Below are 115,343 nucleotides of genomic sequence, written 5' to 3'. Positions count from 1 at the left end.
ATGAGGGGCACCCCCGGGCTGCGCTTTGCTCTGCCGACGGGGCAGACCGAGTCGAAGTGGTCGGTGAGCTTGGCATGGGCCTCTGAGGTGAGTTCGTCCAGCTGGCTGGGGTGTTTATGGGACAAACGCCAGACGCGGCCTTGGTCCAACATGTCGGTCGCGTCGACGCGTTGAATGAGCAAGGGCGCCGTGTCAAAAAAGGGCTCTACAACGAGCACCTTGTAGCCGTCGGCGAAGCTGACCGGTGTGACGGCCATCGTGGTGTCCAGTTGCAAACCTTTCAGCGCGGGACCGTACGGCCTTGCACTGAAGGGGTCAAAGGCATGCCAGGCGTTGGCGCGCCTGATCGCCAACAGAGGCGCCAGCCCCTCAGGGTGCATCAGAACGCCAGGCCTGACGTCGGCGCGGTTGATCAGCCGGGCGTAATCCATCGGCGTCCCATGGGCCAGACGTTGCTGGGCATGACGCAGTGCGCCCGCCAGTGCCCGCTGGCCTGAGTGGTTTAACCTGGCCAGGCCATAGGCCGTCAGGCGCACCAACGATGGCACCGCCTCCAGTGGGTTGAGCAACTCATTGATAAAGGTGGCGCTGAGTCTGGTCAGTTGCAGCAGTTTCAAGTAGGCCGGTGCGGGCTTGATCAGGCGGCCCCAGCCGCTGGTAATGAAGCCTTTGGTCGGCATGATCAGGCCAAGCATGTCGAAGAAACAGCCCAGTGTGCCATCGAGCACGCGTTTGATTTCCCCGGAGGCGAGGTCATGGCCGCAGGTCCAGAAGGGTATGAAGCCCAGCAGCGCCTCTAACAACTGCTCGCTGTTTTTTTTTCGCTCTTCAAGGGTGGTCAAGCCTTTGGCCTGGGCCACCCAGGTATCGATATCGATGAAAAAGTGGTGATTGACGATGGTGCTCGCCAATGTGAGGTTTCTTGGCGAGTCGAACACCAGCGGACTAGCAATGGCCGGGAGCCCCTCGAAATGCCAGAGTTGATCCACGATAACGGTGCAATACCTTCCAGATGTGGGTGGGGTGCCTTTGAAGTAGGCATCCTCATCAATGGCCAGGCGACTGCCCTCATGCAAATACGCGATCGGTCGTGTGCTGTGGGGGGAACCGGTGGTGACTTTGAGCGGGCGGCCTCCTAGTTCCAGGATGGCGGGAAGGCGGGTGTTTTGTTGCACTTGATTGAGCAGGGGAAACAGTTCGTAGTCATGGACGGTGTTGACTGCCGTACTACGCAGGATGAAGCCGAACCGGCCGGTACGGGCCATTTTCTCTCCGGGCCCTTCCTCGATCTGCGGCTTGCTGGCTGCTTGCCTCACCACGAGCAGTTGTACCGCCCCCTCGTGCAAGCGCTTGCGGTCGGCCAGTGGTAACTGCGACAGCAGGTAACTGATCGCTCGGATAAACGCCTCCTTGAGTCTTTGCGTGTAAGCACCAGCGGCCTCGCTGAACAGCGCGTTGACATCGCGCAACTGGCCAAAGTTTTTTTTCAGCAGGGCGAGGTCGAGTTCGGGGTCGGTTGAGCGCCATTTATCGTCAATGGGTTGCAGGTGGCCGCCCATATGCAGATCCGCCAACGACTGAAGCTTTACGCCCGTGGTCGGTCTGTAGGAGGGGAGCCGAAAGGGGCCTTGTCCTTCTTGCAGGCATTTTTTCTTCAGCCAGCGGTGGTTGGGGAAGACGCGTTTAAGGTCCCTCAAGGCCAGGCTGCGGCGCGTGATGAGCCTGCTGCGCAAGGTTTCGGCTGCGTCGTGCAAAGTCTTTATACGGGCCTTCAGGCGTTCTTTGATGGCGTCGAGTTCATCGGTTCGATAGGTCTGTGCAGGTCGCAGTTCGCCGTGGACGATTGCCCAGTCGATCAGAGTGGCGGTGGCGTAATGCTCGCGCCACAAGCGTTCCTGGTCCGTCGCCGGCTCCTGGATGGCAAGCGCGATGATGTCGCTGAACGCCAGCTGTCGTGTTGACCCGCAGGCGAGCTCTTCTGCCAGCATCACGCCTTGTTTGAACAGCATCCAGGCGTGGGAAGTCATGAAGTACAGCGAATCAGGGATGCCTTGCACCAAAAACTCCGGTGCGACACCCGCCAGCAACAGGTGTGCGGCCAACCCCGTGGTTTGGGGAGTAGCAACACCAGCCGCAATCAGGTGCAGCTCAAGTGAGCGGCGCAGGTCTGCATAACGATGCCCATGGTAATCGCTGTGGTTCAGGTTCAGGCCGGCGAGGGTGTATCGCGATTGTGCGGCCTGCGGGTCGAGACTGAGGATCAGCGCGGCAAGGACCAATGCGTCTCGACTGGTGTTGTTGGTCGTTTCACCGGGGGCGTGTCCAAACCAGCCCACGGCGCCGAGCAATGAGTCGGCCAGCTTCTGCGCACGGGGAGCGGCAAGCAGTTGTTGCAGTTGTTCATCCGGTGGCCCGGGCGGCAGACCGGCGGCCAGCAGGTTGAACAAACCGGAGCTGGGTTGTGGGACAAACGTGGCGCTGATATGGATCACCTTCGCGCGTTGTTCGGTTGAAAGGGTCAGCGCACCCGGTAGTGGCATACCCAGGGCTTCCCAGTAATTGCCCTGCTGGGGGCTAGCGAGCCGGGTGGTTTCGAGGCGTTGTCGATACTGGCGCAAGGCGACGTCGGAATGCGCCAGATCACTCACGGGCGGCACCGCCACCGGTTCGCTGCGCTGCAGTTGTTCCATCAGCTCCCAGGCCGCCTCGCGATTATCCGGCAACGGCAGGTCGTGCAAGCTGAGCAACTGGGCGAGGCTGAATTGGCCGTCCTGATGGACGAACAGGTTCATGGCCGCAGCGCAGGCTTGCAAGCGTTCAAGGCGATCGCCCAGCGGCAGCTGCGACAGTTGTTCATGGCTGATGTCTACCCGTTGACCCCAGGGGCCGGCGCCTCTGATCGAGTGTTGCTGGTGGTCAAATTCGTACAGGCCTTGGGTCAGTGCATCGGGGCGAGTCAAGGCGAGAAACTGCGGATGCTCAGTGATCTCCCCGAGTAACGTTGCGGCGGTCTGCATGGTCACGGCCCAGAACGAGCCGCCAGCCAGGGGGAAACGGCAGCGGTACACACTCAACAGGTTGAATGTGTGTTCGTTCAGGTCGTCTTCGATGATCTGTGCATGCAGTGCATTGGCTGCCGCGTGCAGATCCTGATTCAGTCGCTCGAACGCGTCCGCGAGCGCAGGTTCGGTCCTACCCAGTGCGTCAATCAGCACGCCGCGTTGGGCAAGCGTAGTCGGTTGGGGGTAGCCGTGGAACCGCAGCACCTGACGGGCGCTCAGTGACAGGTTTGCGGCAGGGTAGGCCAGGCCGATGGCATCCGGGTCGATGATCAGGGCGATGGCCCGAATGGGCGGCGCGAGCTGCTGCCAGCCGCTGGCGTCCTCATAGGTGAAGGTGGCACCGTTGGCATACAGAGTGCCGTTGCGCACGTTCACTTCCATCGGGTTGAAACGCCGCTGCCCGGCCCAGGCCACGAAAGAGGGGTGGCCGAGGGCTTGGCGATAGAGCACAAGCCAGCAGCCGAGTGCACAGTGGGTCGGCACCGGGAGTGAGTCTGCGGCAGCGTAGGGTTCGGTCTTGAGGTGTGCAATTAGGGTGTCCAGCATTTGCCGATCGCCGTCCTGACGCTGGGATGGAGTCGGCTGCTCATGCCGGGTGGTCAATTCAGTCATCCATGAAGTCTCGTTGAAGGTAATGACAGAGCGTGCCGGTTGCGGGCGCAGTCTTCACCGGGACCTTTCGCCTTTTTCCATGGTTTGTATCGCTATGGCGTGAAAGCCTTGAGATAGAGCCCCTCGCAGTGACCATTGGGCGATGGTAGGGGCATGACGATGCACCCTGGCTGTGCAATACTCGCCGCCGTTTCGCCCCGTGGCCTTTCACGCGGGATCAGCTAATGCCCCTCCATAAACCGGCTTTTTCCCGCGAGGTACCGCTGAAATTGGCGTGTTTTATAGTGAAAGGCCCTGTGTCGAGGTTTTTATACTGCACGGCCCGCTGATCTTGCCCGGCAAGAAGGGTCCGTCCATGAGGCGGCCCCGGTTTCGACAAGGGCACAGGCTTACCGGCCTGCACCCCGCAAACTCGACGGACAATCCAATAACAAAATGAGGTTGTACCTTTATGCCAGTCGGCAACCCACTGCCCCATGGCGAGACCGCTCAAGGCGGCCCGCTCAAACGCGAACTCGGTGAACGGCATATTCGCCTGATGGCCCTTGGCGCCTGTATCGGTGTCGGCCTGTTCCTTGGTTCGGCCAAGGCCATTGAAATGGCCGGCCCGGCGATCATGCTTTCGTACATCATTGGCGGCCTGGCGATCCTGGTGATCATGCGCGCCCTCGGCGAAATGGCGGTGCACAACCCTGTCGCCGGCTCGTTCAGTCGTTACGCCCAAGACTATCTCGGCCCCTTGGCGGGCTTTCTCACCGGCTGGAACTATTGGTTCCTGTGGCTGGTGACCTGCGTGGCGGAAATCACCGCCGTGGCCGTGTACATGGGCGTCTGGTTTCCCGACACCCCACGCTGGATCTGGGCCCTGGCGGCGTTGATCAGCATGGGCACGATCAACCTGATCGCGGTCAAGGCGTTCGGTGAGTTCGAGTTCTGGTTCGCGCTGATCAAGATCGTCACCATCATTGCCATGGTCATCGGCGGCGTCGGCATCATCGCGTTTGGTTTTGGCAATGACGGCGTGGCGCTGGGCATTTCCAACCTGTGGGCCCACGGCGGCTTTATGCCCAATGGCATCACGGGAGTGTTGATGTCCTTGCAGATGGTGATGTTCGCCTACCTGGGCGTGGAGATGATCGGCCTGACCGCTGGTGAAGCGAAGAACCCGCAGAAGACCATTCCCAGTGCCATCGGCTCGGTGTTCTGGCGCATCCTGCTGTTCTACGTGGGGGCGTTGTTTGTGATCCTGTCGATCTACCCATGGAATGAAATCGGCACCCAGGGCAGCCCATTCGTGATGACCTTCGAGCGTCTGGGTATCAAGACCGCTGCGGGCATCATCAACTTCGTGGTGATCACCGCCGCGCTGTCGTCCTGCAACGGCGGCATCTTCAGCACCGGGCGTATGCTCTACAGCCTGGCGCAGAACGGCCAGGCACCTGCCACCTTCGGCACCACGTCGAGCAACGGCGTACCGCGCAAGGCGTTGCTGTTGTCGATCTTCGTACTGTTGCTGGGTGTGCTGCTCAATTACATGGTCCCGGAAAAAGTCTTTGTGTGGGTCACTTCCATTGCCACGTTCGGCGCGATCTGGACCTGGCTGATGATCCTGCTGGCCCAGCTCAAGTTCCGCAAAAGCCTGAGCCCGGCCGAAGCGGCCGGCCTCAAGTACCGCATGTGGTTGTACCCGGTCAGTTCCTACCTGGCGCTGGCGTTCCTGGTGATGGTGGTGGGGCTGATGGCGTACTTCCCCGATACCCGTGTGGCACTGTATGTGGGCCCGGTGTTCCTGGTGGTGTTGACCGTGCTGTTCTACGTGTTCAGGTTGCAGCCAAAGACCGTCGCTCAAGGGACGGTGCGTTCCGCGTCCTGATGTGTGTCTTGTGACAAAAAGCCCCACCCCGCTCTACCGCGGGGTGGGGCTTTTGACCGCCGTATTCTCTGCACGATCCTCTATTTGCGGTGAGGTGCCTGCCGCCCCTGGGGCCTGATATCGCGAGCACTGTGGCTGTGTATAACGCGGGGCATCCGGTTACGCGCGTTATCGCTTTGCTCTTATCTATCTACCCCTCCAACGATAATTCATTCCCTAGGCTGGCTGCTTCGACAGCAACCTTTGAAGAGTGACTTCATGCCTGAAAGAAACCCTCTGCTACTGCCCTACGACTTGCCACCGTTCTCTGCCATCAGAGCAGAACACTTTGTTCCCGCCATTGAGCAAATCATCGCTGATAGCCGCAACACCACCGCCACGATCATTGCCAGCCAGTCGTTATTCCCCACGTGGGACGACCTGGTGCAAGCAGTGGAAGAGCTGGAGGCACGCCTGGACGGCTTTCTCAAAATCATTGAGTTGCTTGACTCCGTTCCCCAGGGGCCGACATGGAAGCTGGCATCACATCGCAGTTATGAGCTTGCAAGGCAGTACTGCGCCGAGCTGGCCGCGAACAATGATCTGTACCAGCTTCACCGACAACTTGCCGATAGCCCGCCCGCAGCCCTTTTCAATCAACAGCGCCACAGTGCATTGCATAAAATACTGCGCAAGTACCAGTTGGCGGGTCTTGATCTTTCGCCTGAGAATCAACGACGGCTCAAAACGTTGAACCTGCAAATCGAGGAGTTCAGCCAAGAGTTCCTGCGGCGTGTGAAAGACTCCGGCGACGCATGGCGTAAGCACATTCAAGATAAGGCGATGCTCAGTGGGTTGCCTGGCGCGACCCTGGCACGCATGGAGGCCGCGGCTCGGGACGCAGGCCTGGATGGCTGGTTATTAACCCTTTCCGAGCAGTCCTTTCAGGAGGTGATGAGCTACGCCGACCATCGAGCCTTGCGCCAGGAAATGATGGTGGCTTACTACAGCCGTGCCGTGGGCACCGGTCCCGACGACATTGCCACCGACAATGAACCGGTTCTGACAGTGTTGCTCGACAGCCGTCACCAGAAAGCACAATTGCTCGGCTATGCCAACTTCGCCGAACTGGCGTTGGTGGAGCAAATGGCGCAGACGACCGATGAGGTCACTGCATTTCTTTATCAGCAGATTGATCGGGCACGCACGACATTTGCCCATGAGGCACAACAACTGCAACGCTATGCCGCGCAACGTGGGGTCGATGCGCTCGAACCCTGGGATTACAACTATTATGCGGAAAAGATTCGCCAGGACGTGGCGGGTGTCTCCCAAGACGCCGTGCGCAAATACTTCCCACTGGAAACGGTGCTGCAACGCTTGTGCGCGTTCACCAAAACGCTGTTCGGCGTTGAGCTGATTGAACAAACCACCGTCGATACCTGGCACCCGGATGTGCGGGTATTTGAACTCAGGGAGTACGCCGAGCCCATTGGGTATTTGTTCATTGACCCTTATCGTCGCCTGGCGGGCGGCGAGATTGGCGCCGCCTCAGGTTTGCGCGATCACCGGATGACCGCCGAGGGGCGTCCACAACGGCCTATAGCCGTGCTGCGCAGCCAGTTGCCGCGACCGACAGCGACCCAGCCTTGCTTGCTGGATCACTTGCAATTGAGGGTCTTATTGCATGAGTTCGGCCACTGCCTGCAGCACTTGTTGACCGCCGCCCCCTACCGGGCGATTTCCGGTATGGGCCAATTAGGCCATGATACGACGGAGTTTTTCGGCCAGGTGCTGGAGCAATTCTGCTTTACTGCGTCGTTCCTGGTCTGGCTATCCGGCCATTTCCAGACAGGAGATCCCTTGCCTGACGATATGGCCACTCAAATGAGCCGATTTGCTCACACCCAGACCAGTCAGGAAACCGCCAGTATTTTGCTCACGGGTCTCGTCGACTTTGAGCTGCACCGTACCTACGGCGACGGGCGTACACCTCATGAGGTTTTCACCCATGCCAACAGTGAAATCGGGCATTTGCAGTGGCCTGATGGCATCCGCCCGATCAACAGTTTCGAACAACCGATGGGTAGCTATGGGGCCAAGATGTATTCCTACAAGTGGTCTGGTGTCTTGGCCCGCCAGGCTTTTGAACGGTTTGAGCGTGATGGCCTGTTCAACCCGGAGACCGGGAAAGCCTTCCGGGACGCGTTCATTACTGAGGGCGATACCGGTACGCTGTCGAGCGCACTTGCGCTTTTTCGGGGGGACGGCGTGGGATGTGTCGGGCATTCCACCGGGGCATGAAGCGCTGGTGCATATGTAGCCCCTCGGCTGAAACTTGAAACGCCAGAGTGATCTTCAGCAGCCAATCCGGCACGGAGAGCACTCGATGAGCACTGACACCCCACCGTATTTTTTCAGCGAAACCCAAACAGATCGCACGCAGCTAAGCGAGCGCCAACGCTCACGCAACTTTACCCTCAAGGACCTTGACTGGTTCGACTCGGTCTATCTGGCCACCGATGCTTTGCGGCGGGCGCACAAAGCGCCGATGCACGTCCAAACCCTGCAACTGAATGTGCTTGGTCAACCGGCTATTGAATTGGCGGGTGCATTCGTCATGAGCCCCGCCCCAGAAGGCGGGGTTGTTCTCTATACACCCGCTCGTGGTCTGGAAAAGCTGGAAAGCCATGAAATCCTCAAGACGCAACTGAAGTCGTGGCTCAAAGACTCGTCGCAGCGCCAAGCGTTGCTTGATTACCTTTCCATCTCCCAGCAAGTCACCCTGACGCCTACTGCAACCCTGACGATTACCGCACATACCGTGGCTGGCGCTGTCTTCGAAGCACAACATGCGACCCTCTCCAATAACCTGCTCGAAAATGCTCGTTTGATGCGCGAGGAGCTGCTCAAGCTGCCCAGTTTCACTTCTCTGCTGGATGAATACATTTCCTCCAAGTTGGCGCAGTCTTTTACGGGGGGCGATCAGCGCCAAATCCAAGTGCAGAGTTATGTCATCGACGCATCCAGCGAATCAGGCAATTCTGATTCGCCAACGTCCCGACACACGACCACCCGCTCCTTGAGCGAAACTGTCCTCAGGTATTTTGTCGCCAATGGCTGGCCTGTGGGTGAAACCCGGCGCTACCACAACCCCCAGCAGCCTACTCAGGAAGCTGATGATCAGTTGCGTTGGGACGTATCAGTCCAGGGATTGGCCCAGGGCTTGAAAGCATATATGAAGCAACAGCCCAAGACATTTTGGACGCTGCCGGCCGCCGCTGGGTTCTCACGGCTACAACTTTTTACCAACGCCATGGCCAATGCCTTTTTCACGGTGGCGCTGGAGCAACAACAGCAAACCACGATTACGGTTGAGCAGCGTCTGCAACTACAGGCCTTGCCGCTCAAGGCTGCGCTGCCTGCGACAACGCTTGCTCCTGCGATCGATGTTGAAAAGGCACTGCTGAGTGAGCCCGAACAGACCCCCGCCGAGCTGGCAGGCACACTTATCATCAGCAGTAACAAAAGCGACGATGGCTCGCCCTGGCTGCTCTATACCCCCCTCCAGGGCCTGCGATCGTTTACCGATCTGAGCGCCCTGAAAACCCACCTTCTCGATAGTCTCAACCCCCGGCAGCATGCCGATGCCTGGAGAAAGCATCTGTCCAGGCCGGAACGCTATAACGAAGTCGACCTGCTGGCCTGCGAAGTCACCAAAGGCCCCATCACCGGGGTTATTTTCCAACGCATCATGGAGGGCATCATTGAAAAGCAAGGTCGCAACCTTGAATACGCCCTCGATCAGTATCGCCTGAGCCAGGGCACGATGGACCTCGATGCCCTGGTTGATCATGTGCTGGATGTACGTGGAATGATTGATCCAACATTACTGACCTTCGAACCCATGGGGCGTTGGAGTACCCAGTTGACAGAGACCTGGACGGCGACGGTGACTGAACCCAGGATTCCACCAACGCTTGCTGCAATGCGCACAACGGTGCATTTACTCGAAAACGTCACTGCCGAAATCGAACAACACCTATCGTTTCGCCCCTCGCTGGAGCGTTCCGTTATCACCTATCTCAATACCAAACTGTACGCTATCAAGCAGCAAGAGTTGCAGGCCGCGTGTCTCTCGGTACGCCAATACAGCAACCCTTCAAATGGCACTGACAAACCTCAACTGCTCTCATCGAGCAGTATGGTCGACTATTTTCTGGCGCGCTTATGTGGCGAAGTGGGTCCACTCATCGATCCGCTTAACACTCACGTCTATTCAACCCCTCCTGGCAAACCCGCCACCAAGGTCTCAGGTATGGACGCCGCTACCTTCAATACGCTGATCAACAGTGCAGTCGGTGGGTTTAAACAGTACCTGCGTAGAACCCACAGCGTGTCCCCCAACATGCAGCCCTTGCTGAGAAAGGCAATGGAGATGGGCTTGACAGGGGAAGTGCAAGTCAGGCTTTGGAACAACGCTTTATTGCCCCTCGACTACGAAGTGCTTTTGACCGTGTTAGGTATTTACGCCAGAGACTTACGCCCTGGTGTCAATGGGTTCCGCCCTGATGCGTTTTCTTTGCAGGTCGTACCGACTGGGCAGAATACCCCGCTGGTACTCAATAACTGTTTCGTGCTGACCGAGCGCGGCGGGCTTGATCTTCGATATTCGGGCCGCACGCTGCTGTGGACGCCCGCGTTGGGCCTGGAAAGCTTCTGCTCATTGAATGACTTCAAAGCAGAGATGGATCGACGCCTGGCAATCCCGAACGAGCGACAGGCTTTCCTGGCGAACCTGGCGCCACCGGACTGGGAGGCACAACCGAGCTATGCATTCAGTTCCCTTGAACTGATCGAAGACAACCTCGTTGAGCACTTGCAACGAACCTACGCTCAACAAAAAGACCGTGAACTGGCGCAAATCCTGTCCATGCAGCTATCGGTCGATCAGTTGCGTAAGCTCTGGCAGGTTCAAGCCACACAAAGCCTGGCGCCCACCAACGTGCAGCGTGCCAAGGACATGGTCCAGGCCATGATCCAGCAACAGGGTTTGCAATGGTTGGGCAAAGCCCATGCTGTGGATCAACAGCTGTACGTCGAATTGCTGGAGCAGTATCGAAACAACGTCACCGACCATCAGGATTACCTGCACGGGATCGACTCACTGGCTCAGTTCACGCTCAAGAAACTCAGCACGTTACTCAAGGACCTTGACGTTCAGGACAGCGTCACACCTGATGAAGTCGAAGTCGGGCTACCGGCGCAGGGCAGTACACCTGCCCGCAACCAGTCGCTGCTGGACTATGCCTTGAGTCATCAGTCGTACTGGAAGGATGAGGTGCCCTTCTTCGCCAGCACCGGTACAACGCCGTTGCCATCCACCCTGGATGCGCAGACGCTGAAAACGCGGATACAGGCGTTGAACATCAACGCGGCTTACCAAACGTACATCAAGTCCTTCCTGGGCCCTGCCAGCCCGGACTTTGAGCAACGCTATACGCGATTCGCCAAGCAACTGCCGTGGCAATTGATGCAATACGCTCACGGCATGAGGTTGCAAGACCAGCTTTCACCGACGGCCTTCGGGCTCATTCAACAGATCATGGATATGCCCGATGCGATCGCCCGTGCGACAGTAGTGAATGCCAACGCCATGATCCGCCCTCTGGAACTGCTGGTGGATGACGGGAAGAAAACCATCAAGATTCCCGGGGCTTATTTGATCGGCTCCGCCTCCGGTGACGAGGGACCTCAAATCCTTTATGCCCCCTATAGTCCAGGCTACACCCTCAAGGAATATACCGTTGAGGCCGCACTCCGTGCTGAGTTGACAGCCGCCGGCGCCTTACAGCGTTGGGTTCGGCTGGGGGTCTCGACCGTTGACCAAGCGGCACTGACGAGCGCACTGGAGCAACCCCTGGCCAGCACCACCCTGCAGCTGGCAAGCAACCCCATCAACACGCCGCTGTTCAAACAGCTGTTCACCGACAATGTCGAGCTGCTGACAACGCTGCTGGGCTGCCAAAAAGCCGCTGATGCAGGCACTGCCTGGGATACGGCCAAGGCCGTGTTCTCTGAGAGCGTGCAGGCGGCCACTGTATTTTTTGCCGGCAAACTGGCCTACCCCCTGGTGGTCTGGCAGAGCTATAAACTGTTCAAGGCTTCTGCCGAGGAGCTGCAAAGCCACCAGTGGCATGAGGCACTGGGGCATTTCATCAGTGGTGTCGCCTTGCTGGCCGGTTTGAGCGATTCCATGCCTCCCGTATCAGAGGGCGGCATGCCCCCGGCACCTTCTACACCCGTGGCCTCTGTGGTGTCCTGGCCCGCGCTGGACATTACCGCTGCTTCCCGCACCCGGCTCCAGCGTTTTGAAGTCCTTGAGCCGAGCTTGGCCAGCCTGATCAAAGATACCTCACTCAACCTTTACCGGTCGGCCTCCAACCACTACTACGCGGCGGTGGCAGGGAAAGTGTTCGAAGTCATCAAGCATGGCCAGGGTTGGCGCATCATCGGTGATGGCGAAGTCGGTCCTGAGGTACAGCGCAACCCTCGACAACAGTGGATGCTCAGTAGCACTGACCCATTGCTGACGGGGCGACGAGCCATTGCGCGACTGACCAATCGCTTCTACTCCGAGCCATTTGCGCGCCCCAGCATGAATATATTGGCCAGCGGGATGCGCGAGATTCGAGCGCTATACGCTCAGGAATCGTTGATGATTACCGAAGCACTGGCATTGGCCACGTTTTATACAAAGAACGCCCAGGAAAACTTGCGCCTGCTCGCACAAACGCCCCTTGCTGCACCTGAGCTCGTCAAACAGATCAAAACGTTTTTTGGTTTGCAGACACTTGAGGCCGAACACCTTGAAAAAATTCAGGAGGTCGTCGACAAGGTGTGCAGCGCGCTGATGGAGCCTTCCCTGGCCTCGCCGAACTCAACGCGATTTGTCATTGGCCGCTCGCGGATGCCGGCACTTCAGGGGGTATACAAGGTGATGGCCTTTACGATTGTCCCCGACCCCCTTCAACTGGTGTACTTGACCGAGGCATTTTTCGTCCCAGGACTGAAATACAGTCATCTGTTGATAAAGCCGTTCTACGTCAATGTCCATGCCCGTGCGACCACCCTCATTCACGAAATCACTCATCATGTGTGTGCGACGTTGGACTTGGCTTACGTGCACTCCACCCATCCCTTCCATGACTTGATTGACCCTCAAACCACTGACGGCAATAGCACTAAGACAGTGTTGGAAAACCGCCAGCTTTCAAGACTGTCGCTCACTACGCCGGTTCAGGAGCTGTTTCAGGTTGTGGACATCGCCACCGGTCTCAAGTCTGATCCGAGCCTGGGCACGTCAACGGAGCCTGTTTTTAACAGGCTGCTCGCCGCTACGGGTACGCAAACCCTCAGCGATGCCCGGCGAATGTTCCGAACCGATCCGCTTAAACGCATCATTACGGTGCTTAACAACGCCGACTCTGTCGCCTACCTGATTGCACAATTGGGACGTCGAAAAGAGCTACCTGTGAGTCCAACCAGCGATTTGCCCTGATCCGAGAGGCACATTGCCGAACGCCATGCCCCGTTCGGGCATGGCGAGGTCCTTCAGGCGGGGCTGGCCTGCTTGGGGTGGGCCAGACGCTTGTTGAACTCCAGCCAAGCGGCCAGCAGGGCCATCACGCCAGCGCCCACCAACGCAGTGAAAATCTGCATGGAGAAGGCATCACCGGCCAGGGCATTGACCATATCCGCCAATGGCGCCAGCAGTACGCCCAGGCAGAACACTTCCAGCGAATAACGCCCCATCCGGCAGGTTTGCTGTGCTGGCCAGTTTTGTGTCCACGTGCTGCCCGGCAACAGTTTGGCGGTGACATAGGCCAGGGCCAGGAAGTGCAGCAAACGTACCGGCGACAGGTCAGTCTTGCTGATCGGGTACAGCCAGTTGCTGACGGTTGCGGGCATCACCGCGTCATGAACCTCAGGCCAGAACCACGACAGTGTGATCACACCGGCGACCAGCACATATACCAGCGCCGCGACAAACCGCGGTTGGCGCAGCAAGGGCCGCGCCTCCGGGGCTCTGGGCCGCTGGCTGTAAATCGCCGCGGCGCCCCCCAGCACAAACAGCAATTGCCAGGTAACAGGGTTGAAATACCACACGCCATCGGCAATGGCGCGCAGGTTCCAGCCCATCCACGGCGCCATCAGGTATACCACCAGCGAGACACTCACCACGGCCCAGGGCGCGTGCACCATCAGCGGCAGCACCACGGACAAACCAGCCAGCAAGACGATGTACAACGGCAACGGATCCATCAGGTTGGGCTTGAAGCGCAACAGCAGTTCGTCGGTCAGTGCCTGTTGCGGGTGGGTGACGAAGTGCGTCAGGCCCATCTCCGCCACCAGGTCGCGGGTTTCTACATGGTTGTTGGCGAAGAACACGATACCCATCAGCATGGCCAGCAGGAAAATATGCACCACATACAACACCCAGGTGCGGCGCAGGATTTTCAGGCAGGCCATCCAATAACCTTCTCGCTGCATGACCTTGCCGTAGGCCAGCACCGAGGCGAACCCGGCGAGAAACACGAAGACCTCCGCCGCGTCGCTGAAGCCGAAGTTGCGCAGAGTGATCAGGCCAAGAGGGTTGTGGGGGACGTGATCCCAGAAAATGAAGATCAACGCCAGGCCCCGAAAAAAATCGATGCGCGGGTCGCGTCCGTTCAGCATGGCAGCGGGCTCTTGAACAAGTAGTTGAATGACGATAGGTGAGCGCGCGCGTTGTCGTACGCGGCACGTCGAGCGGGCGCAGGTTGGCGGTATTTGTAAGCAATTGCAAAGGTTGGATATTACTGAATGTCTCTAGACATCAATGATCACCAGAATGCCCCGGCTGCCGGTGAGCACACCGTGGGCAGTGCCGGCCTCCACGAGGTACATCTGGCCGGCATCCACCCTGATGACTTGATCACCGATGCACAGGTGCAAGTACCCACTGATCACCAACAACCCTTCGTTGTAGCCGTGGGTTTCTTCCTCGTACGCCTGCTCATCCATGCGCAATACTTTGATCCGCGCCGGGCCAACCTGACCCAAGCGTGTGGATTTCCAACTGTCGGGCAATTGCGCGGCGATTGCAGCGAAGTCCAGTAACGGCATGTGAATCTCCTTGTTTCAACGATGCCGTCGGTGGTCCGGTTCAGCAGGCGGTAGGTCTTGTCAGAAAGCATCCATCAACAAGACCCGGCACGGCTTGGCTTGAAGCTCATTGATCTGCGGCACCAACCGTTTGAAGTGCTCGGTCTGGCAGTGCGCATCCAGCGCCGCCTGATCAGGCCATTGTTCGATAAAGATAAAATGCCCTGGGTCTTTTTGATCGACAAACAGATCGTAGGCAACGCACAGCGGTTCCTGGCGGGTTTTTTCCACCAGTTCGGCGTACCACGGGCGCACGGTTTCCAGGTGCTCTGGCTTGATAAAGTCTTCAGCGATGACTTTCAACATGGTAGGCGTCCTTCAGGCAGCAGCGGTTTCATGGGGCTCAAAACTGTCTGCTCGCGCCATCTGCCACATGCGCGAATAGAACTCGCCGTTCACGTCTCCCGTGAGCAATTCGCCGGGCTTCAAGAACACATGCAGCTGCGAGAACAGTTTGATCTCTGTTGCCGACATGCGTCGCACCAAGTGCTTGGCCGACAACTGCGACGGATGATCCAGGCCCGCGGCGGCAAGCATTTCGGCCAGGGCGTGCAGCGTGTTGCGGTGGAAGTTGAACACACGCTGGGCCTTGTCCGGCACGACCAAGGCACGTTGGCGCAGTGGGTCTTGCGTGGCCACGCCGGTCGGGCATTTGTTGGTGTGGCATGACTGGGACTGGATGCAGCCAATGGCGAACATGAAGCCACGTGCCGAGTTGGCCCAGTCGGCGCCGATGGCCAGGACGCTGGCGATATCGAACGCACTGACAATCTTGCCGCTGGCGCCGAGTTTGATTTTGTCGCGCAGGTTCAGGCCCACCAGGGTGTTGTGCACAAACAGCAAACCCTCACGCAGCGGCACGCCGATATGGTCGGTGAACTCCACGGGGGCTGCGCCGGTGCCACCTTCCTTGCCATCGACCACGATAAAGTCGGGGAGGATGCCGGTTTCGAGCATGGCCTTGGCGATGCCCATGAATTCCCACGGGTGGCCCAGACAGAACTTGAAACCCACGGGTTTGCCGCCGGACAGTTCACGCAATTGGGCGATGAAGTGCATCAGTTCGATGGGCGTGGAAAACGCACTGTGGCGTGACGGCGAGATGCAGTCTTCGCCCATCATGATGCCGCGGGTGTCGGCGATTTCCTGGGTGACCTTGTGCTTGGGCAGGATCCCGCCATGGCCGGGCTTGGCACCCTGGCTCATCTTGATTTCAATCATGCGCACTTGCGGGTTTTGCGCCTGCGCGGCAAAGCGCTCCGGGTCGAAACGGCCGTCGCTGGTGCGGCAGCCGAAGTAGCCGCTGCCCAGTTCCCAGGTCAGGTCGCCACCGTTTTCACGGTGGTAGGGGCTGATGCTGCCTTCACCGGTGTCGTGGGCAAAGTTGCCGAGCTTGGCGCCTTGGTTGAGCGCGCGAATCGCGTTGGCGCTCAACGAGCCGAAGCTCATGGCCGAGATGTTGAACACCGACGCCGAGTACGGTTGTGTGCACTGCGGGCCGCCGACCATTACGCGAAATGCGCTGGGGTCGCTCAACGGTGCCGGGCGCATGGAGTGGCCGATAAATTCGAAGCCCGACTGGTATACATCGATCAAGGTGCCGAAGGGCTTGTCTGCGGTTTCGTTCTTGGCGCGCGAATACACCAGCGAACGCTGGGCCCGAGAGAAGGGCAGGGCGTCGCTGTCGGATTCGAGCAGGTATTGGCGGATTTCCGGGCGGATGCCTTCCACCAGGTAACGGATATTGCCCAGGATCGGGTAGTTGCGGCGCACCGCGTGGGGGCTTTGCAGCAGGTCGAAAATGCCGATCAGGCTGAGGATGCCGGTGACCAGAGTAATGGGCCACAACCATTCGTGTTCGATAAAGGGCAGGCTGGCGAGGGTGAAAATGACGCACACAGCAAAGAAGGCGTAGCGGCTTAACAAGGACAGGCTCATACGGTTTCCTTGGGTTCGGACTCTTCAGGTCGATCACCCATTCTGCACCTCTGGATTAAGCACGGACAAGGATTGATCGCTCAGTCGCGTATTTGTGCGTCTATGCATCAGTCCAGACAAAAAAAGCTATCAGCCTCATAGAGGAACTTATGACTGCCCAATCACCATTCATCGAATGTAAGACTAAGGACGCTGTTACTCAGAAGGAATGTATAACCACAGAGCAAGAGACTTACCTATGTCTATATCGATATCGGCATCGAACAATACTCATCATGCCTCGATTTATATCCCGATCATTCCCAACTGGGATAAGAGCCAATTAACCGGCTCCCAACGAGAGCAAGTCGCCCAAGAACATCAACGAATGGAAGGTATCGAGAAACCTGAGCGGAATGTGAGTCGCAAGCCGGAAATCTCCACTGGCCGTCCACCGGGTGATACCCGCACTGCGGACGAAATCATCAACGACAATCCGATCCTCAAAAACCTCGGCCATCAAAAAGATATTAATCGTCCATTGGCTTACAAACTTCTGGGTGATTGGACGAGTAACAATAAAGACCCTGAGTCACGAGCGGATGCCGCATTCAACGCTGCGCGGGTGCTTAACTATATCGATACGTCTTTATCGACTACAGGCGAACACCGAGGCAAAGCCCATGACAATGGCGACCTTGAAGGCATCACCCGTAGCGGTGATGCGCGGCACGGCACGCCGGCAGGCATGTGGAAGGACTTTACGGAGCAAGGTTATTCAGCCCTACGGCACCATCACCGCTTGGACAGTACCAACGACCGCCATGTCACCCAGGGCGGCGCCAACAAGGATAACCTGCAGCATGTTTCCGGTAAGATCGGCAAGAGAACCTGGTTTATCCCGGGGCTGAGCAATATTCTCCTGGGCATCAGCGACTCAAATGCGGGGTTGGCGGAGGCTGTGAAGGGGGCCAAGAAGGGGTTCGATAAAACTCGGGCTGATGGTTTTGACCAGGCACTTTTCAGTGCTGCGAGGGGGAATTTGGTGGGGGTCGTTCAAGGCTATGTCAACGCAGTGAAGCACAACGAAGCCACGCCTGATTTGGTTAAGTCAAAACTCGGGGCGACCGGCAGTTGAGTCGGATTGGTTTGAACCGATGAGCTCAATCATGGATTAGCTCGATTTCCTGGAAAGGGACTTCCAGGAACGCCTGGAACGTTTCCAGCGGTTATTATTGCAATCGGTTCTCGTTTGCAGGGGTATTTAGTGTTACTGTATAACGCGTCTAATGCACCCAAACGCCCCGGAGGCCTTATGAAAGCTGGTATCCACCCCGACTACCGCACCGTACTGTTCCACGACACCGCCGCCGACGTGTACTTCCTCATCGGCTCCACTGCCGACAGCGACCGCACCCACACACACAGCGACGGCAACACCTATCCCTATATCCCGTTGGATGTTTCAAGTGCTTCGCACCCGGTCTACACCGGCCAACAGCGCAAGACCCAAGCCGAAGGCCGCATTGCCGGCTTCAACAAGCGCTTTGCCTCGTTTGGGTCGACCCCGAAAGCCGACGCGTGAGGATGATTCGGCGGCGTGCCCTACGCCGCCTTCTGGCGAATCGGTAACACCACGCGAAATGTCGTGCCCCTGCCCAGTTCGCTGCTGACGGAGATATCCCCGCCGTGTTTCTTGATGATGCCGTAGGACAGTGACAATCCCAGTCCAGTCCCTTCGCCCACAGGCTTGGTGGTAAAGAACGGGTCGAAAATCTTCTGTAAGCTTTCAGGGGCAATTCCGCAGCCGTTATCGGCCACTTCCAGCCAGATATTCTCGCCTTCCACGCCGTTGCTGATGGTAATGGTGCCACGCTGGGGCCCCATGGCCTGGGCCGCATTGATCACCAGGTTCATCACTACCTGATTGAGCTGCGAGGCCAGGCATTCGATGTCCGGCAGGGGCGTGTAGTGCTTGACCACGTCGGCCTTGTACTTGAGTTCGCTGGCGACGATGTTCAGGGTCGAATCGATGCCTTGCTGCAGGTCAGCCAATTGCCAGGTCTGGTCGTTATCCACGCGTGAGAAGTTCTTCAGGTCTTTGACGATCTGCACGACACGGCCAATCCCTTCCTTGGATTCGCGGATCAGGATCGGTATGTCTTCCTTGAGGAAATCCAGTTCCAGGTCGGTGCGCAAAACCTTTAGCTGATCCCGCTGTTCTGGCGCCGCGAGGTGTTCCTCGCTGCGTTGATAGGCGTCGAGCATCTGTTGCAGCTGCGTGAAGTAGCTGTCGAGCGTGCTGAGGTTGGAGGAAATAAACCCCACCGGGTTGTTGATTTCATGGGCGACGCCGGCGGCGAGCTGCCCAAGGGAGGCGAGCTTTTCCGACTGCACCAGTTGGCTTTCCAGATGCTTGCGCTCGTTGATTTCCAATTGCAGCGCCTGGGTGCGTTCTTCAACCAGTTGTTCCAGCAGAGATGTTTGCAGCGACGCACGCCGGGCCATGTCCCATTTATTAGCCAGGGTATTGGCCATCTGTTGCACTTCAATATTGTCGAACGGTTTTTTCAGGATCAGCAAACGGTCATGGGCCTGCAGGCGCAACAGCAGGTCTTCCCAGGAGTAATCCGAGTACGCGGTGCACACCACCACTTGCAACTCGGGTGCGACCTGCCATAACGCCTCGATCGTCTTCGCGCCGTCCCAGCCTTGGGGCATGCGCATGTCAACGAACGCCAGTGCATAAGGACGCTGCTGCGCCATGGCGCTGGTGAGCAAGCCCAGGCCCTCTTCGCCGCCATAGGCCGAATGCAGTTCGAACGCCTGGGCCTGGGGCTTGGCCGCGTCACCAAACAGTGCCGACTCCATGTCATCCAGCGCCTGGTTGGGCGCAGTATCCGGCATCAGGATCTTGCGAAAATCCTCATGAATGGACGGTGTGTCATCGATCAGCAGGACGCGCCGGTTGGGAGGTTGGTTCATGAGCTGCTTCCGGCAAGGGTCAGGGGAATGGTCAAGGTGAATACCGCGCCGAGGCCCGGCCCGTCGCTGTGAGCACTGAGCTGGCCGTGCATTTGCACCGCGGCCAGGGCGCAGCTGTGCAGGCCGAAGCCATGGCCTTCTTTGCGCGTGGTAAAACCATGGGTGAAGATCCGTGTCATGTTCTCGGGTGGTATGCCTTCGCCATCGTCCTTCACACTGATCTTCAAGGTATCTTCACCCTGGGCCTCGACCTTCAGCGTGATTTGCCGTGGCCTCTCGGAAAGGTTGGACATGGCGTACTTGGCGTTGCTGATCAGGTTGACCATGATCAGCAGCAGGCGATGCTTGTCGCCGAGGATCTGCGGTACCTGTGCGTATTCCTTGACCACAGTGACGTGGTGACGGCTCAGCGCGCCGGCGTTCATGCGCAGGGCATCGTCCATCAAGGCGCCGATATTGATCGGCTCCAGCAATGTGGCGGCGCCGGCATAGGATTGCTGGGTCGAGACGATGTCCTTGATGTGATCGATGCTTTTGCTCAGTTGCGCCAGCTCATCGCTCATGCCCTGTTGCTCCACGGCGATCGCTTCCACCAGTTGGTTGAGGTAGCCGGGCAGCAATTTGCCCTTTGCATCTTCGGTGAGAAAGGTGCCCAGGTCGCCCTGGTGTGCGTTGATCAGTTGCATCGCTTTGCCCAGGCCCAGCGCTTTGCTGCTGCGCAGTTTACGGCTGACCAGCTCGGCAGAAATATTCACGCTGTTGAGCACGTTGCCGACGTTGTGCAGCACGTTGGTGGCGATCTCTGCCATGCCTGCCTGGCGGGCGCTGTCCAGCAGTTCGCTCTGGGCATCCTTGAGTTGTTGGGTGCGCCGTTCCACCCGTTGCTCCAGGGTTTCGTTGGCCGATTGCAAGGCGCGATTGACGCGGTTGATCTCGGCGAAACTGCGCAGCAGACGCACCGCCAGGTAGAGCAACAGCACCACCAGCAGCGTCGAGAAGATCAGCAGGTAGCGATGATATTGATGGTCAACGAGGTCCGCGGTCTGCTGGTCCTGATTGAGGTGGGTGGTCAGGTCATCGAGGCGCTCGGCCACCGGCACGGCGGCAATGCGTTCGAGGAGGCTGTTGACCAGCGGCTGCTCGCGCAGGATCAGCGAAATATGGTTGCTGAGGATCTCCACCGGCGCCTGGAACTCACTGGGCAGGCTCTGTTTGTTGATCGCCAGTTTGCCCAGGCCCACCAGGATATCGGCGGCGCGTTCATCGCTGGTGACCTGGGCAAACTCCAGGCTGCTGAGCAGCAGGTCGTAAGTGTCGGTGGCCACGCCTTGCACTTGCAGCCGGCCTTGATCGTCAATCTGGTTGAATTGGGCTTGAATGTCGTCTTCGGCGGTCGGCAAAAACGCCAGCGAGTTGCGCAATACGGCGTTGTGGGACTTGAACTGATCCACCAGCCGGGCTTTTTCCTGGATAGCGGCCACATACGCTGCCTGGCTGGCTTGCCAACTCGGCAGGTCGGCAGGGTTGTGGTAGGTGTCGCGGCCTTGTAGTTCAGACCAGATACGGGTCATGTCCGAGAGGGGCGTGACCAGCGGATCGTAGTTGTGGGTAATCGCGATCCGGGCCTTGAGCACTTCACTGTCCCATTGGGCATTGAGTTGCTGAAGCTGGCGGATCAGGTCCCGGGACTGGGTATAAGTGGCTGTTTGGTCGCGGGAAGATTTGAGGTACAAAAACACCAGTGTAGAGGCCAATAACAAGGCTATCAGGCCCAGCAGCATCTGGCTGGCACGACGGCGCGAAAAACGTCTCATAGCGGCTTGCCCGCCCATTCGCCGGTCAAGGTTCTGAGAAACTGGATAATCAGCTCCTTGTCTTCCTGAGAAGGATTGCGCCCCAACTGATACTTGAACATCACGTCAACCGCCTCTTCAAGCGTCTTGGCCGAGGCGTCGTGGAAGTAAGGTGCGGTGACGGCCACATTGCGCAGGCTGGGCACCTTGAACACGTGGCGGTCCTCTTCATCGCCGGTCAGCAGGTAGCGGCCCAGGTCCGATTCGACCGGGTTGCCTCGTGCCTTGAAGTAATCGTCCATCACGCCGAATTTCTGCAACATATTGCCGCCGATATTCACGCCCTGATGGCAGGCAATACAGCCGTACTCCTTGAAACGCTGGTAGCCGTATTTTTCCTTGATCGTCAGTATCTCGGTGTTGCCCAGCAGGTACTGGTCGAAGCGCGAGTTGGGCGTCAGCAGCGTGCGCTCGTAACTCGCCAGCGCATCCTGCACGTTGGCGGCACTGACGCCATCGGCATACACCTGCGCGAAGGCGCGCTGGTAATCAGGGTGGGCGGACAGGTTGTATTCCACAGCTTTCCAGTCGCTGCCCATTTCCACCGGGCTGATGACCGCGTGCTCGATCTGCGCTTGAAGGGTGTCGACCCGGCCATTCCAGAACTGCTTGAAGTTCAGGCTGGCGTTGAACACGGTGGGCGTATTGAGTGGCACCGGCTTGCCATCCAGGCCAAGGGAGAAAGGTTTGTTGTCGGCGCCGCCGGTTTCCAGGTGATGGCAGCTGGCGCAGGACAAGCTGTTATTGGCCGATAAGCGTGGCTCATTGAACAGCCGACGGCCCAGCTCAACCTTGGCCGGATCCTGTAGGGGAACACTCGGCAACGGCTTTAGGGCTTCGTCCAGCGGTGCGGCCGCGAGTACTGCGCCGGTGCACAGGCCCAACGCGAGCACAAGGCTGAATCGGGTAGTTGAAACGTTGCTCAAGCGAGCACTCCTTGCAGGCCTAGGGCTATGGATGGGGCATCAGTGTCGCGCAACCCACTTGCAGCAACTGCACGAAATCCTTGGGGGGCAACGCCTTGCTGAAGAGAAAACCCTGGCCCTCTTCACACTTGTGGGCCTTGAGGAAATTGAGTTGCTCGACGGTTTCCACGCCTTCGGCAATGATGTTCAGCTCCAGGCTCTTGCCCATGCCGATGATAGCGCTGATCAGTTGTTCGTCCTGGTTATTTACGCTGAGGCCGCGCACGAAGGACTGGTCTATTTTCAGCACATCGATGGGAAAGCGCCGCAGGTAGCTCAGACTCGAATAGCCGGTGCCGAAATCGTCCAGCGCCAGACGCACGCCTATGGCCTTGATTCTGCGCAGGGTATCTACGGTCTCGTCGACATTCTGCATCAGCACGCTTTCGGTGATTTCCAGCTCCAGCTGGGCGGGCGGCAGGCCGGTTTGCTTGAGGATGGCGGCCAGGTTGTCGACGAAGTCCCGTTGGCGAAAGTCGATCGCCGAGATGTTCACCGACATGCGCAGCGGCGCCAGGCCCAGATCCCGCCAGGCTTGGGCTTGCTCGCAGGCCTGGCGCAACACCCACTGGGTCAGGCGCACGATCAGCCCGCTGTCTTCGGCCACCGGAATGAACTGCGCCGGGCTGATCCAGCCTGACTGCGGTTCAAACCAGCGGGTCAACGCCTCGGCGCCGACGATCCGCCCGGACGCCAGATCCAGCTTGGGTTGGTAATGCAGGACGAACTCATGGCGTTCCAGGGCCTGGCGCATCGCGCTCTCCAGGTTTTGCTGGTGCTGGGCGCGGCGGTTCATGTCTTCGGTGTAAAAGCTGAAGTCGTTGGGGCCACGTTCCTTGCTGGTGCGCATGGCGGTTTCGGCGTGCTTGATCAGTTGCACCGCATTGGTACTGTCATTGGGGTAAATGCTGATACCCAGGCTTGCGGTGACGTTCAGGTCGTGCCCCGCAATATGACGCGTTGCGCTGACGGCGCTGAGCAGTTTTTGCGCAATGTGTTGGGTTTGCTGAGGGTGTTGGATATCGTTGAGCAGGATCACGAACTCATCGGCGCCGTAGCGAAACGTTGAATCCGAAGCGCGTACCGTCGCCACCAGGCTGCGACTGACGTGCTGCAGCACTTCATCGCCCACCGGATAGCCGAGGGCGTTGTTGATGCGTTTGAAGCGGTCCAGCCCGATAAACATCACCGCCAGTTGCGAGTCATGCCGCCGGCCCAGGGCGATGGCCTGGGTCAGCCGGTCGCCGAGTAACGTGCTGTTGGGCAACTCGGTGAGGGCATCGTATTGCAACAGGTGCGAGACCTTGAGCAGTTCCTGCACGCGTTCTTCAATGATGCGTTCCAGGCCGAGCACCTTGTGGGCCACGTCCTGGGCCAGTTGCCATTTCCAGGTCAGTGCGCTGGCCATCTGGCGGATTTCCAAGGGGTCGAAAGGTTTTTTCAGGATCAGCAACTGATCGCTGTATTTCAGTCGCGCTTCGATGGCCTCAAAGGAATAGTCGGAGTAGGCGGTGCACAGGGCGATTTGCAGGTTGGGGTCGACGTTCCATAGCTGTTCGATGGTTTGCAGCCCGTCCCAGCCGGGCGGCATGCGCATGTCGATAAACACCATGGCGTAGGGGGCGTTGTCCGCCAGCGCCTTGTTCACCAGCGCCAGCGCTTCCTGACCCTGGTAGGCGGAATCCAGCTCGAACGCTTGGCGCAACGGTGCAGTGGTGCCGAACAGGGTCGACTCCAGGGTATCGAGGGAGGGCTTGCCGTCTTCATCGGCGCAGAGGATCTTGCGAAAGTCCTGATGGATCGAGGCGGTGTCATCGACGATGAGGATGCGACGGTTGGCACGTTCACCTTGGGTGTTCATGGCGCGTCTGGCCTAGGCAAAAGACTTGATGGCATAGCGATTCCTTCCCTGGCTGGACTGCGTAGCTCGGTGCCCACTGGCAGTGACAGCATAGTCGAGCTCCTTGATATCGACGGCCACTTGGCGTCAAATCAACAGCGCTGTGCGCCGGGAGCCGGTACGGGCACGTCCCCCCTCGTCAATCTAGCTTAACTTCGTTCAATTTGAAGGCAGAGTCACCATGGATGAACAACTCGCTACGAAGTCTGCCGTTTTGCTGGTTGACGATGAGGAATCGATCCTCAATAGCCTGCGCCGCTTGCTGCGCGGCCAGCCTTACGAGGTGTTATTGGCCACCAGCGGCACCCAGGCGCTGGAGATCATGGCCAGTCGGCCCGTGGATTTGGTGATGAGCGATGCGCGTATGCCCGGTATGGACGGGGCCACGCTTCTGGCGCAGGTTCACCGCCTGTATCCCGCCACCGGCCGCATCCTGCTCACCGGTTACGCAGACCATGACACCATCATCAAGGCAATCAATGACGGGCAGATCCACCGTTACATCAGCAAGCCCTGGAATGACGCAGAGCTGATACTGGTGCTGCAGCAGTGCCTCGAACACCAGCGGCTCCAACAACTGACCCGCGAGCAGAACGAGCAGCTCAAAGCGCTCAACGCCACCCTGGAAAAACGCGTGACCGCGCGCACCGCCGAGTTGCAGCAGACCGCCGATATGCTCGACCTGGCCTATGACGAGCTCAAGCGCAGCTACGTGACCGGCACTGAAGTGTTTTCGCTGTTGGCCAACCTGCGCTTGCCCAAGAACAAGCAGACCAACCGCGCGTTGATCGAGCTGATCCGCGTGTGCTGCGCCGCCCAGTCCCTGGACGAAGCCAGCACCCGCGACCTGACCATGGCCGCCGCGCTGTACAACATCGGCAAGCTGAGCTGGAGCGACAGCATGATGGTGTCGCCGGCGGACAAGCTGCACAGCACCGACCGCGCGCAGTATCGCGAGTACCCGACGCAAAGCGAATCACTGTTGATGACCCTGGAGCCGATGAAGGATGCAGCGCGGATCATTCGTCATCATCAGGAACGGTGGGACGGCTCGGGGTTTCCCGACCACCTCAAGGGCGAGGCCATTCCGGCGGGGGCGCGGTTGTTGAAGCTGGCGGTGGATTTCATCGAGCTGCAAAAGGGCTTGATCCTGGAGCGGCACCTGAACAGCGACGAAGCGCTGCTGTATATCCGCAAATACGCCGGGCGTTTGTATGACCCGACGCTGGTGGAAGACTTTGTGCTGGCCTGCGCGACTTTCCTCAGTGACGTGACCCTGGGCGACCCCACGGTCAAAGTCCTCACTACCCGCGAACTTGAAGCCGGGATGGTGCTTGCCCGCAACCTCAATGCCGACAACGGCATGTTGCTGCTCAACGCCGGCAAGGTGTTGAACCTGCCGCTGGTAGACAAGCTGATTGCCTTCGAAGCCATGGAGGGTGCCAAATACAGCATATTCATCAAACAACCGGACGAGACCTCGATTCCTTCATGAGCCATTCAACTATCCGCATCGCCGCCGCCGTCCTGATCGATAAAGACGGCCAAACCCTGCTGGTACGCAAGCGCGGCACCCGGGCCTTCATGCAGCCTGGCGGCAAGATCGACGCTGACGAAACCCCGCTCCAGGCGTTGGCTCGTGAGCTGCACGAAGAGCTGAACCTGCACATCAATCCGCAAGAAGCCGTGTACCTCGGCCAATTCTCGAGCCGGGCCGCAAACGAGCCGGGTTTTATGGTGCAGGCCGATATGTACCAGCTGCATATCGACGTGGCGGTCGAACCGGCGGCTGAAATAGAAGAAATATGCTGGATCGACCCCATGGGCGACGGTGGCCTGGAGTTGGCGCCGCTGACGCGTGAGTTCATCCTGCCGCATTATCGTGCTTCCTTGTTCAGCGCATGATGATTCGCCCGCTGCAGGCTAGCGATGCCCTGGCGTATCGGGCGTTGATGCTTGAGGCTTATGGCGCTTATCCCCAGGCGTTTACCTCCAGTGTTGCCGAGCGCGCCGCGATGCCCCTCAGCTGGTGGGAAAAACGCGTGAGCAGCGCGCTGGATCACCTGCTTGGCGCATTCGAGGGCGACCAATTGGCGGGTATCGTCGGCCTGGCGTTCGAACCGCGGGAGAAGGCGTGGCACAAGGCGACATTATTCGGCATGTATGTGAGCGCGGCTTATCAACAGCGAGGCTTGGGCCGGCAACTGGTAGAGGCCGCGCTGGAGGAGGCCCGTAGGCACCCGCGGCTGGAACTGATCCAACTGACTGTCACTGCCGGGAATGAGGCAGCGTTTGCGCTGTACCAGCGTTGCGGCTTCATTCAGTACGGCTTGGAGCCGTTGGCGGTGCGGGTAGGTGAGGAGTATTTCGATAAAATCCACATGTGGCGTGAGTTAAAAGATCAGTGATATCCAATGTGGGAGGGGCGGTGCGACGGTTCGACTTGCCCCCGATGGCGGCCTCAGGGTTGGTTGGGATGCTGGATCAGACTGAGTACATATCCGTTATTTGGGTAACGGCTGCTATTGGTTCCGCTTTTACAGCGGGTCACTTTTGGAAAAGAGCCCGGAATGCCGGCCCAGCCAAAAGTAACCAAAAGGGCTCTTGCCCCACCACTCGGCACCTCGCTCAGGCTCGGTGTGCCCGTAATCCGCCATGGATTTGGGGGGCCGCCGCCACGCGCCATCCATGGCGCAGGGCGGCTAAACCGGCATCCCTGCCGGTTTACCCCCCAAATCCATGGCGGATTACGGCCAGCGTGGTTTAACGGGGCGCCTAAGATCAAGATCAAAAGCAGATCAAGATCAAGAGCGGCTCGCTTCGCATCGTGGTTACCGTTGGCGGCTGCGAAGTCGCTTAACGCACTGCGCTGACCCCATCCAGGGTGGAAAACGACGTGTCCTTGGCCGTCAGCAAGAAGTCGCGCATGTACGGCGCATCCAGCATGTCCGCCCGAATGCCCGCGTACAGCGTGGCGAACAGACCTTTCTCGCCCAGGCGCTTGGCCTTCACATACCCGCGTGAGCTGTACTCATGCAGCGCCCAGTGGGGCATACCGCAGACGCCTCGGCCGCTGGCCACCAGTTGCATCATCATCACCGTCAGCTCCGAGGTGCGTACCAGGGCGGGTTCCACGTCGGCCGGTTCCAGGAAGCGGGTGAAGATGTCCAGGCGGTCTCTTTCCACCGGGTAGGTGATCAGGGTTTCCGTCAGCAGATCTTCCGGCACGATGTATGACTTGTTCGCCAGCGGGTGCTGGTTGGCCACGGCCAACATGGCTTCGTAGGTGAACAGCGGCACATAGGTGATACCCGGCAGCTCCAGCGGGTCGGAAGTCACCACCAGGTCCAGGTCGCCACGGGCCAGGGCCGGCAGGGGGGCGAAGGCAAAGCCGGAGGCCAGGTCGAGCTCGACCTCCGGCCACGCATCGCGGAACTGGTCGATAGTGGGCATCAGCCACTGGAAGCAGCTGTGGCATTCGATGGCCATGTGCAGGCGCCCGGCGGTGCCGCCTGCCAGCCGTGCGATGTCGCGTTCGGCGCCACGCAGCAAGGGCAGGGTGGCGTCCGCCAGTTGCAGCAGACGCAGACCTGCGCTGGTGAAGCGCACAGGCTTGGTCTTGCGCGCGAACAGCGGCATGCCCAGGCGCTCTTCCAGTTCCTTGAACTGGTGGGACAAGGCGGACTGTGTCAGGTGCAGGCGCTCGGCTGCCTCTACCAGGCTGTCGGCTTCACGCAGGGCATGCAGTGTTTTTAGATGACGGATTTCCAGCACTGTCGCCTCCATGAATAGTATTTGCGCACAATGATAATTCATTGAAAGCTCTTCATGTTGGCCGCCCACCTATTGGGCTTACTTCAGCGCCTGGAAGTGCATTCTGGCGAAGGGCTTTTCGATAGACCCACGCCAGATTTTAGTGTCTGCAAATGCCAGTCCCTCTGCTGCGGCTTGCCATTTCATTCCCAGGTAGCGTTGTTCAAAGCGCTTTAAATGCGCCTTGGGGAAACTGTCGAACGAGGACTGCAGCGCGTCATAGTGAAAGTGCGCGTACCAGATCGGTTGGTCAGCCTTAGCCTGCCGGTTCGAATCGTAGATCTCGTATTCCTGCAGGTAGTCGTCTTTGCCGTCAGGGCGTTTGTCCCTGAGCTTTTTACGCGCGCCGATTTTTCGAATCACCACTCGGCCTTTACCGGCCAGATAGTCCAGGTAGCCTTCAGTCGGCGTTGGGCTTTCCAGGCTGCGTTGGATCCGTAAGGCTTCGCCTGCCTGTTCAAGCGCAGTTGCACGAGTGCGTAATTGATCGACAATCGGGTTGCCCGCGTCCAGGCTTTGCACGTTGTTGGCGCGAATCCTGAGTTGTTTGGCTTCGGTGACCAGCCTGTGTTCGAGGTTGATCGGCTCCATGGTTTTGTACCCTCGCACCTGCTTTTCAAAAGCATCCACTGCGTCCAGGCGGGTACGGGCATCCGCAAGCGTGGCGCGGCGGTCGGTGGGCAGCGCAGGCGGGGCGGCGGCAGGTTGGCTCTGGGTCGGGTTCAAACGGTAGGTGTTGCTGTCGCCAACCCTATCCCATACCTCAGTGGGATTGCCGTCGGCGTCGCTGATGATGAATTGTCGCGGTGATTGTTGCCCGGCGGGTTTTTCGGTGCCTATCAATAGTTGCCCGTCCTCGGTTTCAAAGGCCTTCCGAGTAGCGTTTGGATTGGGCTCGGAGGCGGGTTTTTTGATGGCCCGTTCGGCTTTTCGAATCAAGCGGTCAAGGTCTTTTTGCATGAGTTGGAAAAAGTTCGGATCGAAATGATCGGGTGACCTCTCGTTCCAGGCACTCAGATCACGTGAGAATTCTTCATAGACCTTGATGCAGTTCTGCAATATTCGATTGCGTTCGACCCGGCTGATATTGGCTTCGGGTAGGGTCATGTGCGCGGTTAGAGCGCGGCTGACGTTGTGCCTGGCCTGATTCACCGCAGTTTCCTGGTAGATCCAGTCAATGCCCACGGTTTGCTGTCGGCGGGTGATGGGGTGCAACAGTTGGCCGCTGCGCATACTGGTAATGCGCAGGTCGGTAAATTTCTGCTTCCAATGAGCCAGGTTGGCCGCGACCTCAGTGCGCGCCGTTCTGGCGGTAATGCGTTTGCTCCAGGTGCCCATGTCCTTCATCGAGCGCTCTATCACGTTAAGATCATCAAGTATGTTCAGGCGGCATTGCCTCACTTCATTGAGCAGTGTTTGAGTGATGGGGGAGGCTGGAGACAGGTTATCCAGTTGCTGGGTGATCGCGATGGATCGGTCAAGTGACGCCACGGAACGGTTGCTGGCATGGTGAATCAGGTGATTGAGTCGGTCCGACACAATGTGGGCTGTTTTACTCAGTTCTGCTGCATAGTTGAAGTCGGGTAGGCGGACTTGCTGTTGCTGGGCCAGTTCGAGCGACGTATACATCTTCTTGGCGCTTTCGATGTCCCTGGCCAGGTCGACATCCAGGGCTTTGCTGTCTGTTGTTCTTTGAGTGGACGTGGTTGAGGGGGTTGGATAGTCGCTTGCGTATTTTCTTAACTTTGCGGTGCTGGCATCGACTTGGGTCTTAAGGTTGTTGTATTGGGTTGTCACATCGTTACCGAGCGTAGCGCGCTGCGTATTGACCTCCAGCGCGGGTGCCGGGAGTTGCCGATTGACCGCCGGTGGAACGCTGCCCGGCTGGGCTTCCCCACGCCCTCTGCGCCGGCTGCCACCGCCATAAACGGTGTTGCGACCACCATGCAGCGCTCCGTAAGTGTCCCATTGCAGGGCAGGGTCCAGTTCAACGACCACACTGTCGTACCTGTTTCTGGCAATCAGGCGCATTTCTCCGGTGCCGGCGTCGTACCTGACTCTGTAATAACGCCCTTCACTGAAGATGAAGTAATCGCCGGACACGTTATGGCGCAAGGTGTGGCGATAGGGCCCGGTCAACACCGGTTGCAGGCTGCCGCTTGCAAGGGGGTCGGGGTGTTCGAAGCCAGCGAAGCGCTGGCGAGTGGTGGTGCCCTGGCGGCGTTTCAAGGATCGCCAGAAGCTTGGGCTTGGCGCCTGTTTGCCTTGGCGTGCTGCGGTCAGTTGGCGGGCGGTGCTGGCGCGTGCGCTGGGCACCGCGGCCATGGCCAGGGCATCCATGGCCGCATACAACAGGCTTTCGAACACCGAGGCCAGCAGGTCGATGCCATCGCCGATATCACCGCGCCGGAACGCAGCAACCGCCTGATATAGGCTGATGCCAGCGTCTACCAGGGAGACGGCGGTGCCAACCACCGGGACAATACTCAGGGCAATTTTGATGCCGTTGAACACCCTGGCGCTTTGAAGATGGTACCTCTCATTGGCCAGATCATCGTTGGAGCGCGAGTCATTACGATGGGCTTCGAGCAGGCGGCCCCTATGGGCATTCAACTGATGGACAGCCAGCGAAGTGGTGGCGGGCCAAGCAAAGCCTGACTGGATCATCGCGTTTTGGTCTTTGTCGATGGCCTGGCCGATGCGGCTGATGTGTGCCCGTACGTCCCCCTTGATTGCACGGCCCGCGACATACTCCAACATGCTGTCGAGCCGGCACAGTTCAAACAGAGCAAGGCGCGCCTTTTCAAGGCTGGCATAACCGCGCAGGTAGCGTTGGTCGGGGGCGTCGGGTAGGTAGAGCACGATGCTCCCGCTGTTCTGTTCCTCAATGAATGTGATACCCGATAGTGTGATCGGGCTTTCCTGGTTCGTGTCCTTGCCGCCTATGCTCAGGTGGGCCGGCAACAGGCGGATGCGCTTGCCATCGACATCCCAGGCGCTCTGGGTATCGGCATCGATCGCTGTATTGAGGGTACTCAGTTCGTCGCTGTTGATATGGTTTTGCATGACCGCCAGCAGGCCTTGGGCCTTGAGCATCAGACGCAGGGGGTCGACCAGGCATTCGCGGCGGTACTGTTTTTGGAATGTAGACTCCTCCGGTGAACCATCGAAGGCCCTGATAATCCGCGTTTCATAGCGTTGCGCCAGATTGAGGTCCTTGACCATGGCCGCCAGATAGTGGCTGGTGACACCCGCCTTCAGGGTGTTGCCTTCGAGGGGATCATCGGCCGTCACTTCGACGCTCACGAACCCCAGGCGCAGACTTATATCAGCGCCGATGTTGAGTAAGGCCAGGGTGTCCAGGGTCATCTTGCTGCGTTTAGCGCTGGGGACATCGATCATTTTGATTGGCGAGCCCGGCGCGGCACCGGCAACGATATCGCGCTTTTGCGCCACCGAGTCGGGCAGCTCCAGCTCCAGGGTAAAACCTTTTTTAATGCCGAAATCCTTGCGCAAGCGTGCATCCAGCTGTTGGCTGACAAACACGTCACGTGCTGGCAGTGAGCGTCCAAACAAGGCCTGTGAACGGGTCAGCGCGGGGATATAGGCGCTCAGAAGTTTCGTTAGGGTTTCGTGTTTTTCTGTGGACTGTAGGCGCATCCACGGTTGCATGTCGTTGGCCAGCACCTGGGCATTGTATTGCTCGATGAGTTGCAGGTACGCGGCCTCGCGTGCCGCGTTATCCGGGATCAGCAAGCTCGGCAGCGTTTGTGCACGCAGTCTTTCCAACTCACCGGCTAGCGTTGCGGCGTCTTCCGGGGCGGACCAGGTTTGGCGCAGTCTCGCGGCTTTTTCTTCGAAGGCGGTTTGTTGACTGCTCAGGCTGTACTCGAAGGGATCTTGGGCCAATGGCTTGAACTGCAGGGCCAGTACCTCATCTTGGGGATGGATGGCGAACAAAGCTTCTTCCAGCGCCTGTCGGGAGGCGAAGCGTTGCAAGCCGCCGTCGTTACCGGGCCAGTAGACGAAATGCGTGCCGCTGCCGGTGGTTGGGGTTTGCGGGTCCTGGGGGGGAAGCAAGACCAGCGGCCCGTTGAGTTCGGTGTGTGTCGGCTGGAGATCGCCGGGCCGCTTGACCGACAACACCAACGTCATGACGTCAGGCTCAGGCGTATCCAGGGCACTGGTGATCTGTAGCAGTTCGGCTTCGGTGATCTGGTCCAGGGCCCGCTGAATGTTCGCCTCGATCCGCAGCCCCTGCAGGCGCGCCTGGTAGAGCGCGGAGTAGTGGGTGTTGAGTGCGGCGAAATCCAAGTGTCTACGGTTCAGCATGGCGCGTGCCGCGTCTTCAGCGGCGCGTTGCTGCACTTTCAGGTTGTCCAGTTGCTGTTTGAACGATTGCCAGGCTGGGCTCGTCGGGGTGTTGCTGCCGAACAGTTTTTCCAGGGCGCGGCGGTGCTGTCTTATCAGGACCTTGCGTTGGCTGGCGTGCATGCCGTTATGCAGCAGGCCGAACTGTGGCAGGTTACTGTCGACCTGTGCATCGACGGTCGTCCCCGGTTGGTCGGGCGCTTGCGCAAAGAGTGCCTGGGCCCGGCGCTGAACATCGTGTTGGTCAATATGCTGGCTGGCCTGGTAGGCATTGTGGATCTTGACGTGGGCCAACGGCTTGATCGCGTCCTGGTATTGCTGGTTGGCCAACTGCTTGAGCCAAAGGTTGAGGCCGGCTTCCAGCGGGTTGTTGTTGATCTTGTACTCGATACTGGCCAGGGGATCGATGTCGCTGGCTGCGAACAATGTGGTTTGCCGGTCGAGCAACCAACGTTCCAGGTCCAGGCGCCGGCTAAAGGTATGCCAGGCAGGCGCCTGTGTCGGCAGGTACACCAGTTGGCTGACCGGTTGTTCTGTATCCAGGGTCAGGACCCAGGCGCCGGGCAGCGCGATGGCATTGGCCCCGGTGCGCTTGAGCAACAGCTGCTCGACGCAGAATTTTGGCGCGTCGGCCGTGGGCGCTACCGGGTTGATCAGCGAGAACAACGGTGTGAGCACTTCGGGATGGATCTTTTTTTCGGCCAGCAAGTGTTCACCACTGGCTTCGAAGTGGATCCGGTAGAGTTCGGTCGCCCGGTTGAGGCAGGTCAGAGGCGTATTGGGGGCCCGCTCCGTGCGCCAATAGCGCAACCAGTTGTCCTCGATCGCTTGCTCCAGATCCAGGGTTTTAAGCTCATCGAGCAGTTGGGCAACGGTGTGTTGCGCCAGGGGTGGTTGCGCCGGCAGGTAAAGCAGGTTGCATTCCGGTATTTGCGTCGTGTCCAGGTTTGGGTGTTGTTGCAGGTAGAGGCAGGCATCGGTCAGGCTGATCAGGCTACGGCCGCGTTGTTCGGTAGCGGGGAATTGCAGCATCACGCGCTCGCCGTCCAGTTGCAGATCGGTTTGGAGCAGGCGGTTGATCGAACTGCGAACCGTCGGAATGCCGGCCATCAGCGTGAGCATATCGCGGCGGCAGTCTTGCCAGCGTTGGGTGGCGTCGACCAACAGGTCTTCGTCAATGCTCGGTAGCGGCAGTGGAGACCAGACGCCGAAATCGGTGGGGCCTGTAGTGTGGGTCATGGTTTCAATCCTTGAAGTAGGGCGTTGGAGCGCACAGGCCGCTACGTTGCGGACTGTGCTGAAGTGAACAAGCTTTATTCGCTGGCGACCCAAAGGGGACGGTGCTCACGAAAAAAGAGAGCCTCATTAACGTTGAGCAAGAGGAAGGTTGTGGCCTACATAGTTAGAGGCCGATGACCGCTCGGCGTCATTCATCAAATTGTCACGCAACTGTGGCAGCGCGCTTGAACAAACTTCATCAGACTCGCGCTCTACTGGGGTTCTGCGTTTCGGTGTTTTTCATGCGTGTGTTGCTTTTACTGGCCGCTCTGCTATTCGGCCTGCCGTCCTTTGCGGCTTCTCGATGTGATGTCAATGTCCCGACCCAAACCGTCGACCTGGAACAGGTGAGCATCGCCTACCAAAGTATCGGGCGGGCGTCGGACCCTGCGTTGCTGCTGGTGATGGGCCTGGGTGGGCAGTTGATCCATTGGCCGGATGAAGTGGTGGTCGCCCTGTGCGAGCAAGGGTTTCGGGTGATCCGTTACGACAACCGTGACGTCGGCCTGTCCACCTGGCGGCAAGCGCCGGCCAGTGCCAACCTGACCTTCGAAGTGCTGCGCTACAAGCTCGGTTTGCCGGTGGCTGCGCCGTATACATTGACCGACATGGCCGACGACGCGCTGGGCTTGATGGATGCGTTGCAGGTGCAGCAATTCCATGTCCTTGGCGCAAGCATGGGCGGCATGATCGCCCAGCACCTGGCGGCAATGGCGCCGCAGCGGGTGGAAAGCCTCACGTTGATCATGACCAGCTCCGGCGCCGAGGGCCTGCCCGCCCCGAACGCGGCGCTGGTGCAATTATTGTCACGGCGCAGCGCGCCCAATCGTGAGGTGGCCCTGGAGCAGCAAGCCGATTTGCTTGCGGCGCTGGGCAGCCCGAATGTGAAGGATGATCGTCAGGCGTTGCTGCATCAGGCGGCGCTGTCCTACGACCGTGCGTTCAACCCCGAGGGCGTCAAGCGCCAGATCATGGCGATCCTCGCCGAGCCCAGCCGCGTGCCGTTGCTCAACCAACTGCGCGTGCCGACCCTGGTGGTGCACGGCACGGCCGATCCGTTGTTGCCGGTGATGCACGGCGTGCACCTGGCCGCGCATATCCAGGGTAGCCAGTTGAAACTGATACCCGGCCTGGCCCACCGTTTCCAGGAAGCGTTCAAGGCGCCGTTGCTGGCGGCTGTGTTGCCCTACCTGCAGGCTCATCGTGAAGATACCGCGCACTGGGCGCAGATCGACTTGGGCGAGCCTTCGAAGGTGTTGTGAAGTTGGTGTATCGTGCAACCTTTGCGGCGCATTCAAGCCAGCGAGGTTGCCTACCATGAGTACTCCCCTGAAAATCGATTTCGTCAGCGACGTGTCCTGCCCCTGGTGCATCATCGGCCTGCGCGGCCTGACCGAAGCCCTCGACCAGCTTGGTGCCGAGGTGCAGGCCGAGATTCATTTCCAGCCGTTCGAGCTGAACCCGAACATGCCCGCCGAAGGTCAGAACATCGTCGAGCACATCACTGAAAAATACGGCTCCACCGCCGAAGAATCCCAGGCCAACCGTGCGCGCATCCGCGACATGGGCGCAGCGTTGGGCTTCGCTTTTCGCACCGACGGCCAGAGCCGCATCTACAACACCTTCGATGCGCATCGCCTGTTGCATTGGGCCGGGTTGGAAGGCTTGCAGTACAACCTCAAGGAAGCACTCTTCAAGGCGTACTTCAGCGATGGCCAGGACCCGTCCGACCACGCGACCCTGGCGATCATTGCCGAAAGCGTCGGCCTGGATTTGAAGCGCGCCGCCGAAATTCTCGCCTCTGATGAATATGCCGCCGAAGTGCGCGAGCAGGAAAAACTGTGGATCACCCGCGGAGTGACCTCGGTGCCGACCATTGTGTTCAACGACCAGTACGCTGTCAGCGGCGGCCAGCCGGCTGAAGCCTTTGTGGGCGCGATTCGCCAGATCATTGCCGAAGCGCGATCCTGACGCCGCTCTAATGTGGGAGCTGGCTTGCCAGCTCCCACACTTGATACTCATTGTTTTCAAAAACGGCGCTCATCCAAACGCTGGCCCATCCCTTGCATTACCCCCCTAAAGCCCGGCCGGCCTGCGGTTGGGCGCTGCCATTAGGGGTGAAACACTACCTTGAACATACTTGACCTCGACCACAGCCTTACCGGCCAGGCACCCATTGCCCGACGGTTGGCCAACGGCCGGGCCACGCGTCTGGACCTGCTCGATCTGGGGCCGAAACTGCGCCTGTGGTCCACAGAAAAAACCTGGAAACGATTCACCGAACGCCTGGCCCAACGGCCTCGGCCCAGGGATGCGCGCCCGGAAATCCTGTTTGTCGGCTCCGGTGACTATCACCACCTTACGCCGGCCTTTTTGGCTGATTTGAAAGAGCCCGTCAGCCTGATCCACTTCGACAACCACCCCGACTGGGTACGCTTTGCGCCCAAGCGCCACTGTGGTTCTTGGGTCAACCGCGCACTGAAGATGCCGGCGATCAAGCGCATCGTCACCCTCGGCCCGTGCAGCGATGACCTGCATAACCCACAACTGCGTGGCGGCAACCTTGGCGCGCTCAAGCGCGGGCAATTGCAGCTGTTTCCCTGGCAGCACCCGCCGTCGAAGGTCTGGGGTCGGGTCGGTGATGGAGCGGGTCACCAGCAGCAGGAAAACCACCTGCACTGGCGCAACCTGGCAGAGCTCGATTGGGCGAAATTCCTCGACCAGATGATCGCCAGCCTGCCCACCGAAGCGATCTGGATCACCATCGACAAGGATGTGCTGGCCAGCGAAGACGCCGCCACCAATTGGGATCAGGGCGGTATGCGCCTGACCCATCTGCTCCAGGCCCTGCGGGCGTTGGCGGCGCACAAACGCATCATTGGCATCGACGTGTGCGGTGAGTTCGCCACGCCGGAGTTCAGCAACGCGTTCAAGCGCTGGGAAGCCAAGTCCGACCAGCCGCCGCCGCAGCGCTGGAGCGCGCAAGATTTGCAGCGCAATGCCGCGACCAATGAGGCCTTGATCAACCTGTTTGAGGAGCTGTTCCCGTGACCCTGACCGTGGTGTTGCTGCTGGCGTTTTCCATTGTTCTCGATGTGATTGGCCAGCTGTGTTTCAAACTGGGCGTGGACCGCTTACCGCAACTCGATGGCGGGTTCAGCCTGCGCGCATTCTGGGGCCAGGTGTTCAATGCACCGTTGCTCTGGGCCGGTGTGGGCGCCTATGTCATCGAGTTTTTCGTCTGGCTCGAAGCCCTGTCCCGTGCGCCATTGAGTCTGCTGTTTCCGTTGGCGGCTTTGGCCTATTGCCTGGTGGTTCTGGCGGGCAGGGTGGTGCTCAAGGAAAGGGTCAGCCCAAGGCGTTGGTTGGGCACGCTGGTGATTACCTTGGGTGTGATGTTGGTCGCGATTGCGGGGAGCCAGGCATGACGACGCAGACAGTCGATAGCGGTTGGTTACATGGGCGCCTGGGCACCCTGGTGCTGTGGGCGCTGCTGATTGCCACCGAAAGCGCCGGGCAATTGTTTACCAAGGTGGCCGGTGATCAATTGGGGCAGATGGATTTCACTTGGCAGTGGCTGGCCGACGTGGCGCGTAACCCGGGGATCCTGGCGGCGATTGCCAGTTACCTGGGGGCGTTTTTTGTGTGGATGCTGATCTTGCGGCGCAGCAGTTTGTCGCTGGCGTTTCCCCTGAGTTCACTGGTGTTTGTGGCGGTGCTGCTGGGGTCGTGGTTGGGGTTGGGTGAGCACATCAGCCTGTTGCATTGGGTGGGGGTGGGGGTGATTATCGGTGGTATCGCGCTTTTGGCTGAGGGCGAAGAGCACTGAAAACTGTGCTGCGAATCACAGGCAAAATGTGGGAGGGGCGGTGCGACGATGCGACTTGCCCCTCCCACATTTGGATGTGCTTACCTAAGGCAGAACTGCATCGGGTTCTAATCGAAGGTGTAGCTGATCGCCGTCTGCACCTGCCCCTGATTCACCTCGCCGGCCTGCTTGACGATGCTGCTTCGGGCCGCCGAGCCAACCAGATGCACCCAGCTTGCGCTGGTCAGCAGCGACCAGTGGGGCGCCAGGGGAAAGGCGAAGCTTTGGCTCAACGTCACGTTCTGGAAGCCGCCGCTGGCGTTGTAGGGCCGAAAGCCGGTGGCGGCGGCTTCGTTGTTGTCTACGCCAAAGAAGGTATTGGCCTGGCGTGCATCGGCAAAATGCGCCACCAGCCCACTGCTGCCGATAATCCCGCCGCCCAACGGGTAGCCCAGTTCGCCGCCGATCTTACCCAGGGTGCCGCTCTGGGAATGCCCGCCGCCCACGGCCTGGCCCAGTTGCGCGTAGACCCGCCAGAAGTTGGCCGGGGCGTACTGGATGAAACCGCCGACCTCAGCCATGTCCGACACATTGCGCAAGCCCTGCAACTCACCGTTGGAGGTACGCCCTGCCAGGTAATTGATATAGGGGCCGGCGGTGATGCCGTGGGTGTTCAGCGCGCTCCAGGTCAAGCCGTCGTCGGTGCTCAGGCTGACGTCGCCCCAATCCAGGTCCAGGTAGGGCACGGGTCGGGTTTCGTAGCGGCTGCCGGTGGGGTCATGGGGCTGATAGCTCAGGCCCGCGCCCACGTCGCCGCTGATGCCGTCTGCCCAGGCGGCACTGGAGCAGCCCCATAGGCCGAGCAAACCTGCGAATACGGCAGAAGTGATGTTGGTCATGGTGTACGTTCCTGAGGTGACAGGCGCGCATGAACGCGCAAACCCTCGCGCCTGCGCAAGCACTCATGTTGTTTGTAGCAAGCTACAAAAATTGTAGCTTGCAGCACGCCTATCACTGCGACTCTGCCGGCAAACCCCCAGCCCCACTGGGTTTTGACTAGTTGGCACACTCCCTGCTCTATCCCTGTTGCAAGCGCATACAGCGCGCTCTCTCAGGTACAGGTAGATGATCCACTGGCATATCGTGTGTGACTTCGATGGGACCATTACCCCCACGGATGTCATCGACAACGTCCTCCAACGCTTCGCCGGCCCCGAGTGGGAAACCATTGAACAGCAATGGCTGGACGGGCATATCGGTTCACGCGAATGCCTGAGCCGCCAACTGGCGCTGATCAAGGCCACCCCAAGCGAACTGCTGGCGTATTTCGACAGCGTCGAGATCGACCCGGACTTCCCGGATTTCGTTGATCACGTCATGGACCTGGGCGCCTCTATCGAGGTGGTCAGCGACGGCATCGAGCAGGGCATCGCGCGCATCCTGTCGCGCAATTACGTGACCTTGTTGCCGATCCTCGCCAACCGCCTGCGCCAGGTCGACCAGAACAGCTGGCGTATCGACTTCCCCTACGCCAGCGATGCTTGCCGCGCCGCTTCCGGCAACTGCAAGTGCAAATCCACCCCGCGCAACAAGCGCGTACTGGTGATAGGTGACGGCAAGTCCGACATGTGCGTGGCTTCCACCGCCGACTTCGTGTTCGCCAAGGGCAGCCTCGCCGAGTACTGCGTCGCCAACCAGATTCCTCACGCGCGCTTCGACACCTTTGCGCAAGTGACCGCACTGCTGGCCAAGCTGCCCCAAGGCATCGCGGCCAACGCCACCACCTTCAACACCTCTTCTGACACTCAGGAACTCTTCCATCATGTCTGATATCCGTATCGCTACCGCCGAAGACCAGATCCTTCTGGATAAAGAAGCCAAGTATTGCTCCTACGGCGACACCGTTCACTACATCGAGCCTCCGCGTATTTTCAGCCGTTGCGAAGGCTCCTACGTGTGGGACACCGAAGACCAGGCTTACCTCGACCTGCAAATGTGGTACTCGGCGGTCAACTTCGGCTACGCCAACCCGCGTCTGAACAATGCGCTGAAACAACAGATCGACACCCTGCCGCAAATTGCCAGCCAGTACCTGCACAAAGGCAAGATCGAGCTCTCGGAAATGATCGCGGTCGACGCCAAGAAGAAGTTCGGTCTCGACGGCCGCGTGCACTTCAACGTCGGCGGTTCGCAGTCCATCGAAGACTCGTTGAAGGTGGTACGCAACGCCAGCAACGGCAAAAGCCTGATGTTCGCCTTTGAAGGCGGCTACCACGGCCGCACCCTCGGCGCCTCGTCGATCACCTCCAGTTTCCGCTATCGTCGTCGCTACGGCCACTTTGGCGAACGCGCCAACTTCATCCCATTCCCTTACCACTTCCGTGGCCCGAAGGGCATGACCAAGGAAGAGTACGGCAGCCATTGCGTGCAGCAGTTCGCCCGTTTGTTCGAGACCGAATACAACGGCGTCTGGGACCCCAAAACCAACCAGTGCGAATACGCAGCTTTCTATGTCGAGCCGATCCAGGGCACCGGCGGCTACGTGATCCCACCGATGAACTTCTACCGCGAGCTCAAGCACGTCCTGGACCAGCACGGCATCCTGATGGTGTCCGACGAAATCCAGATGGGCTTCTACCGCACCGGCAAGCTCTGGTCGATCGAGCACTTCGATGTGCAGCCGGACGTGATCGTGTTCGGCAAGGCCCTGACCAATGGCCTCAACCCATTGGGCGGTATCTGGGCCCGTGAAGAGTTGATCAACCCGAAGGTGTTCCCGCCAGGTTCGACTCACTCCACCTTCGCCTCCAACCCGTTGGGCACCGCCGTCGGCCTGGAAATGTTCAAGATGACCAACGAAGTCGATTACGGCGCGATGGTCATGGCCAAGGGCAAGTTCTTCCTGGAAGGCTTGCAGGACCTGCAAAAACGCTTCCCGATCATCGGCGATGTCGACGGCCTGGGCCTGGCGCTGCGCTGCGAAATCTGCGGCCCGGACGGCTTCACCCCAGACAAGGCGACCCTGGACTACATGGTCGAGGAAGGCATGAAAGGCGACATGGTGGTGGACGGCCAGAAGCTGGGTCTGATCCTCGACGTGGGCGGTTACTACAAGAACGTGATCACCCTGGCACCGTCCCTGGAAATCAGCTACCCGGAAATCGAATTGGGTCTCAAGCTGCTTGAGCAACTGCTGGTGCGAGCGACCAATCGGTGAATGCGCAAGGGATCGACCTCGGTGAAGGTACCGCCGGCTTCGTTCTCGGTGAAGGTCCGGTCGGGATCCTGTTGATCCACGGCCTGACCGGCACACCGACCGAGTTGCGCCAGGTCGCCAAGGGCCTGGCCAAGACAGGCAATTGCACGGTGTATGTGCCCACGTTGGCCGGGCACTGCGGCGATAACAGCGACTTGCAGGCTACCGGCTGGCGTGACTGGTACGAAGGCGTGCGCAAGACCTTCCTGCAGGTCAAGCAACGCCACGGGCAGGTGTTTGTCGGCGGCTTGTCCATGGGCGCGGTGATGTCCATGTATGTGGCCGCCGAACACCCAGGCCAGGTCGCCGGGCTGCTGATGTACTCCACCACCCTGAAGTACGACGGCTGGAGCATCAACAAGCTGGCGTTCCTCACGCCGTTGCTGATGAAGATTCCATTCGGCGTGCACGTTTGCAGCTTCGAAGAAAAGCCGCCCTACGGCATCAAGAATGAGCGCCTGCGGGCCATCGTCGAGCGACAGATGAAGGAAGGTGAAAGCAGCGAGGCCGGTTTACTGACCATGGAAGGCATTACCGTGCGCGAATTGCACCGCATGAACGCGGTGGTCAAAAAGCGCATGCCCGACATCAAGGTGCCGGCGCTGGTGCTGCATTCGATCGAAGACGACATCACCAGCCGCTGGAACGCCGACTACGTGGAACGCCACCTCGGCGGCCCGGTGACCAAGATTTTGCTGGATAACTGCTACCACATGATCACCGTCGACCTGCAATACCGACGGGTGATCGAGTTGAGTGCCGAGTTTGTCGAGCAGCACACAGCCTTCAGGTCAACGCCGGTCAAGGTGGGCGCTGGCTTGCCAGCCATGGCATCACTGCGGTCTGCCTGACGCACCGAGGCCAGCTCTCACATTTGATCGGCGTTCGCCATAGAAATAAGGGCAATCTGTGATAACCACCCAAGCCTTCCCGACCATCCGGGCGATCCAGCGCGATGCCTGGAATGATTGTTTTCCCGGTGCCCTGGAGGATTGGGACTATTATCTGGCCGTGGAAAACGCCGCTATCGATGATTTTCAGTGGCGTTACCTGGCGGTCTACGAAGATGAAACGTTAGTGGCTGTGGCTGCTGCGTTCATTACCCATTATCGCCTCGACACCACGGTGTCGGGGGCGGGCAAGCGCGTGACCGAACGCCTGGCTCGCCTGTGGCCGCAGGCTTTGCAATTGGCGCTGTACGCCATTGGTTCGCCGGTGGCTGAGCGTTGTGATGCGGGGGTCGCCAGCCATGTGCCCGAGGCCCGCCGCGCGTTGTTGTTGCGCCAGTTACTGGCGGCTGCGCGTCGGGATGCCGACCATTTCGGTATTGGGCTGGTGGCGGTCAAGGACGCGCCGACCAACGACCCGCATTGGGCCGACAGTTGTCGTGCGGCCGGCTTTCAGACCATGCCGAGCTTGCCGACCGGGGTGTTGCCGTTGCCCTATGGGTCGGTGGATGCGTACCTGGGCTCGCTGGGCAAATCCACGCGCAAGGACCTGCGTCGCAAGCTACGGGCACCCGGGCCGCGCATCGAGTGGCGGCACAACGTCGATGATGTGCTGCCCCAGATCATGCGCCTGTACGAGGCCACGCTTGCGCGCGCAGATCTACAGTTCGAGCGCCTGCCTGCCGCTTACTTCACCGGCGTGCTTGAACACCTTCACGAACGGGCGGTCTGTGTTCTTTACTGGGTGGACGAACGCCTGGTGGCGTTCAACCTGATCCTGCTGGATGAGCAGCGGCTGGTGGATAAGTTCTTTGGCCACGACATCGAATTCAGCCGTGAGTACAACCTGTACTTTCGCAGTTGGCTGACCAATGTCGACTATTGTATTGAGCACAATATCCCGGTGTACGAGTGCGGCCAGGCCGGGTATGCCAGTAAACTGCGGCTGGGGTGCGAGTTCGAGGGCAACAGCCTGTTCTTCCGCCACCGCAACCGGCTGGTCAACGGCCTGCTCAAGCTTGTAAAACTGTTTATTCGACCGGATCGTTCCGACCCTGCCATGGCTGCTGCGATAAGCGAAACCTGATGATCACCAAGACCCGCCAGAAAGCCCGCCCCTTTGCCATTTCGCGTTGGAGCGTCCAGCGCAAGCTGGTGCTGGCGTTCTGGCTGGTCAGCGTTATTCCGACCATGATCGCCGCTGAGCTGGCCGCCACCACGCTGTCGCAGATTTTCGACAGCAACGTGCGTATCTGGCTGCAAGAATCGACCAAGATCGTCAAGGATGAGATCGGTGACATCCTTCATGACAACGCGCGCATGGCCAAGCTGTTCTTGCGCTATACCAGCCCACCGTCGTCCAAACAGGCGGCCAAGCATGACCGGCTGACCGCCGACATTGCCGATGCCACCGATATCGACGTGGTCGCGCTGATTCGCACCAGCGACCACAAAGTGGTGTTCAGCACAGCCGCCGATGACATCGTCAGGCAGATCAACCTGACCAGCAATGCCGTGCTGCAGACCGTGCAAGTCGCGGGGGTGAGCACGGGGCTGGTGGTGTCAACCTTCGAGACCAGCCGCGATGGCGTTGATTACCTGTTGTTGGTGGCGACCTACCTGGACAGCAGTTTCCTCACCAGCGTGGCCGATGTGCACTCCCTGGACCTGCGTTTGTACCTGGCCAACCCGGCGGGTTTTTCCGAGATATTTTCCACCCAGCGTTTCGAGAATCACCCTTCGCGCATCCCGAAGAACGTCGAGGCCGCGCTGCGCAGCACCAAGCAGCCCAGCGAGCAATTCACTAACCAGTACAGCGGTTTGTACTGGCCGATCTTCAATGATGCCGGCGAACTGCAAGGCGTTATATTCAGCGGCCTGTTGCGTCACACCAGCCTGGTAGGGCTGGTGAACCAGAGCAACCTGTTCGTGCTGATCTTCCTGCTCAGCTCGGCGCTGTCACTGGCGGCTGGGGTGCTGGTGTCGCAGCGCCTGACCAAACCGCTGCGCGACTTGTCCCAAGGTGTGAACGCGGTGATCTCCGGTAGTTACGCGCATCGCGTGGTGGTCAGTGGCGGTGATGAACTGGCGCAGTTGAGCAGCACCTTCAACCACATGACCGAGCGCCTCGGCGAACTGCACCACCTGGAAGCCCAACTACGCCGGCGTGATCGGCTGCATGCCCTGGGTGAAGTCGCCATGGGCCTGGCCCATGAAATCCGCAACCCGCTGGGCATCATCAAGACCGCCACCCAATTGTTGCATCGGCGGGCCGACCTCGCGGAAACCGATAAGCGTCACCTGGAGTACGTCATCAGCGAGGTCAGCCGCATCAACGAGCTGATTACCGAGTTTCTCGATTTCGCCAAACCCAATCCACCGATACGCGTGCTGCAGCCGGTACGTGCCCTGGTGGAAGAAATCCTCGGTTTCTGCGGCCCGGAGCTGAGCACTCACAATATTGATGCACAGATTGACGATCAGGCGCCCGACGCCACGATCTATGCCGATGCCAAGCAGCTCAAGCAGGCTTGCCTCAATCTGATACTCAACGCCATCGACGCGATGCCCGAAGGCGGGCGCCTGACCCTGGGCATCCGCAACGTGGGCGACAACACGGTGATCAGCATCGCCGATACGGGCCAGGGTATCCCGGCGGATATGGTCGAGCGTATCTTCACGCCGTTTGTCACCACCAAGGCATCGGGCACCGGACTGGGCCTGGCCAAAGTCTATTCGATCATGGAAAGTCACGACGGCAGCATCGAATGCGCCAGTGAGAAAGATGCCGGCGCCACCTTCAGCCTGTACATTCCGGCTAACGGTGAAGACGACGGCGAGGATGAGGACGGGCATGACGCATAACGTATTGGTGGTGGACGACGAGCCCAAGCTCTGTGATTTGCTGACCCAGGCCCTGAGCCAGAACGGTATCCAGGTGTTCAGCGCGGGCAACGGCCTGCATGCGCTCAAGGTGCTGGGCGAGGAGGACATCGACCTGGTGATCAGCGACTGGCGTATGCCGGGCATGGACGGGCCGGCATTGCTGGCCGAGATCAAGGTGCGCTATCCACAGGTGCCGGTGATTGTGATGACCGCCTACAGCACGGTAAAAAATGCCGTGCAGTCGATGCGCAACGGTGCCTATGACTACATCGCCAAGCCGTTCGATATCGACGAGCTGGACATCACCGTGGCCAAGGCCCTGCAATTTCGCGACATCATGCGCGATAACGCGCGGATGCGCGCCGAGCTGGATGAACATGCGCAGTTCGACAGCCTGGTGGGCGACAGCCCGGCGTTTCGCAAGGTGCTGCAAGCCGTGGATTCGGTGCGTGACAGCAGCGCAACCATCCTGCTGACCGGCGAAAGCGGCACCGGCAAGGAAATGGTCGCCCGCGCCATCCACAAGCATGGCAGCCGCGCCGACAAACCCTTTGTGGCCGTCAACTGCGCGGCGATTCCCGAAGGTTTGCTGGAAAGCGAGATGTTCGGCCATCGCAAAGGCGCCTTCACCGGCGCCGTGGCCGACCGGGTAGGGCGCTTCATGCAGGCCGACAAGGGCACGCTGTTCCTCGATGAAGTGGGGGACATGCCCCTGGCGTTGCAGGCCAAGATTTTGCGCGCCTTGCAAGAGCGGGTCATCGAGCCGGTGGGCGACCCACGCGAGCGCAAGGTGGATGTGCGGGTCATTGCCGCCACCAACAAGAACCTGCTGGACGCAGTGGCGAACAAAGAGTTTCGCGAAGACCTCTACTACCGCCTCAACGTCTTCCCGATTCCATTGCCGGCCCTGCGTGAGCGCGTGGAAGATATCGCGCCCCTGGCCCGGCATTTCGCCCAGACCTTGAGCGCCACCGCCGGTAAGCGCACTACCGGCTTCAGCCCCGAGGCATTGCAGGCGATGGCGGCGTATCACTGGCCGGGCAATATCCGCGAGCTGCAAAACTGCGTGGAGCGCGCGACCATCGTGGCAGCGTCGCCGGTGATCGAGGATATTGATTTGCCGGGTTATCTGTTTGCTTCAAAACCGAGCGAGGGCGATGTGACGGCGATCCTCAGCGACGGCCCGGGCGTGCCGCAGGATCTGGATGCGGCGCTGGCCGAGGTGGAGAAAGCCTACATTCTGGCGGCGTTGCAGGAGAGCAACGGGGTGCAGGCCGCGGCGGCGCAGCGGATCGGGATTTCCGAGCGCAGTTTCTGGTATCGACTGAAGAAACTGGGCATTCAGGTCGACAAAATAGTCCGCTGATGCTGCGTAGCTAAAAAATGTGGGAGGGGGCTTGCTCCCGATAACGGTGTGTCAGTCAGTACATATTTCCCTGATCCACCGCTATCGGGAGCAAGCCCCCTCCCACATTTCTTACCGAGTTGAGTCAGGAGTGGAGGCGAACCCAGATGCTGACAAGGATCGAGGCGGCCATCAACCAGGCCACGGCGGCCACTGCCAGGGACGCTTCCAGTCGCATCCGATCGACCATCACATACAAGGTTGCCAGGTACACAAAGTACGGAATGATCGACCACATCCCGAACACGATGGTGGTCTTCAAATCCTCCACCGAACGCCCTTTGCCGACGATGTAGTGGGCGATCAGCGCGAAGGTCGGAAACAGTGGCACCAAGCCTGCGATGTAATAGTTTTTGGTCTTGGCCAGTGCCGCCAGGATCAGCACCACCGCCGCGCCAAGTGCGGCCTTCAAGAACAGATCCATCAGTGGCTCAACCCGTATTTCTTGACCTTGTCGAACAGCGTGGTCTTGGCCATGCCCAATTCCTGGCTGGCCTGGGTCAGGTTGCCGCCGCTACGCTGCAGGGCGTCCACCAGCAAGTTGCGCTCAAAGGCTTCTACCGCTTCGGTAAAGGCCAGGCCATGGTTGCCGCTGCTGGCGCCGCTTTTCTTGAAGGCGGGCAGCCCCAGGGCAAAACGTTCGGCGACGTTGCGCAGTTCACGCACGTTGCCCGGCCAGTCGTGGCTCATCAGGCTCGACAAGGTCTGGTTGTCCAGCTCCGGCACCGCCCGGTCGAAGCGCAGCGACGATTGCTGCAGGAAGTGTTCGAACAGTTGCAGGATGTCTTCGCGCCGCTCGCGCAAAGGCGGCAGTTCCAGGGTGACCACGTTGAGGCGGTAGTACAGGTCGCTGCGGAACTGGTTGGCGCGGCTCAGTTCGTCGAGGTCGGACTTGGTGGCAGCGATTACCCGGCAATCCACTGCCACGCTCTGGTTCGAACCCAGGCGCTCCAGGGTGCGTTCCTGCAGCACCCGCAGCAGTTTGATCTGCAGGTTGATCGGCATACTTTCCACTTCATCGAGGAACAGCGTGCCTTGGTGGGCGTGTTCGATCTTGCCGATGCGGCGTTTGCCGGCGCCGGTGAAGGCATTGGCCTCGTGGCCGAAAATTTCGCTTTCGAACAGGTTTTCCGGCAGGCCCCCGCAGTTCAAGGCGACGAACTGATGGGAGTGGCGTCGGCTGAAATCATGCAGGCAACGGGCAACCAGCTCCTTGCCAGTGCCAGTCTCACCTTCGATCAGCACGTTGGCCGACGTGTCGGCGACGTTGGCGATCAGCTCGCGCAGGTTCTGCATCGCCGGCGAGCGGCCAATGATGCGGCCTTCCAGCGAATCACGCTCGGCCAACTGGCGGCGCAGTGACCAGACCTCTCGCGCCAGCCCACGCTGCTCCAGGGCGCGACGGGCAACGTCGACCAGGCGCTCGGGAGAGAAGGGTTTTTCCATGAAATCGTAGGCGCCGTTGCGCATGGCGCCGACGGCCATGGAAATATCGCCATGCCCGGTAATCAGGACCACCGGCAGGCTTTTATCCAACGCCTTGAGGCGGGTCAGCAGCTCCAGACCATCGATGCCCGGCAGGCGAATATCGCTGATGACGATGCCGGCAAAGTTTTCGCCGATACGTTTGAGCGCTTCTTCGGCGCTGCCCACGCCGACGCTGTGGATGTCTTCCAGCGCCAGGGCCTGTTGGCAACCGAGCAGCACGTGGGGATCATCTTCGACGATCAGCACGGTCAGTTCTTGGGGATCAGTATTCATGTCGACTCAACTTTTTTAGCGCCCGCCAGCGGCAGGTTAAGGACAAAGGCAGTACCACCACCGGCCGGGTGTTCCACGGCCAGGCTGCCACCGGTCGCGGCTGCGAGGCTCGCGGACAGGGTCAGGCCCAGGCCCAGGCCTTGTTCGCCGGGCTTGGTGGTGAAGAAGGGTTCGAACAAATGCTTGCGTGCCTCAGGGGCGATGCCGTGACCATTGTCGCGTACCAGCAGGCGGTATTTGCCCTCGGTACTCTGGCCCTCCAACCACAATTGCGGCGCCGGTTGCGTCTGCATCGCGTCCAGAGCATTACCGATCAGGTTGACCAGAATCTGTTCCAGGCGTGTCTGGTCGATCTGCAACTGGGCGGGTGCGAAGTCGCGGTGCAAGGTCAGTGGCAAACCGTCCAGGCGTGCGCCCAGCACCTGGAACGCAGCGTCCACGGCCTTGCCCAGGCTGGCTTCGCCCTGGTCATCGCCGCGCCGGGCGAACGAGCGCAGGCTGGCGGTGATACGGCCCATGCGGTCGATCAGTTCGTTGATGGTCTTGAGGTTGGTGCTGGCGGTGTCCAGGGCGCCGCGCTCAAGGAAGCGCACGGTATTGCCGGACAGGGTGCGCAGCGCGGCCAGCGGCTGGTTCAACTCGTGGGCGATGCTGGTGGACATCTGGCCGATGGCGGCGAGTTTGCCGGCCTGCACCAGTTCGTCCTGGGCGCGGCGCAGGGTCTCTTCGGCCTGGCGCCGTTCGCGGATCTGGCCCTTGAGCCGTTCGTTACTGGCGCGCAGGTCGGCGGTGCGTTCGGCGATCCGCCGCTCCAGTTGGCTGTTGGCTTCCTGCAGGGCTTCCCGAGCGGCGAGGCGGGTGGCGATGACCTTGCGTCGCTCGTTCCAGGCAATCAGCAGGAAGGCGACAAGGCCGAAGGCAACTGCCACCAGGATGCCCTGATTGATCGCGGCACGGCGCAGATCATTGAGCGGGGTGAGCAGGGTGAAATTCCACGGCGTGTCGTTGAGCGGTCGGGTTTGCGCCAGGTAGCTGACGGCGTGCTGGTCGTTGACCACTTCCGAATTGGCCGGGAAGGTCAGTTTCTCGGTGCCTTCGTTCAGGCGCTCGCGGGCCAGGGGTTGCAGTTCATTGAGCGTCGCCCAGTAATATTGCAGGCTGTGGGCCAGGCGATCCTTGGTGTCATCGCTCAGCGGGCGTACAGCCTTGAGGCGGCGCGCCGGGTCACTGGACAGAATGATGATGCCATTCTCGTCGCTCACGAACGCCTCGAGACGGGCGCGCTGCCAGCGTTCTTCGAGGGCTTCGAGGCGCACCTTGACCACGGCGACGCCGATGATCTTGCCGTGCTCTTCCAGGCCATGGGCCAGGTAATAGCCGGGTTCGCCGTTGGTGCTGCCGATACCGTAGAAACGGCCGGGCTGGCCGCGTACGGCATTCTGGAAATAGGCGCGAAAAGACAGGTCCTCACCCTGGTAACTGTCGGCATCGCGCCAGTTACTGGTGGCCAGCACGCGGCCGGTGGTGTCCATCACGTAGATGGCTCGGCTGCGACTGCGACGATTCAGGCCCTCAAGGTAGTCGTTGACCGTTTTGCGGGTTTCCTGGTTCGGCTCGGCCAGCAATTGCGACACGCTGGACTCCAGCTCCAGCAGGCTGGGCAGATAGGTGTATTTGCTCAGTTCACTTTCGACGGTGCGGGCGTGCAACTCCAACTGGCGTTCGCCGTTGTCGCTGAGGGTGCGGATGCCATAGTACTCGCTGACCCAAAAGCCGATATAACCCAGGCCGATCATCAGGGCGATGATCAACGGCGGAAGGAACAGTTGGCGTATCAGACGAGGCTTCACGGCAAGTGATGGCGGCGCGGCGCGATATTGATTGGGGTCGCATTTCATCACAGATGCCTTGGGTCAACCAGAGCTGCCAGCCTGTGCGATCCAGTGTGGGAGGGGGCTTGCCCCCGATAGCAGTGTGTCAGTCGATACATCTGTCACTGATCCACCGCTATCGGGGGCAAGCCCCCTCCCACATTGGCCATATTCCTACAGTGGGAGCTGTTTAGTACTTAGTGCTGCAGGATTTTCTCAAGGAAGTGCTGCGCACGTTCGGAGCGTGCGCTGATGTCGCCGAAGAACTCTTCTTTCGGGCAGTCTTCGATGATCTTGCCGGCGTCCATGAAAATCACGCGGTCGGCCACTTTGCGCGCGAAGCCCATTTCGTGGGTCACGCACATCATGGTCATGCCTTCATGGGCCAGTTGCACCATCACGTCGAGCACTTCGTTGACCATTTCCGGGTCCAGCGCCGAGGTCGGTTCGTCGAACAGCATGACGATCGGGTCCATGGCCAGGGCGCGGGCAATCGCCACACGTTGCTGCTGGCCGCCGGAGAGCTGGCCAGGGTGCTTGTGGGCGTGTGCCGACAAGCCCACGCGGTCGAGCAGTTGCAGGCCCTTCTTGGTGGCTTCTTCCTTGCTGCGGCCCAGCACCTTGATCTGCGCGATGGTCAGGTTTTCAGTGATAGTCAGGTGCGGGAACAGCTCGAAGTGCTGGAACACCATGCCAACGCGTGAACGCAGTTTTGGCAGGTTGGTCTTCGGGTCGGCGATGGAGGTGCCATCGACCACAATGTCGCCCTTCTGGAACGGTTCCAGCGCGTTGACGCACTTGATCAGGGTGGACTTGCCCGAGCCGGAGGGCCCGCACACCACGATCACTTCGCCTTTTTTAACCTCGGTGCTGCAATCGGTCAGCACCTGGAAGTCGCCATACCACTTGTTGATGTTCTTGATAGAGATCATACGGCAAACCTTTTTTGCAGACGCTTGACCAGCAGCGAGGCGGAAAAGCTGATGATGAAGTAGACGACACCGGCAAAGATCAGGAACTCATTGGAGCGGCCGATGATGTCGCCGTTGGAGCGGGCGGAGTTGAGGAAGTCCACCAGGCCCACGGTGTAGACCAGGGAGGTGTCCTGGAACAGGATGATCGACTGTTGCAGCAGCAACGGCGTCATCTTGCGGAACGCCTGGGGCAGGATGATCAGGCGCATGGTCTGGCCGTAGGTCATGCCCATCGCTTGTGCCGCTGCCATCTGGCCCTTGGGGATCGACTGCACGCCGGCCCGCACGATTTCGCAGAAGTACGCAGCCTCGAACATCATGAATGCCACGACGCAGGAAGTGAACGCACCGATCGGCGTATCTTCGCCGGTGATCCAGCGCAGTACGAACGGCACCGCCAGGTAGAACCAGGTGATCACCAGCAGCAGCGGGATCGAGCGGAAGTAGTTCACATAGGCGCCGGCCACACGCGACAGCAGTTTATTGGACGACAAGCGCATCAGGGCCAGGATGGTCCCGATGATGATGCCGCCGACCACGCCCATGACCATCAGCTTCAAGGTCATGACCATGCCGTTCCACAGGCCCGGGATGGCGGGGATGATGCCGCTGAAATCGAAGTCCATTATTTACCCCCCACGGAGATCAGGCCGGGCACTGCGACTTTCTTCTCCACTACGCGCATCAGCAGCATCAGGCTCATGTTCAGGGTGAAGTAGATCAGCGTGGCCAGGGTGAAGGCTTCAAACAGGTTGGCCGAAAACTCGGCGGTCTGTTTGGTTTGCGCCAGCAGTTCCATCAAGCCGATCAAGGACGCCACGGAGGAGTTCTTGAACACGTTGAGGAATTCGGAGGTAAGCGGTGGAATGATGATGCGATACGCCTGGGGCAGCAGCACGTTCCAGTAGATCTGCGGCAGCTTGAAGCCCATGGCGCGCGCGGCGGATTCCTGGCCACGTGGCAGCGCCTGGATGCCTGTACGTACTTGCTCACACACACGGGCGGCGGTGAACAGGCCCAGGCACACCACAACGCTCAGGTAGGCCGAGGTGGTCGGGTTCAGGTCTTGTTTGTACCAGTCCTGCAGGTTTTGCGGCAGCATGTCCGGTACCAGGAAGTACCAGATGAACAGCTGAACCAGCAGCGGCACGTTACGAAACAGTTCTACGTAGCAGGTCGCAATGCCCGACACGAGGCGGTTTGGCACCGTGCGCATGACCCCCAGAATGGAGCCCAGCAGCAAGGCGATAATCCATGCCACGATGGCGATGGCGATGGTCCAGCCCAGCCCGGAGATGTACCAGTCGAGATAAGTCTCGCTGCCCACGCCGGTGGACTTGAAGAACACGCCCCAGTCCCAGTTGTAATTCATTAGGGTCTCCCCTCGAGATCGATCGATGTACAAGCACCCGCTTGGGAAGATCCTTTTCCGCCCGACAATGAATGCCAGGCACACGCGATCGGCTCGAAAACCGCCAGGTCGAGTGTTCCAAGTTGAAGCTAGCAGGTAATTACAGACGCCTGAGGGAGGGTTGGCTCCCTCAGGAGATAAGCTTAGTCAGGTATCAGATTTTTACTTCTGGCGCTGGTTTGTCGCTTGGGTTGGCGATCAGCTCCTTGACCTTGTCGCTCATCGGGAAGTTCAGGTTCAGGCCCTTCGGTGGGATTGGGCTTTCGAACCATTTGGCGTAGATCTTGTTGATCTCGCCGGACTTGTACAGGGCGACAATGGCGTCATCCACGGCTTTCTTGAAGTCCGGGTCGCCTTTGCGAACCATGCAAGCATAGGCTTCGAAGGACTGCGGGGTGCCTGTGATAACCCAGTCATCCGGCTTCTTGGCCTTGGCTTCTTCGCCGGCCAGCAGCGCGTCGTCCATCATGAACGCAACGGCACGGCCGCTTTCGAGCATCTGGAAGGATTCGCCGTGGTCTTTGGCGGAGATAACGTTCATGCCCATCTGCTTGTCGGCGTTCATCGCCTTGATGATGCGCTCGGACGTGGTGCCGGCGGTGGTCACGACGTTCTTGCCTTTGAGGTCGGCAAAGTCAGCGTAGGACGGCTTGCCTTCCTTGTCTTTCTTGACCAGCAGGCGGGTGCCGATTTCGAAGATGTTGACGGTGAAGTCGACTTGCTGGGCGCGTTCGGCGTTGTTGGTGGTGGAGCCGCACTCCAGATCCGCGGTGCCGTTCTGGATCAACGGGATACGGGTTTGCGAGGTCACCAGGTTGTATTTGGCTTTCAGGTCGGGTTTGTTCAGGTCTTTTTTCAGTTGTTCAACGACGGCCAACTGAATGTCGTGGGAGTAGCCCACGGGTTTGCCCGAACCATCCGCAATGTAGGAAAACGGAATAGAGCTGTCGCGGTGAGCGAGAGTGATGGTGCCGGAGTCGTTGATTTTCTTCAGCGTGCCGGTGAGTTCTGCGGCGAAAACTGGAGTGCTGATCAGAGCAGCAGCGATAGCTGCGCCCAGGATATGGGGAACGATACGCATCAATACTTCCTCGACATTTGTTTTTTTTATGAAGCCAGGTGAACGGCTCTCTTGTATAGCGAATGCCCGTGACGGCTCCTAAGGCGCCTCAGGTAATCGTCAGAGAGTGTAGAGCATGAGTCGTGCCATACCGAAAATAAAAGGGTAACTACATGATTTATATGGAGATTAACTTTTTGTTTCGGCGATATTTTCAGGCGGAGGTCCGGCAAACCGAATAGGGTGGAGGGGTGTGTTCGGAAAACCGAATAGTCCGTAGGGGCGAGCTTGCTCGCGAAAAACGCAAAAACGCCGCGTTTATGCTGAATAAACGCGGCGCTCTCAGGTTTTTCGCGAGCAAGCTCGCTCCTACAATTGGGCGGTCAGGCCGCTTCGATCTTGCTGCGGCTCTGCTCGACCTTGGACAGGTAACGCTGCAGGTTTTCCTGCTCCTGCGGTGTGGTGAACAGGCCAAGCTTGGTACGGCGCCACAGCACGTCCTGCGGTTGGGTCACCCACTCTTCGGCGCACAGGTAGTCGACTTCGCGGGTATACAGGCCGCCACCCAGGTGGTCACCGAGGTCGGCCAGCGATTGCACGCCTTCCAATAGGCGCCAGGTGCGGCTGCCATAAGTGGTGGACCAGCGACGGGCGATCTCGCTCGGCACCCAGTCGAACTTGTTGCGGATGGCTTCGGCCAGCGCTTCAGGCGTGCTCATGTTTTCGCCGCCGGGCAGGCTGGCGGTGGCGGTCCAGCTTGGGCGCATCTGGGTAAAGTACGGCGCCAGTTGGGCCATGGCCGATTCGGCCAGCTTGCGATAGGTGGTCAGCTTGCCGCCGAATACCGACAGGATCGGCGCTTCGCCGGAGCCGCCGGACAGCGACAGGGTGTAGTCACGCGTAATGGCCGATGGGTTGTCCGACTCGTCATTGCACAGTGGGCGCACGCCGGAATACGTGTGGACGATATCCTCGCGGCTCAGCTGCTTCTTGAAGTGCGCGTTGACCACTTTGAGCATGTAGTCGGTTTCACCTTCGGTAATCGCTACTTTAGCCGGGTCGCCCGTGTATTCGCGGTCGGTGGTGCCGATGATGGTCAGGTGGTTCAGGTACGGAATGGTGAAGACGATGCGTTGGTCTTCGTTCTGCAGGATATGCGCGTGGGCGCCCTCGTACAGTCTTGGCACGATCAGGTGGCTGCCCTGGATCAAGCGGATGCCGTAAGGTGAATCCAGCTTCAGGTCGTCCCTGATGAATTTGGCTACCCACGGGCCGGCGGCATTCACCAGCGCGCGTGCGCGGATCGAGAACAGGCTGCCGTCGGCACGTTCCATGTTCATTTCCCACATGCCGTTGCTGCGCTTGGCGCTGACGCAACGAGTCTGGGTGTGGATGTGCGCGCCTTTCTCGCGGGCAGCCATGGCGTTGAGTACCACCAGGCGGGCGTCGTCGACCCAGCAGTCGGAGTATTCAAAGCCCTTGGTGATTTCGCTTTTGAGCGGGCTGTCGGCGCCGAACTTGAGGCTTTTGGAACCTGCCAGCTTTTCGCGCTTGCCCAAGTGGTCATAAAGGAACAGACCGGCACGAATCATCCACGCCGGGCGCAGGTGCGGGCGGTGTGGCAGTACGAAGCGCATTTGCTTGACGATGTGCGGGGCCTTGGCCAGCAGTACTTCACGCTCGGCGAGGGCTTCACGCACCAGGCGGAATTCGTAATGTTCCAGATAACGCAGGCCACCGTGGATCAGCTTGCTGCTGGCCGAAGACGTGTGGCTGGCCAAGTCATCCTTTTCGCAAAGGAATACCGACAAACCGCGCCCGGCTGCGTCTGCTGCAATGCCGACGCCGTTGATCCCGCCGCCAATCACGGCAACGTCATAGACTTCGGCAAGCGGTGGAGCAGGCAAGGTGGAAGGGTTCATCGGCTAGCCTCGCGATCTTTTCGTCTTGGAATTCGAACATTAATGTTCATTTGCGAAAATGGTAGCTGATAAATGCGGGCACAGCCAGCTTACTTCGATTGAAAAAACTCATCGAAGGGCAGGAAAAGGAAAATTTGTGAACATGAGTCGGGGGAAGACTCAAGAGGTTGAGTGCTGGATAGATCGCCATCGGGAGCAAGCCCCCTCCCACTTTGGTATGTGTTCACAGCTCAAAATGTGGGAGGGGGCTTGCTCCCGATGGCGGCAGTGCAGGCGCTACACGACCTCGAGCCGCACCTTATGCTCATTCAACACTTGCACCAATGCGGGCACTGGCTGTTGATCAGTCACCAGGCAATCCACAAGGCTGATCGGCCCCAGGCGAATCATGGCATTGCGCCCGAATTTGCTGGAGTCCGCCGCCAGGATCACCTGCCGCGCATTGGCGATGATGGCCTGGGAAACCCGTACCTCCTGGTAATCGAAGTCCAGCAGGCTGCCGTCCTCGTCGATCCCGCTGATACCGACCAGGGCAAAGTCGACCTTGAACTGATTGATGAAATCGACACTGGCCTGGCCCACCACGCCGCCATCGCGGCGCACGTTGCCGCCGGTCAGCAACACATCGAAGTCGTCCTTGGCACTGAGCATGGTGGCGACGTTGAGGTTATTGGTGATGATTTTCAGGTGGCTGTGATTGAGCAGCGCACGAGCGATGGATTCGGTGGTGGTGCCGATGTTGATGAACAGCGAGGCATGATCGGGAATCTGAGCGGCGATGGCTTCGCCGATGCGTTGCTTCTCGTCACGCATCTGATCGGCCCGCATGGCGTACGCGGTGTTCTCGACACTGGAGTCATAGGCCGCGCCGCCGTGGTAGCGGCGCAGCAGATTGGCGTCCGCCAGTTGGTTGATATCGCGGCGGATGGTTTGCGGGGTGACAACGAATAGCTGCGCCATTTCCTCGATACTGACGTAGCCGCGTTCGCGGACCAGTTCGAGGATTTGTTGTTGGCGGGGAGGCAGATTCATGGGGCGTCCTTTGGGCTGCCATACAAAAGTGGCCCATGATGACGCAGGAATCCGCTCCCTGCCAGTTACAACCTTATTCAGCGCCTTCGTGCGGTTCCCAGTCACGGGTGCGGCTCACCGCTTTTTGCCAGCCGGCGTAGAGTTTCTCTTTGGCCGCTTCATCCAGCTGTGGTTCGAACTCGCGCTCGATCACCGCCTTGCCACGCAACTCCTCCAGGCTGCCCCAGAAGCCACACGCCAGGCCCGCCAGGTAGGCGGCGCCGAGGGCAGTGGTCTCGCGCATTTGTGGGCGTTCGACCTGAGTGCCGAGGATGTCGGCCTGAAATTGCATCAGGAAGTTGTTGGCGACCGCACCACCGTCCACGCGCAGGGCCTTGAGGCGTTCGCCCGAGTCCTGTTGCATGGCATCGAGTACATCGCGGGTCTGGTAGGCAATCGACTCCAGCGCCGCACGAATGATGTGGTCTACGCGTACGCCTCGTGTCAGGCCGAACAGCGCGCCACGGGCATACGGGTCCCAGTACGGTGCGCCCAGGCCGGTAAAGGCGGGTACCAGATACACGCCGTTGCTGTCCTTGACCTTGCCGGCGAAGTATTCGGTGTCGTGGGCGTCGTTGATGATTTTCAGCTCGTCACGCAGCCATTGCACAGTGGAACCACCATTGAATACCGCGCCTTCCAGAGCGTAAGCCACTTCACCGCGGGGGCCGCAGGCGATGGTGGTGAGCATGCCGTGCTTGGATTTCACCGCCTTGTCGCCGGTGTTCATCAGCAGGAAGCAACCGGTGCCATAGGTGTTCTTGGCCTGGCCGGCTTCGACGCACATCTGGCCGAACAGCGCGGCCTGTTGGTCACCGGCAATACCGCCAATGGCGATGCCACTTTTGGTGCGGCCGTAGATTTCGGAGGACGACTTCACTTCGGGGAGCATTTCCCGCGGGATGTCGAGAATCTCCAGCATCTTCGCATCCCACTCCAGTGTGTGGATGTTAAAGAGCATGGTGCGCGACGCGTTGGTGTAGTCGGTGACGTGGGTCTTGCCGCCGGTAAATTTCCAGATCAGCCAGCTGTCGACGGTGCCGAACAACAGCTCGCCATTGCGCGCACGTTCGCGGCTGCCTTCGACGTTGTCGAGGATCCACTTGAGCTTGGTGCCGGAGAAGTACGGGTCGGTAACCAGACCGGTAGTGTCGCTGATGTACTGCTCATGGCCGTCGCGCTTGAGTTGCTGGCAAATTTCGGTGCTGCGTCGGCACTGCCAGACGATGGCGTTGTAGATCGGGCGACCGGTGATTTTATCCCAGACCACGGTGGTTTCACGCTGGTTGGTGATACCGATGGCGGCAACCTGATCATGGTGCAAGCCGGCCTGGGCCAGCGCCTCTACCATCACCGCGCTTTGGGTGGCGAAGATTTCCATCGGGTCATGCTCAACCCAGCCGGCCTGCGGGTAGTGTTGGACGAATTCACGTTGCGCGGTGCACACCACGTTGGCGTCGCGATCGAAGATGATCGCCCGCGAACTGGTGGTGCCCTGATCGAGGGCAATGATGTAGTTCTTATTCTGAAGGTCGGTCATGTCAATTGCCTTGAACGAAATAAGGAAGTCAGAAATCAGCCTGGGCCGTGAAGGGCAGGGGACCAGGCTGGCGCTTTCAGGAAATACGAGTCTTGCCGTCGACAGCCGTGTCAGGTGTTTCAGCTATAGCAGGTGCTGCGCTCGGCAGGTGGCGAGCGATCAGCCCGCGATAGGCGGCAGCACCGAGGCAAGCACCGACAATCGGGGCGAATATCGGTACCAGGAAGTAAGGAATATCGCGACCGCCAGTAAAGGCCATTTCACCCCAACCGGCGAAAAAGGTCATCAGCTTGGGCCCGAAGTCCCGTGCCGGGTTCATCGCAAAGCCGGTCAGCGGGCCCATGGCGCTACCAATCACGGCGATCAATAAACCGATCAGCAGCGGGGCCAGCGGGCCGCGAGGCAGGCCGTTGTTGTCGTCGGTGAGGGCCATGATCACGCCCATCAATATTGCGGTGATGACCATTTCCACCAGGAATGCCTGGGCCGTGCTCAGCAATGCATGGGGGTAGGTGGAGAACACCGACGCCAGTTCCAGGCTGGCCTGGGAGCCACGGACCATCTGGTGGGTTTGTTCGTAATCGAAAAAAAGATTGCTGTAGAGCGTGTACACCAGTGCGGCGGAGCAGAATGCGCCGGCGACCTGGGCGAGAATATAGAAGGGCAGTTTGCGTTTTTCGAAGTCGGCAAAAAGGCACAGGGCGATACTTACCGCCGGGTTGAGGTGAGCCCCGGATATACCGGCACTCAGGTAGATCGCCATGCTGACACCGATCCCCCAGATGATGCTGATTTCCCATAACCCAAAGCTCGCACCCGCGACCTTGAGCGCAGCGACGCAACCGGTACCGAAGAAGATCAGCAGCGCAGTGCCTAGGAACTCGGCCATGCATTGGCTCGAGAGTGAAGGCTGTTGAAGAGCAGTTGTCATGGAAAACCTCAGTTGTTGTTCTTGTCTGGCGCACTGCCTCAACGGGCGGTTGCGCGATTTTCACCGTAACGAGGATCCCCATCCTTAGCCGCGGCTTACTGCTGGAGCACTGATGGACTATTCCTACAGTATTCGGAAACGAAAAAATATAGACAAGAATGACCGCTGTCAAAGGTCGAAAGTGAACCATTGGTCACTTTCGAACTATTGGTCTGGTGAATGATCACGCCCTTTATACCGAGCTTGTGACCCAGCAGTGCTTGGACTAGAGCGTTTTGCCGGCGCTTGGCCTAGAATTGGGCACCTGTTTTCCCTGCCGGAGACGCCATGACGCCCGCACTGGATTTGTTGAAAAAAGTTCGCGCCGAACATCGCATTCACAGTTATGAACATGACCCCAAGGCGGCGTCGTATGGTCTGGAAGCTGCGGAGAAATTGGGCCTCGACCCGGCGCAGGTGTTCAAGACGTTATTGGCGAGCAGCGAGAAGGGAGAATTGTTGGTGGCGGTGGTGCCGGTCGTCGGAAGTTTGGACTTGAAGGCGCTTGCCCATGCGGCTGGCGTAAAAAAGGTCGAAATGGCAGACCCGGCGGCAGCGCAGCGGTCTACTGGCTATCTGTTGGGCGGTATCAGCCCGCTGGGGCAGAAGAAGCGCTTGCGCACGTTTATCGACGAAACTGCGCAACCCTTTGCAACGATTTTTGTCAGTGCCGGGAGGCGAGGGCTGGAGGTGGAATTGCCCGCCGCGGTGCTGGCTGAACATACCCAAGCCAAATTCGCGGCCATCGGCCGGGCCTGATGATCAGCCGTGTGGAGATCTAATGGGGGAGGGGGCTTGCCCACTCCCACATGTATAACCGCTTACGCCTGGAACAGCACCAGATGCTCGGCCGCCACTCGAATCCCCACGTCCGTCCCCACCTGTTGATCAACATGGCTGGGGAAAATCGATTCCAGCTGAGCGCCCGTTGGCAGTTGCAACCGGTACAAGGTCGAGGCGCCCTGGAACGTCTTGCCGACGATCCGGGCTTTCAATGCGCTGTCCGGTGCGTAGACGATGTCGTCCGGGCGTAGCAATACATCCACCGCGCCACCTGTGGGCCAGGTATAGGCGCGATTGCCGCGCAGGTCTCCCAGTTCGGTGCTCACTGACTCCGGTGAGTTCAAGCGACCTCGAATGAAGTAACCCTGCCCGATAAAGCTGGCGACATAGGGCGTCTGCGGTTCGTGGTAAAGGTTGTAGGGCGTGTCCCATTGCTCCAGACGACCTTCCTTGAACACGCCGACATGGTCGCTGACCGCGAAGGCTTCTTCCTGGTCGTGGGTCACCAGGATCGCACTGGTGCCGCGTGCCTTGAGGATGTCGCGCACTTCATGGCTGAGCTTGCGGCGCAATTCGCCATCGAGGTTGGAAAAGGGTTCATCCAATAGCAACAGTTGCGGCTCTGGCGCCAGGGCGCGGGCGAGGGCGACGCGTTGTTGCTGGCCACCGGAAAGCTCATGAGGGAAGCGCTTGCCCAGATTCTTGAGGTTGACCAGTTCCAGCAGCTCGGCGACCACACGATCCTTTTGCGGATGTTTGCGAATACCAAAGACGATGTTGTCTGCCACGCTCAAATGCGGGAACAGTGCGTAGTCCTGGAACACCATGCCAATACGCCGTTTCTCCGGTGCCAGGGTAAAACCTGCACTGGAGATGACTTCGCCCGCCAAGCTGATTTCGCCTTCGTGTACCGGTTCAAAGCCGGCAATGGCGCGCAAGGTGGTGGTCTTGCCGCAACCGGACGAGCCAAGCAGGCAACCGATGTCGCCGGCATTGAGGTGCAGGTTGAGGTTCTGCACCACCCGTTGATCTTGATAGCCGCATGCCAGATTGCGCAGGTTCAGCAGTAATGGCTGGCTCATGCGTGGTGGTACGACGGTGGGACGAGAAACTCGAGCAAGGCTTTTTGCGCATGCAGGCGGTTTTCGGCCTGGTCCCAGGCGACAGAGCGTGGGTCATCGAGCAGGTCGAGGCTGATTTCCTCACCTCGGTGAGCAGGCAGGCAGTGCATGAACAGTACGTCCGGCGCTGCGGTATCGAGCAGGGCACGTGTCACCTGGAAAGGTGCGAACTGGGCCAGGCGCTTGGCCGTTTCGTCTTCCTGGCCCATAGAGGTCCAGACGTCGGTGCTGACCAGGTGTGCGCCGACCACCGCATCCTTCGGATCACGCAGCAACTGCACGCGGCCATCGGCCTTGGCCATGAACTCGGCGCTCGGCTCGTAGCCTTCAGGGCAAGCGATACGCAGGTGGAAGTCGAACTGGATCGCCGCTTCTATATAGCTGTTGCACATGTTGTTGCCGTCACCGATCCAGGCCACGGTCTTGCCCTGGATCGAACCGCGGTGTTCGAGGAAGGTTTGCATGTCGGCCAGCAACTGGCAGGGGTGCAGGTCGTCGGACAGCCCGTTGATCACCGGCACGCGCGAGTTGGCGGCAAATTCGGTCAGGGTGCTGTGGGCGAAGGTACGGATCATTACGGCATCGAGCATCCGCGACATAACGATGGCGCAATCGCTGATCGGCTCGCCACGGCCCAGTTGGGTATCACGCGGGGACAGGAAGATCGCCTGGCCACCCAGCTGGATCATGCCGGCTTCGAAAGACAGGCGTGTACGAGTCGAGGACTTCTCGAAGATCATCCCCAGTACACGGTTTTTCAAGGGCTCAAACAGTACGCCGCGGTTACGCAGGTCTTTAAGCTCAATGCCTCGACGGATCACGCTGACCAGCTCTTCGGGCGTGCAATCCATCAGGGAGAGAAAGTGCCTTGCGCTCATCATTAACTACCTTTTTGCAACAGACCGCAGATACTCAAAGCCTTGTTTATTGTGACAACGGGCGAGACCTGCGGCGAAAGCCGCACGGGGCGACGAAATAGGGGAAGGCGCGATATTGACATTAAATGTCGCGTCTTACCAATAGGGCTACGGTTTTTAAGAGTGTTCAAGCAGGGCGCTGACGCGCGTTTGAAGACGATTTCCTGACAGCAGCGGGCCATTTGTACACTGGCGCCGAGACCTTTTGCAATGCGCGGGGGCGGGCCCAGGCCAGGTTGTGTCGGTTTTAGTCGGTGCGCGGGAGGCTTCTGAAACATTTGCTCATGGTTAGCCATGCCTTTGCCTATGCCCGTCGATTCACAGCGCGAAGGTTGCTGGCGCCCTGGGCGGTCGCGGGCCATAGTTGGCCAAAGCCCTTATAAAGAGACTGGCCATGACCAAGACTCTCCATCACCGTGCCTGCCACCTGTGCGAAGCCATCTGCGGCCTGACCCTGGAAACGACTCAAGCCGAAGACGGTCGCCTGGCGATCACCTCGATCAAGGGCGACCCCCTGGACAGCTTCAGCCGCGGACACATCTGCCCCAAGGCCGTAGCGCTGCAGGATATCCAGAATGACCCGGACCGCCTCCACCAGCCCATGCTGCGGGTTGGCAACGAATGGCAGCCGATCTCATGGGAAAGTGCCTTTGCGCTTGTAGCCGAACGCCTTGCGGGTATCCAGGCCCGGCATGGCCAGAACGCGGTGGCGGTTTACCAAGGCAACCCCAGCGTGCACAACTATGGGCTGATGACGCACAGCAATTATTTTCTTGGCCTTTTGAAGACGCGCAACCGGTTCTCTGCAACCTCCGTCGACCAGTTGCCCCACCATCTGACCAGTCACCTGATGTACGGCCATGGCTTGCTGCTGCCGATCCCGGACATCGACCACACCGACTTCATGCTGATTCTGGGTGGCAACCCGCTGGCGTCCAATGGCAGCATCATGACCGTGCCCGATGTGGAGAAACGCCTCAAAGCCATCCAGGCACGGGGCGGTAAAGTGGTGGTGGTCGACCCTCGACGCAGCGAGACGGCGGCGATTGCCGATCAGCATTTGTTCGTACGCCCCGGCGGTGATGCGGCGTTGTTGTTCGGGGTGCTCAACACCCTGTTTGCTGAAGGGCTGACCCGCGCCAGCCATTTGCCGGTTGAAGGCCTGGACGACGTACGCCGGGAGATCGCCAACTTTAGCGCCGAGGCCATGAGCCGCCAATGTGCAGTGCCTGCCGAGCAGATCCGTCAATTGGCGCGAGATTTTGCGGCCGCCGATAAAGCGGTGTGCTACGGACGCATGGGCGTCTCGACCCAGGCGTTCGGCACGTTGTGTCATTGGCTGGTGCAGTTGATCAACCTGGTGACCGGCAACCTGGATCGGGTGGGAGGTGCGTTGTGCACCACACCAGCGGTGGACCTGGTGGCGTCGACTGGCGGTGGGCATTTCAATCGCTGGCAGAGCCGCGTGTCCGGGCGTCCCGAGTACGGCGGGGAACTGCCGGTGTCAGCCTTGGCCGAAGAAATGCTCACCGAAGGTGAAGGGCAAATCCGTGCCCTGGTGACGGTGGCCGGCAACCCGGTCCTGTCGACGCCCAATGGCCGTCAACTGGAGCAGGCGCTGGATGGGTTGGAGTTCATGGTCAGTGTCGATCTCTACATCAACGAAACCACGCGTTATGCCGACCTGATCCTGCCGTCCACATCGGCATTGGAAAATGACCACTACGACACCACCTTCAACATGTTCGCGGTGCGCAACGTCACGCGCTTCAACCGCGCGATCCTGCCCAAACCCGCAGGCGCGCTGCACGATTGGGAAATTTTCGTCGGCTTGGCCAAAGCCTTTGCGGCGCAGACCGGCGTGTCACTCAAACCCACAATGCCGCCCGCGCAAATGATCGATTTCGGGCTGCGCGCCGGCACTTATGGTGATGCGTCTGTACATAAGCTGTCGGTGGCGATGCTGGCCGATCACCCCCACGGCGTAGACCTGGGCCCGCTCCAGCCAAACCTGGGCGCGCGGCTGAAAACCGCCGATGGCAAGGTGCAGGCGGCACCGCCGGTGATCCTGGCGGACCTGTCGCGTTTTGCCGCGCAACCGGTGCCTGCGGTGGACGAACTGCTGCTGATTGGTCGCCGTCATGTGCGCAGCAATAATTCGTGGATGCATAACTATCACCGGCTGGTGAAGGGCAAGCCGCGCCATCAACTGTTGATGCACCCCGACGATCTGGCCAGTCGGCAGTTGAGCGATGGCCAGCGAGTGCGAGTGAGTTCGCGCATCGGCATGATCGAAGTGGAAGTCGTGGCCAGCACGGACATGATGCCGGGTGTGGTCAGCCTGCCTCACGGTTGGGGTCATGATCGTCCGGGCGTGCAGATGAGCATCGCAAGCGGCCAGCCGGGTGCGAGTGCGAATGACTTGACCGACGAGCGGCAACTGGATGAGTTATCGGGTAATGCGGCGCTCAATGGGGTGCCGGTGCAAGTGGCGGCTGCGTGAGGTGCCCGAGCACTGCGCTGGGATTTTGCGTTACAATGCGCCACCGTGCCGACCTGTGAGTCGCAAAGTTCCAGCCGAGGTGTTCCATGGATATCATCGAAACGATCAAAGACCAGATTGCCAACAACACCATTCTGCTCTACATGAAGGGCGCGCCTAACGCTCCTCAGTGCGGTTTTTCCGCAAAAGCCTCCCAGGCCATCATGGCGTGTGGCGAGAAGTTCGCCTACGTGGATATCCTGCAGAATCCGGAAATTCGCGCCAACCTGCCTAAATACGCTAACTGGCCGACTTTCCCGCAACTGTGGGTAGCCGGTGAGCTGGTTGGCGGCAGCGATATCATCACTGAAATGGCAGCCGATGGTTCGCTGCAAGCGCTGATCAAAGACGCAGCGGAAAAAGCGGCAGCCAAGACTGAAGCTTGATTGACCTGCAATAAAAAGCCCCGCTTCTCTGACGAGAGCGGGGCTTTTTTGTATGTAGGGGTTATTCACCCATCTGCGATTGCAGGTAGTTCTCCAGGCTGACCTTGTCTATCAGGCCCAACTGGGTTTCCAGCCAGTCGATATGCTCTTCCTGGTCTTCCAGGATGTCTTCCAGCAGCTCACGGCTGCCGAAATCGCCTTTGGTCTCACAGTGGGCAATCGCTGCCTTGATGTCGCTGTGGCTTTTGCGCTCAAAGCCCAGGTCACTGCCGATCATTTCCTGAGTGTGCTCGCCGATGTTCAGCTTGCCCAGGTCCTGCACGTTCGGCAGACCTTCCAGGAACAGGATGCGCTTGATCAGCGCGTCGGCGTCCTTCATGGCCTTGATCGATTCTTTGTATTCACGCTTGCCGAGCTTTTCCAGGCCCCAATCGTCGTACATGCGCGCATGCAGGAAGTACTGATTGATCGCGACCAGTTCATTGGCAAGGATTTTGTTGAGTTGCTGGATGACTGAGATGTCGCCTTTCATGACTGGGGTCCTGCCCTGTAATAGCTGTGTATAAGGGGGAGTCTGAGCGGTGAAAATCCCAGTGTCAAACCTAAGTTATTGAATAATAAATGAAAATTAATCGGAATAAGAATGTTTGTGTTCCGCGTCTTGGCGCTAACTAATTGAATTACAGGCATAAAAAAACCGGACACAAGGTCCGGCTCTTTAAAACATGCCTATCAGGCGTGTGTAAATTCTGTCGAGTAGGGGATCGCGGCCTGGGCTGTTTGCAGCTGCGTCAGGGTTTCCCGTACCACTTGCTTGGCGAGGCAGGCGCATTTGCCGCACTGGCTGGCAACGCCCGTGGTTTCACGCACTTCTTTGTAGCTGCAGCAACCTTCGTAGATCGCTTCGCGGATTTGTCCGTCGGTGACGCCAGTGCAGAGGCAGACATACATAAGTGAGAACCGTCGCGGGTTTATGGCTTAAGTGCGATGGATCTTAATGTTAACGAGAATGATTGTCAAAATAGTTTCAGCAGCAATCCGAGAGGAATTGCCCGTGCGCTGACGAACGGTTTTTTCGGTGTATGATGGTCGGTCTTCACGAAGCGTGATTGCGTCATATTTCTGTCTGCTTCCACAGGCAGACTCGACCGGTCCTTTTACTTCAATCGTCACCCCCTATATCAGGAGATATCCAATGAGCGTACTCGTCGGTAAACAAGCCCCGGATTTTGACGTTCCAGCCGTCCTCGGCAATGGCGAAATCGTAGACAGCTTCAAACTGTCTGAAGCCATCAAAGGCAAATACGGCCTGGTATTCTTCTACCCGCTGGACTTCACTTTCGTCTGCCCTTCGGAGCTGATCGCCCTGGACCACCGCATGGACGATTTCAAGGCGCGCAACGTAGAAGTGGTTGCCGTGTCCATCGACTCCCATTTCACCCATAACGCCTGGCGCAACACCGCCATCAACGACGGCGGCATCGGCAAAGTCAAATACACCATGGCTGCCGACATGAAGCACGACATCGCCAAGGCCTACGACGTTGAGTCTGAAGGCGGCGTCGCTTTCCGTGGCGCGTTCCTGATCGACGACAAGGGCGTCGTGCGTTCGCAGATCATCAACGACCTGCCGCTGGGCCGTAACATGGAAGAGCTGATCCGCCTGGTTGACGCCCTGCAATTCCACGAAGAGCACGGTGAAGTCTGCCCTGCCAACTGGAAAAAAGGCGACAAAGGCATGAACGCTTCGCCAGAAGGCGTTGCCGCTTACCTGACCGAGAACGCCGGCAAGCTGTAAGCCTGCGTCGAGGTACAAAAAAACCGGCCTGAAAAGGCCGGTTTTTTTATGGGAGGGGCGGTGCAGGCTCAGTCGTTGAAGTCTTCCCAGCCACCCATCTGTTTCCAGCGGTTGACGATGCCACAGAACAGGTCGGCGGTCTTTTCGGTATCGTAGCGGGCCGAGTGGGCTTCACGACCATCAAAGTCGATACCCGCTGCCTGGCAGGCTTTGGCCAGTACGGTCTGGCCATACGCCAGGCCTGCAAGGGTGGCAGTGTCGAAGCTTGAGAACGGGTGAAACGGGTTGCGCTTCATGTCCAGGCGCGCCACGGCGGCATTCAGGAAGCCCAGGTCGAAGCTGCTGTTATGGCCGACCAGGATCGCGCGTTTGCAGCCATTGGCCTTCAGCGCCTTGCGCACGCCACGGAAGATATCGGTCAGTGCTGCTTCTTCACTGACGGCCATGCGCAGCGGGTGGTCGAGCTTGATCCCGGTGAACTCCAGGGCCGCGGCTTCGATATTGGCGCCTTCGAACGGCTCGACACGGAAGAAGTGGGTGTGTTCCGGGAACACGAAACCCTGTTCGTCCATGCCGATGGTGGTTGCGGCGATTTCCAGCAGGGCGTCGGTGGCGCAGTTGAAGCCACCGGTTTCTACGTCGATGACAACCGGCAGATAACCGCGAAAACGCTCGGCCATCGGGTGGCGCGAGCCGCCGCCACTGTGCTCTTGTTCGTCATCGTAATGGTCTTCACTCACTTGCTTTCCTCCAGCAGGCGCCAGCGCAGTGTTTCACCGGCGCGCAGCGGGATAACGGTCAGCTCGCCAAACGGCAGGCTGGCGGGGGCGGTCCAATCTTCACGGACCAGGGTAATGCGGTCGGTATTCGCCGGCAGGCCGTAGAAACGCGGACCATTGAGGCTGGCAAAACCTTCGAGTTTGTCCAGGGCATTGCGCTGTTCGAATGCTTCGGCATACAGCTCGATGGCGGCAAACGCCGTGTAGCATCCGGCACAACCGCATGCGGCTTCCTTGGCGTGCTGGGCGTGGGGCGCCGAGTCGGTGCCCAGGAAGAACTTCGGGCTGCCGCTGGTGGCGGCATCCAGCAGTGCCACCTGGTGAGTGTTGCGCTTGAGGATCGGCAGGCAATAGAAGTGCGGCCGAATTCCGCCCACCAACATGTGGTTGCGGTTGTAGAGCAGGTGGTGAGCGGTGATGGTCGCGCCAACGTTAGCCGAAGCTTCGGTGACGAACTGCACGGCATCGGCGGTGGTGATGTGCTCGAACACTACCTTTAAAGTCGGGAACAACTCGACCACACGACGCATGTGTTCGTCGATGAAGATTTTCTCGCGATCGAAAACATCCACATCGCCACGGGTCACTTCCCCATGGATCAGCAACGGCATACCAACTTCGGCCATGGCTTCGATCGCCGGCAGGATCTTGTCGATACTGGTCACGCCGGAATCAGAGTTGGTGGTCGCGCCGGCCGGATAGAGCTTGGCAGCGTGGACGAAGCCGCTAGCCTTGGCCTGGCGAATCTCTTCAGGCTGGGTGCGGTCGGTCAGGTAGAGCACCATCAACGGTTCAAAGCGGCTGCCGGCCGGTCGTGCAGCGAGAATACGCTGGCGATAGGCGTCGGCTTCTGCGGCATTGCGCACCGGAGGTACCAGGTTAGGCATGATGATGGCACGGCCAAACGTGCGCGCCACATCGGCCACGGTTTGGGGTAACGCAGCACCATCGCGAAGATGAATATGCCAGTCGTCGGGACGCAGCAGGGTCAGGCGGTCGGACATTGGGGATTCCAGGCGGGTCAATCTGGTGGGAATGCTACCGGAAAAGACTCTTGCAGGCACTCGCTATCAAGTTTTGCCGGATGCGACCGATATCCCCGGGTATGCCCTAACGATGTATGACGCTTTGAAGTGTTGTAGAAACCAGTGGAGCCTCCCGTGCGCCAGCATTATCTAGCCCTGCTCAGTGTGTTCGCCAGCCTGCCCGCTATGGCCCTCACGTTCCAGACCCGTCTGGAGAATATTGAGTGGAAGGTAGAGGGCGACCAGTTCGAGTGCCGCCTGACGCAGCCGATCACCGACTTTGGTTCCGGGGAGTTCGTGCGCCGGGCCGGCGAGCAGGCGACGTTTCGCCTGAAAGCCTATAACGGTGCGTTTGGCGCAGGCTCGGCAACCTTGTTGGCCGCCGCTGCGCCCTGGCAGCCGGGCCGAGGCGATATCAACCTCGGGGCGGTACGTGTCGGCAGTGGCGACGTACTGTTCAATAGCTCCCAGGCCCAGGCCGGGCGCCTGTTCACTGGATTGCTTGAGGGGCGCAGCCCGACCGTACGGCATTACGCGCGCGAGGGCGGGTACTCGGAGGTGCGTCTGCTGCCGGTGAGGTTCAGCAAGGCTTACAGCGACTATCAGTCGTGCACTGCCAAGCTGTTGCCCATGAATTACGATCAGGTCAAGCAGACTGAAGTCGGATTCCCCGGTGGCGGCATTGAGCTGGACGCTGCCGCCAGGAAGAAGCTGTCTGTGATTCTTGCGTTCATGAAGGCCGACCCTACCGTCAATCATGTCGAGTTGAACGGCCACTCGGATAACAGTGGCAATCGCCTGACCAATCGCGACGTCTCGCGCCGCCGCGCCCTGGCGGTGATGGATTACTTCAAGGCCAATGGCATTCAGGAATCGCAGATCACCCTGCGTTTCCACGGCGAGAGCTACCCTCTGGCACCCAACACCAGTGCCGCCAACCGCGCCCGCAACCGCCGTGTGAATATCCAGCTTGAGCGGGTCGCTGCCCCCGAGAAACCGGCATCCCAAGCCACGGTACCGAGCAACCCGGCGGCTACCTCGTAGGTGCGACCATCGGTCGCCCACTCGACATAATCTGTCGCTTTATCTTCATTTGCTGTCGCGCCCCTGTAATTTCGCGGTTTTGATCGGTAGAATCGTTGCCTTTCCGTACAACCCCGTGGAGTGATGGCATGGCCGACGTAAACAAGGTCGTTCTCGCGTATTCCGGCGGCCTGGACACTTCGGTGATCCTCAAGTGGCTGCAGGATACTTATAACTGTGAGGTGGTGACCTTCACCGCTGACCTGGGTCAGGGCGAAGAGGTCGAACCTGCACGTGCCAAGGCGCAAGCCATGGGCGTGAAAGAGATCTACATTGACGACCTGCGCGAAGAGTTCGTCCGCGATTTCGTATTCCCGATGTTTCGCGCCAACACTGTCTACGAAGGTGAGTACCTGCTGGGTACCTCCATCGCACGTCCGCTGATCGCCAAACGTCTGATCGAGATCGCCAACGAAACCGGCGCTGATGCCATTTCCCACGGCGCCACTGGCAAGGGCAACGACCAGGTGCGTTTCGAACTGGGTGCCTATGCACTCAAGCCAGGGGTAAAAGTGATCGCCCCTTGGCGTGAATGGGACCTGCTCTCCCGTGAAAAGCTGATGGATTACGCTGAAAAGCACGCGATCCCGATCGAGCGTCATGGCAAGAAGAAGTCGCCGTACTCGATGGACGCCAACCTGCTGCACATCTCCTATGAGGGCGGCGTCCTGGAAGACACCTGGACCGAGCACGAAGAAGACATGTGGAAATGGACCGTCTCCCCGGAGAACGCTCCAGACAAGCCACAGTATCTGGAACTGACTTACCGCAACGGCGACATCGTCGCGTTGGACGGCGTTGAAATGTCTCCGGCCACCGTGCTGGCGACCCTCAACCGTATCGGTGGCCAGCATGGTATCGGCCGTCTCGACATCGTCGAGAACCGCTATGTGGGCATGAAGTCCCGCGGCTGCTATGAAACCCCGGGCGGCACCATCATGCTGCGTGCTCACCGTGCCATCGAATCCATCACCCTGGACCGTGAAGTCGCCCACCTTAAAGACGAGCTGATGCCCAAGTACGCCAGCCTGATCTACACCGGTTACTGGTGGAGCCCTGAGCGTCTGATGCTGCAACAGATGATCGACGCCTCCCAGGCCCACGTGAACGGCGTTGTGCGCCTGAAACTCTACAAGGGCAACGTGATCGTCACGGGTCGTAAATCCGATGAGTCGCTGTTCGACTCCAACATTGCGACCTTTGAAGAAGACGGTGGCGCCTATAACCAGGCGGATGCGGCGGGCTTCATCAAGCTGAACGCCCTGCGTATGCGGATTGCTGCCAACAAGGGGCGCTCGTTGTTCTGAGTGTTGCCTCGGTTGTGAAAAATGGCCCCTTATCCAAGGGGCCATTTTTTTTGCTTGTTTATTATTGGATGAACATAAATAGGGCAATGATGTTTATCAGTGTTTAGCGGGTGCTTGAGTGTGTTTTTTCTGAAACTTTACTGGTTGTTTTACTTTTTTGCGTTTTGTTTTTAACGCTGAATGATTTTTTACATCTGCTGAGGAACTATGTCTGACAGAAAATTCACTCATGTAACTGCAATAGCGAGGTTATTCGTTGAATTTTCTGTAGGAATTATGGAGATCTATAAATATGTTAAATGGAACTAATACAGACGGGCTTTCCTTGTCGTTCTGCGTGCAGCCAGGCTCCAGGCAAGGGGTATTTCCTGAAAGTCTTGTGCGGTGCGTTTACCTTCATAGGCTTATGCCAAGGACATTTCACTCAAAATATGTGCGCGTCGAGAAAAGTCTGAAAGCATCCATAAAGCCCTATACATCTAAGTTTGCGATTTTTTGTAGGCTAATTCCTATCTTCCTGTGGGTTGGGTCTCTCCCTGCCGTTGCTCGGGGTGGAATGCTATGCCAACTAGTAATCGACTAGGCTATTGTGTTTGCTCTAAATAATTCGAACAGCGAAATTGGACTTTCTCATGAATAAAGTGCTGATCGTGGATGATCATCCCGTCATTCGTCTTGCTGTGCGCATGCTAATGGAGCGTCATGGTTATGAGGTCGTTGCCGAGACCGATAACGGTGTCGATGCGTTGCAACTTGCACGGGAACACATGCCGGATATTGTGATACTGGATATCGGAATCCCCAAGCTCGACGGCCTGGAGGTGATTTGCCGGTTGGCTTCAACCAAGCAAGCCATATCGTTCAAGGTGCTGGTGCTGACATCCCAAGCCCCTGGCCATTTTTCCATGCGCTGCATGCAGGCAGGGGCGGCCGGCTATGTCTGCAAGCAGCAGGATCTTACCGAGTTGTTGAGCGCCATCAAGGCGGTGCTCTCCGGCTACAGCTACTTCCCGAACCAGGCGCTCAATTCAGTGCGTTCAACCATGGGCAATGCCAGCGAAGCTGAAATGGTTGAACGCTTGTCGGGGCGAGAGATGATGGTGCTGCAGCAACTGGCACGTGGCAAAACCAACAAGGAGATTGCCGACGGCATGTTCCTCAGTAACAAAACCGTCAGTACCTACAAGACTCGCCTGCTACTCAAGCTCAATGCCCGCTCCCTTGTGGACCTGATCGAGTTGGCCCAGCGCAACGGCTTGGTGTAGGAGGACGTTGCACCGCTCAAAACCCGTGTATCCGGCAGAAAAAAGCCTCCGTCAGGGAGGCTTCCGGTCGTTCACGCATCGATCACAGATCGAAGTCGTAATCGGCCAGCTGTTTTTGCAAGCGTCGCTCTTCCAGAAGATTGTCGATAGTGCGACGTTTGCTCAAATTGGTCTTGGCTACCTCTACAGGTGTCTCTACCGCGTCCTCATCCGACTCAGCGAGGTCGTCTTCCACTTCCAGTTGTTCTTTGCCAGCGCTCATAAGATTAACTCCGGGCTAAGACTGCCATTGGGGCTCCTTATAGCGATAATCTGCGAACGGGTAAAAAAGATTTTTTCAATCGACTGATCAAAAAAAGCAATGGTCGCTCAATCGTCGGAAGTCTTGTCCTTGTATTCACACAGATCTTCGATGCGACAGCTGCCGCAGCGGGGCTTGCGAGCCTGGCAAACGTAGCGCCCATGCAGGATCAGCCAATGATGGGAGTCGAGCAAATACGGCTTGGGCACGAACTTCATCAGTTGCTTTTCCACCTCGACCACATTTTTGCCCCGCGCAATGCCGGTTCGGTTACTGACCCGGAAGATGTGCGTATCCACAGCCATGGTCAACTGCCGGAATGCGGTATTAAGTACCACGTTGGCCGTTTTGCGGCCCACCCCTGGCAAGGCTTCCAGGGCTTCGCGCGTTTTCGGGACTTCACCACCATGCAGCTCTACCAGCAGGCGGCACGTTTCGATCACATTCTTGGCCTTGCTGTTATACAGGCCGATGGTCTTGATGTACTCGGACAAACCTTCCACACCCAGGGCGTAAATCGCGGCCGGGGTATTGGCCACGGGATACAGCTTCGCCGTGGCCTTGTTGACACCGACGTCCGTGGATTGGGCTGACAGGATCACCGCAATCAGTAATTCGAAAGGGGAGGAGTAGGCCAGTTCGGTTTTCGGTTCCGGATTGTCTTCATGAAACCTGCGGAAGATTTCCAGGCGTTTTGCGGCATTCATAGGGGCGGACGTTTCCTTGCTGGCGGTCGACGTGATGTTAGCAATGCAAAGCGCAGGTTCAGGCGTCGGTGTTGGCCTCGGCATCCTGCAGCGTCTGCTCGGCGGCGTTCAACGCAGCGCTCAAGGCTGCCAGTTGCTGCTCGCCAGCCTGCTCGGCCTGGGCCTTTTTCAACTCGGCTCGGCGCATGGCCAGTTGGATTTTTGCACGCTTGAGGTCGGCGCTCTTGGGGGGCGTTGTCGGCGGCGCACTGTTGGCCTCCAGCGCGGCAAGCGCCTGTTCGCAAGCCTCGAACTGCCGTTGCAGCATAATCAATTGCGACTGTTGCTCAAAGGTCGGGGGATGCCCAAACGCCTTCAACGATTTGTGCAATTGAGCGCGACTCATGGTGACGCTGATTTTGGCCTGCTTGATCGCGGCGTCCTGAGCGGCCTGATGATTATTGACCTGTGTCGTTTCCACCGCAGCTGCGCGTTTGGCCCGTGTCAGGCGTTCGGCGAGCTTGCAGGCTTCCTCACGTTGCAGGCGGGCGTTGCGTTGTTCGAAACGCCGTCGCGCCCGATCACGTTTGAGGTCGCGTTCACGCCGCTCGTCATCGGTGCCTGCCAAGCCGCCCACGATAGGCAGTACGTCAGCGAGCGCACGCATCTCGATACAGTCGACGGGGCAGGGGGCGACACAGAGGTCGCAACCGGTGCACTCGTCGGTAATCACGGTGTGCATCAGCTTGGCGGCGCCCACAATGGCGTCCACCGGGCAAGCCTGGATGCATTTGGTACAACCGATGCATTCGGCCTCACGGATATAGGCAATCTGCGCGGGCGCTTCCCCGCGGCTGGTGTCCAGGTCCAGCACTGGCAGGTGCAGCAGTTGCGCAAGCCCGGCGATGGTTTCCTGCCCACCGGGCGGGCACTTGTTGATGGCCTCGCCCCTGGCGATGCCTTCTGCATAAGGCTTGCAACCCGGGTGCCCGCACTTGCCGCATTGAGTCTGCGGCAGCAGCGCGTCGATACGTTGAATGAGGTTCATGCTGTGATCATAGCGTTGACGCCCGGCCCAGGGAGGTGGGCAAGCTGAAAAGCCCCGCCGTGGCAACAGCGGGGCATTTTGCAGGGATTACTTGATGCGTTGGCCCGGCTTGGCGCCGCTGTCGGGGCTCAGCAGGTAGATTTCTTCGCCGCCAGGGCCCGCCGCCATCACCATGCCTTCGGAAATGCCAAACTTCATTTTCCGTGGCTTGAGGTTGGCGATCATCATGGTCAGGCGCCCATCGAGCTTGGACGGGTCCGGGTAAGCGCTCTTGATCCCGGAGAACACGTTGCGCTGTTCGTCACCGATATCCAATGTCAGGCGCAGCAACTTGTCGGCGCCCTCCACGGCTTCGGCCTTGATAATCAGTGCTACGCGCAGGTCCACGGCGGCAAAGGCGTCGAAATCGATTTCCGGAGAAATCGGGTCCTTGGCCAGTTCGCCATTGCCCGCAGGCGCAGATTGGCCGGTATCGGTCTGGCTGGCGACCAGGTCTTCCTTCGAAGCATCGGTCATGGCCTGGACTTTCACCGGGTCAATGCGGGTCATCAAGGGCTTGAACGCGTTCAACTGATGATTACCGAGCAAGGTGGCATGATCGTTCCAGGTCAGCGGCGCCACATTCAGGAACGCCTCAGCATCGGCGGCCAGCAATGGCAGCACCGGCTTGAGGAAGATCACCAACTGGCGGAACAGATTGACGCCGGTGGCGCAGATAGCCTGAACCTCAGCGTCCTTGCCTTCCTGCTTGTTCAGCGACCACGGGGCCTTGTCGGCGATCCAGGCGTTGGCACGGTCGGCCAGGCCCATGATTTCGCGCATGGCGCGGGCGAAGTCGCGGGCCTCATAGGCGTCGGCGATGCTTGGTGCGGCGGCCAGGAAGGCGTCGGTCAGTTCCGGTGCGGCGTTCTCGGCTACCAGTACACCGTTGTTGCCCTTGTGGATAAACCCGGCGCAACGGCTGGCGATGTTGACGACTTTACCCACCAGATCCGAGTTGACCTTCTGTACGAAGTCTTCCAGGTTCAGGTCCAGGTCGTCGACACCCCGGCCCAGCTTGGATGCGTAGTAGTAGCGCAGGTATTCAGGCGACAGGTGGTCCAGGTAGGTGCGCGCCTTGATAAAGGTGCCACGGGACTTGGACATTTTCTGCCCGTTCACCGTCAGGTAGCCGTGCACGGCAATGCCGGTCGGCTTGCGGTAGCCCGAGCCTTCAAGCATCGCCGGCCAGAACAGCGCGTGGAAGTTGACGATGTCCTTGCCGATGAAGTGGTACAGCTCGGCAGTGGAGTCCTTGCCCCAGAACGCGTCGAAGTCCAGCTCCGGGGTGCGGTCGCACAGGTTCTTGAAGCTGGCCATGTAGCCGATCGGCGCGTCCAGCCATACATAGAAGTACTTGCCCGGCTCGCCCGGGATCTCGAAGCCGAAGTATGGCGCGTCGCGGGAGATGTCCCACTGCTGCAGGCCACTGTCGAGCCATTCGGAGAGTTTGTTGGCCACGGCGTCCTGCAAGGTACCGCTGCGCGTCCAGGTTTGCAGCATTTGCTGGAAATCCGGGAGCTTGAAGAAGAAGTGCTGCGAGTCCTTGAGCACCGGAGTGGCACCGGAGATCGCCGACTTGGGATCCTTCAGGTCGGTCGGTGCGTAGGTCGCGCCGCATTTTTCGCAGTTGTCGCCGTACTGGTCTTCGGTGCCGCATTTGGGGCAGGTGCCCTTGATGAAGCGGTCGGCCAGGAACATCTTCTTTTCCGGGTCGAAATACTGGGTCACCGAACGTTGGTCGATGTGCCCGGCTTCCTTCAACCGCAGGTAGATCTGGCTCGACAACTCGCGGTTTTCGTCGGAGTGGGTCGAATGGAAGTTGTCGAAGTTCACCAGGAACTCGGCAAAGTCGGCGCTGTGTTCAGCCTGCACGTTGGCGATCAGTTGTTCCGGGGTGATACCTTCCTTTTCGGCGCGCAACATGATGGCCGAACCGTGGGCGTCGTCCGCGCAGACATAAATGCATTGATTGCCGCGATGCTTCTGGAAGCGCACCCACATATCGGTCTGGATGTACTCAAGCATATGGCCAAGATGGATGGAACCATTGGCATAGGGCAGGGCGCTGGTGACGAGGATCTTGCGTGGCTCGGACATGGGGCTCGGCTACTTGATGAAACGGAGGTCGGCCACTATAAAGCGCCGGGAAATTTATTTCACCCCGTGACGCTGTTTCAGAATCTTCCGGAACCTCGAAAGCGTGCCGTTCAACCGCCGGAACGGTTAGGATAGCCGCCTGTTTCAGTCAGTCTTTTTTCGGGAGTAGCCCATGAGCGCCGTCAATCGCGCAGCGGTGGAAGCCGTTCTTCGCCAGTACACCGATCCTTATTTGAACCAGGACCCGGTCAGTGCCGGTTGTGTGCGCAGCATCGAGGTCCAGGGCGACCAGGTGTCGGTACAGATGCAACTGGGCTATGCCGCAGGCTTGTTCAAACGCGGCTGGGCGCAGATGCTCCAAATGGCCATTGAGGGCATCGACGGCGTGGGTTCGGCCAAGGTCGATATCCAATGCGTGATCGCCCCGCACAAGGCCCAGGCGCAGATCCCGGGCCTGGCCAACGTCAAGAACGTGGTGGCGGTGGCCTCCGGCAAGGGTGGTGTGGGCAAATCCACCACCGCGGCCAACCTGGCCCTGGCCCTGGCCCGCGAAGGCGCGCGGGTGGGGATTCTCGACGCCGATATCTACGGCCCAAGCCAAGGCGTGATGTTCGGCATCGCCGAAGGCACGCGGCCGAAGGTCAAGGATCAGAAATGGTTTGTACCCATCGAGTCGCTCGGTGTGGAAGTGATGTCCATGGCCTTTCTTACCGATGACAACACGCCGATGGTCTGGCGCGGGCCGATGGTTTCCGGGGCGTTGCTGCAATTGGTCACACAGACCGCCTGGGGCGACCTCGATTACCTGGTGATCGACATGCCGCCAGGCACCGGCGACATCCAGCTGACCCTGGCGCAAAAAGTGCCGGTGGCCGGTGCGGTGATCGTCACCACGCCTCAGGACCTCGCGCTGCTGGACGCCAGGAAAGGCGTCGAGATGTTCCGCAAAGTCAATATCCCTGTGCTCGGCGTCGTGGAAAACATGGCGGTGCACATCTGCTCCAACTGCGGTCATGCCGAGCATCTGTTCGGTGAAGGTGGGGGCGAAAAGCTCGCGACCCAATACGGTGTCGAGCTGCTCGCTTCGTTGCCGCTGGCGATGGGCATTCGTGAACAGGCAGATGGTGGCAAACCAACCGTGGCGTCCGAACCGGACGGGCAGGTCGCGATGATCTACCAGGAACTGGCCCGGCATGTCGGCGCGAGAATTGTCTTGCAGGAAGCTGCTGCGCCGGCGATGCCGACCATTACTGTCAGTGACGACTGATGCCTTTCAACAGTAAGCGGTGGGGGCAATGAGGCTTATTGCCCTTTTCCGCAATTGTGCGTGTAAGCATTTGCTTACCTTTGCGTAAGCGATCGGTTTTTTTATCATGCATGGACGTCTCTATTTTTTTGAGACTTTTTTCATCTCATTGAAAAACAAGACTTATTTATCTGTGTTTAGGTGTCAGAGCGTGCCAGTCGATCGAACCGGGTCGCGTTGAACTTATCTTCGAACCCTCTAACATCAGCCCTGTGTCCACGGATTGACACAGCCATCAAGGAACGATGGTTTGAAGGAACGTCGCAGGATGCGATTCATCAGGATGATGAAAAGGAATACAGGGACTAGGGAAAAAATGTGGGCGGGTCATACCGCCCCTTTTTTCGCCTGTAGAAAAGTAAAAACGCTCCCATCAGAAACGCAAAAAGGCCCGCAAGGGGCCTTTTGGGGGCGGCGACGCTATCAGCGTTCGAGGTCTGCAATCTTACCTTTTTTGCCATCCCACTCCGCTGCATCGGGCATCGGGTCTTTGCGCTCGGTGATATTCGGCCAGATTTCCGCCAACTCGACGTTCAGCTGAATAAACTCCTGCATCTCCGCAGGCACTTCGTCCTCGGAGAAAATCGCGACGGCCGGGCATTCTGGTTCACACAGGGCGCAGTCGATGCACTCATCCGGGTGAATAACCAGGAAGTTCGGGCCTTCGTAGAAGCAGTCCACCGGACACACTTCTACGCAGTCGGTGTACTTGCACTTGATGCAGTTGTCGGTGACGACGAAGGTCATTTCTAATTTTCTCCTCAGGCGGCGGCAGCGAAACCCCTTGTGGTGGGGTTCGCGAGGTTTGAGAGCGATAGTCTGCGGACCAGGCTAAAAGCCCGCAGCATCCCAAACCGCGCGAGATTCTATCAGCTTGCAAGCGTCTGCGTTATATCCGAGTCTTCAGTGCATATAACATTTCGAGCGCTTTACGCGGCGTCAAGTCATCCAGGTCAAGCTTTGCCAACTCATCCAGCACCGGATGGGGCAGGCTGGCGAACATATCGCTCTGGTGCGGCGCGGCGGGTTTCTTGCTGGCCTTGGCAGGGCTGGCGACCACGGTTTCATGGGGCAGGGCTGTGGTTTCCAGGCGGCTGAGGTGTTCGCGGGCGCGAGTAATCACGTCATTCGGCACGCCGGCCAACTGTGCTACGGCCAAGCCATAGCTCTGGCTCGCCGGCCCTGGCAGCACATGGTGCAGGAACACGATGCGCTCATTGTGCTCGGTGGCATTGAGATGCACGTTGGCCACCAGTGGCTCGCTTTCCGGCAACACCGTGAGTTCGAAGTAGTGCGTGGCAAACAGTGTATAAGCGCGCAAATGCGCCAGGCGTTCGGCCGCCGCCCAAGCCAGGGACAGGCCGTCGAAGGTGCTGGTGCCGCGACCCACTTCGTCCATCAGCACGAGACTGCGCTCGGTAGCGTTGTGCAGGATGTTGGCGGTCTCGCTCATTTCCACCATAAAGGTCGAACGGCCACCCGCAAGGTCATCACTGGAGCCGATCCGCGTGAAGATGCGGTCCACCAGGGACAGCTCGCAACTGGCCGCCGGCACAAAGCTGCCGATATGGGCCAACAACACGATCAACGCGGTCTGGCGCATATAGGTGGATTTACCACCCATGTTCGGACCGGTGATCACCAACATGCGGGTATCGTCGTCCAGCGACAGGTCGTTGGCGACGAACGGCGTGGTCAATACCTGCTCCACCACCGGGTGGCGACCTTGCACAATGCGCATGCATGGCTCGCTGACAAACCGTGGGCAGTTCAGGTCAAGGTTCAGCGCTCGTTCGGCGAGGTTGCTCAGTACATCCAGCTCCGCCAGGGCGGCCGCAGTGTCCTGCAATGGCGCCAAACGGCTGATCAAATCCTCGAGCAAGGCTTCGTAAAGCATCTTTTCCCGGGCCAGGGCGCGGCTTTTGGCTGACAGCGCCTTGTCTTCGAACTCCTTGAGCTCTGGGGTGATAAAACGCTCGGCACCCTTGAGCGTCTGGCGACGCTGATAATCGATAGGCGCCGACTCCGCTTGCTTGCTCGGCAACTCAATAAAGTAGCCATGCACGCGGTTGTAGCCCACCTTCAGGTTAGCCAGACCGGTGCGGGCTTTTTCGCGGGCTTCCAGGTCGATCAGGAACTGGCCGGCGTTTTCGCTCAGGGACTGCAGCTCATCCAGCTCGCTGTCGTAGCCGGTTTTCAACACGCCGCCATCACGGATGATCGCGGGCGGGTTGTCGATGATGGCTTTTTCCAGCAGCGCCGCGAGGTCCGGGTAAGTGCCGGCAGTCACCGCCAGCTGTTGCAAGTGAGGCGTATCCAACTCAGTCATTGCCAGTTGCAACTGCGGCAGGGCGCTCAAGGCATCACGAAGGCGCGCCAGGTCGCGGGGTCGTGCATTGCGCAGGCCGATCCGCGCCAGGATACGCTCGATATCACCGATTTCTTTGAGTTGCGGCTGCAGCTTTTCAAAGCGATAGCCATCGAGCAGGCAGGTAATAGAGGTTTGACGCGCTTGCAGCACGGTCAAGTCCCGCAGCGGACGGTTCAGCCAACGGGTCAGCAAGCGACTGCCCATCGCGGTCTGGCAGCGGTCGACCACCGATTGCAGGGTGTTATCGCGCCCGCCGGCCAGGTTGGTATCCAATTCCAGGTTGCGACGGCTGGCGCCATCGAGCACCACGGTATCGTCCAGGCGTTCATGACGCAGACTGCGCAAGTGGGGCAGGGCGGTGCGCTGGGTTTCCTTCGCGTAGCTGAGCAGGCAGCCAGCAGCGCCGATGGCCAGGGTCAGCGTTTCACAGCCAAAACCTTTAAGGTCCTGCACCGAGAACTGCTGGCACAGACTTTTCAGCGCCGAATCACGCTCGAAATCCCACGGCGCACGACGCTTGGTCCCACGACGTTTCTCCGCCGGCAAGTCCTTGGGCCAATCATCCGGGATCAACAACTCCACCGGGTTGATACGCTCCAGCTCCGCCAGCAGGTTCTCCCAGCCCTTGATCTCCAGCACGCTGAAGTTGCCGCTGGTGATATCCAGCACCGACAGGCCGAACAGACGCTCATCGCCCAACACCGCAGCGATCAGGTTATCGCGACGCTCATCCAGCAACGCCTCATCACTCACCGTACCCGGCGTAATAATGCGCACCACTTGACGTTCCACCGGCCCTTTACTGGTAGCCGGGTCGCCGATCTGCTCACAGATCACCACCGACTCGCCCAGCTTCACCAGCTTGACCAGGTAGCCTTCCAACGAGTGATAAGGAATCCCACACATCGGAATCGACTGCCCCGCCGACTGCCCGCGCGCGGTCAGGGTAATGTCCAGCAGCTTGGCGGCCTTCTTCGCATCTTCATAGAAGATCTCGTAGAAGTCGCCCATGCGATAGAACATCAACTGATCAGGGTGCTGGTTTTTCAGGCGCCAGTACTGCTGCATCATCGGGGTGTGGGAGGATAGGTCTGAAGTGTTTTTACTCATTGGGTAGTAGGCAAATTCGTTGAAAGTGATGGGGCAAAGGGGGCGCTTGGCCCAGCATTTTTTGCGATGGAGGCAAGGTTAACACGCGAGGTCGGCCCTTCGCAGGTCGCAAACGGCCAGGTAAAACGCGAAAGCGGCGTCGCCTCAAGAAGCTCCCTCGCCACAGGTTAGCGGTTTAATCAGGCATTGCAGCAGCGTTAAACAATCCGGTCAGTGCCTGGAAGATGATGAGCTGACTTTTCATATCTCAATGCAGGATGCAGATCGTGAATACGACCAAGCTATTTGGATCTACGCCCACTGGCCGGAAACAACCCTCTGATCACCCCAAGAAACGCCGCAAACAAGTTGATTGAAGTCGCCGTAGTGATGGCAATCAATACATTGTCCGAGAACGGCGCTTTACCCGAGTAATACGTCGACCAGCCATTCCACACCAGCAGGACCGCCCAGAAGATCACGCCGCAGGCAGCAAACCAAAACGCACGCCCCGCATACTTCTTGCGCAGTTGCCGCTCGGCTTTCTGGTCTTTGAGGTTCTGGCTTCTTTCATCGTCGGTGCCTATGGCTTGCTCGCCACCGGCCTGGGAGTCCTGGTCAGGCCCTGCCACGGGGGGCAGGGTGAGTTCCAGGTTGTCGAGTTCTTCACTCACGGATACGGCTCTTTGGGTGAATGAGTGCTGCCATGTCTTCCCAGTCTATGGCGGAGCCGTCGGCGCCCTTGAGGGCCCAGGCTGTGCCGTCCTCGTGGGACAGGTTGGACAGTTGGGTGCCGGACCATTTGCCGTATTTGTTAATGATCCGGTCAATCAAACGATGGGTATAGGTATCGCTCTCCGGAACCCTCGGTGTAACGAAGACAATGTCTTCGGCGTCGGGCTTCAGGTTGCTGAGCAGTGAGGTCACCGGGCGATTACCGTAGGATTTCAGCTCATGGTAAAGCGACGGAATGACCGGGCCATATTGCCAGCGGGCGAAGTGGTCATCCATCAGGGGCTGGTCTCGCTCGCGCAAATGCCAGGACTGTGTATAGAACAGCAGTTTCTGCAGCTTCATCGGGGTCAGGCCCGAAACCTTGCCTTCCTTCGCGCGTTCAATGAAGGCGTTAGCAACAGCTAGCGCTGAATAAGCCATGAGCACCTCCGTCGTTGCTGGCTAGGTGATTGACGAGTTTTATACATAGCCCCTGAATTGTCGATAAGCAAGGGAGGCTGTTCATTTGCCGCGTCTTACCTCAGGCGCTCGGAATAATAGTGAGTATTTAACTGTCTGGATATACAGTATTTTGTTTCAGGCTAAACACAATTGGATGTTTAATGCATAAATATGCAAATTAGCATTTGCCAACCTTAAAAACTCCCGTCACTATCCGCGTTATGCAAAAACGCAATGTTTCTATCGTCTTAAGAGAGCTGCTGGATCGCGACCGGATCTCCCCCACGGAGCTTCATCGGCGCACCGGCGTGCCTCAATCCACACTGTCCCGGATCCTCAGCGGCAAGATCGTTGATCCGTCGGATAAACACATCTCCCGTATCGCCGAGTATTTTCGCGTGAGCACCGACCAACTGCGCGGGCGCGCTGCGGTGGGAGCCTTGCGCGATGACGGGCGCGACCCGATGCATTCGGAACTCAAGGACATAAGCCTGTGGGACGACGACACCCCCGTCAATGATGACGAGGTGTCGATCCCCTTTCTGCGCGAGGTTGAATTGGCTGCTGGATCAGGAAGATTCGTCATCGAGGAAAGCGAAAAGGCCAGCCTGCGGTTCGGCAAGCGCAGTCTGCGGCATAACGGCGTGCAGTTCGACCAGGCCAAGTGCGTGACGGTACGCGGCAACAGCATGTTGCCGGTACTGCGCGACGGCGCCACGGTTGGCGTGAACGCCGGTAAAAGCGGCATTGGCGATATCGTCGATGGTGATCTGTATGCCATCAATCACAACGGCCAGCTGCGAGTTAAACAGCTCTACCGCCTGCCTTCCGGGATTCGCCTGCGCAGTTTCAACCGTGATGAGCATCCGGATGAGGACTACAGCTTCCAGGATATCCAGGATGAGCAGATCAGCATCCTCGGTCATGTTTTCTGGTGGGGCATGTACGCCCGCTAACCCCCTCGCGTAAGACGAAACCCGCCCATGAGCGGGTTTTTTTTCGCCCCGAAAAAACCGGCAAACCCCATGCTGGCAAGGCCTTAAATGCATTTGCGCATTTCCATAGCAAAAATAAATGCATTAATGCATTGACTGTATATGCATACATGCATATTCTCCATCTCAAGCCAGCCAACAAGGCCTGGTGGAGGTGGCAAGGATGCTGCCAAGGAAGACAAGGAAGGCACGCAACATCGGCAAGGACGCCATCGAAGCGATGGCAGGGATGCCAGGCAACACCGGCAAGGATGCCGACGCTCTTTAGTTTCAACGCTTCAAAAACAGGCAGCGATGAACCGGCCTTGACGGTTCAGAGGGTTGGCAACTGACCCGGGTGTGCAGCGTAAAGCACCAGAAGCAGTTATCCGGCAGACAGGGATCGTGGTCGGAAAAACATTGAGGAAAGGACCGTACCGCGCCAGTAGCGCCGAAAGTCCGAGGACAGCATTACTGAAAAGCCCGGGCAACCGGGCTTTTTGGAATGCCTACCTATCGAAGCATCTGTAAATGAAATATGGATTATTAAATGCTCAGCCAGGAGGCGTGACATGACAAATGAACAGCAAGCGTTAGCGGAAATGCCTATCTGGCTGGTCATCGTATTGGCCGTGATCGGCGGCGTATCCGGCGAGATGTGGCGCGCCGATAAGGAAGGGGCTCGCGGTTGGTCGCTGATCCGACGCCTGGCCCTGCGCTCCGGGGCGTGCATGGTCTGCGGGGTTTCGGCTCTGATGCTGTGCTACGCAGCGGGGATGTCGATCTGGACCGCCGGTGCCATTGGTTGCCTGACCGCCATGGCCGGTGCCGACGTGGCTATCGGCCTTTATGAGCGGTGGGCGGCCAAGCGCATCGGGATCAACCAAGGCTCCCGCCAGGACCCGCAGTAATCGTTGCAAGGACGCTACATAAAATGACGCTTATCGAAAAGCCATCCCAACTGCCCCAGGCCGTGGGCGCTGCGCTGCATGCAGCCTTCCCGGACCTCAAGGTCGGCAGTCATCAGGACTTCCAGGGCGACACTGAAAAAACCGGTGTGCAGGTCACAGTCGAAGGCAATGGCCCGGGCATTCGCTCTCGCGAAGGGCGCAAGGCTCACGTGCTGAGCATTTCACTCAGGGCCATGGTCGCCCCCGGGGCATTGCCGTTCGATGCCTGCGACCTGGCCAGCCAACTCATGGACCTTGTGCTGGATAACCGTTGGGACCTGCCCCAGGCACAGTGCGATTTGCCCGCAAATATCGTCGCCGCTCCGGCTGTGCGCAGCACCCTTCATGCGGACTACGACACCTGGACGGTTTCCTTCACTCAACCCCTCTATCTGGGGCCGCCGTTACTTGAAGATCCTGCAGGCCAGCCGCTGTTTGCCTGCACCTGGGACGTCTCCAACATCGACGACCCAGCCCAATACAAACCACTGGCGGAGTAGCCCATGTTCGACGCGCTGTTACGCATGCAATTGGGACCGATCGTCGAACGCCTGGCAGAGATGGAGACCCAACTCGAAGACCTTTACCGCCGCGCTGAAAGCTTCTGCCGGATTGGCATTTGCCAGCAGGTCGATGCGGCTAGCAACACTTGCAAGGTCAGCCACGGTGATTTGCTGACCCCGGCGATCCGCTTTTTCAACCCCAGCGCCGGTGCGCAAACGGAAACCCGCATCCCCACGGTGGGCGAGCAATGCCTGTTGCTTAACTACGGTGGCGGGGAGGGCGGCGTGCAGTCAGTGGCGCTGTTCGGCCTCAACAGTGATCGCTTTCCGCCGGTCTCCAGCGTCGCGACGCTGACCAGGCGTCGCCATCAAGACGGCACCCAAAGCGACTACGACGACGCCAGCCATACCTTCAACTGGGTCAACGGCCCAACCATCGTCAGCGGCTCCCGTGAACAGGTCGACATTAAAGTCGGCGCTGCCAGCCTGACCATGAATGCCCAGAGCATCACTTTGCAAATCGGCGGCACCAGCCTGTTGCTGGATGCTGGCGGAGCTCACTTCAGCGGCCCGGTAGTGGACCATCAAGGACGCGTCATCAGCCCGCGATAAGGACATCCCATGCTCGGAATCGAGAGGAACACCGGCGCAGCCGTCGATGACTGGCTGCAATTTGTGCAGCGCGCCACCCGAGCGCTGACCACCCCCGTGGGCACCCGGCAAAAGCGTCCGTTGTATGGCTCGCTGATCCCGCAGTTGCTCGGGCAAAACCTCGGCGACGACCTGCTGATTCTCGCCCAGAGCCATGCCGCCCAGGCGTTCTACAACACCCATAACGGCATCAGCGATTTTGACCCCCAGGTCATTGTCGCCACTCGCCAAGGCGCCGGCCTGCTGCTGCGGTTTGCCGGTACCTGGAAAAACCGCCAACAAACCTTCGAGGTCGTGACATGAGCATGTTGATCCCCGGCCAGAACCAACTGGCGGAACCGACCATCATCAAGGTGGATGAGTTCGAACCGTTGCTGGCCGAGTTCAAGACGTTTGTCATCGACTACGTCGCCACCCGCGCGCCGCAAAGTGCGGTCAAACTCAAGGCCAGCCTCGACAACGAAAGCGAACTGCTGACCCTGGCCCTGGAAGCGTTTTGCGTGCGCCTGCAAACCCACGAGCGCAAATACAACGCCCGTATCAAGCAGATGCTGGCGTGGTGGGCTACCGGCAGCAACCTGGATGCGCGCCTAGCCGACATGGGCCTGGAACGCCAAGTGCTCGACCCTGGCGACCCGGCGGCGTTCCCGCCCGTGCCGCCCACCCTGGAAAGCGACGACGACGCTCGCCTGCGTTACTACCTGGCGCCCCATGCTCCGGCGGCCGGCTCGCGGATGCAGTATCGCCGCGAAGTGTTCACCCTTGGCGAGCGCCCGGCGGTGAGAGTGCAAAGCGCGACGCCGGGAGTGGTGAGCGTCATCTACACCTTCGATCCGGATGGCTATGCAGCCCAGGTCAAGGACGGCAACGCCCGACGCACCGCACCGGGTGAAGTCATGGTCACTGTGCTTTCCCGCGAGGGCGACGGCACGCCGTCCGCGGACTTGCTTGACGGTGTACGTCGACATTTCGCACGGCCGGATGTAAGGCCGGAAACCGATCTTGTCAGCGTCCAAGGCGCACAGATTCAACCCTACAAAATTCGCGTGGTGGCCAAGATCAACGCCGGCCCGGATTCGGGGTTGACCCAAGTAGCGGCGCAGAAACTGCTGCAAGACTACGCAGAGTCCTGCCATCGCCTGGAGGGGCGGGTTGACCCCAGCTGGATCGACTACGCCATCCACAGTGCCGGAGCTGCGCAACTGCAGATCCTGGAACCGCTGGCGCCGATTGTCAGCACCGCGTTCCAGGCCCCGTATTGCACGGGCGTCGAGGTGGAGGTGCGCACGCTATGAGTGAGCCTAAAGCGAGTTTACTACCGACCAACAGTTCACCGCTGGAAAAGGCGCTGGACCAGGGTTTCGGCACATTGCTCGAGCGCGTCACACCGCCGTTTCCAGCGCTGATGAACCCACTTCAAACCCCCAGCGAATTCCTCCCGTACCTGGCCGCCGACCGCGGCGTCAGCGAATGGGATGCCGAAGCCAGCGAGGCGGAAAAGCGCCTGACCGTGGCCTTGTCCTGGCAAATCCAGCGCCAGGCCGGTACGCCCAAGGCGCTGAGTCATGCGGTGGAGTCATTGGGCTTCACTCCCAACATCAGCGCCTGGTATCAGCAACGCCCCTTGGGTGTGCCTTACACCTTCGACGTACAGGCGATCATCGGGCGCAGTTGGTCCAGCGGCGATCACAACCGGCTGATCCGGCGTATCAATGCGGCCAAGAGTGAGCGCGATCAGGCGACGATCACCATCGTGCATGAAACCGACGGTCAGCTCGCGCTTACGCAAGTGCTCGACGCCCCTTTAAGCGATGGCGAGTTCTATCTGAACGGCGCGCTGCCTGAATTGGCGCTGGTTGCCCGGCTAAAGAGTGCCGGGGTTGCCCAGCACTACACCATTAACGACTACGACCTCAGGGCGCAGCCATGACAGATGAAATAACGCGCTTGGTGCGCTTCACCTCCAAAGGTTTGGATGAAGTGCTGCAGGCAAAGAACCAGGGCCTCAAAGGCGAAATCACCCACATCGGCGCCGGCACTGGCCGCTATACCCCCGACGGTAGCGAGGTAGCCTTGCGCGATGAGCGCCAACGGGTGGCCATCGTCGATTACGAAGACCTGGGCGCGCGCCAACTCAGGATGGCCGCGCTGTTTGATGGCGACGGTGAATATGAGATTGGCGAGTTCGGTTTTTACCTCGCAAGCGGGACTTTGCTGGCGGTGTATTCCGTGGCGGGGAAGTTGCTGACGTATAAGGCGGCGGCGGCTCGGGTGCTGCAGAAGTTTACGTTGGATGTATCGCCCTTGCCGGCGGATAGCGTGACAGTAGTGGTGGGGACTGAGAATCTCAATGTCTTACTAACGGAAGAGCTGGCTTCACTCTCGGCAGCGAGCATCGACAATATGACACGGGGTATCGGGGTTCTATTTCGCCTGATGGCGCTGGAGGAGAGAACAGTTTAACCGCCTCTTTCAAATGACCCTGAGGACGGAATACGTTGGCTTGATTGAAAGCCGTTAAGGGATGACCAGTAAAACAAGGAGCTCAAACATTGAGTACTGAACAGCAATTGGCCGCCGTTGTCAGCGCGGCAAACAACTTGACGAATACTGTGGCGGGTAAGGTAGGGGAAATTGACAAAGCCCTTGCAGATGCCCAGAGGAAGTATGAAGACCAGCTTTTGAGTTTGAGTCGCCATATACCCAGAGTGGCGATGACAAAAAACTTTCATATGGCTCCCGATGCGACGGGCAACCTGATTGACGGCTGGTATGTTCATACCCAAGTCACGGCGACAAAAACACGAACGATTACTCAGGTAGCTCAGTCGGCGGGACGCCCTCAGGCAGACGTCGATTTTATGCGCCAGGTTCAGGCAGATGTGCGTGAGCAGTTTCCTGATTTCGATATTAGTTCAGCCGAGTATTGGCGAAACCCGATTCATGTCTGGCAGATGAAATGGTCGGAGGACAATGTCAGTCCGTGGCTTGCGTTCCCTTGTGCGGTCGATATGGAACGATTGAGCGGAACAACACCTGTGCCTCTCAACACTCATATGACGATAGCTGCTTTTGTTCGGGTGGTAGAGGGTTCTGTCGACGGCACATGGACTACCGGCAACAAAAAGGGTAAATGGCGCTGGTGCGCTGTGCCTGTACCACCGACAGGGTTCTTTTCTCACTATATGCATATTCACCCTATGCGTACTTCTAATAGTGGACTAATTGAAGTCATGCTTGGCGGTGCCTGTACAGGTGTCGTCACTCACCCATCCGATTGGGGAACTATGTTGGCTCTGGGTTAAGGAAAATACTGATGAAACCTGAATTTGCACTTGCTGAGATTCACCCGCTGATTAAATGGACACTGATTCGTAAAGCTCGTGATGCTGACTTGGCGGCCAGTGATTATGCGGCCATGCCCGACTATCCAATGCTGGATAAGGATCGTCCTGTATTTATGGCCTACCGTCAGGGCTTGCGTGATATCCCTGATCAAGGCAGCGATCCTGATGCAGTTGTGTGGCCTCCTAAACCTGGTTTTCTGAAATAACCCACCGCGAAAGCGGTTTTTTTTCGCCTCCCCCAAGCCCCTCCCCGCAGGGGCTTTGGCATTTTCCACCCGGAGATTTCCACTCATGCCCACCCGCCAAACCTACACCGTCCTCATCCCATTCCCCATCGGTAACGGCCATTGGTCTACCGCCGGCGAGGAGCTGGAACTGCTGGACGTCGAAGCATCCGCCCTGCGCACCGCTGGCCGCCTGGAACTGACCAGCGTCCTCAACTCCACCCCCAAGAAGGCTGAATAATCATGGCTGAGGTTTTGAACTTCGAGCACAACGGCATCACTGTGAATGCCACTGAATCCCCCGAGGCCATGGGTGGCCTTGGCGATAACGTGATCGGCCTGGTCGGCACTGCGCCGAATGCCCATGCTTCGATTCCCAAAAACGCGCCGTTTCGCATCAACAGCTTCACCACCCAGGCGCTGCTGGACCCCACCGGCACCGAGTCGGGCACCTTGTTCCAGGCGGTGTACCAGATCCTCAAAGTGGTCAAGGTGCCGGTCTACGTGGTCATCGTCGAAGAAGGCGCCACCCCAGCCGATACGATCAACAATGTGATCGGCGGCAACGACCCGGTCACCGGCCGCAAGCTGGGCCTGGCGGCCCTGAGCAGCGTGCCTGAAGACCTGACCATCATCGGCGCCCCAGGCTTTACCGGCACCAAGGCCGTGGCCGGTGAATTCGCCTCCTTTGGCAAGCGCATCAAGGCCCGTGTGGTACTGGATGGCAAGGACGCTTCGGTGGCCGATCAAGTGACCTACAGCGGCGAGCTGGGCGGTGCCGACCTCGGTTTCGACCGTTGCCTGCTGGTGCACAACATGCCGTCGGTGTACTCCAAGGCCGCGAAGAAAAACGTATTCCTGTCGCCATCCTCGTTGGCCATCGCCGCACTGGCCAAGGTCAAACAGTGGGAAAGCCCGGGCAACCAGGTGACCTTCGCCGAAGACGTTTCCCGCGTGGTCGAGTACAACATCCTCGATACCTCCACCGAAGGCGACCTGCTCAACCGCTACGGCGTGAGCTACTACGCCCGCACCATCCTCGGCGGTTTCTCGCTGCTGGGTAACCGCTCCATCACCGGCAAGTTCATCAGCTACGTCGGCCTGGAAGATGCTATCAGCCGCAAGCTGGTCAAGGCCGGCCAGAAAGCCATGGCCAAGAACCTCACCAAGTCCTTCATGGACCAGGAGGTCAAGCGCATCAACGACTGGCTGCAAACCCTGGTGGCCGACGAGACCATCCCTGGCGGCAGCGTATACCTGCACCCGGAATTGAACAGCGTCGAGAAGTACAAGAACGGCACCTGGTTCATCGTTATCGACTACGGCCGCTACGCGCCGAACGAACACATGGTTTATCAACTCAACGCCCGCGATGAAATCATCGAGCAGTTCCTGGAGGACGTTCTCTAATGTTTACCAACCGAGTCAGACAGGCCATTGCGGCCACCCTTCAAGGCCTGCCGTTGTCCGCAACCGTGGAAGAGTTCACCCCGCCGAAGATCGAGTTCGACATGGAGCCCATGTCCGGAGGTCGCTTTATCGCCGAGGAAATGGCCAAGAGCGGCAAGGTGCTCAATGCCAAGCTGGTGCTGCAAGGTGCCGGTCCGGAAATCATGCTGGCCCTGGGCGTGCGCATGGGCGACGACATCCTGCTGAACGTGCGTGAAGCCGGCCAGGACCAGGACGGGAAGACCTACTTCACCTACCACACCGTCGGCGGCAAGCTCAAATCCCTGGAGGAGGCGAAGCTGAAAATGGGCGACAAGGCTACCACCACGCTGGAACTGTCCTGCCGTACCTACAACCGTCTGGAAAATGGCGTTTCGGTGATCGACATCGACGTGCGCACCCAGAAGTTCGTGCTCAACGGCGTCGACATTCTGGGCGATGCGCGCCGCGCCGTGCTGATGCCGTAAGGATAACTGCAATCGAAGCGGGCACGGTCAATGTGGGAGCCGGGCTTGCCCGCGATGCAGGCGACTCGGTGCGTCTGGAGCACCGAGTTGATGCTATCGCAGGCAAGCCAGCTCCCACAGAGACCGCGCTCAGATTGGGATTCCCGTGCTTTTCAATACCGTTCTACAAGGAATTGCCCCATGGCCTGGATGCCACCGTTGCACATCCTGCTGGCTCCGATCACCGCCGACACCGGCGCGACGATCCAGCAGGTTCAGCTCAAACCGTTGTTCTACGCCGCGCAAAAAGACGCGCTGGCCCGGGCCGGTGATGACGAGGACGATCAGTTTTTCGAACTGGCGAAACTCGCCACCGGCCTGTCGGAAAAAGAGCTCGACCAGCTCAAGCGCCCTGACTACGTGAGCATTGCCCAGTACGTACACGAGATGTCGACGCGCCCGACGTCGTTCTTCCTGAATGCGGATGAAGCGACACCCCACGACCAACCCGTCCAGTTGCTATTGCCCCTGGACGCAGCCGGCCGAACCCTGACCGAACTGTCGCTGGAAATGCCTGCCCTGCGTGCCACCAAGGTGATGAAAAAACTCGCCACCAACAAAGAGCGCGCCGAGTTCATCACCGCCCATTGCACCGGCCTGATGATCCCTGACCTGGCCGGCTTGACCGTGCCCGACTGGACGGAACTGCAGGAGCGTATCGACGATTTTTTAAATCAACCGGCGGACTTCTTTCGCAGCGCGACATCGAAGTAATCCTCGATGTGGTGCCGCTGATCTACTCGGTCAATGAGGCGGAGATCCTCGACTGGGACGCCGGAAAAGCATTGCGCCGCTACGACATAGCGATCACTCGCCTTGGCGTTAAACAGGAGTAAGCGGGATGCAAGAAACTCAATTTGGGACCAGGCTCGTCCAGGAGGACAAGCGTTGGCTGCTTGGCGATGCGGACCTGGGCAATGTGCTGGCGCCGTTTTCCGCAGACCTCGCCGCGCCTGTCAGCCTTGAATCGGTACCACAGTCGGCGCCGTTATTGTTGCCGCAGCCGCAGCCGCAACCGCAACCGCAACCGCAACCGCAACCGCAACCGCTGCCGGAGCTGACCTCGGCGCTGATCACCGTCAGTGTGGACATCAACGCTCTGGCCCAAGAGCAAATTCGGTTGCGCGAAACACTGGAAACGCTCACCAGCACGCTGTTCATTAGCGCCAATTCGCTGTCAACCAAGACGGCAGAGGTCCGCGCGGGAGTCGCAGAAAGCAAGCAGGACAAGCCTGCGTCTGCTACCCCGTCCTGGGGGGAAAAAAGTGTTGAACTGGCCACGGATGCCGTCAAGTTCGTCGGCAAGGAAGTGTTCACCGGTTTGTGGGATAAAGCCAAAGACCGTCTTTCAGGCAAGGCGATTGATGCGGTGGCTGCCAGGTATCCGAAGGGTGCCAAGTGGCTCAAGGACGATAACGGCAAGGGCGCTGAAAAAGGCAAGGACTGTTGCTGCACCGGAGCAGTGCCTGTGCAGATTCGCGGCCCGCTTGATAGCGCTGCCGCACAGTTGCCAGAGAGTGTCGGTGAGACCGCCAGGAAAGAAGAGAAGGCACGCCCCAAAGATAATCCCAGGAGGCCGCGCGGCAAGCGTAACAAGGCCCGTCAAATAAAATCGCGCGAGGTCAAAATCCCAGAGGTCAGAGGGCGGACCGATCTCAAATCGCAGCCTACTGTCACGCCAGCCCCTGCTGCGCCGCCAGTCAATATCATGGGCCAGCCGCAGCTAGCGTTCGACAGCAAACGGGTGAGCGAGACTACACGCAGTATTTCCGGCAACTCATTGACCTCTTACGCAGCCGCTTCGGCAGACCGAGTCGCAGCACAGGGTGGGCCCAAGGGTTTGGCCCCTGGACTGTCGGGGACGCTCGCAAAGCTTGAATCGTCCGCCGTACGCCGCCTTGGCCCGCTGAAGTATGTCGACACCGCCGTGGATGTGATCCAGGGCGTACGCAATGGCGACGCCAAGGCCGTCGGTGCTGGCCTTAGCACCGCTGGCGGCGCCTGGGCGGGAGCATCCGCCGGCGCCGCGCTCGGCACTCTGGTTTTCCCTGGCATTGGCACCGCAGTCGGTGGCGTCATCGGTGGCTTGCTGGGCAGCGAAGCAGGCAGTTGGCTCGGTGACAAACTGTTCAGCGCAAGTGATCGCCTGCCCGCGCCCAACGCGCTGAGCAAGGAACTCAACAGCGCCCGCACCGACAACGTCCAGGTCACGCTTGCACCGAGTATCCAGATCACCGGCGTCAACCCCGCCGATGCCCAGCAGGTCGTCAACCAGGTGATCCAGGCCCTGCAATTTCAATGCGTGCCGATGGTCACCGATTCCCTGGGCATCCGGCGCAACGCGGCACTGGCCGATCCTTCAGGAGGTGATTGATGCGACAACAAATGGTGCTGGGCGACTTTATTTTTGGCTTATCCCGAGGGTTCGCCTATTCCACACTGGCCCGCAACAGCGACGGCGGCTGGAGTGACCTGGCGATTATTGCCAGCAAACCCCAGTCGCGGCAGAACGGCCAGAAGCTGGAAAAACTCACCTTCAGCGGCACGGCCATGTACGCCGTTGGCATGCAGCGCCTGGACGAATTGCGCGCTCTGCAAAATGCGCGGGCGCCGTTGCCGCTGGTCGACGGTATCGGCCGTAACTGGGGCCTGTGGCGGATCAATTCGGTGGTGGAAGCCCAAAGCAATGTGATCGATGACGGCACTGCCATGGTCATGACCTGGACCCTTGAGCTGGAGGAGTTCGTCAATGCGTAGAGTGCGAAGTATTGCCGGTGATTCGGTCAACCTGCTGCTCTACCGTGAGCTGAAGCGTTGCGATGACGCGGCGGAAGAAACCCTCTGGCGCTTGAACCCTGAACTGGCTGAATACGGCCCTGTACTGCCGGCAGGCGTATGGGTGGTCGTGCCTGAGATGCAAGCCCGGCCGGCTGCTGTACGGCCCGTTCTGGCCTGGGATTGAGGAGGTTGCATGGCACACGGATTTACCCCGATCGTAGAGTTCTACGGCGCCAACGCGGCGCTGCTCAATCAACGCCTGATGCACTGGAGCCACACCGACGCCGCGGGCATCCAGACTGACCGCCTGGAACTGACCCTTAACATAGAAGGGCTGGAGGGCTTGCCCAGCCTCAGTGGCAAGATCGGCCTGCGTGTCGGTTACCAGGAAACCGGCTTGGTGGAAAAAGGCGAGTTTGTCGTCACCCAACGCACCCCAGTGTTGTTTCCGATGCGCCTGATGATCGTGGCCACCGCCGCGCCCTTCAGCGAGGCGGATAAAAGCGGCTATCGCCAGCGCCGCTCCGCCAGCCATGGGCCGACTACCTTGGGGGCGTTGTTTCGTCAACTGGTCAGCCGCCATGGTTTTTCACCGCGAGTGGCACCGACGTTGGACGGCATTGCGATTGCGCACATCGACCAGTCCAACGAAAGCGACATGGCCTTCATCACCCGCTTGGCCAAACGCTACAACGCTGTCACCAAGCCGTTCAACGAACTCTATGTGCTGGCCGAAGCGGGGCAAGCCAAATCACTCTCCGGCCAGCTATTACCGCAAGTGAAATTGTCGGTGACCGAGGACAACCGTCCCGGTGAGCAGGCCTTTATCACCGCCAAGCTCGACGAAAAATCGCGCTCCAAATACATGGGCAGCCGCGTCAGCTGGTGGGATTCCGGAGCTGGCAAGCAGCGCATGGTCCAGGTCGGGATTGCCCCGTTCAAGACCCTGCGCCAGCGCTGCCAGAACGAAGCCGAAGCCCGCGCCGTGGCCGAAGGCGAACTGCGCCGGGTGGGCCGTGAAGGTTTGAAGCTGCAGATCGATTGCCCCGGTAACCCGCTGCTCGCTGCCGAAGGCTTGCTGGTGCTGGATGAAACCTGGCCTTCGTATATGCAGGGGCGCTGGTCGATTACCCAAGTGACCCACGTCGGCGACCCGGCGACGGGGTATCGCAGTTCGATCATGGCCAGTGGATTGGCGTCTTAGGCGCGGGCAGAAGAGGGAGCTTGAGTTCGTGTATCACTGAAAGCTCGAGCTCAAGAAGGAGGGATGCATGGTTCTATCTGAGCAACAGCTGGTTAAAGTACTACCAAACTCCCGCCTTAAAGCGGGAGTTTTCATTTCGGCGTTAAACACGGCGATGTCCCATCACCAAATCACCACACCTGAACGCACTGCGGCATTCCTCGCCCAAATCGGCCACGAATCTGCTCAGTTGCTCTATGTGCGAGAACTGGGTAGCGATCACTACCTGAGCAAATACGACACCGGTACCCTGGCCGCCCGGCTGGGCAACACGCCCGAGGCGGATGGCGATGGCCAGAAGTATCGGGGCAGGGGGCTTATCCAGATCACGGGGCGTCGCAACTACCTGGCCTGCAGCCGAGCGCTGTTCGGCGATGATCGCCTGCTGCTGCAACCGCAATTGCTGGAGCAACCGCAATGGGCTTGCGAATCGGCAGCCTGGTTTTGGCAGAGCAACGGTTTGAATGAACTGGCCGACAGGGACCAATTCACCGCTATCACTCGGCGTATCAACGGCGGTCTCAATGGCCTGGATGAGCGTTTGCGCTTGTGGGCGCGGGCCAAGGCGGTGTTATGCATCTCCTAAGTGCGTTGCGTTTGATCGGCGTGTGTCTGCTCATGGCGTTTGTTTGGCAGGTCCAGGCTTGGCGATATGGTGCGCAGCTTGAGCTGCAATCAAGCACCCATGCTCAAGCGCTGAACCAGCAAAGGCTGGCAGCACAAAACCAACGCCGGGCTCTGGAGCAACAGCTCAACGTCAACGACCACCAACACACCCAGGAGTTGAGCGATGCCCAACGCAACCAAGCTGCTCTGCGTGACCGTCTGGCCACTGCTGATGTGCGGTTGTCAGTCCTTCTCGACGCCGCCGATTCCGCCACTGGCTGTACAGTGCCTGCCTCCACCACCGCCGGCAGCCTGGTTCATGCAGCCCCGCGAGCCCGACTTGACCCGGCGCATGCTCAGCGAATTATCCGCATCACCGACGACGGCGACAGCGCCCTGATCGCCTTGCGCGCTTGCCAGGCCTATGTGCAGGCCGTCGCGCGTTAGCCTCTTGATGCACTCTGTATCTTGCATGGCCGATAGGCTCCTGTAGGGTAGGCGAACCCCCGCCCACTCCTGGAGACGACCGTGAAGGAAATCACTCAACTGGCCGCTGAACTGGGTCGCCGTTTGCAGGTGCTCAGTGCCCACGTCACCACTGCCGAGTCCTGTACCGGCGGCGGCATTGCCGAAGCCATCACGCGGATCCCGGGCAGTTCGGCCTGGTTCGAGGCGGGCTATGTCACCTATTCCAATCGCCAGAAGACCCGGCAGTTGAACGTGCCGGAAAAACTCTTTTCCAAAGTAGGCGCCGTCAGCCAGGAAGTGGTGGAGGCGATGGCCCGCGGCGCTCAGGAAAAAAGCCTGGCGCGGTTTGCCGTGGCGGTCAGCGGTGTGGCCGGCCCCGATGGCGGCTCGCCAGACAAGCCGGTGGGCACCGTTTGGCTGGCCTTTGCAGTGGGCGACGAGGTGACAGCCGAGCTTGCGCACTTCCCCGGCAACCGCGACGAGGTGCGCCGACAAACGGTAAAAGCCGCACTGGAGGGCTTGTTGCGACGAGCTGCAGCAGAAATCGAGAAACAGGGGTAGGCGATCACCGATCTTTGTGGAACAATACTGTCTACTTATACAGGTGTTGGCCGTCAGGCCTTATTGATTACGTGAGGACTTTAATGGACGACAACAAGAAGAAAGCCTTGGCTGCGGCCCTGGGTCAGATCGAACGTCAATTCGGCAAGGGTGCCGTAATGCGTATGGGCGATCACGACCGTCAGGCGATCCCGGCTATTTCCACTGGCTCTCTGGGTCTGGACATCGCGCTCGGCATTGGCGGCCTGCCAAAAGGCCGTATCGTTGAAATCTACGGTCCTGAATCTTCCGGTAAAACCACCCTGACCCTGTCGGTGATTGCCCAGGCGCAAAAGATGGGCGCCACCTGCGCGTTCGTCGACGCCGAGCACGCCCTGGATCCTGAGTACGCCGGCAAGCTGGGCGTCAACGTCGATGACCTGCTGGTTTCCCAGCCGGACACCGGCGAGCAAGCCCTGGAAATCACCGACATGCTGGTGCGCTCCAACGCCATTGACGTGATCGTGGTCGACTCCGTGGCTGCCCTAGTACCCAAGGCTGAAATCGAAGGCGAAATGGGCGACATGCACGTGGGCCTGCAAGCCCGCCTGATGTCCCAGGCGCTGCGTAAAATCACCGGTAACATCAAGAACGCCAACTGCCTGGTGATCTTCATCAACCAGATCCGCATGAAGATCGGCGTGATGTTCGGCAGCCCGGAAACCACCACCGGTGGTAACGCGCTGAAGTTCTACGCTTCGGTCCGTCTGGATATCCGCCGTACTGGCGCGGTGAAGGAAGGTGACGAGGTTGTCGGTAGCGAAACTCGCGTCAAGGTTGTGAAGAACAAAGTGGCCCCGCCATTCCGTCAGGCTGAGTTCCAGATTCTCTACGGCAAGGGTATCTACCTGAACGGCGAGATGATCGACCTGGGTGTACTGCACGGTTTCGTCGAAAAGTCCGGTGCCTGGTATGCCTACAACGGCAGCAAGATCGGTCAGGGCAAGGCCAACTCGGCCAAGTTCCTGGCGGACAACCCGGATATCGCTGCCACGCTTGAGAAGCAGATTCGCGACAAGCTGCTGACCCCGGCGCCGGACGTGAAAGCTGCCGCTAACCGCGAGCCGGTTGACGAGATGGAAGAAGCCGACACTGACATCTGAAGCAAACGATGACCGTTGTACTGGATACACTCGTTGCCGTTCGGCGCACTGCAATGGACCTGCTCGCTCGCCGCGAGCATGGCCGAGTCGAGCTGACGCGTAAATTGCGTCAGCGCGGCGCAGAGCCTGAGATGATCGAAACAGCCCTCGACCGTTTGACAGAAGAAGGGCTGTTGTCGGAAGCCCGTTACCTTGAAAGTTTTGTGTCCTACCGAGCGCGCTCCGGTTACGGCCCTGCGCGGATTCGTGAAGAGCTGAGCCAGCGTGGTCTGCAACGTGCCGATATCGACCTTGCCCTGCGTGAGTGCGGTATCAACTGGCAGTCGCAGTTGGAAGACACTTGGCGCCGCAAGTTTGCGGGGCACCTTCCGATTGACGCCAGGGAGCGTGCGAAGCAAGGGCGCTTTCTGAGCTATCGCGGGTTTTCGATGGACATGATCAGCCGCTTGTTGAGCGGCCGCGATATGGACGACTGAACGCCCCAAAACGAAAAGGCCCACTATGAAAATAGTGGGCCTTTTTTTTCGCCTGCAAAAAACTACGCCGGCAGTGACGTCACACGTTGCTGCGTCTTGCCTTGGGCCTGTGCCCAGTTTTCCGGCAGGTTGATGTAATCCACCAATTCACGCAGTCGCCCCTGGTCGCGGCCATTGAAGTTGAACATCAGGCGGGTCAAGTGACTGAACCTTGGTTCGTCATGGTCTTCGCCTGTATAGGCGAGCTGTTGAAACTCGCCACTGAGCCGCAGGCTGGCAAACTCTTGCTGCAAATGGGCCAGAGCACGCTCACTGAGAGGATGGTTCATGCGCACCACAAACTCGCGTTTCAACCAACGGGTGGAGTGGAAGTTGGCATAGAACTGGTTGATTTCATCCACTGCTTCTTCGGCGCTGTAGACCAGGCGTATCAGCTTGAGGTCAGTAGGCAGAATGTAGCGGTTGGCTTCCAACTGGCTGCGGATAAAGTCCAGGGCACCTTGCCAGAACCCACCGCCTGGCGCATCCAGCAACACTACTGGCACCAGCGGGCTCTTGCCAGTCTGGATCAGGGTCAGTACTTCCAAAGCCTCGTCCAGGGTGCCGAAACCGCCTGGGCACAACACCAGCGCATCGGCTTCCTTGACGAAGAACAACTTGCGGGTAAAGAAGAAGTGGAATGACAGCAGGTTTTCGGTGCCATCGATGGTGGGGTTGGCGTGCTGTTCAAAGGGTAGCGTGATATTGAACCCCAGGCTGTGCGCCAGGCCCGCGCCTTCGTGGGCTGCCGCCATGATGCCGCCGCCACCGCCGGTGATCACCATCAGGTCGGAGCGCGCCAATGCTGCACCCACCTCTCGGGCCAGTGCATACAGTGGGCTTTCCACAGGTGTACGTGCCGAGCCGAACACCGTCACCTTGCGCCGGTCCTTGAATTGTTCGAGTACGCGAAATGCATGGTCCAATTCACGAATGGCGCGCAGGGTGATCTTGGCATTCCAGCGATCCCGGTCGTCCTGGGCCATGCGCAGAACGGTAAGGATCATGTCGCGATAAAGGGGGATATTCGGGCTGTTGGGGGCGATCAACTGGATTTGCGCGTCGACCTGCTGCGTGAGGTCGGTCCCGTTTTCTTCAAAATGACGAAGCAACTGATCATTGGATTCATAAGGCATTCAACTTCTCCTTCTTTACAGGGCCTGGATAGTCGACGAGAGCGTCGTCGGGGCCACGACACTGCATGTGTCGTTGCATGCCACAGGAGGGCAGGCCGCGTATGCCCTGAAAGTGTTACAGAACAGCATTGAAGTAGCTGTGGGCGGGCGTATGGGATGGCTTGATCATGGGCCGAAAAACCCTTGGCTGGCAACCGCTTATTGGTTACTCATCGCGTAGTTTAGTCGTTGGCAGGAGCTGGAGCGGGGGAGTGCGCGCCGCTGGACAGCCGCGCGCGAGGGTTTAGCAGTGGTTACTTTTTCTTCTTCGCCGGAGCCGGGCAATCCGCTTCTACGAACTTGACCGATGCCACAGGGCGGTTGCTTTTGTTCTCGGTGATTTCATAGCGCATCACTGCGCCCTTTGCCATCAGTTCGCGGTAGCCTGGGTTGGTGCATACGCTGCGGCCCAACTGGAAATACACAGCCTTGGGGTTGGCACGCATCTGTTCGGCACGATCAGGCTGAACGCTGAGGTGATCAATCAGCTGCATACCTTCAACGGTGTAGGCCACTTCCAGGGTCTTTTCATCAATTTCCCGGGGCAGGTCCTTGTTGCTTTCGGCCGCGACGCTTTGCAGCTTCCTGTTCATTTGAGCCTCCAGCAGCGAGGCCGCGTGGGCGCCCATAGGCAAGACCAACGCTATGGCGAGGGATGGGGCAACAAGGCGCAGCATGGAACGCAGCATGAAACTCTCCTGATTCGGTTACTGGTGCATAGACCAGCCACTGCGCTGTGCGTTCAGTGGCGCGCAATTATAGGTGAGCCCTTGCCACTACAGCCAGGCGTATCGCTGGTAAACTGCGGGACTTCTGCTTTTCACGAGTTTCTTCCGTGCCGATTCCCTTTTCTTCGCCGCGTGCCCGATGAGCCACGCCGTTTCCCGTTTGCGTGCTCAGCGTCTGGCGCGTGCCGTCAGGCCGTTTCTTAATCGTGGTTCCCGAGCCGAGCGTTGCCCCGGCTGTCGGGTAATTCCCGAGTACTGCTTATGTGCCTGGCGGCCCCAGGTACAAGCCAAGTCGGCCATGTGCCTGTTGATGCATGACGTTGAGCCGATGAAACCCAGCAACACGGGTTGGCTGATCGCTGATGTCATACACGACACCACTGCATTCGCATGGTCGCGCACCGAAGTCGACCCCGATTTGCTCAGATTGTTGGCCGATCCGCAGTGGCAGCCATATATTGTCTTCCCCGGTGAATTCGTGGCACCAGAACGGGTGGTCAGTGAAGTGCGCATGGAGGAGGGCAAGCGCCCGCTGTTTATCTTGCTGGACGGCACCTGGAGCGAAGCGCGCAAGATGTTTCGCAAAAGCCCCTACTTGGAGCACTTGCCGGTACTGAGCCTGGCGCCAGAGCAGTTGTCACGCTACAAACTGCGGCGTTCTAAGCGTGATGACCATTTCTGCACCGCCGAGGTGGCGGCACTTTGTCTGGAGTTGGCCGAAGACGTGGCCGCCAGCGAAGTGTTGGATGCCTATCTCGATGTATTCAGCACCCATTACCTGGCTGCCAAGTTCCAAATGCCGCTGGACCCGATGGACGCTGTGCATACTCGCCTTGCACCCTACATCCCGGCGGTATAACCAGACGACGTTTGCATGATGGCACCGTAAACCTGCAACCCGCTAAAATGCCCTCGGGCGTAGTGCTTGACCCTCCAGGCTACGCTGGTCATGCTGGGCGCCGATTGGGGCGCAACCGTGAATGCCTGACGTCGTTTCACGTGCTTTTGACGTTGAGCAGGCCCTGTGGCGATAGCTGCCAGGCCGTCGCCTTGTGTATTGGTGAGCCCTGAACCATCAGGGCTGCCATAAAAAACAGGATCATTTAACCAATGGCCACATACGAAATCCTGATAGCCGATGACCATCCGCTGTTTCGCAGCGCTCTGCATCAGGCAGTCACCCTGGGGCTTGGCCCTGATGTTCGCCTGGTCGAAGTGGCCAGCATCGCCGAACTGGAAGCTCGCCTCACCGAAAAATCCGACTGGGACCTGGTGCTGCTCGACCTGAACATGCCCGGTGCCTACGGCTTTTCCGGGCTGGTGCTGCTGCGCGGGCAATACCCGCAGATCCCCGTGGTGATGGTCTCGGCCCAGGAGGAAGCCGACGTGGTGGTGCGCTCCAAGGAGTTTGGCGCCAGTGGCTTCATTCCCAAGTCCAGCGCGATGGAAGATATCCAGAAAGCCGTGCGCGCGGTATTGGACGGCGATGTGTCCTGGCCGCCCCAGGCGTTTGAACAAATCAACGTGTCCGACGAAGCCAAGGCCGCCCGTGATGGCCTGGCCAGTCTCACACCTCAGCAGTTTCGGGTGCTGACCATGGTCTGCGAGGGTTTGCTGAACAAGCAGATTGCCTACGAATTGAGCGTGTCGGAAGCGACCATCAAGGCCCATGTCACGGCGATTTTCCGTAAGCTGGGAGTGCGTACCCGGACCCAGGCGGCGTTGCTCTTGCAACAACTTGAGTCAATCTCGCAACATTAAGTTACAGCCGCTTCACGCTTTTTTGACTTTGCGTGATCTAGCTTCCCCACTTCTTTGGTTCAGTTGCCTACATCTATGTCGCCTTTCAAGGGTCAAACCGGTATCAAACGTATCTTCAATGCAGGGGGCTATTCCCTGGATGGTCTGCGCGCAGCTTTCACCGGCGAGGCGGCGTTCCGTCAGTTGGTGTTGTTGAACGTCATCCTGATCCCTTTGAGCTTTTTCCTGCAGGTCAGTCGGGTCGAGCGAGCACTGCTGATTGCGGTATGCCTGCTGGCGTTGATTGTCGAGTTGCTCAACTCTGCGGTAGAAGCGGCCATTGACCGTATTTCCCTGGACCGCCATCCGCTGTCGAAGAACGCCAAGGACATGGGCAGCGCCGCGCAATTTGTGGCACTGACCATGATCACCCTGGTGTGGGCGGTGATCCTGATCTGACGATCAGGCAATACTCGGCAGCACGATCTCGTCGCTGCGCTGCACCCCGGCGGTGAAGGCGCGGCACAGTTCGAGAAACTCGCGCATCGCCGAGGTCTGGTATTTCTGCTTATGCCAGATGAAGTAGAACTGCCGGGCCAGGTCCAGATCCGGGGTTTCCACCGGTACCAGGCTGCCGCGGCGGAACGCGTCGCGCAGCGCCAGCCGCGAAATGCAGCCGATCCCCAACCCCGACTCCACTGCCCGCTTGATTGCCTCCGTGTGTTCCAGCTCCAGACGGATATTCAGCGCGCTGCGATGATGGCGCATGGCCTGGTCAAACGTCAGGCGCGTGCCCGAGCCTTGTTCGCGCAGGATCCACGCCTCGTGGGTCAACTCATCCATGCTGGCCACGCCACGTTTGGCCAGATGATGCTGGGGCGCACAAAACACCACGAGCTCGTCTTCTACCCAGGTTTGCACCTCGATGTCCGGATGGCTGCAGTCACCTTCGATTAGACCCAGGTCAATTTCGTAGTGCGCTACCTGATGCACGATATGTGCAGTGTTCTGCACATGGAGTTTCACCTGGCTTTCGGGATGCTGCTGCATAAAGCTGCCAATCAGCAGCGTCGCCAAGTAATTGCCGATGGTCAGGGTCGCGCCGACCGCCAAGGAGCCGAAGCCGGACTTGCCGTTGAGCAGGTCCTCGATCTCTTTGGCCTGGTCCAGCAGTGCAACCGCCTGGGGCAATAGCTGGTGACCGAGGGCGTTGAGACTCAGGCGTTTGCCGGCGCGGTCGAACAATTGGCAGCTGGATTGACGCTCCAGCTCGGTAATCGACGTGCTGGCGGCGGATTGAGATAAGGCCAGAAGGCCAGCAGCGCGCGAGACGCTTTCCTGCTGGGCGACGGCGACGAAAACTTGCAGTTGACGGAGAGTAAATCGCATATCGATATAACCGATAACCCTTATCTTAATAATCCAGTTAACAGATATTGTCGCCGCCATTAGAATGCTGTGCAATTGCGCATCCTTACCTTTGGCGCAGACCCATTTCCAGGAGTCCCCCGTACATGAGCAACATGAACCACGAGCGTGTCCTCAGTGTTCATCACTGGAACGACACTCTGTTCAGCTTCAAGTGCACCCGCGATCCGGGCCTGCGCTTCGAGAACGGTCAGTTCGTGATGATCGGCCTGCAACAGCCCAACGGCCGCCCGCTCATGCGCGCTTACTCGATTGCCAGCCCGAACTGGGAAGAGCATCTGGAATTCTTCAGCATCAAGGTGCCGGATGGCCCGCTGACTTCCCAATTGCAGCACTTGAAGGAAGGCGACGAGATCATCATCAGCAAAAAACCGACGGGCACCCTGGTGCTTGACGATTTGAAGCCGGGCAAACACCTGTACCTGCTCAGCACCGGCACTGGCCTCGCGCCGTTCATGAGCGTGATCCAGGACCCGGAGACCTACGAGCGTTTCGAAAAAGTCATCCTGTGCCACGGCGTGCGCTACGTCAACGAAGTCGCCTACCGCGAATTCATCACCGAGCACCTGCCGCAGAACGAATTCTTCGGCGAGGCCCTGCGTGACAAGTTGATCTACTACCCGACCGTGACCCGCGAGCCGTTCGAAAACGAAGGCCGCCTGACCGACCTGATGCGCAGTGGCAAGCTGTTCAGCGACATCGGCCTGCCACCGATCAACCCCGAAGACGACCGCGCCATGCTGTGCGGCAGCCCAAGCATGTTGGATGAGACCAGCGAAGTGCTGAACAGCTTCGGCCTGAAGGTTTCGCCACGGATGCGTGAGCCGGGCGATTACCTGATCGAGCGTGCGTTCGTCGAGAAGTAATACAGCGTCAGTAAGCAGATCAAAATGTGGGAGGGGGCTTGCCCCGATGGCGGAGTGTCAGTCACTGCATCTGGTGACTGACCCACTACTATCGGGAGCAAGCCCCCTCCCACATTCAGTCTCCGGTTTATCCGGCGGGAACCACTTCCAGCACACAAATCATCCCAGGTTCCGGGTAGTGCCAGCGCACATCCACATCCCATAATTGCGCACCGTATTCCCGTTCCGACGTGGGAACCTGATACGCCGGCCGCGGATCCTGCGCCAAACACTGCTCAATCAGTTCCACCAACGGCTCGCCGAGGCGTTGAGCGTGGCCTTGCGCCTGTTGCAGCGCCGTCTTCAGCCACTGCACCGCAATCAGTTGCGGCGCGCTGCTGGCAATGGTGTTGGTAGCGCTGTCGACAATGTCGGCATAGGGCACATATGGCTTGATATCCAGCACCGGCGTGCCATCGAGCAAGTCGATCCCGGAAATCCACAGTCGCCCCGGTTCCACCTTGTCCAGCTTGACCACCGATTGGCCAATGCCATTAGGTCGGTGGGTGGCACGGGTGGCAAACACGCCCATGGACGTATTGCCGCCCAGGCGTGGCGGGCGCACTTTCAGGCGTGGCTTGTCTTCAAGGGCCTGATGAAACAGGAACAGCAACCACACATGGCTGACCTGTTCCAGCCCCTGCACCGCCTCGCCCTGGTCGAACGGCGCCACCAACTCCAGCACGCCACGGGCAGCCGGTGCCAGTTGCGGTTGGCGCGGGATGGCGAACTTCTCCTTGAAGCAGGAGCGTACGAAACCGACGGGCGAGACCTGGTAACTCATGGCTTAGGCACGGACCCGCAAGGTCAGGCCCTTGAGGAAGTTACGCAGCAACTGATCACCACAGGTGCGGTAGTTGGTATGGCCGAACTTGCGGAACAGCGCGCTCAGCTCTGGCTTGGACACCGGGAACTCCGCTGCCTTGAGGATGGCATGCATGTCGTCTTCCTTCAGTTCGAAGGCCACGCGCAGCTTTTTCAGGATGATGTTGTTGGTCACCGGCGTTTCGATCGGCTGCGGTGGACGGCTTTCGTCCTTGCCGCGCTTGAAGATGACCAGGCCATCGAGGAAGTGAGCCATGACTTCATCCGGGCAGAACACGAAGCCTTCTTCCTCATCTTTCTTGAGGTAGGTCAGCAGGTCTTCCTTGGTCACGTCCATGCCGCCGAGCTTGATGATCTCGACCATCTTGTTGTCGCTGATGTCGAGCATGTAGCGCACGCTGCGCAGTACGTCGTTGTGAATCATGGTGAGCAATCCTGCTATTGAACTGATGACGCCGCCCAATCAGGCGGTGTCGGGAAAAGGGGAACGGCTTAGAACTTCTCTTTGCCGGACAGGTAGCGCCATTGGCCCACTGGCACCTTGCCAATGGACACGCCGCCGATGCGGATACGGCGGATGGCGATGACTTTCAGGCCAACAGCTTCGCAGAACAGCGCGATAACGCCGGGTTGCGGGTTTTTCATCGCAAAGCGCAGGCGGTTTTCGTTCTGCCAGCTGGCTTTCACAGCGGGCAGTTCCTTACCTTTGTAGGTCAGGCCGTGGTTCAGGCGGTTGAGGCCGTGGGCAACCATGTCGCCTTCGACTTCTACTACGTATTCCTGCTCGATCTTGGCGGCATCGGCGGTCAACTTGCGCAGAATCTTCCAGTCCTGGGTGAACACCAGCAAGCCGCTGGCCTTGGCTTGCAAGTCGGCGCTGGCGGTCAGGCGCAGGAAATGCCCCTTGAGCGGGCGCTTGCTGAAGCGGTGTTCTTCAGACAAGGTCTCGGCGCTGATCGTGGCCATGGCGGTTTCAGCGTCCATGCCTGCCGGCGCGTGCAACAGAATGGTCACCGGCTCTGGTGGGGTGGCTTTGGCCTCTGGGTCCAGCTCGACTTTTTCGGTTGTGACCTTGAACTGCGGCTCGTCGATCACTTCGCCGTCCACCGAGACCCAGCCGCCTTCGATAAACAGCTCAGCCTCCCGACGGGAGCAACCGACCAGTTCGATAAGGCGTTTGGAGAGGCGTATGGGGTCAGTCATGACAAGGGCCGTAACAAAAGGGGGCGGCTATTGTACCTGCCTGGCGCCGGTTAATCCCGAGCCCATTTCATTTAGCCCTGGCGCGCCTGTTGTTGCAGCTGGCGCAAACGCATATGCAGCAACGGGTAAGGCTGCCCAAGGCCATCATGCTCCGTGCGTCCGATCACCTCGAAGCCCTGCTTGAGGTAAAAGCCCAGGGCCTGGGGGTTCTGCTCGTTGACGTCCAGTTCCTCGGCGTTCAGGTGTTCGATGGCATAGCCCAGCAATTGCCGGCCCAGGCCCTGGCCACGGTGTTGCGGGTCGATAAACAGCATTTCCACCTTGCCGGCCACCACCCCGGCGAACCCGGTGATGCGCTGGCGCGAGTCCTTGGTGCAGATCAGCATCACCGCATCCAGGTAGCGGGTCAGCACCAGGTTTTTCAACCGGTCGATATAGCTGTCCGGCAGGAAGTCGTGGGTGGCGCGTACTGAGGCTTCCCAGATCTGCGCCAGGCGCGGGTAGTCGCTGGATTTAGGCGTATAGATGACCGAATGCTGTCGCATGACCGCTGCCTCTTGGCGTTATTTGCGCTGATGAGCAAAACGATAGACCTAAAAAAGCCCCGCATCTTGTCAGAGGCGGGGCTTTTTCAAAATATTACGCAAACACGCTTCAGTCGCGCTTTTCAGCCCACAAGTCGTACTCGTCGGCGTCGGTCACGGTGCACCAGACCTTGTCGCCCGGCTTCAAGCCGCTGGCATCGTCAATAAACACGTTGCCGTCGATTTCCGGCGCATCGAAGAAGCAGCGGCCAACGGCGCCTTGCTCGTCGACTTCGTCGATCAGCACTTCGATTTCCTTGCCGATGCGCAGTTGCAGACGCGCCGAGCTGATCGCCTGCTGGTGCGCCATGAAGCGCTCCCAACGATCTTGCTTGACGTCGTCCGGCACCACGGCCAGGTCCAGCAGGTTGGCCGGAGCGCCTTCCACCGGCGAGTACTGGAAGCAGCCGACGCGGTCCAGCTGCGCTTCGGTCAGCCAGTCGAGCAGGTACTGGAAGTCTTCTTCGGTCTCGCCGGGGAAACCGACGATGAAGGTGGAGCGGATGATCAGCTCCGGGCAGATCTCGCGCCAGTTCTTGATACGCGCCAGGGTCTTGTCTTCGAACGCCGGGCGTTTCATTGCCTTGAGCACTTTGGGGCTGGCGTGTTGGAACGGGATGTCCAGGTACGGCAGGATCTTGCCGGCGGCCATCAACGGGATCAGCTCGTCCACGTGCGGGTACGGGTAAACGTAGTGCAGGCGCACCCATACGCCCAGGCTGCTGAGGGCTTCGCAGAGTTCGGTCATGCGGGTTTTCACCGGCGCGCCGTTCCAGAAGCCAGTGCGGTATTTCACGTCGACGCCGTAGGCGCTGGTGTCCTGGGAGATCACCAGCAGCTCCTTGACGCCGGATTTGACCAGGCGCTGGGCCTCGTCAAGCACATCACCCACCGGGCGGCTCACCAGTTTGCCGCGCATCGACGGGATGATGCAGAAGCTGCAGCTGTGGTTGCAGCCCTCGGATATCTTCAGGTACGCGTAGTGGCGTGGGGTCAGTTTGATACCTTGAGGCGGCACCAGGTCGATCAGCGGGTTGTGGTCCTGGCGTGGCGGCACCACTTCGTGCACGGCGTTGACCACCTGCTCGTACTGCTGGGGGCCGGTCACCGCCAGCACACTCGGGTGCACGTTACGGATATTGCCTTCTTCCACGCCCATGCAGCCGGTGACGATGACCTTGCCGTTTTCCTTGATGGCTTCGCCGATCACTTCCAAAGACTCGGCCTTGGCCGAATCAATGAAGCCGCAGGTGTTGACCACCACCACATCGGCGTCCTGGTAAGTGGACACGACGTCATAGCCTTCCATACGCAGTTGCGTGAGGATGCGCTCGGAGTCGACCAGAGCCTTCGGGCAACCCAGGGAAACAAAGCCAACCTTGGGGTTGGCTTTTGCGATGGTGGTGGACATGTCTAACCTCGGTATTGAATGACGCTGCCGGTCGTGCACGACAAGGCAACGGATGGGCGCTTGGTGCGCCTCTGATCAAAAAGTGCGCAATTCTATCGGCGGGCAGCGCACTTGACCAGCTTTATGCAGGGAAATGCGACGAGTGCTGCGCTGGATAATTCGCAGAGTGCTTACAACGCTTTCAAGCGCGTACGTCTTGTTCTGTACGGTGCGAGACGACTTTAGACATGCCCACACCTAATGCCTGAAGTACTTTCAGGAGGGTGGAGAGCTTTGGATCGCCGCCCACAGCGATGGACCTGTAGAGATTAGCCCTATTGAGCCCTGTGTTTTGCGACAAGCTAAGCATTCCGCCACGGGCTTCCGCGACTCGGCGGACAGCAACAAGGAAGGCGTCCTCACCACCCGCTTCATCGATTTCCTCAAGAGCTACAGAGAGATACTCGAGAGCAAACGCCTCGTCGTCTTGGAGCATTTCAAGAACGCTATCTTCATGAGAGCGAGTCCGACTGGTCATTTTTGCTGCCCCTTATAAGACGTCCAGAGAGCCTTGGCCTGATTGATGTCGTTTTGCTGTCTGGCCTTTGAGCCTCCGCCTAGCAGAAACACAATTTTTCGATCCTGGATTGCGTAATAGACGCGAAATCCAGGCCCGAAGTCGAGCTTCATCTCAAAGACTCCATCACCTACTGGCTCGGTAACGCCAAAGTGACCCAACGAAGCGCGGTCCACTCTGGCAGTGATTCTTGCTTTTGAACGTGTGTCTTGCACGGTGTCTAGCCAAGCTTGGTAGATATCCACGCCATTGACTGACAGCACATGTTTCACTTCGTACATGAGCAATGTACCTTAAAAGAGACAGGGCGATGATTGAGTTTTTATATGGACTGAAGGTGACATGCCGGATCGTAATTTATTGATCGGCCAAGCTGATCAAGTAGTTTCTGAGGCAACCCTGCTGAGCCGGGCCAACATATACGGTTGGCCGCGATGTCATCAATGCAGGCAAAAAGGCGCCAAAATGCCGCCTCAGTCATTGCTGACTACATAAAGCGACGTCTCAGCTAATGGAACAGCGAAATGCGACGAGTGCTGCGCTATGCTTCGCGCCGTTGCGCACGGGTAATGCCCTTGGGTCAATAAAACGTCTGTTTCGAGAAGTAAAACAGCGCATGCTAGGGTCAGCTTAGTCGTGCTGTTTATAAAAGACCTTGGGTCAAAGGGCAGGAGTGGTTGATGGGTCAGGCAAGTAGTCAGGCAGCAGGTGCCGAGCATTCAAACGCCAAGCCGATTGGCATGCTGGTGGCGGCAGTCGGGGTGGTTTATGGCGATATCGGGACCAGCCCGCTCTACACCCTTAAAGAGGTGTTCAACGGCGGTTACGGAGTACAGGTCAACCATGACGGCGTCTTGGGGATACTGGCGCTGATCTTCTGGTCTCTGATCTGGGTGGTGTCGATCAAGTACATGTTGTTCGTGCTACGTGCCGACAACCAGGGCGAGGGCGGCATCATGGCGCTCACGGCGTTGGCGCGGCGGGCTGCTGGGGAGCGCGCTAAATTGCGCAGTTTCCTGGTGGTGTGCGGCCTGTGTGGCGCGGCACTCTTTTATGGCGACAGCATGATCACCCCGGCGATTTCGGTATTGTCGGCCATTGAAGGCCTGGAGCTGGCGTTCGACGGCCTGGAAAAATGGGTGGTGCCCATTGCGTTGATCGTGCTGGTGGCGCTGTTTCTGATCCAGAAACACGGCACCGATCGTATCGGCAAGCTGTTCGGCCCGGTGATGGTCACCTGGTTCCTGGTGTTGGGCGGTCTCGGGGTGTACGGCATTCTGCAGCAGCCTGAAGTATTGAATGCGCTGAACCCTGCATGGGGCGTGCGCTTCTTTATGGTTCACCCCGGCATCGGCGTGGCAATTCTTGGCGCGGTGGTGCTGGCCTTGACCGGCGCCGAAGCGTTGTACGCCGACATGGGCCACTTCGGGCGCAAGCCCATCGCCCGTGCCTGGTTCATCCTGGTGCTGCCGGCGCTGGTGCTCAACTATTTCGGCCAGGGCGCGATGCTGCTGGGCGATCCGGAGGCCGCGCGCAACCCGTTTTACCTGCTGGCACCGAGCTGGGCGCTGATCCCGCTGGTGGGCTTGTCCACCCTGGCGACCGTGATCGCGTCCCAGGCAGTCATTTCCGGTGCGTTCTCGTTGACCCGCCAGGCGATCCAGTTGGGTTACATCCCGCGTATGCACATCCAGCACACTTCGAGTGCCGAGCAAGGCCAGATCTACATCGGCGCTGTGAACTGGTCGTTGATGGTGGGCGTGATCCTGCTGGTGCTGGGCTTCGAATCTTCCGGTGCCCTGGCGTCGGCCTACGGCGTAGCGGTGACCGGCACCATGCTGATGACCACCATCCTGGTGTCGGCGGTCATGCTGTTGCTGTGGAAGTGGCCGCCGGTGCTGGCGGTGCCGGTGTTGCTCTGCTGCTTGCTGGTGGACGGTCTGTTTTTCGCCGCCAACGTGCCCAAGGTGATCCAGGGCGGCGCGTTCCCGGTACTGGCGGGGATTGTGTTGTTCGTGTTGATGACCACCTGGAAGCGCGGCAAGCAATTGCTGGTCGAGCGCCTCGACGAGGGTGGGCTGCCATTGCCGATTTTTATCAGCAGCATCCGCGTGCAGCCGCCTCATCGCGTGCAGGGCACGGCGGTGTTCCTGACCGCGCGCCCGGATGCGGTGCCCCACGCGCTGTTGCATAACCTGCTGCACAACCAGGTGCTGCATGAGCAGGTGGTGCTGCTGACGGTGGTCTACGAAGACATTCCACGGGTGCCTGCCGCACGGCGTTTCGAGGTGGACTCCTACGGCGAAGGCTTCTTTCGCGTGATCCTGCATTTCGGGTTCACCGATGAGCCGGACGTGCCCGAAGCGCTGAAGCTGTGCCATCTGGATGATCTGGATTTCAGCCCGATGCGCACCACCTATTTCCTCAGCCGGGAGACCGTGATCGCCTCGCGTATCAAGGGCATGGCGCGCTGGCGCGAAACCTTGTTCGCCTTCATGTTGAAGAACGCCAACGGTAACCTGCGCTTCTTCAAGCTGCCGGTAAACCGTGTGATCGAGCTGGGCACCCAGGTCGAAATGTAAGGCGCTGCATAACGGGAGCCGGCAATCGGCTCCCGCTTTCCTTTCTGAACCCTGTGCAATCGGTGGTTGTCGACTAGGCTCTAAACACTGTTGAACAGTGCCCATAGAACCCAGAAGAGGTGCGCCATGAGTCAGCTGCTCGAACCCTATACCCTGCGCCAATTGACCCTGCTCAACCGCATCGCGGTCTCGCCGATGTGCCAATACTCCAGCGACGACGGCCTGGCCAATGACTGGCACCTGGTGCATCTCGGCAGCCGAGCCGTGGGGGGCGCAGGGCTGATTTTCACCGAAGCCACCGCTGTGACGGCTGATGGGCGTATCACCGCCCAGGACCTGGGCCTGTGGAACGACGCCCAGATCGAGCCGCTGCGGCGTATCACGCGCTTTATCGCGGCCCAGGGCGCGGTGGCGGGTATTCAACTGGCCCATGCCGGGCGCAAGGCCAGCACCCATCGGCCCTGGATCGGCAAGCATGGCAGCGTCAAGCCGGAGGAGGGCGGGTGGGTGCCGGTGGGCCCTTCGCCGATTGCCTTCGACCCCAATCACACCCAGCCCAAGCAATTGGACGAAGGGCAGATCCAGCAAGTAATCGCCGACTTTGTCGCTGCCGCCAAACGCGCCTTGACCGCAGGTTTTGAAGTGGTGGAAATCCATGCTGCCCATGGCTACCTGCTGCACCAGTTTCTCTCGCCCATCAGCAACCAGCGTCAGGACCACTACGGCGGCTCGTTCGAAAACCGCATTCGCCTGGTACTGGAGGTGACCAAGGCCGTACGTGCGGCCTGGCCTCAGGAGTTGCCACTGTTTGTGCGGGTATCGGCCACCGATTGGGTGGAGGACGGCTGGAACCCGGATGAAACCGTGGAATTGGCGCGCCGCCTGAAAGACTTGGGTGTTGACCTGATCGATGTGTCCTCCGGCGGCACCGCCGCCAATGCCGAGATCCCCACCGGCCCTGGCTACCAGACGCGCTTCGCCGAGCGCGTGCGCAAGGAGTCGGGCATCGCCACCGGCACGGTTGGCATGATTACCGAACCGGCCCAGGCCGAGCACATCCTGCGCACCTGCCAGGCCGACATCATCTTCCTGGCCCGTGAACTGCTGCGCGACCCGTACTGGCCGCTGCATGCCGACGATGACTTGGGCGGGCGCAAGGCTATCTGGCCGGCGCAGTACCAGCGGGCAACCCATCGGGACCAGCCGATTCATGAGTCGGATCTGCGGGATTGATCCCGCGCACAGTTAGGTCGAACCCACCCTGATACGGTGGGTTTTTTCTTGCGGTTGCCAGAACTCGCGTCCTGTATCGACCACGGCGTAAGCAAGCGCTGTAGGGTTTTATTACCGAGGCCATTTTTTTAAGTGAATACTCTAAAAAAATCCCACGTGCCACGAGATAGTTTCTAAGCTTAGGGTTAGCCTGGTTCCTAGCCCAGGGAGGTAGGCTGCTTGACCACGAAAGCGTTGTGCTTCGGGGGAGTTTGGAAATGGGCACCAGGAGTATTTGACTGATATCAGGAGTAGTGGTCCATGGCCAAATCCTATGGCGTAGCGGGTGCGATGGCGTCTTTTCTGAGCCGCCGTATGTCATTGCGGGGTCGAAGGTTGAGTTCGGATGAAATGGAGTTGCTGGCCCAGTACCGGGCGCTGACTGAGAGTGATCAGATGGCGATGCGGTATCTGATTGGCGCAATGAAAAGCGTATCGCGGTTCTAAGCCACCTGCGATCATTCCCACGCTGCGACGTGGGAATGATCAGGCGGTTAATTTCAGGTGTACTTGCGCTGCTCCGGTGCGGGCGGGAAGTACTGATACAGCCAGGTTTCGCTCAGGGTGCGGTCCTGGGTGCGAATAAACAGGCGCAGCTCCACCGGCTCCACACTGTCGCTGGTGGGGTACCAGTCGAACAGGATGCGATAGCCCTTGATGTTATCCAGCACCAGCACGCTGAAATCCTTCACCTCACCATGGGAGCAGGTCACCACCGGCTCGATGCCGGTGCCCGCTGGCAGGCGATCCAGCCCGCCGCCTTTGAAGTCTACGGCGAAACGCCGCGCCCACACCTTCGGGTAATGCTCGCCGGGCGCCCAGCCTTCGGTGAAACCACCCATGCCTGACCGGGTTGCGTCGACCTGCGCCAGCGGCGTGCTCACCGGTGGCAGTGCGCTCCAGTACAACTTGTAGCCATAGTTGAGCGAATCACCCGCGGCTACGGGCTTTTTCGGGGTCCAGAAGGCGACGATATTGTCCAGGGTTTCGCCGGTGGTGGGGATCTCCAGCAGGTCGATCGAGCCTTCGCCCCACGCGGTGGTAGGTTCAACCCACAGGCTTGGGCGCTTGCTGTACCAGTCGACGGTGTCCTGGTAGCTGGCGAACTCATGGTCGGTCTGCACAAGGCCGAAGCCTTTGGGGTCGGTGTCGGCGAACGCGTTGAATTGCAGCTTGGCCGGGTTGTTCAGCGGGCGGCAGATCCACTCGCCATTGCCGCGCCACATGGCCAAGCGGTCCGAATCGTGGATTTGCGGGTGGATGGTGTCGCACATGCGCCGCTCATGGGTGCCGCAGCTGAACATGCTGGTCATGGGGGCGATGCCCAATTGTTCGATGGCAGTGCGTGCATTGATGTGCGCGTCGATTGCCATCACCACCTGGTTGGCCTGGCAGTCGATATCGAAGCGGTAGGCGCCGGTGGCGCTTGGCGAGTCAAGCAGGGCGTAGACCACAAAGCGGGTGGCATTCTTGTCCGGAGTTTCGAACCAGAACTGCGTGAAGTCGGGGAATTCCTCGCGTTTTTTCGCGTAGGTATCAATCGCCAGGCCGCGGGCCGACAGGCCATATTGGCCGGTGGAGTCCACCGCGCGAAAGTAGCTGGCGCCGAGAAACGACAGCACGTCATGGCGGTCCAGCTCCGGCGCCTTGAACAGCTTGAAGCCGGAAAAACCCAGGTCGCCGGTCAGTTGCTGGGTGTCCACCGTGGTTTTTTCATAGTTGAACAGTGAAGGGCGGAAATGCACTTCGCGGGCTTCACGGGTCTTGGGGTCGACACTGTGCATGCGCACCGGCGTCTTGAAGCCCATGCCGACATGGAAGAATTGCACGTCCAGTTGGCCGTTCAACTCTTTCCACAACGAATGGTTACCGTCGTAGCCAATGGCGTTGAAATTCTGCGGGGTCATGGTGGCCAGGGTTGGCGGCAGCACCTGCTTAGTGTCTTGATAGCCACGGGTGGCCAGTTGCTTGGCTTGCGCCTTGAGCGCTTCGAAATCGAACGCCACGGCTTTGCCGTCGGCGGCACGGTTCCCGGCCCAAGCCTGCGCGGCCAGCAGGCCGCTGGCCGACAAACCGGTGTAAGCCGCAATGGCCATGGATGCTTTGAGCAAATTCCTGCGGTGCATAGAGACAACCTGTCGTGAGCAAATCCCGCGCCGTTCCTGGCACGTAGCGGATCAGAAATAACGGTTCGGACATGCCTTCGGCCAAACGCAACGGACAATAAACAGACGCCGGATAGCTTAAGCGGTTCGATGAACAAGGCAAATTGATTGATGGCGGGATGATGGCGCTGCATATGCAACAAGACATTTCCTGGTCGAATACCCGCGTTACATCTGGAAGCACTCTAGATCGCGGCTTTTTGGCACTTCGTCTTACGCTGGGGGCCTATTGGTCCTATGAACCCAAGTGTCTGGAGGCTACGAATGAATACCCGCGGATTGCTCGATCAGTTGCTCAAGTCTGGCCAGGATATGTTGCAAAACAAGGCTGGCGGCCAACGCAAATCCAGCGACAAAAGCGCCCTTGGAGGTTTACTCGGCGGTAGCGGGCTGGGCAGCATGCTCGGCGGTGCCGGTGGCGGCGCCCTGGCGGCCGGAGCCATGGGCTTGCTGCTGGGCAACAAAAAAGCGCGCAAATTCGGCGGCAAGGCCCTGACCTACGGCGGCCTTGCCGCATTGGGTGTGATTGCCTATAAAGCCTACGGCAACTGGCAAGCCCAGCAAGCCAGCGCCCCCCAAGGCGAACCACAAACCATCGACCGCCTGCCTCCGGCCCAGGTTGAACAACACAGCCAGGGCATTCTCAAGGCACTGGTGGCCGCCGCAAAGGCAGACGGCCATGTGGATGAGCGCGAGCGCGCGTTGATCGAAGGCGAATTCACCAAGCTGGACAACGACCAGGAACTGCAACACTGGCTGCACGCCGAACTCAACAAGCCCCTGGACCCCACCGACGTCGCCCGCGCCGCCAGCACCCCGGAAATGGCCGCCGAAATGTACATCGCCAGCGTAATGCTGGTGGATGAGGAAAATTTCATGGAAAAAGCCTACCTGGATGAACTGGCCCGCCAACTGAAACTTGAACCCGGCTTAAAGCTGGAGTTGGAAAAGCAAGTGCGGCTCAACGCAGCTCTGCCCCGCTAACCACGATGCGAAGCGAGCCGCTCTTGATCTGCTTTTGATCTTGATCTTA

At 59.2% G+C, this 115,343-nt stretch carries 106 protein-coding genes (1 of these 106 running past the window's edge); 58 read left to right on the top strand and 48 right to left on the bottom strand.

What is annotated here, in order from left to right:
* Positions 1-3,674, bottom strand: the 5' portion of a protein-coding gene (locus E4P01_RS08570) for a hypothetical protein (protein WP_216090803.1). 1,363 nt of this gene lie to the left of the window's left edge; only the first 3,674 of its 5,037 coding nucleotides appear in the window; it begins with the start codon at positions 3,672-3,674; its stop codon lies off the left edge, out of view.
* A 451-nt stretch (positions 3,675-4,125) separates the two neighbouring features.
* On the opposite strand from E4P01_RS08570, the gene E4P01_RS08565 reads away from it, so the two are divergent.
* From E4P01_RS08565 to E4P01_RS08555, 3 genes are all read left to right on the top strand, one after another.
* Entirely contained in the window at positions 4,126-5,547 is a 1,422-nt protein-coding gene (locus E4P01_RS08565) for an amino acid permease (RefSeq protein WP_078820379.1), read from the top strand.
* Between the two features lie 258 nt (positions 5,548-5,805).
* Positions 5,806-7,830 (top strand): M3 family metallopeptidase, encoded by a 2,025-nt coding sequence (locus tag E4P01_RS08560; RefSeq protein ID WP_216090804.1) that lies wholly within the window; start codon positions 5,806-5,808, stop codon positions 7,828-7,830.
* Positions 7,831-7,915: 85 nt separating this feature from the next.
* Complete coding sequence (locus E4P01_RS08555) at positions 7,916-13,087, top strand: DUF6543 domain-containing protein (RefSeq protein WP_216090805.1); 5,172 nt, start codon at positions 7,916-7,918, stop codon at positions 13,085-13,087.
* A gap of 53 nt (positions 13,088-13,140) precedes the next feature.
* On the opposite strand, the gene E4P01_RS08550 is transcribed toward E4P01_RS08555, so the two are convergent.
* The 4 genes from E4P01_RS08550 to E4P01_RS08535 all read right to left on the bottom strand — a co-directional run bounded on the left by E4P01_RS08550 (position 13,141) and on the right by E4P01_RS08535 (position 16,671).
* Positions 13,141-14,265, bottom strand: coding sequence for an OpgC domain-containing protein (locus E4P01_RS08550; RefSeq protein WP_216090806.1), 1,125 nt, complete (start codon positions 14,263-14,265; stop codon positions 13,141-13,143).
* Between the two features lie 132 nt (positions 14,266-14,397).
* Complete coding sequence (locus E4P01_RS08545) at positions 14,398-14,694, bottom strand: cupin domain-containing protein (RefSeq protein ID WP_122736110.1); 297 nt, start codon at positions 14,692-14,694, stop codon at positions 14,398-14,400.
* A gap of 60 nt (positions 14,695-14,754) precedes the next feature.
* Positions 14,755-15,039: a putative quinol monooxygenase gene (locus E4P01_RS08540; RefSeq protein ID WP_078820384.1), complete on the bottom strand. Its 285-nt coding sequence runs from the start codon at positions 15,037-15,039 to the stop codon at positions 14,755-14,757.
* Between the two features lie 12 nt (positions 15,040-15,051).
* Positions 15,052-16,671 carry an FMN-binding glutamate synthase family protein gene (locus tag E4P01_RS08535; protein ID WP_032877564.1) on the bottom strand — a complete coding sequence of 540 codons (1,620 nt, stop codon included), beginning with the start codon at positions 16,669-16,671 and terminating at the stop codon, positions 15,052-15,054.
* Between the two features lie 238 nt (positions 16,672-16,909).
* On the opposite strand from E4P01_RS08535, the gene E4P01_RS08530 reads away from it, so the two are divergent.
* Together E4P01_RS08530 and E4P01_RS08525 are read left to right on the top strand one after the other, a co-directional pair.
* A complete protein-coding gene (locus E4P01_RS08530; RefSeq protein WP_228309388.1) occupies positions 16,910-17,788 on the top strand; it encodes a hypothetical protein in 879 nt (292 codons plus the stop codon).
* Between the two features lie 177 nt (positions 17,789-17,965).
* Entirely contained in the window at positions 17,966-18,235 is a 270-nt protein-coding gene (locus tag E4P01_RS08525) for a type B 50S ribosomal protein L31 (protein WP_078820386.1), read from the top strand.
* A gap of 20 nt (positions 18,236-18,255) precedes the next feature.
* Here E4P01_RS08525 and E4P01_RS08520 read toward each other — a convergent pair whose 3' ends face one another.
* Genes E4P01_RS08520 through E4P01_RS08505 form a run of 4 tightly spaced genes read right to left on the bottom strand, consistent with a single transcriptional unit; the run spans position 18,256 to position 24,314 of the window.
* A complete protein-coding gene (locus tag E4P01_RS08520; protein ID WP_032877560.1) occupies positions 18,256-19,635 on the bottom strand; it encodes an ATP-binding protein in 1,380 nt (459 codons plus the stop codon).
* Positions 19,632-21,449 carry a DAHL domain-containing protein gene (locus E4P01_RS08515; protein WP_216090807.1) on the bottom strand — a complete coding sequence of 606 codons (1,818 nt, stop codon included), beginning with the start codon at positions 21,447-21,449 and terminating at the stop codon, positions 19,632-19,634. Before E4P01_RS08515 ends, E4P01_RS08520 begins: the two co-directional genes overlap by 4 nt.
* The gene (locus E4P01_RS08510) at positions 21,446-22,381 is read right to left on the bottom strand and encodes a cytochrome c peroxidase (protein ID WP_248129988.1); all 936 of its coding nucleotides are present in this window, start codon (positions 22,379-22,381) and stop codon (positions 21,446-21,448) included. Before E4P01_RS08510 ends, E4P01_RS08515 begins: the two co-directional genes overlap by 4 nt.
* 58 nt (positions 22,382-22,439) lie before the next feature.
* Complete coding sequence (locus tag E4P01_RS08505; protein ID WP_216090809.1) at positions 22,440-24,314, bottom strand: GGDEF and EAL domain-containing protein; 1,875 nt, start codon at positions 24,312-24,314, stop codon at positions 22,440-22,442.
* 220 nt (positions 24,315-24,534) lie between these two features.
* Between E4P01_RS08505 and E4P01_RS08500 the strand changes: the two genes are divergently transcribed.
* From E4P01_RS08500 to E4P01_RS08490, 3 genes are read left to right on the top strand one after another with little or no spacing between them, the layout of a single operon-like run.
* On the top strand, positions 24,535-25,848 hold the full coding sequence (locus E4P01_RS08500) for an HD domain-containing phosphohydrolase (protein WP_078820389.1): 1,314 nt from the start codon (positions 24,535-24,537) through the stop codon (positions 25,846-25,848).
* Positions 25,845-26,258 carry an NUDIX domain-containing protein gene (locus tag E4P01_RS08495; RefSeq protein WP_078820390.1) on the top strand — a complete coding sequence of 138 codons (414 nt, stop codon included), beginning with the start codon at positions 25,845-25,847 and terminating at the stop codon, positions 26,256-26,258. Before E4P01_RS08500 ends, E4P01_RS08495 begins: the two co-directional genes overlap by 4 nt.
* A complete protein-coding gene (locus E4P01_RS08490) occupies positions 26,255-26,761 on the top strand; it encodes a GNAT family N-acetyltransferase (RefSeq protein WP_032877554.1) in 507 nt (168 codons plus the stop codon). Before E4P01_RS08495 ends, E4P01_RS08490 begins: the two co-directional genes overlap by 4 nt.
* A 448-nt stretch (positions 26,762-27,209) precedes the next feature.
* On the opposite strand, the gene metR is transcribed toward E4P01_RS08490, so the two are convergent.
* Together metR and E4P01_RS08480 are read right to left on the bottom strand one after the other, a co-directional pair.
* Positions 27,210-28,127, bottom strand: a complete 918-nt coding sequence (gene metR, locus E4P01_RS08485; protein WP_005785216.1) for a transcriptional regulator MetR — start codon at positions 28,125-28,127, stop codon at positions 27,210-27,212.
* A 78-nt stretch (positions 28,128-28,205) separates the two neighbouring features.
* Positions 28,206-33,776, bottom strand: a complete 5,571-nt coding sequence (locus tag E4P01_RS08480; RefSeq protein WP_216090810.1) for a DUF6543 domain-containing protein — start codon at positions 33,774-33,776, stop codon at positions 28,206-28,208.
* A gap of 281 nt (positions 33,777-34,057) precedes the next feature.
* On the opposite strand from E4P01_RS08480, the gene E4P01_RS08475 reads away from it, so the two are divergent.
* The 5 genes from E4P01_RS08475 to E4P01_RS08455 all read left to right on the top strand — a co-directional run bounded on the left by E4P01_RS08475 (position 34,058) and on the right by E4P01_RS08455 (position 37,644).
* A complete protein-coding gene (locus E4P01_RS08475; protein ID WP_216090811.1) occupies positions 34,058-35,077 on the top strand; it encodes an alpha/beta hydrolase in 1,020 nt (339 codons plus the stop codon).
* 55 nt (positions 35,078-35,132) lie between these two features.
* Positions 35,133-35,786 (top strand): DsbA family oxidoreductase, encoded by a 654-nt coding sequence (locus tag E4P01_RS08470; protein ID WP_032877552.1) that lies wholly within the window; start codon positions 35,133-35,135, stop codon positions 35,784-35,786.
* Positions 35,787-35,945: 159 nt separating this feature from the next.
* Positions 35,946-36,866, top strand: coding sequence for an arginase (locus tag E4P01_RS08465; protein WP_216090812.1), 921 nt, complete (start codon positions 35,946-35,948; stop codon positions 36,864-36,866).
* Complete coding sequence (locus E4P01_RS08460) at positions 36,863-37,243, top strand: EamA family transporter (protein WP_032877549.1); 381 nt, start codon at positions 36,863-36,865, stop codon at positions 37,241-37,243. The genes E4P01_RS08465 and E4P01_RS08460 overlap by 4 nt, the downstream gene beginning before the upstream one ends.
* Positions 37,240-37,644: an EamA family transporter gene (locus E4P01_RS08455; RefSeq protein WP_078820405.1), complete on the top strand. Its 405-nt coding sequence runs from the start codon at positions 37,240-37,242 to the stop codon at positions 37,642-37,644. Before E4P01_RS08460 ends, E4P01_RS08455 begins: the two co-directional genes overlap by 4 nt.
* A 107-nt stretch (positions 37,645-37,751) precedes the next feature.
* Here the strand turns inward: E4P01_RS08455 and E4P01_RS08450 are convergent, their stop codons facing one another.
* A complete protein-coding gene (locus E4P01_RS08450; protein WP_005785228.1) occupies positions 37,752-38,522 on the bottom strand; it encodes a MipA/OmpV family protein in 771 nt (256 codons plus the stop codon).
* 226 nt (positions 38,523-38,748) lie between these two features.
* On the opposite strand from E4P01_RS08450, the gene E4P01_RS08445 reads away from it, so the two are divergent.
* The 6 genes from E4P01_RS08445 to E4P01_RS08420 are packed head-to-tail and all read left to right on the top strand — an operon-like array spanning position 38,749 to position 46,078.
* On the top strand, positions 38,749-39,453 hold the full coding sequence (locus tag E4P01_RS08445) for an MtnX-like HAD-IB family phosphatase (protein ID WP_032877547.1): 705 nt from the start codon (positions 38,749-38,751) through the stop codon (positions 39,451-39,453).
* Positions 39,446-40,840, top strand: a complete 1,395-nt coding sequence (locus E4P01_RS08440; protein ID WP_005785231.1) for an aminotransferase class III-fold pyridoxal phosphate-dependent enzyme — start codon at positions 39,446-39,448, stop codon at positions 40,838-40,840. Before E4P01_RS08445 ends, E4P01_RS08440 begins: the two co-directional genes overlap by 8 nt.
* Positions 40,837-41,730 carry an alpha/beta fold hydrolase gene (locus E4P01_RS08435; protein WP_005785233.1) on the top strand — a complete coding sequence of 298 codons (894 nt, stop codon included), beginning with the start codon at positions 40,837-40,839 and terminating at the stop codon, positions 41,728-41,730. The genes E4P01_RS08440 and E4P01_RS08435 overlap by 4 nt, the downstream gene beginning before the upstream one ends.
* Positions 41,731-41,788: 58 nt before the next feature.
* Complete coding sequence (locus tag E4P01_RS08430) at positions 41,789-42,913, top strand: GNAT family N-acetyltransferase (RefSeq protein ID WP_032877545.1); 1,125 nt, start codon at positions 41,789-41,791, stop codon at positions 42,911-42,913.
* Positions 42,913-44,691 (top strand): HAMP domain-containing sensor histidine kinase, encoded by a 1,779-nt coding sequence (locus E4P01_RS08425; protein ID WP_216090813.1) that lies wholly within the window; start codon positions 42,913-42,915, stop codon positions 44,689-44,691. The genes E4P01_RS08430 and E4P01_RS08425 overlap by 1 nt, the downstream gene beginning before the upstream one ends.
* Positions 44,681-46,078, top strand: coding sequence for a sigma-54 dependent transcriptional regulator (locus tag E4P01_RS08420; protein WP_078820408.1), 1,398 nt, complete (start codon positions 44,681-44,683; stop codon positions 46,076-46,078). Before E4P01_RS08425 ends, E4P01_RS08420 begins: the two co-directional genes overlap by 11 nt.
* Positions 46,079-46,202: 124 nt before the next feature.
* Here E4P01_RS08420 and E4P01_RS08415 read toward each other — a convergent pair whose 3' ends face one another.
* The 11 genes from E4P01_RS08415 to E4P01_RS08365 all read right to left on the bottom strand — a co-directional run bounded on the left by E4P01_RS08415 (position 46,203) and on the right by E4P01_RS08365 (position 58,658).
* Entirely contained in the window at positions 46,203-46,541 is a 339-nt protein-coding gene (locus tag E4P01_RS08415) for a GlpM family protein (protein ID WP_034118321.1), read from the bottom strand.
* Positions 46,541-47,878, bottom strand: coding sequence for a sigma-54 dependent transcriptional regulator (locus E4P01_RS08410; RefSeq protein WP_032877540.1), 1,338 nt, complete (start codon positions 47,876-47,878; stop codon positions 46,541-46,543). The genes E4P01_RS08415 and E4P01_RS08410 overlap by 1 nt, the downstream gene beginning before the upstream one ends.
* Entirely contained in the window at positions 47,875-49,776 is a 1,902-nt protein-coding gene (locus tag E4P01_RS08405; protein WP_032877539.1) for a sensor histidine kinase, read from the bottom strand. Before E4P01_RS08405 ends, E4P01_RS08410 begins: the two co-directional genes overlap by 4 nt.
* A 170-nt stretch (positions 49,777-49,946) precedes the next feature.
* A complete protein-coding gene (locus E4P01_RS08400; RefSeq protein WP_003188952.1) occupies positions 49,947-50,681 on the bottom strand; it encodes an amino acid ABC transporter ATP-binding protein in 735 nt (244 codons plus the stop codon).
* Positions 50,678-51,349 (bottom strand): ABC transporter permease subunit, encoded by a 672-nt coding sequence (locus tag E4P01_RS08395; protein WP_003188954.1) that lies wholly within the window; start codon positions 51,347-51,349, stop codon positions 50,678-50,680. The genes E4P01_RS08400 and E4P01_RS08395 overlap by 4 nt, the downstream gene beginning before the upstream one ends.
* Positions 51,349-52,095, bottom strand: coding sequence for an amino acid ABC transporter permease (locus tag E4P01_RS08390; RefSeq protein WP_005785247.1), 747 nt, complete (start codon positions 52,093-52,095; stop codon positions 51,349-51,351). The genes E4P01_RS08395 and E4P01_RS08390 overlap by 1 nt, the downstream gene beginning before the upstream one ends.
* Before the next feature lie 193 nt (positions 52,096-52,288).
* Positions 52,289-53,215, bottom strand: coding sequence for a glutamate/aspartate ABC transporter substrate-binding protein (locus E4P01_RS08385; RefSeq protein ID WP_005785249.1), 927 nt, complete (start codon positions 53,213-53,215; stop codon positions 52,289-52,291).
* 362 nt (positions 53,216-53,577) lie between these two features.
* Entirely contained in the window at positions 53,578-55,116 is a 1,539-nt protein-coding gene (glpD, locus tag E4P01_RS08380) for a glycerol-3-phosphate dehydrogenase (RefSeq protein ID WP_078820410.1), read from the bottom strand.
* Between the two features lie 276 nt (positions 55,117-55,392).
* Entirely contained in the window at positions 55,393-56,148 is a 756-nt protein-coding gene (locus E4P01_RS08375) for a DeoR/GlpR family transcriptional regulator (RefSeq protein WP_003188962.1), read from the bottom strand.
* A 73-nt stretch (positions 56,149-56,221) separates the two neighbouring features.
* Complete coding sequence (gene glpK, locus E4P01_RS08370; RefSeq protein WP_005785253.1) at positions 56,222-57,727, bottom strand: glycerol kinase GlpK; 1,506 nt, start codon at positions 57,725-57,727, stop codon at positions 56,222-56,224.
* A gap of 76 nt (positions 57,728-57,803) precedes the next feature.
* On the bottom strand, positions 57,804-58,658 hold the full coding sequence (locus E4P01_RS08365) for an MIP/aquaporin family protein (RefSeq protein ID WP_032877537.1): 855 nt from the start codon (positions 58,656-58,658) through the stop codon (positions 57,804-57,806).
* A 327-nt stretch (positions 58,659-58,985) separates the two neighbouring features.
* On the opposite strand from E4P01_RS08365, the gene ybaK reads away from it, so the two are divergent.
* A complete protein-coding gene (ybaK, locus tag E4P01_RS08360; RefSeq protein WP_005785257.1) occupies positions 58,986-59,456 on the top strand; it encodes a Cys-tRNA(Pro) deacylase in 471 nt (156 codons plus the stop codon).
* Between the two features lie 62 nt (positions 59,457-59,518).
* On the opposite strand, the gene E4P01_RS08355 is transcribed toward ybaK, so the two are convergent.
* The gene (locus E4P01_RS08355) at positions 59,519-60,562 is read right to left on the bottom strand and encodes an ABC transporter ATP-binding protein (RefSeq protein WP_078820412.1); all 1,044 of its coding nucleotides are present in this window, start codon (positions 60,560-60,562) and stop codon (positions 59,519-59,521) included.
* A complete protein-coding gene (argF, locus tag E4P01_RS08350; RefSeq protein ID WP_057701405.1) occupies positions 60,559-61,479 on the bottom strand; it encodes an ornithine carbamoyltransferase in 921 nt (306 codons plus the stop codon). Before argF ends, E4P01_RS08355 begins: the two co-directional genes overlap by 4 nt.
* A 433-nt stretch (positions 61,480-61,912) precedes the next feature.
* On the opposite strand from argF, the gene E4P01_RS08345 reads away from it, so the two are divergent.
* Both E4P01_RS08345 and grxD read left to right on the top strand, forming a co-directional pair.
* A complete protein-coding gene (locus E4P01_RS08345) occupies positions 61,913-64,021 on the top strand; it encodes a molybdopterin oxidoreductase family protein (RefSeq protein ID WP_032877531.1) in 2,109 nt (702 codons plus the stop codon).
* 86 nt (positions 64,022-64,107) lie between these two features.
* Positions 64,108-64,446, top strand: a complete 339-nt coding sequence (gene grxD / locus E4P01_RS08340; protein ID WP_005785264.1) for a Grx4 family monothiol glutaredoxin — start codon at positions 64,108-64,110, stop codon at positions 64,444-64,446.
* 61 nt (positions 64,447-64,507) lie between these two features.
* Here grxD and bfr read toward each other — a convergent pair whose 3' ends face one another.
* The gene (gene bfr / locus E4P01_RS08335) at positions 64,508-64,978 is read right to left on the bottom strand and encodes a bacterioferritin (protein ID WP_005785266.1); all 471 of its coding nucleotides are present in this window, start codon (positions 64,976-64,978) and stop codon (positions 64,508-64,510) included.
* A 200-nt stretch (positions 64,979-65,178) separates the two neighbouring features.
* Positions 65,179-65,397: a bacterioferritin-associated ferredoxin gene (locus tag E4P01_RS08330; RefSeq protein ID WP_005785268.1), complete on the bottom strand. Its 219-nt coding sequence runs from the start codon at positions 65,395-65,397 to the stop codon at positions 65,179-65,181.
* A gap of 244 nt (positions 65,398-65,641) precedes the next feature.
* Here E4P01_RS08330 and E4P01_RS08325 point away from each other — a divergent pair, with 244 nt between their 5' ends.
* Positions 65,642-66,244: a peroxiredoxin gene (locus E4P01_RS08325; protein WP_003172097.1), complete on the top strand. Its 603-nt coding sequence runs from the start codon at positions 65,642-65,644 to the stop codon at positions 66,242-66,244.
* 68 nt (positions 66,245-66,312) lie between these two features.
* Here the strand turns inward: E4P01_RS08325 and rnt are convergent, their stop codons facing one another.
* Both rnt and pyrC read right to left on the bottom strand, forming a co-directional pair.
* A complete protein-coding gene (gene rnt, locus E4P01_RS08320) occupies positions 66,313-66,984 on the bottom strand; it encodes a ribonuclease T (protein WP_005785271.1) in 672 nt (223 codons plus the stop codon).
* Entirely contained in the window at positions 66,981-68,027 is a 1,047-nt protein-coding gene (pyrC, locus tag E4P01_RS08315) for a dihydroorotase (protein WP_005785273.1), read from the bottom strand. The genes rnt and pyrC overlap by 4 nt, the downstream gene beginning before the upstream one ends.
* Positions 68,028-68,183: 156 nt before the next feature.
* Between pyrC and E4P01_RS08310 the strand changes: the two genes are divergently transcribed.
* The 3 genes from E4P01_RS08310 to E4P01_RS08300 all read left to right on the top strand — a co-directional run bounded on the left by E4P01_RS08310 (position 68,184) and on the right by E4P01_RS08300 (position 71,703).
* Complete coding sequence (locus E4P01_RS08310) at positions 68,184-69,092, top strand: OmpA family protein (RefSeq protein WP_032877528.1); 909 nt, start codon at positions 68,184-68,186, stop codon at positions 69,090-69,092.
* Between the two features lie 128 nt (positions 69,093-69,220).
* Positions 69,221-70,438, top strand: a complete 1,218-nt coding sequence (locus E4P01_RS08305; protein ID WP_005785276.1) for an argininosuccinate synthase — start codon at positions 69,221-69,223, stop codon at positions 70,436-70,438.
* A 632-nt stretch (positions 70,439-71,070) separates the two neighbouring features.
* Positions 71,071-71,703, top strand: a complete 633-nt coding sequence (locus E4P01_RS08300) for a response regulator transcription factor (RefSeq protein ID WP_005785278.1) — start codon at positions 71,071-71,073, stop codon at positions 71,701-71,703.
* A gap of 82 nt (positions 71,704-71,785) precedes the next feature.
* Here E4P01_RS08300 and E4P01_RS08295 read toward each other — a convergent pair whose 3' ends face one another.
* From E4P01_RS08295 to metG, 4 genes are all read right to left on the bottom strand, one after another.
* On the bottom strand, positions 71,786-71,965 hold the full coding sequence (locus tag E4P01_RS08295; RefSeq protein WP_005785279.1) for a hypothetical protein: 180 nt from the start codon (positions 71,963-71,965) through the stop codon (positions 71,786-71,788).
* A gap of 107 nt (positions 71,966-72,072) precedes the next feature.
* The gene (nth, locus tag E4P01_RS08290) at positions 72,073-72,711 is read right to left on the bottom strand and encodes an endonuclease III (RefSeq protein WP_032877527.1); all 639 of its coding nucleotides are present in this window, start codon (positions 72,709-72,711) and stop codon (positions 72,073-72,075) included.
* A 58-nt stretch (positions 72,712-72,769) separates the two neighbouring features.
* The gene (gene rsxB, locus E4P01_RS08285; RefSeq protein WP_032877526.1) at positions 72,770-73,738 is read right to left on the bottom strand and encodes an electron transport complex subunit RsxB; all 969 of its coding nucleotides are present in this window, start codon (positions 73,736-73,738) and stop codon (positions 72,770-72,772) included.
* An 87-nt stretch (positions 73,739-73,825) separates the two neighbouring features.
* Entirely contained in the window at positions 73,826-75,877 is a 2,052-nt protein-coding gene (metG, locus tag E4P01_RS08280; RefSeq protein WP_216090814.1) for a methionine--tRNA ligase, read from the bottom strand.
* 172 nt (positions 75,878-76,049) lie between these two features.
* Between metG and apbC the strand changes: the two genes are divergently transcribed.
* A complete protein-coding gene (gene apbC, locus E4P01_RS08275; protein WP_032877523.1) occupies positions 76,050-77,144 on the top strand; it encodes an iron-sulfur cluster carrier protein ApbC in 1,095 nt (364 codons plus the stop codon).
* Between the two features lie 462 nt (positions 77,145-77,606).
* Here apbC and fdxA read toward each other — a convergent pair whose 3' ends face one another.
* From fdxA to E4P01_RS08255, 4 genes are all read right to left on the bottom strand, one after another.
* The gene (gene fdxA, locus E4P01_RS08270) at positions 77,607-77,930 is read right to left on the bottom strand and encodes a ferredoxin FdxA (RefSeq protein ID WP_003208688.1); all 324 of its coding nucleotides are present in this window, start codon (positions 77,928-77,930) and stop codon (positions 77,607-77,609) included.
* A gap of 142 nt (positions 77,931-78,072) precedes the next feature.
* Positions 78,073-80,664 (bottom strand): DNA mismatch repair protein MutS, encoded by a 2,592-nt coding sequence (gene mutS / locus E4P01_RS08265; RefSeq protein WP_032877521.1) that lies wholly within the window; start codon positions 80,662-80,664, stop codon positions 78,073-78,075.
* A 281-nt stretch (positions 80,665-80,945) separates the two neighbouring features.
* Positions 80,946-81,317 carry a hypothetical protein gene (locus E4P01_RS08260; protein WP_032877520.1) on the bottom strand — a complete coding sequence of 124 codons (372 nt, stop codon included), beginning with the start codon at positions 81,315-81,317 and terminating at the stop codon, positions 80,946-80,948.
* The gene (locus E4P01_RS08255) at positions 81,310-81,798 is read right to left on the bottom strand and encodes a type II toxin-antitoxin system antitoxin SocA domain-containing protein (protein WP_032877518.1); all 489 of its coding nucleotides are present in this window, start codon (positions 81,796-81,798) and stop codon (positions 81,310-81,312) included. Before E4P01_RS08255 ends, E4P01_RS08260 begins: the two co-directional genes overlap by 8 nt.
* 233 nt (positions 81,799-82,031) lie before the next feature.
* Between E4P01_RS08255 and E4P01_RS08250 the strand changes: the two genes are divergently transcribed.
* The 23 genes from E4P01_RS08250 to recX all read left to right on the top strand — a co-directional run bounded on the left by E4P01_RS08250 (position 82,032) and on the right by recX (position 97,697).
* Entirely contained in the window at positions 82,032-82,775 is a 744-nt protein-coding gene (locus tag E4P01_RS08250) for an XRE family transcriptional regulator (RefSeq protein ID WP_177327421.1), read from the top strand.
* A 590-nt stretch (positions 82,776-83,365) separates the two neighbouring features.
* A complete protein-coding gene (locus E4P01_RS08245) occupies positions 83,366-83,704 on the top strand; it encodes a phage holin family protein (protein ID WP_005785384.1) in 339 nt (112 codons plus the stop codon).
* 23 nt (positions 83,705-83,727) lie between these two features.
* Positions 83,728-84,243 carry a hypothetical protein gene (locus E4P01_RS08240; protein ID WP_248129973.1) on the top strand — a complete coding sequence of 172 codons (516 nt, stop codon included), beginning with the start codon at positions 83,728-83,730 and terminating at the stop codon, positions 84,241-84,243.
* Between the two features lie 3 nt (positions 84,244-84,246).
* A complete protein-coding gene (locus E4P01_RS08235) occupies positions 84,247-84,858 on the top strand; it encodes a phage baseplate assembly protein V (RefSeq protein ID WP_216090816.1) in 612 nt (203 codons plus the stop codon).
* 9 nt (positions 84,859-84,867) lie between these two features.
* Complete coding sequence (locus E4P01_RS08230; RefSeq protein ID WP_148852484.1) at positions 84,868-85,200, top strand: phage baseplate protein; 333 nt, start codon at positions 84,868-84,870, stop codon at positions 85,198-85,200.
* Complete coding sequence (locus tag E4P01_RS08225) at positions 85,197-86,192, top strand: baseplate J/gp47 family protein (protein WP_216090817.1); 996 nt, start codon at positions 85,197-85,199, stop codon at positions 86,190-86,192. The genes E4P01_RS08230 and E4P01_RS08225 overlap by 4 nt, the downstream gene beginning before the upstream one ends.
* Entirely contained in the window at positions 86,189-86,827 is a 639-nt protein-coding gene (locus E4P01_RS08220) for a phage tail protein I (protein ID WP_216090818.1), read from the top strand. Before E4P01_RS08225 ends, E4P01_RS08220 begins: the two co-directional genes overlap by 4 nt.
* Entirely contained in the window at positions 86,824-87,360 is a 537-nt protein-coding gene (locus E4P01_RS08215) for a hypothetical protein (RefSeq protein ID WP_032877511.1), read from the top strand. Before E4P01_RS08220 ends, E4P01_RS08215 begins: the two co-directional genes overlap by 4 nt.
* Before the next feature lie 89 nt (positions 87,361-87,449).
* Positions 87,450-88,202, top strand: a complete 753-nt coding sequence (locus E4P01_RS08210; protein WP_148852481.1) for a hypothetical protein — start codon at positions 87,450-87,452, stop codon at positions 88,200-88,202.
* Between the two features lie 11 nt (positions 88,203-88,213).
* Positions 88,214-88,450 (top strand): tail fiber assembly protein, encoded by a 237-nt coding sequence (locus tag E4P01_RS08205; RefSeq protein ID WP_122736075.1) that lies wholly within the window; start codon positions 88,214-88,216, stop codon positions 88,448-88,450.
* An 85-nt stretch (positions 88,451-88,535) separates the two neighbouring features.
* Positions 88,536-88,709, top strand: a complete 174-nt coding sequence (locus tag E4P01_RS08200; RefSeq protein WP_003189022.1) for a hypothetical protein — start codon at positions 88,536-88,538, stop codon at positions 88,707-88,709.
* Between the two features lie 2 nt (positions 88,710-88,711).
* Positions 88,712-89,878, top strand: coding sequence for a tail protein (locus tag E4P01_RS08195; protein ID WP_032877508.1), 1,167 nt, complete (start codon positions 88,712-88,714; stop codon positions 89,876-89,878).
* Complete coding sequence (locus tag E4P01_RS08190; RefSeq protein WP_005785401.1) at positions 89,878-90,384, top strand: phage major tail tube protein; 507 nt, start codon at positions 89,878-89,880, stop codon at positions 90,382-90,384. The genes E4P01_RS08195 and E4P01_RS08190 overlap by 1 nt, the downstream gene beginning before the upstream one ends.
* Positions 90,385-90,564: 180 nt before the next feature.
* Complete coding sequence (locus E4P01_RS08185) at positions 90,565-91,137, top strand: phage tail assembly protein (RefSeq protein ID WP_216090819.1); 573 nt, start codon at positions 90,565-90,567, stop codon at positions 91,135-91,137.
* Positions 91,138-91,264: 127 nt separating this feature from the next.
* Positions 91,265-92,797, top strand: a complete 1,533-nt coding sequence (locus E4P01_RS08180; protein ID WP_216090820.1) for a tail tape measure protein — start codon at positions 91,265-91,267, stop codon at positions 92,795-92,797.
* On the top strand, positions 92,797-93,180 hold the full coding sequence (locus E4P01_RS08175) for a phage tail protein (protein ID WP_078820428.1): 384 nt from the start codon (positions 92,797-92,799) through the stop codon (positions 93,178-93,180). The genes E4P01_RS08180 and E4P01_RS08175 overlap by 1 nt, the downstream gene beginning before the upstream one ends.
* Positions 93,173-93,385, top strand: coding sequence for a tail protein X (locus tag E4P01_RS08170; RefSeq protein WP_078820429.1), 213 nt, complete (start codon positions 93,173-93,175; stop codon positions 93,383-93,385). Before E4P01_RS08175 ends, E4P01_RS08170 begins: the two co-directional genes overlap by 8 nt.
* A gap of 9 nt (positions 93,386-93,394) precedes the next feature.
* A complete protein-coding gene (locus tag E4P01_RS08165; RefSeq protein ID WP_216090821.1) occupies positions 93,395-94,405 on the top strand; it encodes a contractile injection system protein, VgrG/Pvc8 family in 1,011 nt (336 codons plus the stop codon).
* A 67-nt stretch (positions 94,406-94,472) separates the two neighbouring features.
* Positions 94,473-95,030 carry a glycoside hydrolase family 19 protein gene (locus tag E4P01_RS08160; protein WP_032877504.1) on the top strand — a complete coding sequence of 186 codons (558 nt, stop codon included), beginning with the start codon at positions 94,473-94,475 and terminating at the stop codon, positions 95,028-95,030.
* On the top strand, positions 95,018-95,497 hold the full coding sequence (locus E4P01_RS08155) for a lysis system i-spanin subunit Rz (protein ID WP_032877503.1): 480 nt from the start codon (positions 95,018-95,020) through the stop codon (positions 95,495-95,497). The genes E4P01_RS08160 and E4P01_RS08155 overlap by 13 nt, the downstream gene beginning before the upstream one ends.
* Before the next feature lie 81 nt (positions 95,498-95,578).
* Positions 95,579-96,079, top strand: coding sequence for a CinA family protein (locus E4P01_RS08150; protein ID WP_005785452.1), 501 nt, complete (start codon positions 95,579-95,581; stop codon positions 96,077-96,079).
* A gap of 83 nt (positions 96,080-96,162) precedes the next feature.
* Positions 96,163-97,221: a recombinase RecA gene (gene recA / locus E4P01_RS08145; RefSeq protein ID WP_005785454.1), complete on the top strand. Its 1,059-nt coding sequence runs from the start codon at positions 96,163-96,165 to the stop codon at positions 97,219-97,221.
* Between the two features lie 8 nt (positions 97,222-97,229).
* The gene (gene recX / locus E4P01_RS08140) at positions 97,230-97,697 is read left to right on the top strand and encodes a recombination regulator RecX (protein ID WP_005785456.1); all 468 of its coding nucleotides are present in this window, start codon (positions 97,230-97,232) and stop codon (positions 97,695-97,697) included.
* Between the two features lie 62 nt (positions 97,698-97,759).
* Here the strand turns inward: recX and E4P01_RS08135 are convergent, their stop codons facing one another.
* Positions 97,760-98,872, bottom strand: a complete 1,113-nt coding sequence (locus E4P01_RS08135) for a TIGR00730 family Rossman fold protein (protein ID WP_032877501.1) — start codon at positions 98,870-98,872, stop codon at positions 97,760-97,762.
* Positions 98,873-99,165: 293 nt separating this feature from the next.
* Entirely contained in the window at positions 99,166-99,600 is a 435-nt protein-coding gene (locus tag E4P01_RS08130; RefSeq protein ID WP_216090822.1) for a PA3611 family quorum-sensing-regulated virulence factor, read from the bottom strand.
* A 178-nt stretch (positions 99,601-99,778) separates the two neighbouring features.
* On the opposite strand from E4P01_RS08130, the gene E4P01_RS08125 reads away from it, so the two are divergent.
* From E4P01_RS08125 to E4P01_RS08115, 3 genes are all read left to right on the top strand, one after another.
* The gene (locus E4P01_RS08125; protein ID WP_032877499.1) at positions 99,779-100,498 is read left to right on the top strand and encodes a tRNA-uridine aminocarboxypropyltransferase; all 720 of its coding nucleotides are present in this window, start codon (positions 99,779-99,781) and stop codon (positions 100,496-100,498) included.
* A 251-nt stretch (positions 100,499-100,749) separates the two neighbouring features.
* The gene (erdR, locus tag E4P01_RS08120) at positions 100,750-101,400 is read left to right on the top strand and encodes a response regulator transcription factor ErdR (protein ID WP_032877498.1); all 651 of its coding nucleotides are present in this window, start codon (positions 100,750-100,752) and stop codon (positions 101,398-101,400) included.
* Positions 101,401-101,475: 75 nt separating this feature from the next.
* Positions 101,476-101,838, top strand: coding sequence for a diacylglycerol kinase (locus tag E4P01_RS08115; RefSeq protein ID WP_003189051.1), 363 nt, complete (start codon positions 101,476-101,478; stop codon positions 101,836-101,838).
* A 3-nt stretch (positions 101,839-101,841) separates the two neighbouring features.
* Here the strand turns inward: E4P01_RS08115 and E4P01_RS08110 are convergent, their stop codons facing one another.
* The gene (locus E4P01_RS08110) at positions 101,842-102,768 is read right to left on the bottom strand and encodes a LysR family transcriptional regulator (protein ID WP_010212678.1); all 927 of its coding nucleotides are present in this window, start codon (positions 102,766-102,768) and stop codon (positions 101,842-101,844) included.
* 125 nt (positions 102,769-102,893) lie between these two features.
* Between E4P01_RS08110 and fpr the strand changes: the two genes are divergently transcribed.
* Complete coding sequence (gene fpr, locus E4P01_RS08105) at positions 102,894-103,673, top strand: ferredoxin-NADP reductase (protein ID WP_003189055.1); 780 nt, start codon at positions 102,894-102,896, stop codon at positions 103,671-103,673.
* 127 nt (positions 103,674-103,800) lie between these two features.
* On the opposite strand, the gene tsaA is transcribed toward fpr, so the two are convergent.
* The 7 genes from tsaA to E4P01_RS08070 form a co-directional block, all read right to left on the bottom strand.
* Positions 103,801-104,496 carry a tRNA (N6-threonylcarbamoyladenosine(37)-N6)-methyltransferase TrmO gene (gene tsaA, locus E4P01_RS08100; RefSeq protein WP_078820441.1) on the bottom strand — a complete coding sequence of 232 codons (696 nt, stop codon included), beginning with the start codon at positions 104,494-104,496 and terminating at the stop codon, positions 103,801-103,803.
* A gap of 3 nt (positions 104,497-104,499) precedes the next feature.
* Positions 104,500-104,961 carry a DUF1456 family protein gene (locus tag E4P01_RS08095; protein ID WP_005785469.1) on the bottom strand — a complete coding sequence of 154 codons (462 nt, stop codon included), beginning with the start codon at positions 104,959-104,961 and terminating at the stop codon, positions 104,500-104,502.
* A 68-nt stretch (positions 104,962-105,029) separates the two neighbouring features.
* Positions 105,030-105,740, bottom strand: coding sequence for an rRNA pseudouridine synthase (locus E4P01_RS08090; RefSeq protein WP_005785471.1), 711 nt, complete (start codon positions 105,738-105,740; stop codon positions 105,030-105,032).
* Between the two features lie 71 nt (positions 105,741-105,811).
* Complete coding sequence (locus E4P01_RS08085) at positions 105,812-106,285, bottom strand: GNAT family N-acetyltransferase (RefSeq protein WP_078820442.1); 474 nt, start codon at positions 106,283-106,285, stop codon at positions 105,812-105,814.
* 109 nt (positions 106,286-106,394) lie between these two features.
* Positions 106,395-107,723, bottom strand: coding sequence for a 30S ribosomal protein S12 methylthiotransferase RimO (gene rimO / locus E4P01_RS08080; protein WP_169855583.1), 1,329 nt, complete (start codon positions 107,721-107,723; stop codon positions 106,395-106,397).
* Between the two features lie 193 nt (positions 107,724-107,916).
* Positions 107,917-108,252, bottom strand: coding sequence for an addiction module antidote protein (locus tag E4P01_RS08075; protein ID WP_032877495.1), 336 nt, complete (start codon positions 108,250-108,252; stop codon positions 107,917-107,919).
* Complete coding sequence (locus E4P01_RS08070) at positions 108,249-108,572, bottom strand: type II toxin-antitoxin system RelE/ParE family toxin (RefSeq protein WP_032877494.1); 324 nt, start codon at positions 108,570-108,572, stop codon at positions 108,249-108,251. The genes E4P01_RS08075 and E4P01_RS08070 overlap by 4 nt, the downstream gene beginning before the upstream one ends.
* A 399-nt stretch (positions 108,573-108,971) precedes the next feature.
* Here E4P01_RS08070 and E4P01_RS08065 point away from each other — a divergent pair, with 399 nt between their 5' ends.
* The 3 genes from E4P01_RS08065 to E4P01_RS08055 all read left to right on the top strand — a co-directional run bounded on the left by E4P01_RS08065 (position 108,972) and on the right by E4P01_RS08055 (position 112,592).
* Positions 108,972-110,873 carry a potassium transporter Kup gene (locus E4P01_RS08065; protein ID WP_005785476.1) on the top strand — a complete coding sequence of 634 codons (1,902 nt, stop codon included), beginning with the start codon at positions 108,972-108,974 and terminating at the stop codon, positions 110,871-110,873.
* Between the two features lie 126 nt (positions 110,874-110,999).
* On the top strand, positions 111,000-112,106 hold the full coding sequence (locus E4P01_RS08060; protein WP_005785478.1) for an NADH:flavin oxidoreductase/NADH oxidase: 1,107 nt from the start codon (positions 111,000-111,002) through the stop codon (positions 112,104-112,106).
* Between the two features lie 300 nt (positions 112,107-112,406).
* Positions 112,407-112,592 (top strand): hypothetical protein, encoded by a 186-nt coding sequence (locus E4P01_RS08055; protein WP_078820443.1) that lies wholly within the window; start codon positions 112,407-112,409, stop codon positions 112,590-112,592.
* A 53-nt stretch (positions 112,593-112,645) separates the two neighbouring features.
* On the opposite strand, the gene E4P01_RS08050 is transcribed toward E4P01_RS08055, so the two are convergent.
* On the bottom strand, positions 112,646-114,271 hold the full coding sequence (locus E4P01_RS08050) for a glucan biosynthesis protein D (protein WP_078820444.1): 1,626 nt from the start codon (positions 114,269-114,271) through the stop codon (positions 112,646-112,648).
* Positions 114,272-114,574: 303 nt separating this feature from the next.
* On the opposite strand from E4P01_RS08050, the gene E4P01_RS08045 reads away from it, so the two are divergent.
* Positions 114,575-115,294, top strand: coding sequence for a tellurite resistance TerB family protein (locus E4P01_RS08045; protein WP_078820445.1), 720 nt, complete (start codon positions 114,575-114,577; stop codon positions 115,292-115,294).
* Positions 115,295-115,343: the final 49 nt, after the last annotated feature.

This window comes from Pseudomonas sp. NCIMB 10586 (assembly GCF_023127895.1).
Lineage (GTDB): Bacteria > Pseudomonadota > Gammaproteobacteria > Pseudomonadales > Pseudomonadaceae > Aquipseudomonas > Aquipseudomonas synxantha_A.
This window is presented reverse-complemented; position numbering and strand designations above follow the sequence as displayed.

Coding starts and splice junctions, on each gene's coding strand:
- E4P01_RS08055 (WP_078820443.1), top strand. CDS start 112,407: ATGGCCAAATCCTATGGCGTAGCGGGTGCGATGGCGTCTTTTCTGAGC.
- E4P01_RS08060 (WP_005785478.1), top strand. CDS start 111,000: ATGAGTCAGCTGCTCGAACCCTATACCCTGCGCCAATTGACCCTGCTC.
- metG (WP_216090814.1), bottom strand. CDS start 75,877: ATGTCCGAGCCACGCAAGATCCTCGTCACCAGCGCCCTGCCCTATGCC.
- rsxB (WP_032877526.1), bottom strand. CDS start 73,738: ATGAACCTCATTCAACGTATCGACGCGCTGCTGCCGCAGACTCAATGC.
- E4P01_RS08365 (WP_032877537.1), bottom strand. CDS start 58,658: ATGACAACTGCTCTTCAACAGCCTTCACTCTCGAGCCAATGCATGGCC.
- E4P01_RS08480 (WP_216090810.1), bottom strand. CDS start 33,776: ATGACCCACACTACAGGCCCCACCGATTTCGGCGTCTGGTCTCCACTG.
- E4P01_RS08115 (WP_003189051.1), top strand. CDS start 101,476: ATGTCGCCTTTCAAGGGTCAAACCGGTATCAAACGTATCTTCAATGCA.
- E4P01_RS08440 (WP_005785231.1), top strand. CDS start 39,446: ATGTCTGATATCCGTATCGCTACCGCCGAAGACCAGATCCTTCTGGAT.
- E4P01_RS08195 (WP_032877508.1), top strand. CDS start 88,712: ATGGCTGAGGTTTTGAACTTCGAGCACAACGGCATCACTGTGAATGCC.
- E4P01_RS08095 (WP_005785469.1), bottom strand. CDS start 104,961: ATGATTCACAACGACGTACTGCGCAGCGTGCGCTACATGCTCGACATC.
- E4P01_RS08205 (WP_122736075.1), top strand. CDS start 88,214: ATGAAACCTGAATTTGCACTTGCTGAGATTCACCCGCTGATTAAATGG.
- E4P01_RS08515 (WP_216090807.1), bottom strand. CDS start 21,449: ATGAGACGTTTTTCGCGCCGTCGTGCCAGCCAGATGCTGCTGGGCCTG.
- recX (WP_005785456.1), top strand. CDS start 97,230: ATGACCGTTGTACTGGATACACTCGTTGCCGTTCGGCGCACTGCAATG.
- E4P01_RS08235 (WP_216090816.1), top strand. CDS start 84,247: ATGTTCGACGCGCTGTTACGCATGCAATTGGGACCGATCGTCGAACGC.
- recA (WP_005785454.1), top strand. CDS start 96,163: ATGGACGACAACAAGAAGAAAGCCTTGGCTGCGGCCCTGGGTCAGATC.
- E4P01_RS08425 (WP_216090813.1), top strand. CDS start 42,913: ATGATCACCAAGACCCGCCAGAAAGCCCGCCCCTTTGCCATTTCGCGT.
- mutS (WP_032877521.1), bottom strand. CDS start 80,664: ATGAGTAAAAACACTTCAGACCTATCCTCCCACACCCCGATGATGCAG.
- E4P01_RS08245 (WP_005785384.1), top strand. CDS start 83,366: ATGACAAATGAACAGCAAGCGTTAGCGGAAATGCCTATCTGGCTGGTC.
- E4P01_RS08555 (WP_216090805.1), top strand. CDS start 7,916: ATGAGCACTGACACCCCACCGTATTTTTTCAGCGAAACCCAAACAGAT.
- E4P01_RS08255 (WP_032877518.1), bottom strand. CDS start 81,798: ATGGCTTATTCAGCGCTAGCTGTTGCTAACGCCTTCATTGAACGCGCG.
- E4P01_RS08385 (WP_005785249.1), bottom strand. CDS start 53,215: ATGCGTATCGTTCCCCATATCCTGGGCGCAGCTATCGCTGCTGCTCTG.
- fpr (WP_003189055.1), top strand. CDS start 102,894: ATGAGCAACATGAACCACGAGCGTGTCCTCAGTGTTCATCACTGGAAC.
- E4P01_RS08165 (WP_216090821.1), top strand. CDS start 93,395: ATGGCACACGGATTTACCCCGATCGTAGAGTTCTACGGCGCCAACGCG.
- E4P01_RS08535 (WP_032877564.1), bottom strand. CDS start 16,671: ATGAGCCTGTCCTTGTTAAGCCGCTACGCCTTCTTTGCTGTGTGCGTC.
- E4P01_RS08170 (WP_078820429.1), top strand. CDS start 93,173: ATGCGTAGAGTGCGAAGTATTGCCGGTGATTCGGTCAACCTGCTGCTC.
- E4P01_RS08565 (WP_078820379.1), top strand. CDS start 4,126: ATGCCAGTCGGCAACCCACTGCCCCATGGCGAGACCGCTCAAGGCGGC.
- E4P01_RS08505 (WP_216090809.1), bottom strand. CDS start 24,314: ATGAACACCCAAGGTGAACGTGCCAACCGTCGCATCCTCATCGTCGAT.
- E4P01_RS08495 (WP_078820390.1), top strand. CDS start 25,845: ATGAGCCATTCAACTATCCGCATCGCCGCCGCCGTCCTGATCGATAAA.
- apbC (WP_032877523.1), top strand. CDS start 76,050: ATGAGCGCCGTCAATCGCGCAGCGGTGGAAGCCGTTCTTCGCCAGTAC.
- glpD (WP_078820410.1), bottom strand. CDS start 55,116: ATGAACCCTTCCACCTTGCCTGCTCCACCGCTTGCCGAAGTCTATGAC.
- E4P01_RS08110 (WP_010212678.1), bottom strand. CDS start 102,768: ATGCGATTTACTCTCCGTCAACTGCAAGTTTTCGTCGCCGTCGCCCAG.
- E4P01_RS08135 (WP_032877501.1), bottom strand. CDS start 98,872: ATGCCTTATGAATCCAATGATCAGTTGCTTCGTCATTTTGAAGAAAAC.
- E4P01_RS08155 (WP_032877503.1), top strand. CDS start 95,018: ATGCATCTCCTAAGTGCGTTGCGTTTGATCGGCGTGTGTCTGCTCATG.
- E4P01_RS08130 (WP_216090822.1), bottom strand. CDS start 99,600: ATGCTGCGTTCCATGCTGCGCCTTGTTGCCCCATCCCTCGCCATAGCG.
- E4P01_RS08325 (WP_003172097.1), top strand. CDS start 65,642: ATGAGCGTACTCGTCGGTAAACAAGCCCCGGATTTTGACGTTCCAGCC.
- E4P01_RS08215 (WP_032877511.1), top strand. CDS start 86,824: ATGACAGATGAAATAACGCGCTTGGTGCGCTTCACCTCCAAAGGTTTG.
- E4P01_RS08180 (WP_216090820.1), top strand. CDS start 91,265: ATGCAAGAAACTCAATTTGGGACCAGGCTCGTCCAGGAGGACAAGCGT.
- E4P01_RS08450 (WP_005785228.1), bottom strand. CDS start 38,522: ATGACCAACATCACTTCTGCCGTATTCGCAGGTTTGCTCGGCCTATGG.
- E4P01_RS08075 (WP_032877495.1), bottom strand. CDS start 108,252: ATGACCAGTCGGACTCGCTCTCATGAAGATAGCGTTCTTGAAATGCTC.
- E4P01_RS08090 (WP_005785471.1), bottom strand. CDS start 105,740: ATGACTGACCCCATACGCCTCTCCAAACGCCTTATCGAACTGGTCGGT.
- E4P01_RS08190 (WP_005785401.1), top strand. CDS start 89,878: ATGTTTACCAACCGAGTCAGACAGGCCATTGCGGCCACCCTTCAAGGC.
- E4P01_RS08550 (WP_216090806.1), bottom strand. CDS start 14,265: ATGCTGAACGGACGCGACCCGCGCATCGATTTTTTTCGGGGCCTGGCG.
- E4P01_RS08375 (WP_003188962.1), bottom strand. CDS start 56,148: ATGAATCTGCCTCCCCGCCAACAACAAATCCTCGAACTGGTCCGCGAA.
- E4P01_RS08200 (WP_003189022.1), top strand. CDS start 88,536: ATGCCCACCCGCCAAACCTACACCGTCCTCATCCCATTCCCCATCGGT.
- argF (WP_057701405.1), bottom strand. CDS start 61,479: ATGAGCGCAAGGCACTTTCTCTCCCTGATGGATTGCACGCCCGAAGAG.
- E4P01_RS08475 (WP_216090811.1), top strand. CDS start 34,058: ATGCGTGTGTTGCTTTTACTGGCCGCTCTGCTATTCGGCCTGCCGTCC.
- E4P01_RS08500 (WP_078820389.1), top strand. CDS start 24,535: ATGGATGAACAACTCGCTACGAAGTCTGCCGTTTTGCTGGTTGACGAT.
- E4P01_RS08230 (WP_148852484.1), top strand. CDS start 84,868: ATGCTCGGAATCGAGAGGAACACCGGCGCAGCCGTCGATGACTGGCTG.
- E4P01_RS08405 (WP_032877539.1), bottom strand. CDS start 49,776: ATGAAATGCGACCCCAATCAATATCGCGCCGCGCCGCCATCACTTGCC.
- E4P01_RS08050 (WP_078820444.1), bottom strand. CDS start 114,271: ATGCACCGCAGGAATTTGCTCAAAGCATCCATGGCCATTGCGGCTTAC.
- tsaA (WP_078820441.1), bottom strand. CDS start 104,496: ATGAGTTACCAGGTCTCGCCCGTCGGTTTCGTACGCTCCTGCTTCAAG.
- E4P01_RS08540 (WP_078820384.1), bottom strand. CDS start 15,039: ATGTTGAAAGTCATCGCTGAAGACTTTATCAAGCCAGAGCACCTGGAA.
- E4P01_RS08455 (WP_078820405.1), top strand. CDS start 37,240: ATGACGACGCAGACAGTCGATAGCGGTTGGTTACATGGGCGCCTGGGC.
- E4P01_RS08305 (WP_005785276.1), top strand. CDS start 69,221: ATGGCCGACGTAAACAAGGTCGTTCTCGCGTATTCCGGCGGCCTGGAC.
- E4P01_RS08390 (WP_005785247.1), bottom strand. CDS start 52,095: ATGAATTACAACTGGGACTGGGGCGTGTTCTTCAAGTCCACCGGCGTG.
- E4P01_RS08520 (WP_032877560.1), bottom strand. CDS start 19,635: ATGAACCAACCTCCCAACCGGCGCGTCCTGCTGATCGATGACACACCG.
- glpK (WP_005785253.1), bottom strand. CDS start 57,727: ATGACCGACCTTCAGAATAAGAACTACATCATTGCCCTCGATCAGGGC.
- E4P01_RS08420 (WP_078820408.1), top strand. CDS start 44,681: ATGACGCATAACGTATTGGTGGTGGACGACGAGCCCAAGCTCTGTGAT.
- E4P01_RS08045 (WP_078820445.1), top strand. CDS start 114,575: ATGAATACCCGCGGATTGCTCGATCAGTTGCTCAAGTCTGGCCAGGAT.
- pyrC (WP_005785273.1), bottom strand. CDS start 68,027: ATGTCCGACCGCCTGACCCTGCTGCGTCCCGACGACTGGCATATTCAT.
- E4P01_RS08470 (WP_032877552.1), top strand. CDS start 35,133: ATGAGTACTCCCCTGAAAATCGATTTCGTCAGCGACGTGTCCTGCCCC.
- ybaK (WP_005785257.1), top strand. CDS start 58,986: ATGACGCCCGCACTGGATTTGTTGAAAAAAGTTCGCGCCGAACATCGC.
- E4P01_RS08185 (WP_216090819.1), top strand. CDS start 90,565: ATGGCCTGGATGCCACCGTTGCACATCCTGCTGGCTCCGATCACCGCC.
- E4P01_RS08530 (WP_228309388.1), top strand. CDS start 16,910: ATGTCTATATCGATATCGGCATCGAACAATACTCATCATGCCTCGATT.
- E4P01_RS08240 (WP_248129973.1), top strand. CDS start 83,728: ATGACGCTTATCGAAAAGCCATCCCAACTGCCCCAGGCCGTGGGCGCT.
- E4P01_RS08415 (WP_034118321.1), bottom strand. CDS start 46,541: ATGGATCTGTTCTTGAAGGCCGCACTTGGCGCGGCGGTGGTGCTGATC.
- E4P01_RS08225 (WP_216090817.1), top strand. CDS start 85,197: ATGAGCATGTTGATCCCCGGCCAGAACCAACTGGCGGAACCGACCATC.
- E4P01_RS08070 (WP_032877494.1), bottom strand. CDS start 108,572: ATGTACGAAGTGAAACATGTGCTGTCAGTCAATGGCGTGGATATCTAC.
- bfr (WP_005785266.1), bottom strand. CDS start 64,978: ATGAAAGGCGACATCTCAGTCATCCAGCAACTCAACAAAATCCTTGCC.
- grxD (WP_005785264.1), top strand. CDS start 64,108: ATGGATATCATCGAAACGATCAAAGACCAGATTGCCAACAACACCATT.
- E4P01_RS08525 (WP_078820386.1), top strand. CDS start 17,966: ATGAAAGCTGGTATCCACCCCGACTACCGCACCGTACTGTTCCACGAC.
- E4P01_RS08445 (WP_032877547.1), top strand. CDS start 38,749: ATGATCCACTGGCATATCGTGTGTGACTTCGATGGGACCATTACCCCC.
- E4P01_RS08300 (WP_005785278.1), top strand. CDS start 71,071: ATGAATAAAGTGCTGATCGTGGATGATCATCCCGTCATTCGTCTTGCT.
- E4P01_RS08410 (WP_032877540.1), bottom strand. CDS start 47,878: ATGAATACTGATCCCCAAGAACTGACCGTGCTGATCGTCGAAGATGAT.
- E4P01_RS08220 (WP_216090818.1), top strand. CDS start 86,189: ATGAGTGAGCCTAAAGCGAGTTTACTACCGACCAACAGTTCACCGCTG.
- E4P01_RS08160 (WP_032877504.1), top strand. CDS start 94,473: ATGGTTCTATCTGAGCAACAGCTGGTTAAAGTACTACCAAACTCCCGC.
- E4P01_RS08395 (WP_003188954.1), bottom strand. CDS start 51,349: ATGGACTTCGATTTCAGCGGCATCATCCCCGCCATCCCGGGCCTGTGG.
- E4P01_RS08330 (WP_005785268.1), bottom strand. CDS start 65,397: ATGTATGTCTGCCTCTGCACTGGCGTCACCGACGGACAAATCCGCGAA.
- E4P01_RS08125 (WP_032877499.1), top strand. CDS start 99,779: ATGAGCCACGCCGTTTCCCGTTTGCGTGCTCAGCGTCTGGCGCGTGCC.
- fdxA (WP_003208688.1), bottom strand. CDS start 77,930: ATGACCTTCGTCGTCACCGACAACTGCATCAAGTGCAAGTACACCGAC.
- E4P01_RS08345 (WP_032877531.1), top strand. CDS start 61,913: ATGACCAAGACTCTCCATCACCGTGCCTGCCACCTGTGCGAAGCCATC.
- nth (WP_032877527.1), bottom strand. CDS start 72,711: ATGAATGCCGCAAAACGCCTGGAAATCTTCCGCAGGTTTCATGAAGAC.
- E4P01_RS08295 (WP_005785279.1), bottom strand. CDS start 71,965: ATGAGCGCTGGCAAAGAACAACTGGAAGTGGAAGACGACCTCGCTGAG.
- E4P01_RS08560 (WP_216090804.1), top strand. CDS start 5,806: ATGCCTGAAAGAAACCCTCTGCTACTGCCCTACGACTTGCCACCGTTC.
- E4P01_RS08355 (WP_078820412.1), bottom strand. CDS start 60,562: ATGAGCCAGCCATTACTGCTGAACCTGCGCAATCTGGCATGCGGCTAT.
- E4P01_RS08400 (WP_003188952.1), bottom strand. CDS start 50,681: ATGATCTCTATCAAGAACATCAACAAGTGGTATGGCGACTTCCAGGTG.
- erdR (WP_032877498.1), top strand. CDS start 100,750: ATGGCCACATACGAAATCCTGATAGCCGATGACCATCCGCTGTTTCGC.
- E4P01_RS08085 (WP_078820442.1), bottom strand. CDS start 106,285: ATGCGACAGCATTCGGTCATCTATACGCCTAAATCCAGCGACTACCCG.
- E4P01_RS08175 (WP_078820428.1), top strand. CDS start 92,797: ATGCGACAACAAATGGTGCTGGGCGACTTTATTTTTGGCTTATCCCGA.
- E4P01_RS08545 (WP_122736110.1), bottom strand. CDS start 14,694: ATGCCGTTACTGGACTTCGCTGCAATCGCCGCGCAATTGCCCGACAGT.
- E4P01_RS08065 (WP_005785476.1), top strand. CDS start 108,972: ATGGGTCAGGCAAGTAGTCAGGCAGCAGGTGCCGAGCATTCAAACGCC.
- E4P01_RS08490 (WP_032877554.1), top strand. CDS start 26,255: ATGATGATTCGCCCGCTGCAGGCTAGCGATGCCCTGGCGTATCGGGCG.